Annotated in this window: 102 protein-coding genes and 1 tRNA gene (1 of these 103 running past the window's edge); 51 read left to right on the top strand and 52 right to left on the bottom strand. The window is 56.2% G+C overall.

The features are described from left to right. The 10 genes from GSQ86_RS19310 to GSQ86_RS19265 form a co-directional block, all read right to left on the bottom strand. A protein-coding gene (locus GSQ86_RS19310; protein ID WP_254062572.1) for a M14 family zinc carboxypeptidase crosses the window boundary here: on the bottom strand, positions 1-910 show its start. 2075 nt of this gene lie to the left of the window's left edge; the window shows 910 of its 2985 coding nt (coding positions 1-910); its start codon is at positions 908-910; its stop codon lies off the left edge, out of view. A 118-nt stretch (positions 911-1028) separates the two neighbouring features. Beyond that, complete coding sequence (locus tag GSQ86_RS19305) at positions 1029-2369, bottom strand: MFS transporter (RefSeq protein WP_158751823.1); 1341 nt, start codon at positions 2367-2369, stop codon at positions 1029-1031. 73 nt (positions 2370-2442) lie between these two features. After that, positions 2443-3744 carry a hypothetical protein gene (locus tag GSQ86_RS19300; RefSeq protein ID WP_254062499.1) on the bottom strand — a complete coding sequence of 434 codons (1302 nt, stop codon included), beginning with the start codon at positions 3742-3744 and terminating at the stop codon, positions 2443-2445. 461 nt (positions 3745-4205) lie between these two features. Further along, positions 4206-5813 carry a DHA2 family efflux MFS transporter permease subunit gene (locus GSQ86_RS19295; RefSeq protein ID WP_158751822.1) on the bottom strand — a complete coding sequence of 536 codons (1608 nt, stop codon included), beginning with the start codon at positions 5811-5813 and terminating at the stop codon, positions 4206-4208. Between the two features lie 125 nt (positions 5814-5938). Beyond that, on the bottom strand, positions 5939-7060 hold the full coding sequence (locus GSQ86_RS19290; protein ID WP_158751821.1) for a VWA domain-containing protein: 1122 nt from the start codon (positions 7058-7060) through the stop codon (positions 5939-5941). Continuing rightward, positions 7060-7299: a hypothetical protein gene (locus GSQ86_RS19285; protein ID WP_158751820.1), complete on the bottom strand. Its 240-nt coding sequence runs from the start codon at positions 7297-7299 to the stop codon at positions 7060-7062. The genes GSQ86_RS19290 and GSQ86_RS19285 overlap by 1 nt, the downstream gene beginning before the upstream one ends. A gap of 51 nt (positions 7300-7350) precedes the next feature. Then, a complete protein-coding gene (locus GSQ86_RS19280; RefSeq protein WP_254062498.1) occupies positions 7351-7812 on the bottom strand; it encodes a hypothetical protein in 462 nt (153 codons plus the stop codon). 69 nt (positions 7813-7881) lie between these two features. Beyond that, positions 7882-8559 carry a DUF2306 domain-containing protein gene (locus GSQ86_RS19275; protein WP_158751819.1) on the bottom strand — a complete coding sequence of 226 codons (678 nt, stop codon included), beginning with the start codon at positions 8557-8559 and terminating at the stop codon, positions 7882-7884. A 14-nt stretch (positions 8560-8573) separates the two neighbouring features. Then, positions 8574-9128 (bottom strand): PadR family transcriptional regulator, encoded by a 555-nt coding sequence (locus GSQ86_RS19270; RefSeq protein WP_158751818.1) that lies wholly within the window; start codon positions 9126-9128, stop codon positions 8574-8576. A 1-nt stretch (position 9129) separates the two neighbouring features. Further along, positions 9130-9570, bottom strand: coding sequence for a DoxX family membrane protein (locus tag GSQ86_RS19265; RefSeq protein ID WP_158751817.1), 441 nt, complete (start codon positions 9568-9570; stop codon positions 9130-9132). Between the two features lie 179 nt (positions 9571-9749). On the opposite strand from GSQ86_RS19265, the gene GSQ86_RS19260 reads away from it, so the two are divergent. Next, positions 9750-10214 carry a single-stranded DNA-binding protein gene (locus GSQ86_RS19260; protein ID WP_158751816.1) on the top strand — a complete coding sequence of 155 codons (465 nt, stop codon included), beginning with the start codon at positions 9750-9752 and terminating at the stop codon, positions 10212-10214. A 196-nt stretch (positions 10215-10410) separates the two neighbouring features. Next, positions 10411-12618 (top strand): glycoside hydrolase family 3 C-terminal domain-containing protein, encoded by a 2208-nt coding sequence (locus tag GSQ86_RS19255; protein WP_254062497.1) that lies wholly within the window; start codon positions 10411-10413, stop codon positions 12616-12618. Positions 12619-12818: 200 nt separating this feature from the next. Here the strand turns inward: GSQ86_RS19255 and GSQ86_RS19250 are convergent, their stop codons facing one another. From GSQ86_RS19250 to GSQ86_RS19235, 4 genes are all read right to left on the bottom strand, one after another. Next, positions 12819-14369 carry a Do family serine endopeptidase gene (locus GSQ86_RS19250; RefSeq protein ID WP_158751815.1) on the bottom strand — a complete coding sequence of 517 codons (1551 nt, stop codon included), beginning with the start codon at positions 14367-14369 and terminating at the stop codon, positions 12819-12821. A gap of 51 nt (positions 14370-14420) precedes the next feature. Beyond that, the gene (locus GSQ86_RS19245; RefSeq protein WP_158751814.1) at positions 14421-15875 is read right to left on the bottom strand and encodes a M56 family metallopeptidase; all 1455 of its coding nucleotides are present in this window, start codon (positions 15873-15875) and stop codon (positions 14421-14423) included. Further along, a complete protein-coding gene (locus GSQ86_RS19240) occupies positions 15872-16255 on the bottom strand; it encodes a BlaI/MecI/CopY family transcriptional regulator (RefSeq protein ID WP_158751813.1) in 384 nt (127 codons plus the stop codon). Before GSQ86_RS19240 ends, GSQ86_RS19245 begins: the two co-directional genes overlap by 4 nt. Positions 16256-16384: 129 nt before the next feature. Further along, positions 16385-18559, bottom strand: a complete 2175-nt coding sequence (locus GSQ86_RS19235) for a thiamine pyrophosphate-dependent enzyme (protein ID WP_158751812.1) — start codon at positions 18557-18559, stop codon at positions 16385-16387. Positions 18560-18988: 429 nt separating this feature from the next. On the opposite strand from GSQ86_RS19235, the gene GSQ86_RS19230 reads away from it, so the two are divergent. Further along, positions 18989-21253, top strand: a complete 2265-nt coding sequence (locus GSQ86_RS19230; protein WP_158751811.1) for a sodium-translocating pyrophosphatase — start codon at positions 18989-18991, stop codon at positions 21251-21253. An 88-nt stretch (positions 21254-21341) separates the two neighbouring features. Further along, positions 21342-22535, top strand: coding sequence for a PP2C family protein-serine/threonine phosphatase (locus tag GSQ86_RS19225; protein ID WP_216841215.1), 1194 nt, complete (start codon positions 21342-21344; stop codon positions 22533-22535). A gap of 17 nt (positions 22536-22552) precedes the next feature. Here the strand turns inward: GSQ86_RS19225 and GSQ86_RS19220 are convergent, their stop codons facing one another. Beyond that, positions 22553-23410: a hypothetical protein gene (locus tag GSQ86_RS19220; RefSeq protein ID WP_158751809.1), complete on the bottom strand. Its 858-nt coding sequence runs from the start codon at positions 23408-23410 to the stop codon at positions 22553-22555. 127 nt (positions 23411-23537) lie between these two features. On the opposite strand from GSQ86_RS19220, the gene cyaY reads away from it, so the two are divergent. The 5 genes from cyaY (at position 23538) to GSQ86_RS19195 (ending at position 30088) form a co-directional block, all read left to right on the top strand. Next, a complete protein-coding gene (gene cyaY / locus GSQ86_RS19215) occupies positions 23538-23873 on the top strand; it encodes an iron donor protein CyaY (RefSeq protein WP_158751808.1) in 336 nt (111 codons plus the stop codon). 11 nt (positions 23874-23884) lie between these two features. Further along, a complete protein-coding gene (locus GSQ86_RS19210; protein WP_158751807.1) occupies positions 23885-24658 on the top strand; it encodes a glycosyltransferase family 2 protein in 774 nt (257 codons plus the stop codon). A 63-nt stretch (positions 24659-24721) separates the two neighbouring features. Then, positions 24722-27172 (top strand): zinc-dependent metalloprotease, encoded by a 2451-nt coding sequence (locus tag GSQ86_RS19205; RefSeq protein ID WP_158751806.1) that lies wholly within the window; start codon positions 24722-24724, stop codon positions 27170-27172. Between the two features lie 14 nt (positions 27173-27186). Continuing rightward, complete coding sequence (locus GSQ86_RS19200; protein WP_158751805.1) at positions 27187-28941, top strand: methylmalonyl-CoA mutase; 1755 nt, start codon at positions 27187-27189, stop codon at positions 28939-28941. Between the two features lie 73 nt (positions 28942-29014). Continuing rightward, positions 29015-30088, top strand: coding sequence for a LacI family DNA-binding transcriptional regulator (locus tag GSQ86_RS19195; RefSeq protein WP_158751804.1), 1074 nt, complete (start codon positions 29015-29017; stop codon positions 30086-30088). 6 nt (positions 30089-30094) lie between these two features. Here the strand turns inward: GSQ86_RS19195 and GSQ86_RS19190 are convergent, their stop codons facing one another. Next, positions 30095-30559, bottom strand: a complete 465-nt coding sequence (locus tag GSQ86_RS19190) for a DUF1641 domain-containing protein (RefSeq protein WP_158751803.1) — start codon at positions 30557-30559, stop codon at positions 30095-30097. Then, on the bottom strand, positions 30559-33585 hold the full coding sequence (fdhF, locus tag GSQ86_RS19185) for a formate dehydrogenase subunit alpha (RefSeq protein ID WP_254062496.1): 3027 nt from the start codon (positions 33583-33585) through the stop codon (positions 30559-30561). Before fdhF ends, GSQ86_RS19190 begins: the two co-directional genes overlap by 1 nt. Positions 33586-33703: 118 nt before the next feature. On the opposite strand from fdhF, the gene GSQ86_RS19180 reads away from it, so the two are divergent. Continuing rightward, positions 33704-34756, top strand: a complete 1053-nt coding sequence (locus GSQ86_RS19180; RefSeq protein WP_305782171.1) for an aldo/keto reductase — start codon at positions 33704-33706, stop codon at positions 34754-34756. Positions 34757-34833: 77 nt separating this feature from the next. Here the strand turns inward: GSQ86_RS19180 and GSQ86_RS19175 are convergent, their stop codons facing one another. From GSQ86_RS19175 to GSQ86_RS19140, 8 genes are all read right to left on the bottom strand, one after another. Then, on the bottom strand, positions 34834-36102 hold the full coding sequence (locus tag GSQ86_RS19175) for a homoserine dehydrogenase (protein WP_254062495.1): 1269 nt from the start codon (positions 36100-36102) through the stop codon (positions 34834-34836). 150 nt (positions 36103-36252) lie between these two features. Then, a complete protein-coding gene (locus GSQ86_RS19170; RefSeq protein WP_158751802.1) occupies positions 36253-37719 on the bottom strand; it encodes a PAS domain-containing sensor histidine kinase in 1467 nt (488 codons plus the stop codon). Beyond that, positions 37709-39112: a sigma-54 dependent transcriptional regulator gene (locus GSQ86_RS19165; RefSeq protein WP_158751801.1), complete on the bottom strand. Its 1404-nt coding sequence runs from the start codon at positions 39110-39112 to the stop codon at positions 37709-37711. Before GSQ86_RS19165 ends, GSQ86_RS19170 begins: the two co-directional genes overlap by 11 nt. Before the next feature lie 30 nt (positions 39113-39142). Further along, positions 39143-41134, bottom strand: a complete 1992-nt coding sequence (locus tag GSQ86_RS19160) for a TolC family protein (RefSeq protein ID WP_254062494.1) — start codon at positions 41132-41134, stop codon at positions 39143-39145. Then, positions 41131-41835 (bottom strand): ABC transporter ATP-binding protein, encoded by a 705-nt coding sequence (locus GSQ86_RS19155; protein ID WP_158751800.1) that lies wholly within the window; start codon positions 41833-41835, stop codon positions 41131-41133. Before GSQ86_RS19155 ends, GSQ86_RS19160 begins: the two co-directional genes overlap by 4 nt. Positions 41836-42005: 170 nt before the next feature. Further along, the gene (locus tag GSQ86_RS19150) at positions 42006-42725 is read right to left on the bottom strand and encodes an ABC transporter ATP-binding protein (protein ID WP_158751799.1); all 720 of its coding nucleotides are present in this window, start codon (positions 42723-42725) and stop codon (positions 42006-42008) included. Between the two features lie 27 nt (positions 42726-42752). Continuing rightward, a complete protein-coding gene (locus tag GSQ86_RS19145) occupies positions 42753-44054 on the bottom strand; it encodes an efflux RND transporter periplasmic adaptor subunit (protein ID WP_158751798.1) in 1302 nt (433 codons plus the stop codon). A gap of 158 nt (positions 44055-44212) precedes the next feature. Next, a complete protein-coding gene (locus tag GSQ86_RS19140; RefSeq protein WP_158751797.1) occupies positions 44213-47497 on the bottom strand; it encodes a TonB-dependent receptor in 3285 nt (1094 codons plus the stop codon). Between the two features lie 262 nt (positions 47498-47759). Here GSQ86_RS19140 and GSQ86_RS19135 point away from each other — a divergent pair, with 262 nt between their 5' ends. After that, positions 47760-48434, top strand: a complete 675-nt coding sequence (locus GSQ86_RS19135; RefSeq protein ID WP_254062571.1) for a GNAT family N-acetyltransferase — start codon at positions 47760-47762, stop codon at positions 48432-48434. Positions 48435-48512: 78 nt separating this feature from the next. Here the strand turns inward: GSQ86_RS19135 and GSQ86_RS19130 are convergent, their stop codons facing one another. Both GSQ86_RS19130 and GSQ86_RS19125 read right to left on the bottom strand, forming a co-directional pair. After that, positions 48513-50063: an amino acid permease gene (locus GSQ86_RS19130; RefSeq protein WP_158751796.1), complete on the bottom strand. Its 1551-nt coding sequence runs from the start codon at positions 50061-50063 to the stop codon at positions 48513-48515. 40 nt (positions 50064-50103) lie between these two features. Continuing rightward, on the bottom strand, positions 50104-51657 hold the full coding sequence (locus GSQ86_RS19125; RefSeq protein WP_158751795.1) for an APC family permease: 1554 nt from the start codon (positions 51655-51657) through the stop codon (positions 50104-50106). A gap of 248 nt (positions 51658-51905) precedes the next feature. Between GSQ86_RS19125 and GSQ86_RS19120 the strand changes: the two genes are divergently transcribed. Next, positions 51906-52442 (top strand): hypothetical protein, encoded by a 537-nt coding sequence (locus GSQ86_RS19120; protein ID WP_158751794.1) that lies wholly within the window; start codon positions 51906-51908, stop codon positions 52440-52442. Positions 52443-52515: 73 nt separating this feature from the next. Here GSQ86_RS19120 and thiE read toward each other — a convergent pair whose 3' ends face one another. After that, positions 52516-53154, bottom strand: coding sequence for a thiamine phosphate synthase (thiE, locus tag GSQ86_RS19115; protein WP_158751793.1), 639 nt, complete (start codon positions 53152-53154; stop codon positions 52516-52518). Between the two features lie 207 nt (positions 53155-53361). Here thiE and GSQ86_RS19110 point away from each other — a divergent pair, with 207 nt between their 5' ends. After that, positions 53362-54693, top strand: coding sequence for an ankyrin repeat domain-containing protein (locus GSQ86_RS19110; RefSeq protein WP_158751792.1), 1332 nt, complete (start codon positions 53362-53364; stop codon positions 54691-54693). On the opposite strand, the gene accC is transcribed toward GSQ86_RS19110, so the two are convergent. From accC to GSQ86_RS19095, 3 genes are read right to left on the bottom strand one after another with little or no spacing between them, the layout of a single operon-like run. Continuing rightward, a complete protein-coding gene (gene accC, locus GSQ86_RS19105) occupies positions 54687-56063 on the bottom strand; it encodes an acetyl-CoA carboxylase biotin carboxylase subunit (protein ID WP_158751791.1) in 1377 nt (458 codons plus the stop codon). The genes GSQ86_RS19110 and accC overlap by 7 nt on opposite strands. A gap of 6 nt (positions 56064-56069) precedes the next feature. Further along, positions 56070-56570, bottom strand: a complete 501-nt coding sequence (gene accB / locus GSQ86_RS19100) for an acetyl-CoA carboxylase biotin carboxyl carrier protein (protein WP_158751790.1) — start codon at positions 56568-56570, stop codon at positions 56070-56072. Positions 56571-56598: 28 nt separating this feature from the next. Beyond that, entirely contained in the window at positions 56599-57669 is a 1071-nt protein-coding gene (locus GSQ86_RS19095; protein WP_254062493.1) for a Xaa-Pro peptidase family protein, read from the bottom strand. A 106-nt stretch (positions 57670-57775) separates the two neighbouring features. On the opposite strand from GSQ86_RS19095, the gene yihA reads away from it, so the two are divergent. Continuing rightward, the gene (gene yihA, locus GSQ86_RS19090; protein WP_158751788.1) at positions 57776-58378 is read left to right on the top strand and encodes a ribosome biogenesis GTP-binding protein YihA/YsxC; all 603 of its coding nucleotides are present in this window, start codon (positions 57776-57778) and stop codon (positions 58376-58378) included. Here the strand turns inward: yihA and GSQ86_RS19085 are convergent. The 4 genes from GSQ86_RS19085 to GSQ86_RS19070 all read right to left on the bottom strand — a co-directional run bounded on the left by GSQ86_RS19085 (position 58351) and on the right by GSQ86_RS19070 (position 62504). Next, positions 58351-59097, bottom strand: a complete 747-nt coding sequence (locus GSQ86_RS19085; RefSeq protein WP_158751787.1) for a hypothetical protein — start codon at positions 59095-59097, stop codon at positions 58351-58353. The two genes, yihA and GSQ86_RS19085, sit on opposite strands and share 28 nt — an antisense overlap. 40 nt (positions 59098-59137) lie before the next feature. Further along, positions 59138-59539: a type II secretion system protein gene (locus GSQ86_RS19080; protein ID WP_158751786.1), complete on the bottom strand. Its 402-nt coding sequence runs from the start codon at positions 59537-59539 to the stop codon at positions 59138-59140. 8 nt (positions 59540-59547) lie between these two features. Next, positions 59548-60009 (bottom strand): type II secretion system protein, encoded by a 462-nt coding sequence (locus tag GSQ86_RS19075; RefSeq protein ID WP_254062492.1) that lies wholly within the window; start codon positions 60007-60009, stop codon positions 59548-59550. 167 nt (positions 60010-60176) lie between these two features. Beyond that, positions 60177-62504, bottom strand: coding sequence for a cohesin domain-containing protein (locus GSQ86_RS19070; protein WP_158751784.1), 2328 nt, complete (start codon positions 62502-62504; stop codon positions 60177-60179). Positions 62505-62686: 182 nt separating this feature from the next. On the opposite strand from GSQ86_RS19070, the gene smpB reads away from it, so the two are divergent. The 7 genes from smpB to GSQ86_RS19035 all read left to right on the top strand — a co-directional run bounded on the left by smpB (position 62687) and on the right by GSQ86_RS19035 (position 70946). Next, positions 62687-63229, top strand: a complete 543-nt coding sequence (smpB, locus tag GSQ86_RS19065) for an SsrA-binding protein SmpB (protein ID WP_158751783.1) — start codon at positions 62687-62689, stop codon at positions 63227-63229. A 364-nt stretch (positions 63230-63593) separates the two neighbouring features. After that, complete coding sequence (locus GSQ86_RS19060) at positions 63594-64766, top strand: Gfo/Idh/MocA family protein (protein ID WP_158751782.1); 1173 nt, start codon at positions 63594-63596, stop codon at positions 64764-64766. A gap of 30 nt (positions 64767-64796) precedes the next feature. After that, complete coding sequence (locus GSQ86_RS19055; protein WP_158751781.1) at positions 64797-65756, top strand: sugar phosphate isomerase/epimerase; 960 nt, start codon at positions 64797-64799, stop codon at positions 65754-65756. A 72-nt stretch (positions 65757-65828) separates the two neighbouring features. Beyond that, the gene (locus tag GSQ86_RS19050; RefSeq protein ID WP_158751780.1) at positions 65829-67226 is read left to right on the top strand and encodes a multicopper oxidase family protein; all 1398 of its coding nucleotides are present in this window, start codon (positions 65829-65831) and stop codon (positions 67224-67226) included. 68 nt (positions 67227-67294) lie between these two features. Then, positions 67295-68335, top strand: a complete 1041-nt coding sequence (locus tag GSQ86_RS19045; protein WP_216841212.1) for a cytochrome c — start codon at positions 67295-67297, stop codon at positions 68333-68335. 45 nt (positions 68336-68380) lie between these two features. After that, complete coding sequence (locus GSQ86_RS19040; RefSeq protein ID WP_158751779.1) at positions 68381-69955, top strand: acido-empty-quinoprotein group A; 1575 nt, start codon at positions 68381-68383, stop codon at positions 69953-69955. A 235-nt stretch (positions 69956-70190) separates the two neighbouring features. Next, positions 70191-70946, top strand: coding sequence for an ATP-binding protein (locus GSQ86_RS19035; protein WP_158751778.1), 756 nt, complete (start codon positions 70191-70193; stop codon positions 70944-70946). A gap of 9 nt (positions 70947-70955) precedes the next feature. On the opposite strand, the gene GSQ86_RS19030 is transcribed toward GSQ86_RS19035, so the two are convergent. Continuing rightward, complete coding sequence (locus GSQ86_RS19030) at positions 70956-71093, bottom strand: hypothetical protein (protein WP_158751777.1); 138 nt, start codon at positions 71091-71093, stop codon at positions 70956-70958. Between the two features lie 280 nt (positions 71094-71373). Here GSQ86_RS19030 and GSQ86_RS19025 point away from each other — a divergent pair, with 280 nt between their 5' ends. Together GSQ86_RS19025 and GSQ86_RS19020 are read left to right on the top strand one after the other, a co-directional pair. Beyond that, the gene (locus tag GSQ86_RS19025) at positions 71374-71910 is read left to right on the top strand and encodes a DUF2393 family protein (RefSeq protein ID WP_158751776.1); all 537 of its coding nucleotides are present in this window, start codon (positions 71374-71376) and stop codon (positions 71908-71910) included. Between the two features lie 272 nt (positions 71911-72182). Then, a complete protein-coding gene (locus tag GSQ86_RS19020; protein WP_254062491.1) occupies positions 72183-73166 on the top strand; it encodes an OmpA family protein in 984 nt (327 codons plus the stop codon). Positions 73167-73383: 217 nt separating this feature from the next. Here the strand turns inward: GSQ86_RS19020 and GSQ86_RS19015 are convergent, their stop codons facing one another. Beyond that, on the bottom strand, positions 73384-74001 hold the full coding sequence (locus GSQ86_RS19015) for a hypothetical protein (RefSeq protein WP_158751775.1): 618 nt from the start codon (positions 73999-74001) through the stop codon (positions 73384-73386). 214 nt (positions 74002-74215) lie between these two features. On the opposite strand from GSQ86_RS19015, the gene GSQ86_RS19010 reads away from it, so the two are divergent. Then, positions 74216-74291 (top strand) — tRNA-Ala (locus GSQ86_RS19010). 62 nt (positions 74292-74353) lie between these two features. On the opposite strand, the gene GSQ86_RS19005 is transcribed toward GSQ86_RS19010, so the two are convergent. Both GSQ86_RS19005 and GSQ86_RS24015 read right to left on the bottom strand, forming a co-directional pair. Beyond that, positions 74354-75550, bottom strand: a complete 1197-nt coding sequence (locus GSQ86_RS19005; RefSeq protein ID WP_158751774.1) for a site-specific integrase — start codon at positions 75548-75550, stop codon at positions 74354-74356. A 12-nt stretch (positions 75551-75562) separates the two neighbouring features. Beyond that, positions 75563-75796: a helix-turn-helix domain-containing protein gene (locus tag GSQ86_RS24015; RefSeq protein ID WP_158751773.1), complete on the bottom strand. Its 234-nt coding sequence runs from the start codon at positions 75794-75796 to the stop codon at positions 75563-75565. Positions 75797-76929: 1133 nt separating this feature from the next. Here GSQ86_RS24015 and GSQ86_RS18995 point away from each other — a divergent pair. Further along, positions 76930-78108, top strand: coding sequence for an ATP-binding protein (locus GSQ86_RS18995; RefSeq protein ID WP_158751772.1), 1179 nt, complete (start codon positions 76930-76932; stop codon positions 78106-78108). 40 nt (positions 78109-78148) lie between these two features. Here GSQ86_RS18995 and GSQ86_RS18990 read toward each other — a convergent pair whose 3' ends face one another. The 8 genes from GSQ86_RS18990 to GSQ86_RS18955 form a co-directional block, all read right to left on the bottom strand. After that, complete coding sequence (locus tag GSQ86_RS18990) at positions 78149-81265, bottom strand: DUF3427 domain-containing protein (RefSeq protein ID WP_158751771.1); 3117 nt, start codon at positions 81263-81265, stop codon at positions 78149-78151. A 759-nt stretch (positions 81266-82024) separates the two neighbouring features. Then, entirely contained in the window at positions 82025-82966 is a 942-nt protein-coding gene (locus tag GSQ86_RS18985; protein ID WP_158751770.1) for an HNH endonuclease, read from the bottom strand. A 196-nt stretch (positions 82967-83162) separates the two neighbouring features. Next, positions 83163-84077, bottom strand: a complete 915-nt coding sequence (locus GSQ86_RS18980; protein WP_158751769.1) for a plasmid partitioning protein RepB C-terminal domain-containing protein — start codon at positions 84075-84077, stop codon at positions 83163-83165. Beyond that, positions 84074-84943: a ParB/RepB/Spo0J family partition protein gene (locus GSQ86_RS18975; protein WP_158751768.1), complete on the bottom strand. Its 870-nt coding sequence runs from the start codon at positions 84941-84943 to the stop codon at positions 84074-84076. Before GSQ86_RS18975 ends, GSQ86_RS18980 begins: the two co-directional genes overlap by 4 nt. Next, a complete protein-coding gene (locus tag GSQ86_RS18970; protein WP_216841260.1) occupies positions 84940-86493 on the bottom strand; it encodes a recombinase family protein in 1554 nt (517 codons plus the stop codon). The genes GSQ86_RS18975 and GSQ86_RS18970 overlap by 4 nt, the downstream gene beginning before the upstream one ends. 400 nt (positions 86494-86893) lie before the next feature. Then, positions 86894-88909 (bottom strand): RNA-directed DNA polymerase, encoded by a 2016-nt coding sequence (locus GSQ86_RS18965; RefSeq protein WP_158751766.1) that lies wholly within the window; start codon positions 88907-88909, stop codon positions 86894-86896. Positions 88910-88995: 86 nt separating this feature from the next. Next, positions 88996-89382: a hypothetical protein gene (locus GSQ86_RS18960; RefSeq protein WP_158751765.1), complete on the bottom strand. Its 387-nt coding sequence runs from the start codon at positions 89380-89382 to the stop codon at positions 88996-88998. A 217-nt stretch (positions 89383-89599) separates the two neighbouring features. Then, the gene (locus GSQ86_RS18955; RefSeq protein WP_158751764.1) at positions 89600-90262 is read right to left on the bottom strand and encodes a hypothetical protein; all 663 of its coding nucleotides are present in this window, start codon (positions 90260-90262) and stop codon (positions 89600-89602) included. A 503-nt stretch (positions 90263-90765) separates the two neighbouring features. Here GSQ86_RS18955 and GSQ86_RS18950 point away from each other — a divergent pair. Beyond that, a complete protein-coding gene (locus GSQ86_RS18950) occupies positions 90766-91158 on the top strand; it encodes a hypothetical protein (RefSeq protein WP_216841211.1) in 393 nt (130 codons plus the stop codon). A gap of 235 nt (positions 91159-91393) precedes the next feature. Here GSQ86_RS18950 and GSQ86_RS18945 read toward each other — a convergent pair whose 3' ends face one another. After that, complete coding sequence (locus GSQ86_RS18945) at positions 91394-92575, bottom strand: site-specific integrase (RefSeq protein WP_158751762.1); 1182 nt, start codon at positions 92573-92575, stop codon at positions 91394-91396. After that, a complete protein-coding gene (locus GSQ86_RS18940) occupies positions 92572-92829 on the bottom strand; it encodes a helix-turn-helix domain-containing protein (RefSeq protein WP_158751761.1) in 258 nt (85 codons plus the stop codon). The genes GSQ86_RS18945 and GSQ86_RS18940 overlap by 4 nt, the downstream gene beginning before the upstream one ends. A 599-nt stretch (positions 92830-93428) precedes the next feature. Between GSQ86_RS18940 and GSQ86_RS18935 the strand changes: the two genes are divergently transcribed. The 25 genes from GSQ86_RS18935 to GSQ86_RS18805 all read left to right on the top strand — a co-directional run bounded on the left by GSQ86_RS18935 (position 93429) and on the right by GSQ86_RS18805 (position 112436). Then, complete coding sequence (locus tag GSQ86_RS18935; RefSeq protein ID WP_158751760.1) at positions 93429-94163, top strand: DNA methyltransferase; 735 nt, start codon at positions 93429-93431, stop codon at positions 94161-94163. A gap of 292 nt (positions 94164-94455) precedes the next feature. Next, positions 94456-94785 carry a TrbC/VirB2 family protein gene (locus tag GSQ86_RS18930; protein ID WP_158751759.1) on the top strand — a complete coding sequence of 110 codons (330 nt, stop codon included), beginning with the start codon at positions 94456-94458 and terminating at the stop codon, positions 94783-94785. A gap of 57 nt (positions 94786-94842) precedes the next feature. Then, complete coding sequence (locus GSQ86_RS18925; RefSeq protein WP_158751758.1) at positions 94843-95154, top strand: VirB3 family type IV secretion system protein; 312 nt, start codon at positions 94843-94845, stop codon at positions 95152-95154. After that, positions 95111-95863: a hypothetical protein gene (locus GSQ86_RS18920; RefSeq protein WP_158751757.1), complete on the top strand. Its 753-nt coding sequence runs from the start codon at positions 95111-95113 to the stop codon at positions 95861-95863. The genes GSQ86_RS18925 and GSQ86_RS18920 overlap by 44 nt, the downstream gene beginning before the upstream one ends. A 21-nt stretch (positions 95864-95884) precedes the next feature. Further along, positions 95885-97627 (top strand): VirB4 family type IV secretion system protein, encoded by a 1743-nt coding sequence (locus tag GSQ86_RS18915; protein WP_158751756.1) that lies wholly within the window; start codon positions 95885-95887, stop codon positions 97625-97627. Beyond that, the gene (locus GSQ86_RS18910) at positions 97624-98376 is read left to right on the top strand and encodes a TrbG/VirB9 family P-type conjugative transfer protein (RefSeq protein ID WP_158751755.1); all 753 of its coding nucleotides are present in this window, start codon (positions 97624-97626) and stop codon (positions 98374-98376) included. The genes GSQ86_RS18915 and GSQ86_RS18910 overlap by 4 nt, the downstream gene beginning before the upstream one ends. A gap of 8 nt (positions 98377-98384) precedes the next feature. Then, positions 98385-99617 carry a TrbI/VirB10 family protein gene (locus GSQ86_RS18905; protein WP_158751754.1) on the top strand — a complete coding sequence of 411 codons (1233 nt, stop codon included), beginning with the start codon at positions 98385-98387 and terminating at the stop codon, positions 99615-99617. Positions 99618-99756: 139 nt separating this feature from the next. Continuing rightward, positions 99757-100626, top strand: a complete 870-nt coding sequence (locus GSQ86_RS18900) for a hypothetical protein (protein WP_158751753.1) — start codon at positions 99757-99759, stop codon at positions 100624-100626. Positions 100627-100629: 3 nt separating this feature from the next. Beyond that, entirely contained in the window at positions 100630-101454 is an 825-nt protein-coding gene (locus GSQ86_RS18895) for a type IV secretion system protein (protein WP_158751752.1), read from the top strand. A gap of 4 nt (positions 101455-101458) precedes the next feature. Further along, positions 101459-102136, top strand: coding sequence for a VirB8/TrbF family protein (locus tag GSQ86_RS18890; RefSeq protein ID WP_158751751.1), 678 nt, complete (start codon positions 101459-101461; stop codon positions 102134-102136). Between the two features lie 5 nt (positions 102137-102141). Further along, positions 102142-102528, top strand: coding sequence for a hypothetical protein (locus GSQ86_RS18885; RefSeq protein ID WP_158751750.1), 387 nt, complete (start codon positions 102142-102144; stop codon positions 102526-102528). After that, positions 102525-104327 carry a DNA cytosine methyltransferase gene (dcm, locus tag GSQ86_RS23165; protein WP_216841210.1) on the top strand — a complete coding sequence of 601 codons (1803 nt, stop codon included), beginning with the start codon at positions 102525-102527 and terminating at the stop codon, positions 104325-104327. Before GSQ86_RS18885 ends, dcm begins: the two co-directional genes overlap by 4 nt. Continuing rightward, the gene (locus GSQ86_RS18865; RefSeq protein WP_158751749.1) at positions 104324-104737 is read left to right on the top strand and encodes a hypothetical protein; all 414 of its coding nucleotides are present in this window, start codon (positions 104324-104326) and stop codon (positions 104735-104737) included. Before dcm ends, GSQ86_RS18865 begins: the two co-directional genes overlap by 4 nt. A 175-nt stretch (positions 104738-104912) precedes the next feature. Continuing rightward, complete coding sequence (locus GSQ86_RS18860; RefSeq protein WP_158751748.1) at positions 104913-105320, top strand: single-stranded DNA-binding protein; 408 nt, start codon at positions 104913-104915, stop codon at positions 105318-105320. Positions 105321-105352: 32 nt separating this feature from the next. Beyond that, positions 105353-105505, top strand: a complete 153-nt coding sequence (locus tag GSQ86_RS18855; protein WP_158751747.1) for a hypothetical protein — start codon at positions 105353-105355, stop codon at positions 105503-105505. A 54-nt stretch (positions 105506-105559) separates the two neighbouring features. Then, positions 105560-105763, top strand: coding sequence for a hypothetical protein (locus GSQ86_RS18850; protein ID WP_158751746.1), 204 nt, complete (start codon positions 105560-105562; stop codon positions 105761-105763). Next, complete coding sequence (locus GSQ86_RS18845) at positions 105760-105978, top strand: hypothetical protein (RefSeq protein ID WP_158751745.1); 219 nt, start codon at positions 105760-105762, stop codon at positions 105976-105978. Before GSQ86_RS18850 ends, GSQ86_RS18845 begins: the two co-directional genes overlap by 4 nt. Continuing rightward, complete coding sequence (locus GSQ86_RS18840; RefSeq protein ID WP_158751744.1) at positions 105975-106130, top strand: hypothetical protein; 156 nt, start codon at positions 105975-105977, stop codon at positions 106128-106130. The genes GSQ86_RS18845 and GSQ86_RS18840 overlap by 4 nt, the downstream gene beginning before the upstream one ends. A gap of 106 nt (positions 106131-106236) precedes the next feature. Continuing rightward, on the top strand, positions 106237-106542 hold the full coding sequence (locus GSQ86_RS18835; protein ID WP_158751743.1) for a hypothetical protein: 306 nt from the start codon (positions 106237-106239) through the stop codon (positions 106540-106542). Between the two features lie 2 nt (positions 106543-106544). Beyond that, positions 106545-106781, top strand: a complete 237-nt coding sequence (locus GSQ86_RS18830) for a hypothetical protein (protein WP_158751742.1) — start codon at positions 106545-106547, stop codon at positions 106779-106781. A 193-nt stretch (positions 106782-106974) separates the two neighbouring features. After that, a complete protein-coding gene (locus GSQ86_RS18825) occupies positions 106975-107835 on the top strand; it encodes a hypothetical protein (RefSeq protein ID WP_158751741.1) in 861 nt (286 codons plus the stop codon). Between the two features lie 2 nt (positions 107836-107837). Next, positions 107838-108881, top strand: coding sequence for a hypothetical protein (locus GSQ86_RS18820; protein WP_158751740.1), 1044 nt, complete (start codon positions 107838-107840; stop codon positions 108879-108881). Positions 108882-109163: 282 nt separating this feature from the next. Next, the gene (locus GSQ86_RS18815) at positions 109164-109481 is read left to right on the top strand and encodes a hypothetical protein (RefSeq protein WP_158751739.1); all 318 of its coding nucleotides are present in this window, start codon (positions 109164-109166) and stop codon (positions 109479-109481) included. A 16-nt stretch (positions 109482-109497) separates the two neighbouring features. Beyond that, positions 109498-111534 carry a type IV secretory system conjugative DNA transfer family protein gene (locus tag GSQ86_RS18810; RefSeq protein WP_158751738.1) on the top strand — a complete coding sequence of 679 codons (2037 nt, stop codon included), beginning with the start codon at positions 109498-109500 and terminating at the stop codon, positions 111532-111534. Further along, positions 111531-112436, top strand: a complete 906-nt coding sequence (locus tag GSQ86_RS18805) for a CpaF family protein (protein ID WP_158751737.1) — start codon at positions 111531-111533, stop codon at positions 112434-112436. Before GSQ86_RS18810 ends, GSQ86_RS18805 begins: the two co-directional genes overlap by 4 nt. A 2-nt stretch (positions 112437-112438) precedes the next feature. On the opposite strand, the gene GSQ86_RS18800 is transcribed toward GSQ86_RS18805, so the two are convergent. The 3 genes from GSQ86_RS18800 to GSQ86_RS18790 all read right to left on the bottom strand — a co-directional run. Next, a complete protein-coding gene (locus GSQ86_RS18800) occupies positions 112439-113068 on the bottom strand; it encodes a hypothetical protein (RefSeq protein WP_158751736.1) in 630 nt (209 codons plus the stop codon). Between the two features lie 14 nt (positions 113069-113082). Next, the gene (locus GSQ86_RS18795) at positions 113083-114054 is read right to left on the bottom strand and encodes a LysR family transcriptional regulator (protein WP_158751735.1); all 972 of its coding nucleotides are present in this window, start codon (positions 114052-114054) and stop codon (positions 113083-113085) included. Positions 114055-115151: 1097 nt separating this feature from the next. Further along, on the bottom strand, positions 115152-115343 hold a 192-nt coding region (locus tag GSQ86_RS18790; RefSeq protein ID WP_216841209.1), incomplete at its 5' end, for a hypothetical protein.

Genomic DNA, 115343 nt, shown 5'->3' with positions numbered 1-115343 from the left:
TGTTCCAGCCAATCATCTGCCATTCGTTTGTCAGTATGGGATCGAGCCACGCGTTGTACGGCTCGTCTCCAACGGTGTTGTCATAGAGAAACGGAACCGACTCATGCAGATCGTGCAGCACTTGCGCGTGCCATCCGACATACGTGTTCAGCACGTTGCGTGAAAGGTCGAGCGTCAGCGTCATGGCATCGCGGTTGTTGTCATGCGCAACATAGTGCCCCCAGTACATGAGCCGCGGATAGTTCTCATTCGGATGCGCCTTGTGCCACTTGTAGATATCGACCATACGATCGCGCCCGTCCACTTCGACGACCGGAGTAATCAGCGTAATCATGTGCGTACGGATGTACTGAATGTAAGGCGAGTTATCAACAGTCAGACGATATGCCAGCTCCATCAGAGCGGTCGGCGCTCCGGTTTCCGGCGAATGAATCGTGCCTGTGATGTAGTAAACAGGCACGGACTGCTTGACCAGCTCGGCGGCGGTCGCGTCGTTCATATGGATGGTGCGCGGGTCGGCGAGCTTCGCCAGCCGCGCATCATTTTCTTTGTAGTTCTTCAGCAGCGATTCGTCGGCAACAGCAACCGCGATCATCTCGCGGCCTTCTTCCGTGTGGCCGATCGTAAAGACCTTGACCCGCGGACTCGCTTTTTCCAGCATGCGGAAATAGGCGTAAACATCTTCCGCGTAAGGAAGCATATCGGGAGCACCAGAGACATCGCCTAGAGCCTTTGCCGGCGTCGGCACCGTCGATGATGCCGGCAGGTAGTCCGTAAGGTGCGAATTCAGCTCTGGCAGCGTTGTGTATTTTGCAATGCGCTGCGTGTAATCCTGATCGACTGCCTGCTTCGGATCGCGCGCGTAAGTCTGATCAATCTGTGCTGACGCATATAGGCTGGTAAAGGCCACACTAAGCAAAAACGCTTTTCTACAGAAAGCGCAAAACGGCATCGCTGCCCCCTCGTATCTATTGATAATTCTTGGGAATTTAATCTGGATACAAAGATAGCAGACTGTTTGTAAAGGGCTAGTGACTCACTTCCTCTTCGACAACTGCGGGAACTTTCGGCTGAATAATACCGAGTTGCTCATAGACCGGCCGCATCTCCACGCGAATCGATTTCATGCGCGACCAGAACCATAGCGCTCCCGCGACGCAGGCGACACCGCTGATCATCACGGTTCGCTGTGAGCCTATGCTGTGTCCCAGCGCGCCTGCCATCAGGCTGCCGAATGGGGCCATCCCGACAAACGCAACCGTGTAGTAGCTCATAACACGGCCGCGCTTATCCTCAGGCACCAGCGTCTGGATGATGGTGTTGCTCACGGTCAGACCCTGCATCATGCCGAAGCCTGTCACCAGCATCAGCGCCATCGAGAGCCACTGCATATGAGAGAGGCCAAAACCAACCAGCCCGACGCCAAACACGGCGGCCGCGATCGGAATCATCTTGAGAAGCCCACGCACCGACTTACGCAGAACCAGCGATAGAGCCGAAGCTAATGCGCCCACGCCGAGAGCACCCATCAGAAAGCCAAGCGTATGCGGGCCTCCGTGCAACACCTGCGCAGCGAAGATTGGCATAAGCACAACAAAAGGCATGCCCATGAGACTAAGCAAGGCAAAGAGCAGCAGGATCGTCCGAATCGGCGCGAAGCCCGAGACATAGGTCCAGCCTTCTTTCAACTGCTCCACCATGGAAGCCGCTGCACGCTTCACTGCCACTACCGGAACACGCATCATGAGCAGAGAGATAATGACGGCGATGTAGCTGACGCCATCTATGAGGAAACACCAGCCTTCATTGGTTGCCGCAATCACCAGACCCGCGAGCGATGGCCCAACGAGCCGTGCCAGATTGACCATGGATGAATTGATGGCAATAGCGTTCGACAGATCGCCGCGGTCTTCAACCATCTGCACCAGGAAGGCCTGGCGGCCGGGCATATCGAAAGCGTTGATCACACCCTGAAAAACGCTGAGCGCCAGCACCTCATGGATATTGATCAGCTTCGTCAAGGTCAATGCAGCCATAGCCAGCGACTGCACCATGGCAAGTACCTGCGTCCATATCAGCACGCGGCGGCGGTCCATTCGATCGACCAGCACACCGGCGAAAGGCGCGAGCAGAAATGTCGGAATCTGGCCGGCGAAGCTCACCGTGCCCAGCAGCAACGATGACTTCGTCAGCCGGTACACCAGCCACGCCGTGGCGATGCGCGTCATCCAGGTGCCGATAAGCGAAATACTCTGGCCGCTGAAAAACAGGCGAAAATTGCGGTGGCGGAGAGCCCGCCACGCATGGGAATAGTCCCGTGAGGATGCCGGTTTTTCCGGCTCTATCTTTTCGTCTGAGTCGATGGCCATGCGCAAAGATTATTTTCGCTGATCTTCTATTTTCGATGCGCGAAACCATCTACGTACTGCAAATACTTCCCGCTTATTTCCCAGATGGGCGCAGACGTATAAAAATGGCAACGCCCATCGGGTCGCTTCCGTAAACAGGTTGCAGACGCGAACCAGGCGTGTATATCGTCGTCTGTGCGCCGATCGCTGTTTTCCAGTGCGGCAGCAGATCGAAATCGCGATCGTAGCCAAAGGTATAAGCCTGCACTCGCCCTGCTGGCTCTTCATGAAAGCCGGGCGGCACAGGATTCTCGCCGAGCAACAATTCCGTGGTGCGATCAACATTCTCCATGCGTGTCCAGACATAATTCTTTTCTGCAAAGCGCAGCGTCGATTCAAGAAGGTAGCTGTTCTGGACGACGCTATCTGTGAGCGAGCGCGTCCTTCCCCACGCCAGCGTGCTCGTCCAGTTGCCGTGTTGCATCGGCCGGTTATACATTGCGGAAGCCGTCATGCGCTCCTGATCTTCATCGGGAAACAGCGCCTCCGGGCTGTGAATGCGGCCATAAGAATATTGCCCGCTCCAGTTCTTTCCAGGCTGCAGCGTCAATCTTGTTGACCATGAGTCGATAGCACCCTGCTGCACCTGCCAGCGATGCTCGTTCGGCTCACGGCCATGGAAGCCGCTGCCTTCGATGCGCACAATGCCATGGGTAAAGCCCACTGTAATGACATCATCGGCGATGTGAGTCGAGTCTTCCTGGTGATGCCCAAGCGTGCCCACAGGATTTTCAAAGGCGGAAGCGCGATGCGGGTAAGCTGTTGGCCCAATCGCCGGATCGCCAACCGGAGCCGCATAAAAGGAGAGCAGAGTTTTCTCGCCCAGCTTCCAGTCGTAAATGGCAGTCAGTTCCATCAGGAAATTGTGCGGGTGCTGGCCATCGACAATCGGATTACCATAAGCGGTTTCTCCTTGCTGGAAGAGCAGTGGATATTGCCGATCTGTAATGGTTGCCGGCTCAAGGCTGAACATGACGCGCAGCGCGAGATAGCCGGGGCCAAGCTGGCGCTGCGCCATCGGCATAAACCAGTTCGTAGAGAAAAACTTATCACCGCCACGCGGACTCGTCTGCTGTTCATCGAGTATGAATGCGTTTGCATGAAACATGAGCATCCAGTCGCCGTGCATCTTCATCCACATCGGCGTTGGCGTCGAATCGGGCTCGGCACTCGTACCGGAACTGGCGTGGTGCTCAATCTGCTGCGCAAATGTATCGCTGCCGCGGCTCATCAAATTATCCATCTTCATGCCGTCCGACATAGGCATGGACATCGACTGCTGCGCAGCAGCCACTACGCTGCCCAACAGCAGCGGTAAACAAAAAAGCCTGTTCACGAAAACTCCTCAAGAGGAAAACAGAAAACACTCACAACGGCATAGCTGGCCGTTATTTCCTTGATCAGAGGAGGCGGGGAATCAAATGCGAAGGGGTATTACGAAGGAAGATCGCACGAAGCCTGGTGAAGAATCTTCATAGGCAGCCGTTCCGAAGGCTGCATAAATGACGCCTGCCATCGGAGATGCTGAAGAATCCGCCGCAGCATGGAACTGCACGGCTCGCCCTTCTGCAACGCTCGCGGGGCCTTGCAGTGGATGGTCGCAATCGTGAGCATTCTTGATAGACGGAGTTCCAGCGCAGTGACGCGCCTGTTGCGGGCAGCATACAGCAGATCTCAACGCGGGGCCACACGTCATCTCGCAGGCAGCGGAAGAGACCATGCCAGCAACCAGAAGCAAGGTCATCATTACCGAGAAAACGAGATGCGTTTGCCTGCGCATGCTTGTATCGTACTCCATCAATGGATAGCGATTTCGCCGCCGGAACCGGGTTTGTTCTTGCGCAGCAAGAAGCCCAGCGGAACCATGATCAAGGATGCGGCGCACAGAATAAAATACATGTCGCGATATGCGAGCGTATGGGCCTGCTGCTGCATCATGTTGTAAATCTGTCCCTGCGCCAGTTGATTTGCATTCGCCGCACCTGCGGTCCGCGAAAATACACTGCTGAGTGCGCTAATTTGATTTTGTAGGTTCGCGGTCGAAGGCGTCAGCTGTTTCAGCATCTGGTTCTGATGGAATTGCCCAAGCTCCGTAATGCCCGCGCCGGTGAGCGAGATAAGAATGCTGCCGCCAATATTGCGCACAAAATTGATGAGGCCTGAGACCTGGTTGTTCTTCTGTACTGGCATGCCGAAATAAGCTGCGGTCGTCACCGAAATGAAAACGAACGGAATCGCCGCCACCTGAACAACTCTGAGGAAAGACGCCATCCCAAAGCTGAGGCCCAGGTTGATGCGGATCGCTGTGTAGTAATAGGAAGCCGCAAAACAGCAGAAGCCGAAGACGATGATATTACGCGCGGGCAGGCGGCTCACAGCCTGACCCGCCAACGGCATCATGAAGAGCAGGACCAGTCCGCCAGCCGACAGGGACAAACCCGCAATGGTCGCCGTGTAACCAAGCTGCGCCTGCAGAAACTGCGGCTGTAACACGGTCGTCGCATTCAGCAGGCCGCCGGTAAAGAGCATGAGAAAACAGCAGGTAGCGAAATTGCGATTCTTGAGAAGGCGCAACTCCATGATGGGATTTTTGGCGTACCACTCCCATGCGAGGAGCGCGATGAACGAAACGATGAAAGCAATTCCGAAGAACCGGATAAAGTCGGAATTGAACCAGTCCTTCTCTTCGCCCTTGTCGAGCGTGATCTGCAGCGCCGCCATCGAAATCACCAGCAGCCCGATTCCCATGCCATCCACTTTGAGCAGATTTTTACGGTCGGCCTTGATCCACGGTGGATCGTCCACCATACGCTGCGTCATGATCAGCGCAAGAATGCCGACAGGAATATTGATGTAGAAGATCCAGTGCCAGCTGTAATTATCGGTAATCCAGCCGCCAAGTGTCGGGCCAATCGAAGGCGCGAGAATTGCAACGATGCCATAGAGCGCAAAGGCGAGACCGCGCTTCGAGGGCTCGAAGGAATCGGCCATGATGGCCTGCGCCATAGGCTGCAGACCGCCTCCGCCTGCGCCCTGAAATACGCGAAAGAGCAAAAGCAATCCCAGTGACGGAGCAATACCGCATAGAAATGAGCTGACGGTAAAGATCACGATGCAGAACATGAAGAAGTTCTTGCGGCCAATAATGCTTGCGGCCCATCCGCCCATGGGCAGTACCACAGCATTGGAAACGAGATACGCGGTCAGCACCCACGTACTTTCATCCTGACTCGCTCCGAGGCTACCGGCGATGTGCGGCAGCGCTACGTTGGCGATGGACGTATCCAGAACTTCCATGAACGCGGCCAGAGCCACCGTCGCAGCAATTGCCCACGGATTGGCTCGCGGGCGCCAACGCTCCTGCGCTACTAGTTTTGGTTCAGCAACTGTTGAGCCTGCCGCCATCGTTGAGGATCGTTCCCTTCAAGATCGGGTGATTGGATTTTACGCGTTATTTCATAGATGCCATTCGATGCCTTATCGACGCTAAGATGCGCCGATTCTGTGAATTTAGCAACATTATTGCGGCTCTATTGGGGGCCGGCAGAGTCGTTCACCGCCCAATAACTGGCCCGCGCCACCACGCGCGCATCGTAATCGGTGTTGAGCTTCACCTGAATGGTATGCAGCCCAGGAGTTAAATCCGTGGGATGAAAGCTGAGGATATACCGGTTGCGCGCATGGCTTGCCAACTCATCCACGCGATCCTGGAAACCCTTTTCCTTGGTGAAAGCTGCGTACTCGCCGCCACTCATGACGGCAATTTCGCGAGACGCATTCTTGTGAACCGCAGCTATCGCCATTTTCAACGGAGCGAGCACATCGATCGATGAGCCTCCTTCTGCATTGCCCTTACCCCACTCAATAAGGTTCGCCTTTGTCGGCGAAAACGTAAGACTCAGCACAAGCGTATTGCTGGTGCCGATACGTTCCACCAGGTCCTGCGCGCTGACAGTTTTGCTGCCGTGGTCGCGCGATTCGCTGATAAGCAGCAGCACGCGGCGATGATCCGGAGGCCGATGTTCCAGCAGATCGACGGAATAGCCAACCGCATCGAGAATCGCAGCACCTCCATCACCGGGCTTCAAACGCTGAAGGTCCTGGGTGATATCGCTGGTATCGCGGGAGAAGGGGTCAAGGTAAAGAGGTTTGGAATCGAAGACCACCAGCGCTGCCTCGCCGCGTCCGCCAGCGGTAAAAAGATCGAGCAGCGGACCAAGCTTCGCAAGCTTGCTGAATTCGAGATCACTGGACCGTCCGCGCTCGATGCAGACTACGAGTGAGACAGGTTGCATGTCGAGATCATCATCAACATGCACTTGCTGCGGAACTCCGTTGTCCAGCAATGTGAAATCTTTTTCGGCCAACCCATAGACCACCTCACCGGATGGCTTTTCCACCAGCGTAGGCACCAGCACCACGCTGGTGTTGACGCGAATGGTCGGCGGAACTTGCTGATCGGGCGGTTCACGATCTGCTGGTTGCTGCGGCTGAGGTTGCGGTTGGGCTGGCGGTTCACCTGGAAACGGCTCCTGCGCGCGAAGAGGCTGCGCGACCAGGAGTGCGAGACCAGTGCAAAGAAGCGCGAATCGCAACGAAGAAAATGCCGCAGCTCCTTTTTGAAAAAAGAAACGGGCCGAGGTTCGAAACATCACTCCCCCGAGCCGCGCACAGAGAGACGCTTGATTCCGTCAATCTCGTTGGTCCATTTCAGAAAGCGAAGCAGATTGCGCTTTTCGGACCATACGAAACCAAGAATGTCTCGCGTCTGGAGCTTCTCAGCTTTCATGCCGGAATAAGTTTCAATTCGCCACTTGATATATTCGCTGCGCCACGGACGCAGACGGTGGCCGCGAGTCGCATTCCAGAGAAAGCGGAAGGATGCCAGCATTAAGAAAATGATACAGCCATCCTACTTGGGCGTTGTGAAGCAGCTGTCAGTTCAACGCGTGTAGCTATAGGTGCCGCACATATTAGAGGAATTCGAGATTGCATCCAGCGTGAAGGTAGGAGCTTTCTGTCCGGAAAAGAATGCGAGATGCAACGTGTGGCCGTCAACATAGGTTGCCATCCACTGAGTATCTTCAGAGCCGCACAAAGTGTTCTTGTGCATAAACTTTTTTGAAGCGGGTATGTTCACTTTGTAGAGATGGCCCTTTTCACTGGAGTTGCTGTCTACATCAAAAACTGAACTTGCTTCTGCCGGTTCAAGATCGCGTGCGCGAACAAGGGCAAAGTTGGCAAAGTAGATCGTTAACTTTGTTTCAGATATTCCCACATCCCCTGTAACCGACTGCGCTGTCGAACCCGCCGCGCGCCAATATCCAAATTCCTGTGCGCTGACCGACGCGCAACAGGCCAACACCAATACAGCAATGGCGCAAATTACTTTTTCTCGCTTCATCTCTTAAGGATGACATTCGCAGGCACTCTGAGCAATGGCAGACACTTTGAACCGGAAAGCCGCTCCTGATTACGAGTGGGTGCACGGCGTAAATTTCTTCTGGTAATATGCCCGCGTCATCACGATGGCCGGAACGCCGATGCCGGTCGGCACCACCCATATCCACCAGGCTCCGTGAAGCAAAGGTCCAATCGTGACAACACTGAAAGCCGTCCACGCCGCAATATAGCTGCCCAGCATCCCGGAAATGTGGGCGTACCACCAGAACATTTTTTCTTTTGGTCGATGAGTAAACTTCCAGGCGGTAGTTCCAGCGATCCACATGCCGAGTGCGCCGAAGACTATGGCCGGAATGCCCAGATGCTGTACCAGCGCCGGCTTCACTGCGCCGAAGAAAGCCAAAGCGAAGCTGGCGATAAACGTGACAACCAAAGCTAGCCAGTCCAGAGTTGTTACCGTTTTTTCGCCTTTGTACGCAGCTTTCTGCCCAAGCACGCGATAGCCGACAAACGCCGAATAGAAGCTGAAGATCGCCACTAGTCCGAGGAAAAGCACAGGGCGATAGAAAGCCATCACCAGAGCAGTTACGGCAACGACGGCCATCGCCCAGAAATAGATGACGCCCCATCGGCGATGCGCCTTGCCGCCCTTCGCCGTAAGCAGCGCCAGCGGCGCGAGAAGAAAAGCGGAAGCTCCAGCCGTTATATGAACGGCCAGAATCGACTTCATCCATAACGGATCTTGCATGGCAAACCTCCTGCTTATGACTGCCGGCTTCTGAGCTTTTTGAGAGTCTCCTCAGCCCAGGCCAGCTCAGCCTTTGCCCTATGCTCGCCGTAGCTTAACGTCATCTCCCAGAACGGCAGCCCCGGATCAGCGCTGTTTTCCTTTTGCAGTCGGTGACGAATCTCCGCATATTCCACTAATTGCTGCTTCAACAGCGCCCGATGATCCTCGACCTGCCTGCGGCTGACTTCCACCGGCGTCCACTGGCCGAAAAAAAGCTTGAGCAGAAGCTCATTACGCGGGACCTCGGGATTTGCCGGAAGAACCAGCCACTCCTCCAGGCGCGTCTTCCCCGCTGGAGTGAGCGAATACACATTGCGATCGGGCTTGCCCTTTTGCCGCTGAGTTTTCTTTGTAACCAGTCGCTCTTTTTCGAGCTGCCGCAGCGTGGGATAAATCTGCCCGTAGCCTTCGCGCCAGAAATGCCCCACCGACCAGGCGCTCAGCTGCTTCAGGTCATAGCCGGACATGGGACGGAAACTCAGAAGCCCCAGTAGGGCAAATTGGCTTTGGTTAATACGAGCCGACATATCAGAACCACCCTGTGGCGATGACCGCCGCCAGAAAAACGATCTGCAATCCCGTCCGCACCGCCAAACCGGGAACCGGCCGGCCATGGATCGTAAGCCGATGCCTGGCCGCGTATGCGTTCGCGGGAAACAAGGCGACCAGCAATACGGCAAGACAGATGGATGCAGTCTTTGCAGTCGGGTCCAATAACAGCCCAATGGCCCCCGCGATTTCGGCGATGCCAGTGAGTGTCACCAGCAGTTCCGGACGCGGGAAGGATGGCGGCACCATGCGGACGATGTCTGCCCGCCGCTTGCCCCAGTGCGCAGAGGCAGTCAACAGAAACATAGCTGCCAGGGCTATACGAAGGCAATGTAGCCAATCATCCAGAAAATGAACGCCAGCCAAGCCCAGCAACCGAGCAAGAAGAAAGACGACAACGAGAACGAGGAAAGGAAGCACGGCTCATCTCCTGCTACATCGAAATGCTATATATCTTTTCGATATATAGCAAGAAAATGCCCCTCCTGCCTACCCGCGAACTATGGCCCCTCTTCGTGGTTCCTGCTATCCTTCAGAATTAACTGTTGATGAAACGTCCGCGGAGCACAATCCGCGCAGTGATGGAGTATTTTTCATTTATGGCAAAGAGCGTCAATAAAGTCATTCTTCTCGGCAACGTAGGCAAAGATCCAGAGATGCGCGCGACCCCGGGCGGCACCATGGTAGGAAATTTTTCCATCGCAACCACGGAACGCGCGAAAGATCCGGCCGGCAACTGGACGGATAAGACCGAGTGGCACAACCTTGTGGCCTTCGGAAAAGTTGCCGAGATCATCCGCGACTATGTCAAAAAGGGTTCGAAGCTTTACGTGGAAGGCAGCCTGCGCACAAGCTCCTGGGATGACAAGACCAGCGGCCAGAAGCGTTATAAGACCGAGATTGTGGTCAACGATATCTCCCTGCTCAGCGGACGCGGCGAGGGCGAAGGTGGCGGCAGCTATACCCGCTCCGGCAGTACGGCCTCCTTCGATCAGCGCTCCTCAGCACCCGCCGAAGATTACGGCCAGTCAGCCGAAATCACCGACGACGATATCCCCTTCTAAATTCCCGGCAATCATCGGAGTGGATGCACGCAGCATTCACTCCGTGACTTCCAATCTTGCCGAATCCCCAAAGCGATTCCTCTCATATGTCCTGTCTCTGCAGTCAGGACCGCTTGCAAGAACATACTCCAAAGGCATAAGTTGATTTACTAAATCGATTAATCGGTCTTTATTCGAGCTGCCTGGAGAACTCTGCATGAGGAAAAATTTCGGTGCTGGCCTTCTTGGCCGGTTGACGCTGCTATCGATGGCCGTCGCCTGCATTCCACCCTTACACTCTCAGCAGTACAAATACCCGTTTCAGGATCCGAAGCTGCCGATGGAAAAACGCATCGACAGCATCCTCTCGCTGATGACAACGGAAGAAAAGATCGACTGCCTCGGTGTGCCCACCGCCGTGCTGCGCTTGGGGATACCGAGCTACGGCGGTTCCGAAGGCATTCATGGAGTCGTCCAGCGTGGCGGCGGAAAAGCGAATCGCCCCCCGATCCCAACGACGCAGTTCCCTCAGCCTCCCGGCATGGGAGAAACATGGGACCCGGCGCTTGTGCAACAGGCAGCAGCGGTCGAAGGACACGAGGCCCGGTTCATTTCGCAAACAACAAAATATGACCGCCAGATTCTCATGCTCTGGGGGCCGCAGTCCGATCTCGCGCGCGATCCACGCTGGGGCCGCAGTGAAGAGGTCTACGGCGAGGATCCTTTCTTCAACGGAACCATGGCCGTCTCCTTCGTGCACGGACTGCAAGGCAACGATCCTAAGTATTGGCAGGCCGCCGCCTTGCTCAAGCACTTCCTTGCTAACAGCAACGAGGAAGGCCGCACGCACACCTCGTCCGACTTCGATGAGCGCCTTTTCTGGGAATACTATTCAGTTCCCTTTCGCATGGCGTTTCTCGACGCCGACGCAAAGGCGGTCATGGCCTCCTACAACGCATGGAATGGCACGACCATGGCCATCAACCCCATCCTGAAGAGCATTCTGGTGAAGCAATGGGGCGTCGATATTCTTTCCAGTGATGGCGGCGCAGTGACAGATCTTGTGACCCAGCGCCATCTCTTCCCTTCGCAAAAAGAAGCAGTGGTCGCCTGCCTCAAAGCCGGAATCAACCAGTTCCTCGATACCTACAAAGACGAGACGAAAGCCGCGCTGAAGGACGGCTCCATCACAGAGAAAGAACTGGATGACCTGCTGCGACCGAAGTTCCGCATCACCATCCGTCTCGGGCTGCTCGATCCGCCGGAGATGGTCCCCTACTCCACGGTGAAAGATTCGCCCGAGCCCTGGAACACCGATGCCGACAAATCCGTTTCAAAGAAGATGGCTTTGGAGTCCGTAGTTCTGCTGAAGAACGAACAGAATCTTCTCCCGCTCAGCAAATCCATCAAGTCCATCGCCGTCATTGGTCCGCTTGCCGATTCTGTTCACTGGGATTGGTATGGCGGCAAGCCTCCATACGCCGTAACACCGCTTGCTGGAATCAAGGAAGCAGTCGGCTCCGGCGTCGCCGTCCACTATGCCGCGAGTGAGCTTGGTAATGAGGCAGTAAAAGCTGCGCGCGAATCCGATGCCGCCGTCGTAGTTGTCGGCAACGATCCAACCTGCGGGCCTGATATGGCGCATGACTGGGACAACGTGCACCATGACGGCTCAACGCTTCCCTGCTCTGCTGCCGGCGACGGACGCGAAGGCCGCGATCGTGACAGCATCTCGCTCGGCGAGCAGGAGCAGCTTATCAAACAGGTGTACTCGGTGAATCCGAAGACGATCGTCGTCCTGGTATCGAGCTTTCCCTACGCCATCAACTGGACGCAGGAACATGTGCCGGCCATCCTGCATATGACGCATGCATCGCAGGATGAAGGAACCGCCATCGCACAGGTGCTCTTTGGCGATTACAACCCCGGCGGCCATCTGACCACAACCTGGCCGCAATCACTCGATCAGCTGCCGCCGATGATGGATTACAACATCCGCCATGGCCGCACATACATGTATTTCAAAGGCAAGCCGCTCTACCCGTTCGGCTATGGCTTGAGCTACACAACCTTCAGCTATTCCAACCTGAAGACAAGCTCGCCCAACCTGGCAAAGAACAGCACAGTTACCGTAAGCGTCGACGTGAAGAATACGGGCGATCGCGCCGGAGACGCCGTCGCCGAGCTTTACATCAAACATCCTCACTCGAAAGTGGAGCGGCCGAACGAAGAACTAAAAGGCTTTCAGCGAGTGAGCCTTAACCCCGGAGAAACCAAAACCGTACAGATTCCCTTGAAGGCAGACGATCTGCGGTATTGGGATGAAAAGCAGAAACAGATGGTGCTTGAGAAAGAGCCAGTCGAGGTCATGATCGGCGAATCCTCGGCAGAAATAAAACTGCAGGCGAATATTCATATTCAGTAAAAAGCCCGTCATTCTGACGGCCGAAAGGAGGGTAGTTCTTTTAAGAGCTACCCTATCCGTTCCTTACCGAATGTTCTGTAACTGTTAGCCAGGAAAATAGAGCCGTCATTCTGAGCGCAGCGAAGAATCTCAAACTAGCTTGGTTGGGGATTCTTCGCCTCCGGCTCAGAATGACGACTTTTGTGCTTTGGTTCTTAACGTTACTGCGCTTCGGCTGGATGCAACACGCGATAAGTGCTGCCTCCATTCGACCACACCAGAATCAACGCATTTTCACCCACTGGCACGCTCGACATGGCATCGGCAGCTTCGCTCGCCGAATGCACGGGCTTGCGGTTCACCTGCTGAATAACGTCTCCCGGTTGCAGCCCGGCATTGTCCGCAGGGCTTCCGGATTTCACGTCCTGGATAACAGCTCCAGTTACGTTCGAAGGCAGTTGCAACTGTTGCCGGACCGAAGGATTAATGTCGCCGACACTCACGCCCCATTTTGCCTTGCCCTGTCCCGGAGTAGCGGCTTCCTTCGTCTGCGCTTTGTTCATCGATTCCAGCGTGACGGAAACATCCATGCTCTTGCCGTCACGAATCACACCGAGCTGAATCGTGTCGCCGGGCTGTTTCTGTCCCGTCACCATCTGCAGCTCTCCGGCATCGCTTACCGGTTTGCCGTCGAGCGTCGTAATCACATCGCCCGTCTTGAGCCCAGCTTTCGCTGCTGGCGAGTCTGCCGTTACATCGCTCACCAACGCACCGCTGGCATTCTTCAGGTTGAAGAACTTCGCATTGTCGGGAGTGACGTCCGAAATCGAGATGCCCATGAAGCCGTGCTCCACCTTGCCGTACTTCATCAGCTTTTCCACAGTAGGCTGAACAATCTGCGTCGGGATAGCAAAGCCCATTCCCGAGAAGGTGCCTGAAGGCGAGATGAGAAAGGTATTGATGCCGATCAGCTCTCCGTGAGAGTTAACCAGCGCGCCACCCGAGTTGCCCGGATTGATCGCCGCGTCCGTCTGGATGAACCCGCCCGGCTTCCGACGGTCCGATGCAGAAGGATTCGGGCGATTGAGAGCGCTGACAATCCCGCGCGTTACGGTAAACGTGAGTCCATAGGGATTGCCGAAGGCGAGCACGGTCTGGCCGGGCTGCAGCTTCGACGAGTCGCCCCACGGCACGCTGGGCAGGTTGCTCGCATCGATCTTGATCACTGCGAGATCGGTCAGAGGATCGGCGCCGACAAGTTTCGCGGGATAGATCCTGCGATCGGTCATCGTGACGCGGATGTCGGTTGCTCCCTGAATGACGTGGTTGTTGGTTACGATGTAGCCATTCGGCGCGATGACGACTCCGCTGCCTTCTCCATGCTCAATGCTCGGCCCCTGAGGCTGATTGGGCATATTGAAGAATTGTCCAAAGGGCGAGCCCTGACCGAAGAACTGCTGCATTTGCTGTTGCTTTTGATCCTGCTGATCGTCGTCTGCGTCTTGCGGTCCTACCTTTGCCGTGACGGTGACATTGACGACTGCGGGCCGGACGCGCGCCGTGAGCGTTTCCATCGCCTGATCCAGCGAGGCCAGCGCTCCGATGCTGCTGTCATCAAGCGGCGCGGCGGCAGGAGCCGGCGCGGGCCAGCCGGTGGCCGCGGATGCTGTCCGGGACACCTCGTACGCGCCAAAGGATACAACAGCCGTAGCAGCGATGACCGGCACAACGAGGCGCCGCGTAAGTATGGATTTCAGTCTTGCTCGATTCATTTCTTACTCCCTCTTTCTAACTAAATAATTAGTTGTTAAAGTCAAAATTTTTTAGATTGTTTTCCCCATGATTTGGGCCTGTGCCGGGGCCATCAGCACAACATGCCACACCTGAATTTGCCAGCCTGTTTCTGATCTTCGAGACATCTCCATCTGCGTCTGGCTAGCTTGCGTCATCCTTGGTTGCAGTGATGCACTCTGGAATTCTGCATAGACTCCAGGTTGCATCTCAAACTCCACGGTTTGGACAAAGAGCAGCGTTGGAGCCATCTGTTTATGCTTCTGAATCGCGCTTGCCAGGATGACTGAAGGCTTCAATTCTCGCGGAGAGCTGTTCGCCTTTACCGTGGCTGGATTCACAGCAGCGCGTCGATTATGGTGACTCGGTTTCTTTGCCATTGGAACCTGGCTGACAGGCGAGCTCACGCGAAACGAAGCCGGGACCACTTTGGGTGCCGGCAGGCGATCTGCTGGAATAGTCGATAGATCGGTATTGTTCACCGTTGCCGTAATGCCCACCGGCTGGAAAACAACCAGTTTGGGAGTCCACAGCAGAAGCCCAACGCAGCCCAGAGAGAAAATGGCCGCCATTCCCGGCACAAGCTTCGCAACCCGTGTGGTTCCAATGCGGCGTGAATCCAGAATCCGGGCGATTCTCAACGAAGCTTCATGTGCCCGGTGCACAGCCGCCTGTGCCATCGCCCATCCGCGCTGGGCGCAATTCTTTTCGAGCAGATCTACCAGGCAGCTGGCATAAGCGCGGGGATTGCCGGTCTTTGCCAATACAGCATCGTCGCAGGCCATCTCGCGCTCCAGAGTGAGTCGAGAGTCGATCCACCAGACAGCGGGATGGAAGAAGAAGACCGCACGCACCAATTTCTGCAGCAGGTTCGTCCAGTCATCGCGGCGGCGCACATGTGCCAGCTCGTGGATCAAAATAATTCTCAGCTCATCGGGAGAAAGTTCGCGGAGTGTCCACGAAGGAAAGACGATCATCGGCTTGAAGAAACCGATAGCCGTCGGCACCCGAACCTCGGTCGATTCGCCAATGATGACTGGCCTGTCGGATTCTTGAAGCGCTTTTTGCAGGCTGCTGTCCAGCAGCGCCGGATCGACGACTTTGCTGCTTTTCCGAATAACTCGTACCTGCCACAAGCCGGCAATCAGCCTTGCCATCGCCAGGCCACTTCCGATCATCCAGAAGATCGAAATCGGCAGTATCCAGAAAAGCGGAATGGCGGCGTGCGAATGTGCGCTAATTGGCGCGATAAATGCCCTTTTTTGCGCTAATATCGAGCTGAAAGCGCTCCAAAAAGGCAGACTTATCACGGCAAATAAGGCCGTAATCCAGACAGCAAAACGGGTCCCGGCGTTCTGACGACCGACCACTCGTAACAACAGCCACGCGAGGAACGCGATCAGCAAGCCTTCAGGCAGCGAATTTGCTACTCTTTCGACCGAAATATGCGCCATTTGAAGTGCTTTTTGCAGCAAAACCCAGCTCATTTTTCGCTGCTCCGATCCAGCATCTGGCGAAGACGCGCTAACTCTTCGGATGAAACTCCTCGATCTTCCAGGAGATTCAGCACCAGATCTTCATGAGAATTGCTAAAAAAACGGCTTACAAGATGGCGAATTTCCGACCGGGTCGCTTCCTTTTGCTCGACGAGCACTTCGTATATATGAGCGCGTCCGTCTTTAGAATGTTGCACATAGCCCTTCTTTTCCAACACCCGGATGGTAGTCAAAACGGAGTTATAGGCTAATGCTGGTTTTTCTGTAAACGAATCGAGAATTTGCTGAACGGTGCCCGAGCCTTTCTGCCAGAGCACATTCATGATGCGCAATTCGGCCGCTGTGAGCGTTTCTGATGGCTTTCGGGGCACTTTTATCTCTCCGGCACTCTTTTTGACGCAGCAGCTTTTAAAAAGTAACTAATAATTTAGTTGCATGGAGGAAATTTTGCAATTGGTTCGCACGAGAGCAGCGAAAGCTGCTCTCGAAGTCTTGCTTATTCAGTACTTTGCCAGTTCTGCGATCGCTCTATAAATATGCTCGGGCTGTGGCAGGATGACGTCCTCGAGCTGCGGCTGGTAGGCCACGAAGGTATCCATAGCAGCTACGCGCTTTACTGGTGCGTCGAGATATTCGAACAGCTCATCGGCGATGCGTGCAGCGATTTCGGCTCCATAACCCCAGCTCAGCATATCTTCGTGGGCTACGATGACGCGGCTGGTCTTTTTTACCGACTCGGCAATCGCTTCCCAGTCGTAGGGGCTGAGGGTGCGAAGATCGAGAATCTCCACTTCTATGCCGTTCTCGCGCTGCGCTTTTTGCGCGGCTTGCAGAGCGCGAGGCACGACGGCTCCATAAGTCACGATGGTGAGGTCTTTGCCTTCGCGAACCGTTTTGGCCTTGCCGAAGGGGATCATGTAATCCGGACCCGGGTAGACGGCGCGGCCATAAGTTTCGCGGTAAAGACGTTTGTGCTCCAGGAAAAGAACGGGGTCGTCGCAGCGGATGGCCGTGCGCAGCAGACCGTTGGCGTCGAGCGCATTCGATGGGAAAACAACGCGCACACCCGGCGTATGCGTGAATATGCTTTCGCCGCTCTGAGAGTGGTAGATAGAACCTCCGGTCAGATACCCCCCCACGGGGACACGGATGACCGCGGGCGCTGAATAGGTTCCGTTGGAGCGCCAGCGCATAAGGCTCAGCTCATTGCGGAATTGATGTATCGATGGCCAGATGTAGTCGAAGAACTGAATTTCCACGACCGGCTTCATGCCTCGCACGCCATAGCCGACGGCGCGGCCAACAATGTTTGCTTCCGCCAGCGGTGAATTGAAGACGCGGTCGCTGCCGAACTCGGTCTGCAATCCGGCAGTCAATTTGAAGACTCCGCCTTTGCCCTTGACCAAACCTTCCCGGAGATATTCTTCGCGACTGCTATCGGCAACGTCTTCGCCATAGACGACGATGCGCGGATCGTGGCGCATCTCGTCTTTCAGGCAGGCGTTGATGAGGTCGGCCATCGTGCGTTCCTGCGCATCTGCGGTTTGAGCAGGGCTGGTTTGCAGTTCCGGGCGAGTGGGGTCGTAATCTTCGGAATAGACATGAAGCGGGATGCTCGCCGGTTCAGGAAACGGAGAGCGTAGAGCCCGTTCAGCTGCCTGACGGACCTCTTCATCTACCTGCTTTTCCAGGCTATTGATGGCGTCGGCGTCCAGAATGCCTTCGCGCAGAAGAAACATCTGCATTTTCTGCAGCGGATCGCGCAGCGAATCGGCGTCGAGCTCGCTTTTTGGCCGGTACAGACGATCATCGTCGGAAAGCGAATGGGAATATGGGCGAATGACATGGCCGTGTACAAATGCCGGACCGTTGCCGGTGCGGCAATAGGCGACGGCTTCCTCAAAAACGCGAGAACTTTCGATGGGATCGGTGCCATCGACTTCGGCAAAGTAGAAGTTTGGAAAATTAGCTACCAGCTTCGAGATATTGCCGCCCGGCGTGTTTACTTCTACCGGAGTCGAGATGGCATACCCGTTGTCTTCAACAACAAAAAGAACGGGAAGTTTCTGGTTTGAGGCGGTATTCAAAGCTTCCCAGAATTCTCCCTGGCTGGTCGAGCCTTCGCCTAGCGAGGTGTAGACGACTTCGTCCCCGTGGAAGGTCACATCTTTGAATGCGCGATAGTCGTCATCGTGCTTTTCCGCGGCTTCAAGATGGCGGGAAAAATAGCGCCCGGCCTCGGCGCAGCCGACAGCGTGCAGGACCTGGGTTGCAGTCGCGGAGGATTGGGAGACGATATTCAGCTTTTTGTTGCCCCAGTGCGAAGGCATCTGGCGTCCACCGCTGGAGGGATCGGCGGCGGCTCCCACAGCCTGCAAAAACAACTCCTCCGCGGTACTTCCCAGAGCGAGGCAGAGGGCGCGATCACGATAATAAGGAAAGAACCAGTCGTAGCCCGGTTTCATGGCCAAGCCAGCGGCAACCAGCAGAGCTTCGTGGCCGGCACCGGAGATCTGGAAGAAAATTTTCTGCTGCCGCTTGAGCAGAATTTCGCGGTCGTCGGTGCGACGCGAAAGGTACATCAGGCGGTACATCTCCACAAGGCGCTCCGGGTCGAGCCCGGAATCCGCACTTGTCTTTCTCTCCTCTGCGCCGCGGACGGCTGTTTTGGCCATACAGAAAACCCCTAATCGTTGCCATAATCGTCGTCTAACGCAGGCGACAGGTGATTGTACAGGTTCGTGCCAGCGCTGTGTCAGCAACGAGCAGGCATTTTTACCGGCAGCCGGCCAAGCCTCTGAAGGCAGGAACGGACTGCATATCTATTGTAGAAAAACACGGCCGACCTCGCCATGCCGAAGCTACCAGACAGGTACGAACCAGGAAATGGCATCTTATGGCAGCGAGCGTACGTTGACCATCGTTTCTGCAACGTGCTCTAATGCAGCGTTTTGTGACGATTGTGCGTCGAAATACTCCGGAAGAGGTTTCCAGTGTTTTCTATTTTCCAGATCGTCACAAGGTCTGATACGGTTCTGGTTCCGGAAGATTCAGCCGGAATAACAAGCACGAGCCGTGATGGCAATTTTCTGGAGGGATGTTGAATGTTGTTTCTCTGCACGCTGGCTGCATGTTTCTGGCAGGCAAATGGGTCACCTTATACAAGTAACGAAGGTCTTTATCTTTGGATCGCGCTGGCAACCGGCGTTCTTGGCCTGGTTGCGGCACTGATCTTCGCGCGGTCAGTTCTGGCCTCAGATACCGGGACCGTCGACATGCAACGCATCTCGGATGCTATCCGCGAGGGCGCGGAAGCCTTTATGCGCAGGCAGTACGGAACGATTGCGATGATAGCCGCAGGACTTGCCATTATTCTTTATCTTGGCTATCACCTCTCCCCTTTCACTGCTCCTTATGCGAATAAAGTCGTTATCAGCTTCCTGATCGGCGCAGCCTGCTCGGCCTTTGCCGGGCAGACTGGTATGTGGGTTTCCATCCGATCGAACATCCGGACAGCCTCAGCGGCCCGCAGCAGCCTGGGCAAGGCATTGCAGATCGCACTGCGCGGCGGCGCGGTCACCGGACTCATCGTAGTGGCGCTCTCGCTTCTGGGCGTTGGCACCCTTTTTCTCGCTTTCGGAGGATTGCATCACCCGCAGCAGGTTCCCTTCCAGCTTGTCGGCTTCGGCTTCGGCGCGTCGCTGGTAGCGCTCTTCGCCCAGCTCGGCGGCGGCATCTTCACCAAGGCCGCCGACGTGGGCGCCGACCTTGTGGGTAAAGTAGAAGCCGGAATTCCGGAGGACGATCCCCGCAACCCCGCCGTCATTGCCGACCTTGTTGGCGATAACGTGGGCGATTGTGCAGGCCGCGGCGCGGACATCTTCGAATCCACCGCAGCGGAGAACGTCGGCGCCATGATTCTCGGCGCGGCACTTTATCCGGTCTTCGGCATCAAGGGCATTCTCTTCCCGCTCATCGTGCAGGCGATCAACCTTGTGTCCAGCATTGTCGGCGTCAGCATCGTGCACAGCAAGGAAGACGAAGACCCGATGCACGCCCTCAACCGCGGCTACTATGTGACTTCGCTCCTCGCGCTCGCCGGTTTTGCGGCCGCTGTCCACTTCATGCTGCAGGATCGCTGGTGGCTGCTTGGCTCCGGCATCTGCGGCATCATCACGTCGTTCCTCTTCGTCCGCATTACGGAGTATTACACTGAGACGCGCTTCCGCCCGGTACGCTCGATAGCGCAGGCATCGACCACAGGCCCGGCAACGAACATCATCAGCGGCCTCGCCGTAGGCATGGAAACACCCGCCGTACCCGTTCTCGTCATCGGCGCTGCCCTGCTGCTCAGCTACTATTTTGGTGTGCGCGGTCTCGCCGATGTAGGCACAATTTCCGACTACTCAAAAGGTATCTACGGCACAGCCATTGCAACCATGGGCATGCTCTCCTCGGCGGCCTACATCCTTGCCATGGACACCTTCGGCCCTATCACGGACAACGCAGGCGGCATCATCGAGATGAGCAACCAGCCCGAGAATGTCCGTGAAAAGACAGACAAGCTTGACGCGGCTGGAAACACTACCAAGGCCCTCACCAAGGGCTATGCCATCGGCTCGGCATCGCTCGCGGCCTTCCTGCTCTTCTCCGCCTATCTTCAGACGATCCACGACATCGTAGGCCAGCGTTTAGCAGCCGCTGGCGAAACCCTGTCGCCCTCGTGGAGCTTCTCGAATGTCAACCTTGCCTCGGTGCCCGTCTTTGTCGGCGCGCTGCTGGGCGCGATGCTTACCTACCTCTTCTCGTCCCTGGCCATCAAAGCCGTGGGCCGCGCCGCACAAACCGTCATTCAGGATGTTCACCAGCAGTTCAAGGAAAATCCCGGCATCATGGAAGGCACGTCGATGCCGGACTACGGACGCTGCGTGCGCATCGTGACTGGCGCGGCGCTGAAAGAGATGGTGCTGCCGGGTGCGCTGGCCGTGGCGATGCCTCTGGCCGTCGGCGTTATCTTCCGGCACTTCAGCCCATCCTTCAACCTTAGAGAACTGGCCGATTCTCCGATGATTCACGGCGTTCCGATAAACCTGAGCGGAGCCGAAGCCGTAGCTGGCCTGCTGATGGTCGGCACCATCTCCGGAATTCTGCTGGCGATGCTGATGAACAATGGCGGCGGCGCATGGGACAACGCCAAGAAGTTCATTGAGACCGGCCAATACGGCGGTAAGCGATCAGAAGCTCACAAGGCGGCGGTTGTCGGCGATACGGTCGGCGATCCGTTCAAAGACACTGCCGGACCGTCGCTGCATGTGCTCATCAAATTGCTTGCCACTGTCACACTGGTGCTGGCTCCATTGTTCGTCTAGCCAATCACGGCATCCGAAAGCAGGCCGGCTCTAAAAGCCGGCCTGTTGCGTCCGAGGTTTCATAGAATCTCTGATATCGTGCCTGCTAATGGGTTCTTTTTTCAAAAAATCCGCAGACACCTTCAAGCCCGCAACACGGCAATACTACAAATACGTCCCCTTTAGCAGATTGTGGTCTCTGTACGCCGCCGTATTCTGTCTGTTCGCCGTCACAGGCTTTTTTGGAGACATGCTCAGCCTGGGCCACATGCCCTACGCCATCGCAATTCTCAATGCCGTTTGGAGCGGGCTTGTCGCTCTGATGTACCTTCATATCGGTACACGTCTCAGTCCCCGCTATTTCATCGGTGCGACTCTATTACAAGTTCCCATATGGGTGGGATTTGGCCTCACTGTTTCTCTTCTTACAACGCATTTCCATTTGCAACCGGTGTCCACCGCTTCCGGTATTCACTTCGCCGCAATTGTCATGTTGGTGCTGGTGATCGTTTCTTACATGCTGTTCATACGCTTCCTTCGCGGAGAAGGCCGCGAAGCATTCCGCGTCCGCAATGAACTCGAGCTGGCTCACGGCATTCAGCAAACGCTGGTACCCCCTATTGAACTGCGCACTGCGAACTTTGAACTCTATGGGCGTTCCGATCCAAGCGATAAGGTTGGCGGTGATCTCGTGGATGCTCTGCTGCTCGAAGATGGCAGCACGGTCGCCTATATTGCTGATATTGCCGGCCACGGATTGCAGGCTGGGATCCTTATGGGGATGCTTAAGACTGCGGTACGCACGGTTCTGCTCGATGCGCGCCCTGTGCAACCAGGTATGGTTTTGCCTGTTCTTATGGACCGGCTGAACCGCGTGCTACCGGGAGTGAAGGAGCCGCAGATGTATGCGACATTCGCAGGCTTCAATCTTGAACCGGATGGAAGCGTATTTTATGCGCTGGCCGCCCATCCGCCGATCCTGCATTACCGGGCAAATGCGGCGAAAGAACGGGCGAGAGAGATTTCTGTTGAACAATTTCCGCTCGGCCTTCTGCCTGTCACCGGCTTTTCCTCAGAATCCACCACAATGGCCAGCGGGGACATACTCATTGCGGTGACTGACGGCATTCTTGAAGCCTGCAATGGTGTGGAAGAGGAATTTGGTCTTGATCGTTTGCAGAATGTGATCGCTGCGCACGCCACGGGCAGCCTGCCTGTGCTGGCAGATGCGATACTGAGCGCCGCCCGCGCTTTCGGCAAACAAGCGGATGATCAGACGCTGCTGCTGATTCGCCGACTGTAGCTATTCGATCCGAATTGTCATTTAGAACCAGGTTGAAGCTCCGCCATATTCTGCGAGGCCTCATCGAGGAGATGCTTTGCCTCTGGCAGGCTGATGTCGACGGGCACCGGATGAAAATCTGAGCGGACCTCATGATGATCCTTGCTCACGCTTTTGAAGAGGACGACGTGCCCGGAGACGTGTACATCCACAAGGTCCGTCTTCCAATGCGTTGCATTCACCTGTTCGCGATGAATGTTGAAGTTGCCGCCTTTGTCGACGTAGCCAAGCAGTCCATAGCCGAAATCGATGCGGTCGATGACTTTACCGTGCATGGCGACAAACCGTTTCAATCGTTGATTGATCTCGATAGTACCGGCCATACCGTGAAACACACGCGCCTCATAAGTAGGCGGCCTGAAGTCCGGGTTCGGTTTGAAGTTCAGCGTAATGATGTCGCCGTTCGCTGGCCCGTTCGGCTCGAAAAGGAAGGCTTGCGGCATGAGCGCGATTAAGCGTTGCATACGCTCCTCATCCTGTTGATGGTCTTCGCGGTTTTTCGCGAGTGCGCGGGGGTTTTGCAGCAACCCCTCCAACCGTGCATGCTCTTTCTTTTCTTCAGCATCGCTGAGAGGCCTGCCATCCTGATCCAATATGAGGAAGATTGGCCCCTCTTTTGTCTCTACCTGATATTTCGAATAACTGATGCCGGCGATCTTCTGTTCCATATGGTATTTCCAGAAGCTGTCGCGCTCTCGATCCTGCAACTCGTTGTAGGCTACGTCTTTCACGAGCTGCCGTACCTCATCTGGACTGAGCTGGGCAAAACTCACCCGGCCAAACAACAGGAGTCCGGCGGAGAAAAACAACGCGTAGCGGGCAATCCGGATCATCATCTCTTCTCCACTGTTGGATGCTGCGATTGTGCGGTGCTTTCTGGCTTTGGCCTGTAAAAATCCTGCGACTTTCACGCGATCTCTGCAGACGGCTCCAAAATAGTAATCACGCTGCTACACTGATCCCATGTTAGATGAGCTTACCTTCCGCAAACATGCGGATGCTGCTATCGAGTCTCTGAAAAAAAGCTTAATTGCTGCTGAAGAAGACGGCGATTTTGAAGCCGAGGAACAAAACGGCGTGCTCAATATCGTCTTCGATGAGCCACCGGGAAAGTTTGTGATTACGCCCAATACGCCGGTGCGACAGATATGGATCTCTGCGCTGTCAACCAGCTTTAAGCTTGACTGGTCAGATGCGGCGCAGGTGTTTGTGCTGCTGAAAAACGGCACAGAACTTAAGCCGCTGGTCGCGCGGCTTATCAATGAGCATCTCGGAACAGACACGGTCACGCTAAATTAGCAGGCTGCTCGATGGGAAAGACCCTCTCTGTCGCCATCATCACGAAAAATGAAGAGGCCAATCTGCCTCGAACCCTGGAAAGCGTTCGCTGGGCGAATGAAGTCGTCGTCGTTGATTCGGGGTCTACGGATGGGACTGTAGAAATTGCGTGGAGCTTCGGCGCAAAGATCGTGCTCGAAGAGTGGCGAGGGTTCGGGAAGCAGAAAAATCTGGCAATCGAGTACTGCAGCTCCGAGTGGGTGCTCTCGCTCGATGCCGATGAAGAAGTCAGCGCGACGCTTGCACGCGATGTGATGCAGTTGCTGGATACACAGCCGGCATCCGACGCTTACTTTATACCGCGACGTAATTTCTTTCTCGGTCGCTGGATCAGGTATGGCGGCTTCTATCCGGATCGCAAGCTGCGCCTCTTCAAGAAAGGAGCAGCCCGGTTTCAGGAGCGTGTTGTGCATGAAACTCTGCAATGTTCCGGCAAGACTGGAGAATTGCAGGGTGACCTCGTTCATCACGCTTACCCCACGCTTGAAAGCTACATCGACCATATGAATCGCTACAGCACGCTGGGAGCGGAGCAGGCGATTGCTAACGGAAAAAGCGGCAGAAGCTGGCCTGCTTTCGTGTGGAATGTGCTCCTGAATCCAGTTGCAACTTTTTTCTACAATTACGTGGCTCGCCTGGGCTTTATGGATGGACGCGAGGGCTTGCTTCTGCACGCATATCACTCTGCCTATGTGAGCTGGAAATATGCCAAGGCATGGGAGTCGCAGGCGAGTAGAAATCCATAAATTTCTGGCTTGTTTTTTCTGAACGAGATAGGCTCCGTATATCTTCCTTCAAAAGGCTGATCGATGCTTCCGTTGCGTTGCCTGTTCTCGCTCTTTTTGTCGATTGCAATGTGCCTGCCTGTTCTTGCCGATACACAATCGATCTCACAGAAGACTGCCGGCACGCAAAAACTCGATGGCTTCTTCCCGATTGCATGGGATACCAAAGCCGGCAAGCTCTATCTTGAAATTGACAGCTTCGGTAAGGATTTTCTCTTTCTTGATTCTTTGCCCTACGGGGTCGGCTCGAACGATCTCGGACTCGATCGCGGCCAGCTTGGACAGGGTCGCGTGGTGCGTTTCTACCGCAGCGGTCCGAAGGTTCTGCTGATTGAGCGCAATCTTCAATACCGCTCAAGCTCGCCTCATGCTGAAGAACAACTCGATGTGTCGCAGTCCTTCGCCGAGTCTGTTCTGTGGGGTTTCAAGGTAGAAGCCGAGGACGGCGATAAAGTACTTGTCGATGCTACAGATTTTTTTCTGCATGATGCGCATGGGGTAGCCGAACGCCTGCAGCAGAGCAAACAAGGCAGCTATCGCCTGGATGCCAGCCGCAGCGCCATCTCCATGGAGAGCACCAAAAACTTTCCCCTGAACACAGAAGTGGAATCGGTGCTCACCTTCGCTACGGACGATCCTTCGCATGCGAAGCTAGTCGCCTCAGTTACACCCGATGCGCATGCCGTGACCGTGCATGAGCATTACTCTTTTATCCAGTTGCCTGATGACGGATATAAGCCACGAGCTTTTGACCCTCGCGCCGGATATTTTGATGTGAGCTATCGTGACTATTCAGCGCCGCTCGGCCAGCCGATGGATATCCACTTCGTTGCGCGACATCATCTGCAGAAGAAAGATCCCACTGCTGCGATGAGCGAGCCGGTCAAGCCCATTGTTTATTACGTGGATCGTGGAGCGCCTGAGCCGATTCGCAATGCGCTTGTCGAAGGAGCGAGCTGGTGGAACCAGGCTTTTGAGGCAGCCGGATTCAAGGATGCTTTTCAGGTGAAGGTGCTGCCCGAAGGCGCCGATCCGATGGATGTGAGATACAACACCATCCAGTGGGTACACCGCTCCACGCGGGGATGGTCCTATGGAGAAGCGGTCACTGATCCACGCACCGGAGAAATCATCAAAGGCCAGGTAACATTGGGCTCTTTGCGCAGCCGCCAGGATTATCTGATTGCCGAAGCATTGCTTTCTCCATACCAACAAGGGAAGCCGGTTCCCGATGCGATGAAAGAGATGGTGCTTGCGCGCATTCGTCAGCTTGCAGCGCACGAAGTGGGCCATACGCTTGGGCTGGCGCATAACTTTGCTGCAAGCTCTGTAGCGCCGGGTGACTCTGTCATGGATTATCCGCATCCCTGGATTACTCTGAAGCCGGATGGCACACCTGATCTTTCTCATGCCTACACAACAAATATCGGAGCATGGGACAAAGTAGCCATTGCGTATGGATACTCTGACTTTCCGCAAGGAACTGACGAGCACAAGGCGCTCGACGCCATTCTGCGAAAAGCAACCGACGCGGGCCAGCTCTTTATCACCGATGAAGACTCACGTCCTCTGGGCAGCGCTCATCCGCATGCGCATTTGTGGGATAACGGAGCCGATCCGGCAGACGAACTGAATCGGATTCTTACTGTTCGTGCTGCCGCTCTGAAGCGCTTCGGAGAGAATGCCATCCAGCCGGGCCAGCCTCTGGCGCAATTGGAAGACACACTTGTGCCCCTCTACTTACTGCATCGCTATCAAACAGAAGCTGCCAGCAAGGAGATAGGTGGGCTGGATTATCGCTATGCTTTGCGCGGCGACGGCCAGCTCATTACGCGCGATATTCCTGCGGCTGAACAGAAGAAAGCTCTGGATGCGGTTTTGCATACCCTTGATCCGGTCGCTCTCACGCTGCCACAATCGCTGCTGAATTCGCTGCCACCAAGGCCTCCCGGCTATCCGAGTAATCGGGAATCCTTTCCCGGACGCACCGGACTTACCTTCGATCCGCAGGGAGCAGTCGAATCAGCAGCGGGCCTGACGGCCGGCCTGCTCTTTGAACCAACACGCGCGAGCCGCCTGGTGGAGGAGAAGCTGCGTGATCCTTCTTTGCCGGGTCTTGACGATGTTATTCATCGAACGCTTCAGCAGACGTGGTACGCGCCGCCTCTGTCCGGTTCAACTTTGGCAACGCAACTCACAGTCGAGGATGTCGTGTTGCGTCATCTGCTCGCGCTGGCTGCATCACAGTCTGCGTCTCAGGAAGCAGCTGCAGTCGCAGAGGCAGAGGTCGATCTACTCAAGACCTGGATCGACGGTAAAGTAAGTGTCGCGAGTGACTCGTCTTTGCTGCACGCTCATTGGCTCGGCGCGAGGAACGAGATCGAACTCTTCGACAAGGACCATTCGAAATTCGCGAAAGTGGATGGTCTGGAAACCCCTCCGGGCCAGCCTATCGGCGATGACGAGGATTTCTAAATCTGAGGTGATGTATGCCTGATGAGCCGTTCGCTGATACGCCCACGCCGAAAGATGCGACGGAAAAACAACGCTGGGAAAAACAAGTGCTCGAACCAGCGCTGAAAAAATCCACCGAAAGAGCGATCGGTGCGATGAGCGGCGCCAATATTGGCAGAGACAGCCGTGCTCATTTCACCACTGTGTCCGGCGTGCCGGTAGAGCGCCTCTACACGCAAATGGATGTGGCGGACGACAGCGAAACGAGTCCTAGTCTCCCTGGCGAACCTCCGTACACGCGCGGCATTTATGCGAACGGTTATCAAGGCAAGCTCTGGACCATGCGGCAGTTTTCCGGTTTCGCTTCACCGGAGGAGACAAACCTACGCTACAAATATCTGCTGGCCAATGGAGGCGGGGGGCTCTCGGTTGCCTTCGATCTGCCGACTCTGATGGGCTGCGACTCCGATGATCCTCAAAGCGAAGGCGAGGTTGGCAAGTGTGGCGTCGCTATTGACTCGCTCGAAGACATGGAGACGCTTTTTTCAGGAATCAATCTCGAACAAACGACTGTCTCGATGACGATCAACTCGCCAGCGAGCGTTATCTGGGCCATGTATCTTGCGGTTGCCGAGCGTCAGGGAGCGGACTGGACGAAGATTTCAGGGACGCTGCAAAATGACATTCTCAAAGAGTACATCGCGCAGAAGGAATATATCTTTCCACCTGCTCCTTCCATGCGCCTGGTCGTGGATACCCTGGAATTTGGCTCACGATTTACACCACGCTTCAATCCAATTTCCATATCGGGCTACCACATCCGCGAGGCAGGATCGACTGCTCAGCAGGAGCTGGCGTTCACGCTCTATGATGGAATCGAATACGTAGAGTGGGCGCTCCGTCGCGGTCTCGCCATAGATGACTTTGCCCCGCGTCTCAGCTTTTTCTTTAACTCGCACAATGACTTTTTCGAAGAAATCGCCAAGTTCCGCGCGGCGCGCAAAGTCTGGTATCGCGTGATGACGGAACGCTTTGGGGCGAAGAGTCCGCGTTCTACCTGGATGCGGTTTCATACACAAACTGCCGGAGTTTCACTCACGGCCCAGCAGCCGAAGAACAATATTGCACGCGTCGCATTGCAGGCGCTGGCCGCTGTTCTGGGCGGCACGCAATCGCTGCACACCGATGCCTATGATGAGGCTCTGGCGCTGCCTACTGAAGATGCCGCCCGCATTGCCTTACGAACACAGCAGATCCTTGCCTATGAATCCGGTGTTGCCGAGGTCGCCGATCCCCTCGGCGGTTCTTATTTCGTCGAGCATTTTACTCAGGACATGGAAAAGGCTGCGTTTGCCTATTTCGATAAGCTTGACGCGTTGGGCGGTATGGTACGCGCTATCGAACAAGGCTTTCCGCAGAAGGAAATTGCCGACGCCAGCTATGCCTATCAGCGGGCGGTGGAAGCAGGAGAAAAGATCATTGTCGGCGTGAATGAATATGCAGTCGATGAGCCCGCACCGCAGATTTTGTATATCGACGAGTCAGTGCGCGATGCGCAGACGGCAAAATTGAAGAGGTTGCGGCAAGAGCGTTCAGGTGAAGCCGTCGCGCGAAGCCTGCTTGCTCTTTGTCATGCTGCGGAAAAAGAGCCAGCGGCCGCAGAGGGTATCTCCACCACGAACACCATGCCGTATTTGCTCGATTGCGTGAAGGCCTATGCCACGATCGGCGAAATCTGTAACGCTCTTCGTAAGGTGATGGGCACCTATGATGAGGTGAGCGTCGCGTAGCCAACGAGCCAAGTAATCGTTTCCCGGAGCGAAGGAGTAGAGTTCGTATAATCAAACGTGCTACAAATCGCCTATGAGTCATGACCCGAAAGATAAGCAGGAAGCTCCACATAGTGGTGACCCCATCAATCTGAAGCAGCTTGCCTCTATCCTTCAGCTCTCCCAGACTACCGTTTCGCTTGTGCTGAACAATTCTCCAGCGGCCAAGTCTATACCGGCGCATACGCGCGAACGCGTCTTCCAGGCTGCGCGTAAATTTCACTACCGGCCAAATTATTTTGCACGCTCTCTGCGCCGCAATCGCAGCATGTCGATCGGCGTCATTGCGCCTGATCTGAGCGAAGGCTATTTCACCATGGTCATGAATGGCGTGGAAGAATTTCTGATCCGCGCGCAATACTTTTATTTCACGGCGAGCCACTATTGGAATATGGAGTTGATGCAGGAGTATCCGCGCCTCCTGGTGGAGCGCGCGGTGGATGGCTTTCTGCTGCTGAACACTCCGTCAGAGATCCGCAGCCCTTTACCGACGGTTGCCGTCTCGGCGCACAACAACTCACCGGGCGTCACGAATGTTGTGCTCGATCATCTCAAGGGCGCTGAACTTGCACTGCGGCATTTATATGAGCTTGGTCATCGCAAAATGGCCTTCGTGAAAGGTCCCAACATCATTCCCGATACAGAGTATCGGTGGCGCTCCATTCTGGAAGTAGCGCGGGAACTCGGCATCGAGATGCAAACGGATCATTGTATTCAACTGGATGCTGACAGCTGGTCGCCGGAGGTCGGCTACGGGCCGATGCGCGATCTGCTGGCACGCACGCGTGATTTCACCGCCATCTTCTGCTTCAACGATATTTCGGCGATCGGCGTTATCCGCGCTATTTACGACGCGGGACTTACGGTTCCCGGCGATATCTCTGTGGTTGGATTTGACGACATTATGAGCGCGGCTTATCACCAGCCAAGTTTGACGACGGTGCGTCAACCACTGCGCGAGATGGGCCGCCAAGGTGCTCAAGTTTTGCTTGAGATGATTGCACAACCATCTAATCAGTTCCCGGAAGAGATCGTGATGCAGCCTGAGCTGATTGTGCGCGAGTCGACTGGACCGGTCAGCACTCGGCGGCCCAAGCGAAAATCTTAGAAGCCCCTACTTATCTGTACTCTTCAGCTGCCGCCCTATGACTTCAAGCACGCCTGCTCCAGCCGCTAATGCGCGCCTGCTATCCTCAGAGCGGAAGCTTTTGAGCAGCGCCCATAGGGACGGCGGCTCTTCTTGCCTGGATTGCTCGACTGCAGCCGGAACCGCCTCAGACAGTTGATGCAGAATTTCGGGATCGATGCTTCCAAGCAGCTTTGCCAGGATCAATACATTGCGGATGCTACGCACTGATTCAGGCTGAGTGATGAGGCGTACGGCGTGATTTACTATCTCGTCGCCTGCTCCCACGGTTCCTCGTAAAAGATCGAGTGTGCCGGAATCATGCAATTGCTGCAGCAACTCGTAGAGGGAAAGCATCGCGTCGGCGTGCTCTACGGGAGCGTTGTCCAAACGACGCTGTAACTCCTCACGTGCGTTGCGAGGCTGCGGGCGTATCTCGATTGGCTTTGCCATTACTTTGCTCCCTTGGTCTGAATCTGAACCAATTCATTACCGGGCATCGAGTAATCGGCACGCTTCCATTTGCGTTCTACTTCTACGCCTCTCTGGGGCGTTGGTTTGCCGTAGCGGAAATTGATGCGAGGCAGCGGATTCTCGCCTCGCCAAGGCAATGCCTTCATCTTTACCGGCGTTTCTTTGTAGGCAGGTGTGTGCGTCTGCCTGTCGGTGTAACTCCCTGTCAGCAGGTTGACCGGACTTTCCGGGGAGTTGAGAGGCATGTAAAGCTGGTTGCCCTTGACTCGATCTGTGACCAGAACCCGCGTACGAATTTCGCCATGTTTGGAAGTGATATCGACCCACTGACCGGTAACAACACTGCGAGTCTCCGCCAATTCCGGCGATACTTCTACGAATCGATTAGGCGTTTCTTCCTTTACGCCGGCGACGCGGTAGGTCATGTTGCCTTCGTGGAAGTGTTCCAGCAACCGGCCATTATTCAGGTGCAGGTCAAATTCATCGTTTTCCTGATCGCACGGCGGCAGCCACTCTAATGGATAGAAGTTCGCTTTGCCGTCCGGGAATTTGAAGTTCTTCGTATAGAGAAGCGGCTCATCGGTGCCGTCTACCGCCACCGGCCACTGCAGCGTCTTATATCCGGCAAGGCGATCGTAGGTGACACCTGCAAACATCGGCGCGAGCGAAGCTGCTTCGTGCATCACATCGGCCGGGTGGGTGTACTTCCAATGCGCTCCAAGCCGATTTGCAATCAGCTGCACTATCTCCCAGTCCGGCTTGCTTTCACCCAATGGCGGAAAAGCCTCATAGAGCCGTTGAATGCGCCGTTCCGTGTTCACGAAGGTGCCGTCCTTCTCCAGACTCGGACTTGCAGGCAGCACCACATCGGCGTAGCGGCAAGTCTCGGTGAAGAAAATGTCCTGCACGACGAAGAAGTCGAGCATGGAAAAACCTTCACCCACACGGTTCGCATTCGAGTCGGCGCTGTACATGTCCTCACCAAAGAGATAAATGCCCTTCATCTTGCCGTCGAAGATCGCATCCACCATTTCATGGTTGTCGAGGCCTTTGCTGGTAGGCAGTGTCACACCCCACGCCTGTTCGTAGCGTTTTCTAACCTCTTCATCTTCTACTTTTTCATATCCCGGATAGTAGATCGGCATACATCCGAAATCACTCGCGCCCTGCACGTTGTTATGGCCACGCAGAGGATAGGCTCCGGTTCCGGGGCGCATGTAATTGCCCGTTGCGAGCAACAGGTTTGAGATCGCTGTTGAAGTATCCGAGCCGCCGCAATGCTGCGTCACTCCCATCGCCCATAGTGCGCAGACGGAAGGCGCGGCAGCGATTTCATCCGCCACATGAATCAATGTTTCTCGTGAAATACCGGTGATCTGCTCTGCGAACTCCAGCGTGAAAGGCTCAAGGCTCTTCTTATATTCATCGAGTTTATTAACCCACTGCTCGATGAAATCCATCTTGGCCTTGCCACTGTCGATGATGTATCTGGTGATCGCTGAAAGCCACACCAGGTCGGTGCTCGGCGTCGGACGCAAATGAATGTCCGCACGACGAGCCATTTCATGCTCACGCAGATCGGCCACGATCAGCTTCTGCCCATGCAGCTTGTGGGCCCGCTTCACCCGAGTCGCGAGTACCGGATGGCTCTCCGCTGTGTTGCTGCCGATAATCAACACCAGCGAAGCCTTGCCGATATCGCTGATCGATCCGGAATCGCCGCCATAGCCGACTGTCCGGAAAAGTCCCTGCGTTGCGGGTGACTGGCAGTAGCGTGAACAGTTATCCACGTTATTTGTGCCGACGACTGCACGCGCCAACTTCTGCATCAGGTAATTTTCTTCATTCGTGCACTTGGAAGAGGAGATGAAGCCCAGTGAATCCGGTCCGTGTGCGGCCTTGATCTCCTTGAACCGCTTCTCTATCAGATCCAGCGCCTCATCCCAACTCGCCTCGCGAAAACTTTCTCCTTCTCGAATCAGCGGCTTCTGCAGGCGATCCTTATGGTTGACGAAATCCCATCCGAATTTTCCCTTAACGCAGGTAGAAATGTTGTTCGCTGCGCCTTCGCCCGGCTCGACTTTCAGAATGTTTCTGTCTTTTGTCCATATATCAAAGGAGCATCCGACACCACAATAAGTGCAGACGGTCTTCGTCTTCTTGACGCGCACCTGGCGCATGCCGGCTTCGGTTTCTGAAAGCTGTAGAATCGGCCCGTATCCAATCTCCGGCTCAACTGCTTTCACAAGGTCGATCATTCCGTTCAAGGCATCGGCGGGCAAGTGAGTGAAGTATCCTGCCTCGCCCAGCATGGATTTCTCCATGAGCGCATTGCATGGACACACCGTGATGCAGTGGCCACAGCTCACGCAGCTCGATCCGCCGATCTGCTCTCCGCCATCCCACAGAACACGCGGGTGCTCGTCTTCCCAGCGAATGGAGAGCGTCTCATTCACCTGGACATTCTGGCAGGCTTCGACACACCGTCCACAGAGAATGCACTGATCAGGGTCATAACGATAAAACGGGTTGGAAAAGTCTTTTTCGTATGGCTTTGGCTTGTAGGGATGCTTCTGATGCTCCACCTTCAGCAGCGCCGTGGTGTTGTGCACAGTGCAATTACCGTTGTTGTTGTCACACACGGTGCAATAAAGAAGATGATTGCCGAGAATGCGATCGAATGCTTCGTGCTGGGCCGCCTGGGCTCTCGCCGATTCTGTGGCGATGGTCATTCCGTCTTGCGCAGTCGTACCGCAGGCCCGCACCAGCTTGCCATTCACCTCAACCATGCAGGTGTCGCATGTCTGGATCGGTCCAAGATGATGGTGATAGCAGACCTGCGGTACTTCTTTACCAGTCCGGTTGATTGCATCGATGAGTCGCTCGCCGGCGCAGGCCGTAGCCAAGGCTCCGTCAATCGTGATCTCAACGGCAGGAAGGTCTGTTGGTGAATCAGGCAGCAAGGACGAAACAAGGTGACCGGAGGCTTCCGTAGCGCGCATCATATGAGTCCTTTTGTTCGGTTGGATGCAACCCCGAGCACGTATCGCTGCCAATATTGGACGCTGATATATCGCGAAGAGAATATATCAGAGGCGCGAGTGCTGCCGGATTGGCCAAGAAATGAGACATTCAAGCGGCTCGCTCCATCTAACAGGTAAGTTTTATTCCTATAACGCCGCAGGAGGCAGCATGGAGTTTGTGAATCTTGGGTCGACCGGACTGAAGGTGTCCCGCATTTGCCTTGGAACGATGACCTATGGCTCGAAGAAATGGCGCGAGTGGATCCTTGAGGAAGAAGAGAGCAAACCATTCTTCCGGCGCGCTTTGGAAGCGGGCATCAACTTTTTCGATACTGCCGACGTGTATTCGCTCGGGGTGAGCGAAGAAATTACGGGCCGGGCATTAAAGGAATTCGGCCCCTCACGCGACAAGGTTGTGATCGCCACAAAGGTATTCAACGCTATGGGCGACGATCCTAACCAGCGCGGTCTCTCGCGCAAACACATTATGCATGCCATTGACGACAGTCTGCGCCGCCTGGGAACAGATTACGTCGATCTCTATCAGATTCATCGCTTCGATGATCAAACACCGATTGAGGAAACGATGGAAGCGCTCGATGATGTCGTGCGCTCTGGCAAGGCCCTCTACATTGGCGCATCATCGATGTATGCGTGGCAGTTCCAACAGATGCTCCACATTTCTGACACGCTCGGGCTTAGTCGCTTCGTTACGATGCAAAACCACTACAACCTCGTCTATCGCGAGGAAGAGCGCGAAATGATTCCCCTCTGCAAAGATCAGGGGATCGGCCTGATACCGTGGAGTCCGCTGGCGAGAGGTTTTCTTGCGGGCAACCGAAATCAGAAAAATCGTGGAGAAACAACACGCGCTAAAACCGATGATTTTGCCCACAACCTCTACTACCGCGATTCAGATTTCACTGTAGTTGATCGCGTCACGGAGATTGCTAAAAAACGAGGCGTAAGCAATGCGCAGATTGCGCTCGCCTGGATGCTGGCCAAGCAGGAAATAGCGGCGCCCATCGTGGGAGCCAGTAAGATGCATCATCTTGACGATGCGCTTGCCGCTCTTGATGTCCATCTGGATGCCGACGAAATCAAAGCGCTGGAAGAACCCTACGAACCGCATCCTGTTCTCGGTCACAGCTGAGCGGGATTCACCTCATCTGCCGCGACGAAGAATCTCATCGTTATTACTTATTCTGAGATTCTTCTCGCGGAGTGCCTTCAGACTTCCGGTTCCGGCTCCAGTATCTGAAGGTCGAGCGTAGGCTCCAGCAGGCAATCGAGCCCGGCAATCTTCTCCAAAGCCCGCTTCAACACGGATGAAGCACACGGTTCGACAATGACAACAAACGGCAGGTTTGCCTTAGTGTGCCCTGGCTTCTGTAGGATGGCGTGGATATTGATCTCCTGTTCCGCCAGCGCTCCAGCGATCTGAGCGATAATTCCGGGACGGTCTTTTACGATAAAACGAATGTAATGCCGCAGCAGGAAATCTCCGCTCACATCCATCTTGCGACTCGGCATATCAATCGCACGTGAACCGTGAGCAATCGCCAGCAGGTCGGAGATGACTGCGACTGCGGTTGGATTGCCTCCGGCGCCGTGGCCGGAGAAGACGACATCGCCGCCGTAAGCTCCTCCTACCAGAACCATATTCTCTGTACCCCGCGACCACGCAAGCGGCGACGTTTTCGGCACGAGCATCGGTCCCACCGTGGCGAGAACCCGACCATTTCGCAGCTCGGACCTGGAGATCTGGCGAATGGTGCAGCCCAACTCGCTTGCATAGGCGAAATCAATAGCCGCAATTTCGGTGATCGCTTTCGCCGGAACCTCTGCTGTGGTCAAGTCAGCACGCAGTGCGATGCGCGACAGAATCACGAGCTTTGCGCGTGCATCAAACCCGGCCACGTCCTCGGTCGGATCGGCCTCTGCATAGCCCAGCGCCTGCGCTTCTTTCAATATTGGCGCAAACTCCGCACCATCTTCCATCTTGCTCAAAATGAAGTTGCAGGTGCCATTCAGGATGCCTTCGATACGCGTAATACGATCGCCTGCCAGCCCCTGCTGGAGGCCGGGAATCACGGGCACGCCGCCAGCGACTGCGGCTCCGTAAAATAAATGGCAGCCTTTGCTGCGCGCCAGTTTGTCGAGAGCGATGCCGTGCTCGGCTATCAGCTTTTTATTCGCAGTCACAACAGACTTCCCTGCTTCGAGGGCCTGCCGAACCCAATCGCCTGCAGGGTTAAGACCGCCAGCCAGCTCCAACACCACGTCAACCGGTGACGATAAAACATCGTGGATATTTTCTGTCCAGGTGACGTTCGCCGGAACCCAGTCGACACGCTTGCGCGCAATGTCGCGGTTAAAGATGTGCGTCAGTTCCACGCCTTGCGGTTTTGCGTCACAAAGTATGCGAGCCACCGAGCTTCCAACTGTTCCAAAACCCAGGATGGCTAATTTCAAAGGATTCACTTGCGCGTCAGACACCGATATTTCCTCTGCCTTCTTCCCAACTATTTAGAGTTTCAAATCTGAGCGAAACGTATGCGGCACGCTTGCTGTAACCAGCCCAGTAATTTCCCAAAATCGCACGAATTACACTTCAATCTTATAGAAAACTTTGCGCCGTAAGCGGTCTCAAATACGCCGCAGGGATATGTCGTCCATTTCGACAGAATCAGGCGTTTCTCCCGATGAGTTGTCCGACGATGTAAGCGGAATTCTCACCTCGGCCTGACAACCGATGGCATCTACCCGGTTTCGCAATTCAAGAGAACCGCCATGGGCCTCGGCAATCTGCCGCGCCAGTACGAGGCCGACGCCGCTTCCATTAGTTTTTGTTGTATAGAAGGGCACGAACAGGTTTCCTGGATTCGTCAATCCTGGCCCATTATCCTCCACAAAAATTGAGACCATATCTCCGGCAACGCGGCTGCGGATGGTGACTGAAGGCTCGCTCACCAGTCCTGCTTCTTCGCGGTCATTCACCGCTGCTTCGACTGCATTCTTCACCAGATTGATCAGCAACTGTTCGATCTGATCCGCATCTGCCGTCAAATTCACCGGCTGCACCTCGACTACATTTACCGTAAGACGCGTTTCCAGCCCGGCGACACGATCCAGAAGCGCCGGTAGAGGAACCAGTCGCAATACTGGAGCAGGCAGCTGAGCCAGTTGCCGATACGCCTGCACGAAACGGTTCAGCGCCTCGGCCCTGCTTTCGATAACGTTCAGTCCGCGCTCGAAATTAATTGCGCTCTCCGGCGGCAGCTGCGCGATGCGTGATCGCAGGGTTCCGGCTATCGATTTAATGGGCGCGAGCGAATTGCTGATCTCGTGCCCCAGCACGCGAATCAGCCTGCGCCATGCAATGCGCTCTTCTTCGCGCAGTGCACTGCTGACATCGGAAAGCACCAGCAGAGTATGAGGCACGCCGCGCTGGCGAAAGCTGCTGCGCCGCACCATCCAGCGGGCTTGTTGCCCCTGGGCTTCGATCGCCGTAATGCCTTCATCGGGCTCATCCAGAATCCTGCGCAGTCCCAGCTCGCCGGCATTGCGTCCAAGATCGCGCGCCGCGTTGAGATGCAATACACGCTCCGCGGCCGGATTCACCACTCGCAACGCTCCCTGCTCGTCGAAGGCCAATACTGGCGCGTCCATCTCGAGAATCACACGTCGCAGCAGGGCAACTGCTTCCAGAGCACTCAACCGTTGCGATTGCAGAGCATCAGCAAGCTGGTTGATCTCAATTGCCAGCTCGCCTAGAGAATCATGAGGAGCGGCTCCGCGAGCGCGGAAGGAAAAATCTTCTTCTCTTAAGGCTGCCACCACGTTGGCCAGAGTTTGCAGCGGACGCACCACTTGTTCGAGAAAGATTGAAGCTACCAGCAGAACGACAAGAGCTAAGGTCGTCAGAGAGCCGATGATCAGAGACAGTGAGACATGCTCGATCCAGAGCAGAATGGCAGAGAGCACGAAGATAGGAATGCAGAGCGAAGCGGTCAGAACCTTGATCTTCGCTTCGAAGCTGATTCCTTCTCGTGGAACTTTGCTGGTGGCGGCCGTGCGCCGGTGGTTCTGTTCTCGTCGGCTCCTAGATGCCATATTTCTCCATCCGCCGGTACAAAGCGCCACGGCTTAAGCCGAGCGCTTCAGCAGCCTGACTCACGTTTCCATTGGCGCGAGTCAGTGCCTTGCGGATGAGAATACTCTCTACGGATTCCAGGCTCATGTCTTCGAGCGTCTGGCTGGAGGCGCGTGCCTGGTTCAATCCCAGATCGGAAGTCTCGATGACAGGCCCACGCGCCATCAGCACAGCCCGCTCGATTGTGTGGTCAAGCTCGCGCACATTGCCCGGCCATGGGTGCTGCAGCATCACCTGCAAGGCGGCAGGATTAATCCCGTCCATCTGTTTACGGTAACGCGAAGCATAGCGATTCAGGAAGTGTGCAGCCAGCAGCGGTATATCTTCGCGGCGCTCGCGTAGTGGTGGCAGATGAATCTCAACTGTGTTGAGGCGGAACAGGAGATCGCCGCGAAAACGGCCTTGTTCTACTTCGACGTGAAGATCGGCGTTCGTAGCTGATAGGACGCGCACATTCACGCGCCGCGTTTTTGACGAGCCGACACGCTCCATCTCACCGGTTTCAAGCACGCGCAACAGCTTGGCCTGCTGACGCATGGGCACGTTGGCAATCTCGTCTAAAAACAGGGTGCCCCCATCGGCCAGTTCAAAACGACCTATCCGCTCCGTTCGGGCGTCGGTAAAAGCGCCCTTCACGTGACCGAATAATTCGCTCTCGAAGGTGCCTTCTGGCAGAGCGCCGGTATTGACCGCAACCAGCGAGCGCGTGGCTCGCTGCGAAAGACCGTGCAGCATTTGCGCTACGATTTCTTTGCCTGTTCCGTGCTCGCCCGTAATCAGAACGTTCGCATCTGACGGGCCAATGCGCGTGATCGTGCTCAGTACAGGTTGCATCGCAGCCGCAGTGGCGATCAAGTCAGGAAGATTCTGCCCGCGCAGGATGCGGTTTTCCGCTTCCAATTGATATGCCCGTCTTACAGCGTGATGCAGATCGATCTGGGTGCGCAGAACCGTTAGCAGCCGGGCGTTGTCCCATGGCTTGGGAATGAAATCTCTCGCGCCGCGCCGCATGGCCTCGACTGCAACCTCGACGTTCGCCCACGCTGTCATCACAATCACCGGAACATGACTGTCCAGTGCCTTAATTTGCGTGAGGAGGTCGAGTCCTTCTTTGCCGGAAGTCGTATCCCTTGTGTAATTCAGGTCGACAAGTAGCGCATCGTATGTGCCGGATTGCATGGCCTCGATCACCATGGCGGGCGAAGACGCCCGTTCCAGCACGAAGGCTTCCGGCTCCAGCAGAAGCTCCAGCGCGTCCAGAATATGCGGTTGATCGTCTGCGATCAGTATGCGAGGCACATGCGGAGCGGCGGTGTTGTTTTCCGCCCCGCCGAGTTGAGATGTCGTGGTCATCGAAGACCTGAGTATACCGTTAATGGCAGCTTACGGCTGCGTGTGCGTGATAACACCGGCCTTGGCGTCATCGATAGAAACACTCATGTGGTCTAGGGTAGTGCCGGTGGCACGATCGATATCTACCTTAGCCTTTTCATAGGCCGTCTGCGCTAACACCAGCGCCGATTGCGCTACTGCCAGATCGTGATCGGCAGCAAGCGTGTCATAGCTCGATTTCGATCCGAGTTGCTGTTCTTCCTTGGTGATGTCAAAGGTCTTCTGAGCCAGATCCTGCGCCTTTTGCGCAGAATCGACACGCGCTCTTGCCTGTTCTAACGCATACTGCGAGTTGCGCACGTCGAGACGGATGGTTTTCTTCTGCTGTTCGAAAGTAATCTGGTTCTGGCGGAATTCGAGCACAGCGCGGAACTGGTCAGCTTTCGCAATTCGGTTACGCAAGGTTATGTTCAGGTTGAAACCCACACGGTATTCCGGAGCGGTGTAGTTGAATGTGTTCTGCAGTGTGGTGGCAAAATCAGGAGGCAATGTCGTAGAGCAGTTTTCGGGCCCCAGGCTGCAATATGGATTAGCCGGGCCGCCGGTGCTGGTACCCGCGTAAAGTCCATAGACCGAGAGCGATGGAAGGAGCGAATTCTTAATTGTCTTCAGGTTATCCTGAGCGATTTCCATCGCAATCTGGTCTTGCGAAACGTCGGGGCGATTCTTTTCAGCCTGCGCAATCAACGCCTCTGCCGCTTTTCCCTCGTTGTCGTCCGCCGTTCCTTCATGGTCCAAAGGCACAACCGGCATGTCTTCGAGGGTAGGATCGTCGATTTCTTTCGTCAGCGCGTTCTTGATGAGCAGTTCGTTCAACCGCAACGCCGCCTTGGCTACAGTGAGGTCTCCTTCGCGTGCGGCGACGTCAGCCTGATCTTTCATGACCTGTAAAGCTGGAATGGCTTTCAACTCCAATTGTTTCTGGTCGTCATCAAGCGTCTGGTTCGCGTATGACAGTGAGCGTTCCTTGATCACCTCATCTTGATAAGCATTTACGAGATCCCAATAGATATTTTCTACTTGCGTGATTGTCGCAATCGTCTGCGCTTTGAAGCTGAGATCGGTAAGCGTCTTATTTTTCTTGGCAATCCGGATGTATCTCTCGTTCGTACCAAACCCAAAGCCTGCGAGCAGCGGCTGGCTGATAGTAAATTGGAAATCCGAAAAGAGATTTGGATTGACGGCAAAATATGGGCTATTTACGGTATACCTCTGCCCGATGTAGCCAGCCTGAATGTTCGTGCCCAATGAAAAGGACTGTGTGTATTGGGTCGTAAAATCAATGGTGTTTTCTTTCAAAAGTGGAACACCGATTGAGAATACATTCGGTTCTTGCTGAGTAGTGTGATCTACATAAGATTGCACAGTCAGTTGCGGATCGAAGGAGTTGACCAGGGTACCGGAACCTAAAGTGGACTGCACCAGACCGCCTGCACCGGCTGCCGTTGCGCCGCCGGACGATGCCGATCCTGCCCCTGAGCTCGATGATCCGAATCCTCCCTGTGTCCCCTGCTGGACTGCCGTGTTCACGCCTCGCGTCTGGCCACCAGCTTTGGTGCGGGAAATATCCATATCGGCAATTGGCATGTTGTAGCGGAAGTAGGCGAGATCCAGGTTGTTTTCAATCGCCAGTGCGATTGCGTCTTTCAACGAAATATAGATCTTTCCATCGCGGATGAGCTGTTGCAGGCGCGGCGAGTTCGTCAGGTTCAACGAAGGCGCGGTGCTCGGCGTGTAGGGCGAAATAGGATTATGCGAGTGAGGCAGTTCGACGTGGAACGGCACGACAGAAGGAGCGGAAGCTTGCATAGCCGCATTCTGCTGGGCAATGGTAGGTGGCGGGGATGCCTGCTGCGCTGCTGGAGCGTCCGGAGCGGTCTGCTGCTGGGACGCAGGAGCGGTCTGCGCGAAAGTGCTGGAGGATACGAGGCAGCAAAGCGCTGCTGCAGCCAATCGTTGCTGTAACCGGGACCCGTGATTCACGACGCGCTCACCTCCGCGCCGAGTTCCGGATTCGAAGTATCCTTCACCATCCAGCCGTCGCGAACTTCAATCACGCGGCTGCCGTAAGCGGCGTTGGATTCGGAATGCGTCACCTGGACGATCGTGGTTCCCTGTTCGTTTAACTCGCGGAAAAGCTCCATGATTTCCTTGGCCTGGCTCGAATGCAGATTGCCCGTCGGCTCGTCGGCTAGCAGCAGCACCGGCTTGTGAATCACGGCGCGCGCTATGCCTACCAGTTGCTGTTGTCCGCCAGATAACTGCGAAGGATATAGATCTTTCTTGCCGACAATCTGGAAGCGGTCCAGGGTATCCGCGACAAGTCCCTGCCGCTCGTTACGAGGAATGTCTTTGTAGGACAGCGGAAGATCGATATTTTCCTGCACGGTCAGATCATCGAGCAGGTGATAGCTCTGGAAGACCATGCCGATGTTCTTCTTCGCCAGCTCAGCCCGCTGCTTGCGGTTCATCTTATGCACCGGCTCGTCTTTGAGCCAGTACTCGCCCAGCCACTGGTCATCCAGCAAAGCCAGCACATTCAGCAATGACGATTTGCCCGCGCCCGAAGGCCCCATGATGGTGAGAAACTCACCTTCCTGAATCGTGAGATTGATGCGGCGCAATACCCAGGTCTGCCCCGCTCCCGTTTTGTAGCTGCGTTCGATGTTTCTCAGTTCAATCATGGAGTGTCACTTCCTTCACACGCTCTCGAAACAGAAAGCATCCGCGGTACATTATTGGTGAAACTGTCTTACCGCGGCTGCCTTCCTTGCGTCTTTTGAGGCAATGATCTACCCCCAGCGCACAACATAGACCCCATGCGCGGAGTAAACCACTGCCCAGAATGTTTGATTTACCGTGCTTCCAGCACCTGTTCCAGTGCATCGCCTTCAGCGACAACCTTGCCGTCGAAGAGATGAATGTTGCGCTCTGCATGGCGTGCAAAACGAGGATCGTGAGTCACCATCACGATCGTTGCGCCATCCTTATGCAGATTCTGCAGCAACTCCATCACCGCTTCGCCGTTGCGCGAGTCCAGGTTTCCGGTAGGTTCGTCAGCCAGCAGGATGGACGGTGAACCAGCCAATGCGCGAGCCACAGCGACACGCTGCTGTTGACCGCCAGAGAGCTGCGAAGGATAGTGCTTCATGCGGTGCGCCATGCTCACGCGCTCCAGCGACTCCTGTACGCGCCGCTTGCGCTCCGCAGCCGACATGCCGGTGCGATACGTAAGAGGAAGCTCGACGTTCTCATAAACCGTGAGGTCGCCGATCAGGTTGAAGCTCTGGAAGATGAAGCCGATCTCCTGGTTGCGAATGCGCGAGCGCTGAGCGAAATTCAGGTTCTCTACCGCATGGCCGTTCAGCAGATATTTTCCCGCCGTCGGCGTGTCGAGCAAGCCGATAATCGAAAGCAGTGTCGATTTGCCGCAGCCTGACGGCCCCTGCATCGCCACATATTCGCCCTTGTTGACGGTGAGATGAATGCCCGAGAGCGCGTGCGTCTCGATCTCGTCCGTATAGAAAACCTTCGTCAGCCCTTCAATATTGATCAACGCCTGTGGATTATCCATGTCTACCTCGCTCCTCGTTTTCACCCGCTATTCCAAACGAACCTTATCGGTGTTGTCGTACCGCGACATATCCGACAAAATTACCCGATCGCCTTCATTCAGACCACTCAAAATCTGAATCTGCGTAACTGATGCCTTGCCCACCTTCACCTGCACCCGGGCCGCTGTCTTGCCATCAGGTTCGTACTTGAACAGACTGATGGTGCTGTCAGGATTCCCGAATGCCGGACGACCGACATACATCACGTTTGTCAGCCGCTGCAGATCGACAGTGCCGTCCACGCTCAGCTGCGGAACCGCTCCCGCGGGAAGGGCTCCATCTAGCTTTACGTCAACCGTACGCGTTCCGTTCACTACGGCGGGATCAATTCTTGTGACATGGCCTGGAACGATACCGTTATGCGTATCAACTTCCGCCGGCTGGTCCAACAGAATATCGTGTGCCTGGGTTTCTGCGATCTTCAGCTGCGCTTTGAGCTGGTTCGGTACCACGACCGTGGCAAGCGTCGTTCCCGGAGCAACGTGGGCGCCTACGCCCAATGAAGGCTGATCGCCTGTCGCTGTGCCGGTAGTGTTAGCCTGACCGAGCGAAATCAGCACACCATCGATGCCCGCGCGCACTTCTAACGCAGCTTTCTGGTCCTGCTTCAGCTGCAGCAGCGCCTTATCCTGATCGATCTTCGCCTGCTGCACATCCAACTGCGTCTGGATAGCTTTTTGATTGATGTCGATCTGCTCTGTAGAAATCGTGTTCTGCGTGGTCAGAGCATCCGCCGAGGTCTTCGACTTGTTGTAATCAAGGCCGCTAATGACACCAAGGTCATAGCGCTTTTTGTCGATCTGCGCCTGTAGTTCCGCCTGACTGTAATTGGACGTCACAGTTGCCGCAGCTACCTTCTTATCCATGAGGGCGCTTTGCAGCGTCGCTTGCAGGTTATGGTATGCGACCTCGTCAGACTTCAGCTGTAGTTGCGCAGTCAACAGCTCCTGGTCGAGTTGCGGATCAGCAAGATCCATCAGGACCGTATCCGGAGCTACTTTCGTTCCAGGCAGAACACGGATGCGCACCACCGTCGCCTCAGTTTGAGACGGAATCAGGCGGATGCTTTCTTCGCTGGGTACCAGTGTTCCCAGTCCGCGCACCTGCACGATCATGGGACCACGTTTCACCGTGTCGGGCCAAACCGTGCTGGCATCCACGCCGGGTGCAGCCGGTTTCAGCCGGTAAACAGCCGCCGCCGCAGCCGCGACGACGACCAGCCCAATCGCCCCGATTAAAATCTGGCGACGTAACTTCTTCTTCCTAATATCTGGCCGAGCGATATCCATCGACTATAGACATTGCAACTGGCTCGCCACTTCTTGCCCTGCAGATAACCGCTTTAGATTCAATTCCGTCGTGCCTGCTGCCCTCCAGCTGTTTTATTGCTGAATGGTCATTTCCGGAATGCAATGTCCGTTTATGGACACCCGTCAGGGCCGCGCGGCTAGTAAATCAATTTAAGCGAAAACTGGATTTGACGTGACGTCCCTGCCGTTTTGCTGATTTCGCCGAAACCAGAGCCTTTGATGGTATTCGTCGGCAGCCCCATATTCACGATATTGAATAGGTTGAAGAATTCGGCGCGGAACTGCACATCCATCAGCTCACTACCGCTTTTGCGTGTCCCAAACGGCGTGTCTTTGATGAGGGCGAAGTCATAGTTGTAATATGCGGGCCCACGGAAGGAATTTCGCGACAGGGTTCCGAAGCGTCCGCTGTTCGGCCCGGTTCCGCCAGCCAGATTGATTGGAATATAGAAATACGACGCATTATTTGCGCCTTGTCCGAAGTAATCCTCGCGCACCTTGCGTGCCGACGAGAGATGCGGCTTCCCGATCTGGTCGGGCCGATCGGTACCGTTCGATCCAGCGCCGGTCTGCTGTACGCCGGAATACACAGTGAAAACCGATCCGCTTGTAATCGTTGAAATGCTCAGCAGCTCCCACCCGCCGGTAAGCTTCTTGCTAACCGGCTCCAGGAAACCGGCGCTGTCCAGGTGTAGATCCTGTGCCAGGCTCAAGCCGAAACTGTGTGCGACGTCGAAGCTCGATGGTCCATACTCGGCGTGCGTGTTAAACGGGTCCTGCGGAAGCACTTGCGACACTGCGCCCGTGGAACCGGTGCCTCCGCCCAACACTCCGCTGGTGTCATCCAGTGATTTCGACCATGTGTAGCTTGCCTGGACTCCGGGACCTCCGCGCGGGAAGGTGCCTTGCAGCGATGTCTGGAACGCGTTGTAGTTCGAGCGCGAGGTGTCATCGATAATCGATTCCACGCCGAAGCCGCCAATCACATTTCCGTCGCTGTCGAACTGCGTGTGGGGAGCGAACTCGGGACTCGCTCCCGGATAGCCATTGGGAAAGGTCATGCGGGGCAACTTCACGCCAGCCGTGCCCACGTAGCCCACGTCGGCGGTCAGATGACCGAACTGCCGCTCCAGACCAAGCGTCCACGTGCCCAGATATCCATTGCCGAACTTGCGATCGATCCCGCCGAGGTTCAGCGGCGTAATCTGATTCCCCGGCGTCAACGCTGCCATGTCGTGCTCGTAGCGGTCTACATCGAAGATCGTATTCGCCGGCACTTTTTTCGTGTCGCCGCTGGCGAAGATGTCCTGGCCAGAAGGTGTATAGGCGCGCGGCAGCACATCCGGCGTGATCTGGAAGCCGTAATGAAACTGCGCTCCCCGCGTCGCGCTCAGGTGCGGATAGATCACGAAAGGCGTCGAGCCGGTGAGTGAGTTGTCCTGCCAGATATTTGGCGGAATCGTCGTGATCGCGCCACCAACACGTACATGCAGCTTCTCGGCTGCACGCCAATCCAGCTGTACCCGTGGCCCCCAGCCCGTGTAATTCGTCTGGTAGCCCGGCTGCGGATTCACAAGAAACTGCTGCTGGCCATCGATCGTATCAAATCTGGAAGTTCGCTTCGCCCGTTCCACGATCGGCGTATAAATCTCGTACCGTACGCCATAGTCGAGCACAAAACGATCATTCAGCTTCCACGTATCCTGCACATACATGGCGAAATTGTTACGGTTAATTGCCGCGGGACCAATGTGGTATCCGTTTGAGAAATAGGGCGGAGCGACGGCCACGTTATATGAAAACGGAGTGCCGGTGAGCAGACCTGAAAGAGTGTCCGGTAGCGGGTCGCCAACGTGAACGTCGTGCATACCGCTTTGCGACTTTATTTCGACGGGCGAATATGCGGTACCGCCGCCGAAATCATACTCGCCATTCACGCTGGTGCCGAAATACGTTGTATCGCGATTCAACCGGATTTCGCCGCCCCACTTCCATGCGTGTTTGCCGCTGATGTAGGCAAAATTCTGGCGCGCCTGAAAGAGATTTCCAAACGACGACATCACCGAGCCCGCTGCGGAATTGAAGGCCTCAAACAAGCCGTCGTTGAACTTCACTGCCGGATCGGTATGGTTTGGCGTGGGAAACTGCGGTGTCGTTCGGGTAAAGCTGATGGACGACTCGAACGAATATCGCGGAGAAACCGTGCGGCTGTATGTCAGCACGCCATTGCGCTGATGATCGATATATTCCACCCCGAAGCTGCGGTCGATCGCCGTCTGATCGGGATTCGTCGTCGGCCCGGAAAGATTGTCCCAGTTAAAGCGCGCGAACAACTGCGACTTCTCGTCCATCTTCTGGTCGATGCGGATCGAGAACTGATTTGCAGTCGTATCGACCTTTGAAGAAGTCGCATACGTGTGCGCTCCATATGCACCCTGCGGATAATTCGGCAGCGGATACCGCGTCAGCACCTGCGCAATCTGTCCATCCACGGGGACATACAGCGTGTCACCCGCATAGGCGCTCGTGTCGAGTCCGGCTCGTTCGTCCGCTGTTGGAACCGCGAGCACCTGCGTCGTTCCCAGCACCTGCCGGAACCCCTGATATTGGCCGAAATAAAAGGTCTTCCCGCGTCCGTCATACATGTGCGGAATCACGACCGGGCCGCCATTCGTAAACCCGAACTCATTGCGGCGGAAGGGAGGGATTCTTCCTGTCGGAGGATGATCGAAATAATTTCGCGCATCCAGGGCTGAGTTGCGCAGAAATTCAAACACCGATCCGTGAAATCCACTTTTACCAGAGCGAGTGATGATGTCGGTGAAGCCGGAAGCGCCACGGCCTATCTCTGCCGGCATCCACCCCGAGTTGGATTGAATGCCTTCCACGGCATCGACATCGAAATTGGTAAATGTGCCGCCGCCCATCTCCGGATCGCTCGTATCTGCGCCATCCATCGCAAAGGTTGCTTCCACGCCGCGTTGTCCGTTGATGGCAAACTGCTGCGTGAAATTTGTAGCGCCATTCGCGTCGGTCATTGTGCCGGCAGCCAGCAGCAGCAACTGGCTGAAATCGCGCTTGTTCAACGGCAGTTCACTCACGGCGCGACTGGAAAGTTGCTCACCGCCTGTGGCTGCGGGCTGTTCCTGCGGATAGCTGACAGCAACTGTATTCTGATCGACTAGTGTAACTATGACAGCTACATGAGTGGAATCGAGCAGAAGCGGCTGCGCGAGATGAAGAGTCTTCCCGCTCACTTCCAATGACAATTGATATTGTCCCGCTTTCAGGTTTTGGAATGTGAAACTTCCGTCTGCTTTCGTGACCGCGACGACTTCGTGTCCCTGGCGCGCCAACCGAATTTTCGCGCCGCCGATCGCGGCACCAATAGCGTTATGGAGCACGCCGCCGGATGTCGGCATAACAGCCTCGTTCTCCTGCGCTGCGAGAACGAAGCATTGCGCAACACACAAAAGCGCCAGGAGCGCCACACACCGGAGCCGTCTCCGGAAATTAATTTCAGCAGGAACCAGAGTCAAAACAGCGTTACCTTTTCTCGGAAATGTGCTTTGCGGAAACGTTTTATTAAAACGAGTCTACGTACACAAAGCGCCATTATATGGGCACAATGACTACCTTGCCCACTGCACCCGGGTGAGCCGTGTAAAGAAATGGGTGAGTGAGATGATCGGCACGCCGAAGAAAGCCTGTACTCAACAACATCTTGACGCGCAAATAACAGCGCTTCTTTACACTATGCACATGCAAGTCAGCCCCGTCATCCTGGAAGGCACACTCGTCCGCCTGGAACCGTTAAGCATGGATCACTTACCCGCGCTCGTCGAAGCCGCGCAGGACCAGCGGCTCTGGCAGTGGTGGACGGATCCGATGAAAACAGAGAACGATATGCGCCACTATATTCAGACTGGGCTCGATGGTTCAGCCGCAGGCACAATCATCGCCTGGGCGACGCGATCAAAGGCCGACGGCCGCGTTATCGGCGCAACCCGGTTCGCCGATATTCAATCCCGCAACAGAAATTTGGAAATCGGCTGGACATGGCTGAACCCGGCCTATCAACGCAAGGGTATCAACGTAGAAGCCAAATACCTGCAGCTCACCCATGCCTTCGAAAAGATGCATGCGCGCCGCGTCGCGTTCAAAACTCACCACAATAATTTGAAATCTCAAGCCGCAATTCAGGCACTCGGCGCGAAGCCTGAAGGCGTCTTTCGTAATCACGTCGTCATTCACGACGGCAGCACACGCCATACTCACTGGTTCAGCATCATTGACGAGGAGTGGCCTGAAGTAAAAGCGAGGCTGGAACAGCGTATGCTTCGCTTCGCGAAACAATAACTTCAGAGTCAAAGTGAAAAGGTCCGAGGCTCTCGCTTCGGACCTTTTTCATTAACAACGGCAATATGGCCGAGCGAATCAGTGCTTGCCAGCAGTCGTTTCCACTGGCATCTTCTGCACCTTGCTGTGTTTCGTCGAATATGTGAAATAAATCACCAGTCCAACTACCAGCCAGATACTCACTACGATCCACGTCAGCGTGGGCAGGTTCGCAATCAGGTACAGCGCGCTGATGATACCGCAGATCGGCACCAGCGGCACCAGCGGCGTTTTGAAGGGCCGATGCAGCTCAGGTTGCCGCACGCGCAAAATCCACACGCCCGCCGAAACAATAGCAAACGCGAGCAGCGTGCCCATGTTCACCATCGCGCTCAGCTTGTCGATCGGCAACAGCGCCGGCAGAAAAGCGACGATGGTGCCAACCACAATATTCGAAATCCACGGAGTGCGAAATTTGGGATGGATGGCGCTTGCCCATTTTGGCAGCAATCCATCGCGCGACATCGAATAGAACACTCGCGACTGTCCCAGCAACATCACCAGCATCACAGTGCCAAGGCCGAAGACCGCGCCGATCTTCACCAGAATGCCGCCCCATCGCACGCCTGTCGCGTCGATGCCGATGGCCACAGGTTCGGCCACGTTCAGCGCCTTGTAGCTCACAAGACCCGTGAGCGTAAGCGAAACTGCGATGTAAAGGATCGTGCAGATCACCAGCGACCCGAGAATGCCGATAGGCATATCGCGCTGCGGATTCTTCGCCTCCTGCGCTGCCGTCGATACCGCGTCGAACCCAATGTATGCGAAGAAGACGGATGCCGCGCCGGCAGCAATACCGCTGATGCCGAACTGTCCCGGTCCGATCTTTGGCGGGATAAAAGGATGCCAGTTCATCCGGGCCAGATCAGGATGTTGCAACAGAAAGCCGATTCCCAGAAAAAGGAAGATGCCTACAACGCCAACCTTCACGAACACAATCGCAGAGTTGAGGTTGGCCGATTCCTTAATGCCGCGTACCAGCACCACTGTCACCAGCGCAATTGCGACAAAGGCCACCACATTAAAGACGCCCGTCACATGCGGCATCCCCGACGTATCCGTCACACCCATTGGAAGCGACATGAACGGCATCCAGCGGCCGTGATAGAGATACAGCACATTGCCGTAAGTCGTCGTAAATCGTGCCAGCGAAGCAGAAGGCGTCAGCCCAATCTGCTCCAGCAGGCTCAGAAAATATCCTGACCAGCCCGAAGCTACGGTGGCCGCGCCGAAGGCATATTCCAGGCAAAGGCACCAGCCGATAATCCACGCCACCAGCTCGCCCAGCGTCGCATATCCGTATGTATAGGCCGAACCGGCAATCGGAATCAGCGAGGCAAACTCGGCATAGCAGAGACCCGCAAAAGCGCAGGTAATGCCCGCCAGAATAAAGCTCAGCGCAATCGCAGGTCCTGCGTGCAGCGCGGCGGCCTGTCCGGTCAGCACAAAGATGCCGGCTCCGATCACCGCTCCCACACCGAGCGTAATCAGGTTCACCGGCCCCAGCGACCGCCTGAGTGTGTGCTCTCCCTCTTCACCGGCTTCGGCTGTCAACGAGGAGAGCGGTTTGACTGCAAACAAATTAGCCATGTACGAGCGCGTTCCTTCCAAAGAAAAAATCAATCATGTTTCAAACCGTCGTAACTTCCTGTCTGCGACGCGACCAGATCAGGTAGACAGGAACGCCAAGCAGCACAATGCACAGTCCCGGCCAGGTAAATTGCGGCTTGTAGCGCAATAATACGACACATATCCACGCCGCCATACCTATATAAAGGGCAGGCAGAACTGGATATCCTACAGCACGGTAAGGACGTTCGGCATCCGGACGCTTCCGCCGCAGCACAAACAGGCAGGCGATTGTCAGAATGTAAAAGATCAGCTCGGTGCAGATGATGTAGTCGAGCAGCTGGCTGTACGATCCCGTCAGGCAAAGAAAACACGTCCAGATTGCCTGCACAATCAACGCCGCCACCGGCGTCTTGTAGCGCGGATGCAGCCCGCTTGTCGCCTTGAAAAACAGGCCGTCGCAGCTCATTGCGTAGTAGACGCGCGCCCCGGCCAGAATCATCCCGTTCGCGCAGCCAAAGGTAGAAATCAGGATTGCCGCGGCCATCAGAAAAGCGCCGCCGTTATGGAAGATCTGCTGCAACACAGCCGTCGCCACGCGGTCTTCCGCCGCATACTGAATGCCGCGCGCAACCGCCGTCGCGCCGTGCGGATCGCCAACCAGCGGCAGCGCAAACAGATACACAAAGTTTGCCGCCACATAGAGCGAGATCACGACCACCGTGCCAAGCACCAGGGAAAGCGGCAGATTTCGCTTCGGGTTGCGAATCTCGCCTGCGGTAAACGTCACGTTATTCCACGCATCGGCTGAAAACAGTGAGCCCGTCTGCACTACAGCAAGAATCGCCAGCAGCCCGACCATCGCAATCGGGCCACCCACACCTACCTGCACCGGGTGCAGCACATGCCACGAAGCATTTTGCCAGAAGTTGTGGCCAAAATTCGCCGCCATCGCCGCCGGATTTTTGCCGAACCAGAAACCGAGAATTACCAACCCTAAAAGCGACGCCAGTTTTGCGGTCGTAAAAACGTTCTGCACCAGAGCGCCGAGACGCACGCCAAAAATATTCACCACAGTCAGAAGAAGAACAATCAGAATGCCCGTCAGGTTCGCTGTGTTCAAGCCGACATCCATATTACCGAGCACCATTGGACCAATCTTCAGAGCCGGAACATGACCCAGCTTCAGCAGCCAGTGCGATGAAGAAATCGTCGGGAAAAACACTCCGAGAAACTTGCCGAACGCCACGGCAACCGCGGCAATTGTGCCCGTCTGGATGACGAGAAAAAGCGTCCACCCAAAAAGAAAGCCCCACAGGGGGCCCAGGGCTTCTCTCAGATAAACATATTGTCCGCCTGCTTTGGGCATCATCGCCGCCAGCTCGCCATAACTGAGTGCGCCGATGATCGTCATGACTGCTGTCACCAGCCAGGCGCCAATCAGCAGCGCGGGCGAACCCACACCGCGACCAATCTCCGCCGGAACGATAAAAATGCCCGAGCCAATCATCGAGCCGATGACAATTGCCGTCGAGCTGAACAGCCCCAGCCGTTGCACCAGATGCGGGCTGTCTGCGTTCGTTTGTATTGGAGAAGGTCGGGTGCTCGTGGTCACTTGATGTTTGTTCTACCGGAAATTTCCGAATTGCGCCATGACTTTGGGAAGGGCTTGCTTCATTCCATCAGCGCACCGGTAGTCAGTTTGGTACCAGCACGCGCGAAACTTGATACTGCGGCCGTTCTAAGAATCCGAAATGCGATTGTTAGCTTTTGAAGACGGCTGCGCACTCCCTAACAATCGAAACCATTTTTTATTCTGTGCCGTCCACCTGTATGGATATTGTCTACCTGGGGAAAACCATCATGCTTCATAAAACAAAAGCAGTTTGGTCATCCATTCTCAGTATCATCTTACTCACTGCAACCATGGTACTAGCGCAGCAGGCGTCAACGGAGAAAGCCCCTCCTTTTCCACCCAAAGTTTATACGGCCAAAAAGATTTTTCTATCCAATGCCGGAGCCGACAGCGGACTCTTCCCGCATCCTTTCAGCGGCAGCTCCGATCGCGCATATAACCAGTTCTATGCTGCGCTGCAATCATCGGGGAAATTCACGCTTGTCGCCGACCCGGCAGAGGCCGATCTCGTTGTGCAGCTGCAGCTCGTCGCGCCCAGTGGTCCTAAAGATGCCGACAAGACAAAAGGATCGTCTGACCCGCTGCCTATGCTGCGCCTGACCATCTTCGACCGCGCCACGCACTACATCCTGTGGACGCTCACCGAATCCATTGAAAGTGCAAATCTGCAGAAGACTCACGATCGCAATTTCGACGATGCGCTCAGCGCCCTGGTGAAAGATTGGAAAGGTCTTACTTCAAAGGACGCGCCCGCAACGCCGTAAAAGCAGCATGTCCGGGAGTCGAAATCTGGGGCCCATCTTTCGTACTTTACGAAACGGCAGGAAAGCGCAGCCATCATCGCCCAGCAATCGCAAGAAATTCCCGAGCGATCTTCGCCGGTTCCTCTGCCGATCCAAACAACATTGAGATCACAGCAACCGAATCAGCCCCGGCCGCGAGCACTTCAAACGCATTCTCAAACGTAATGCCGCCAATCGCAACCAATGGCTTGCGCGTCAGCCTGCGCGCCGCACGCACGCCGTCCAGCCCCACCACCGCGTCAGGATTCAGCTTGGAAGTCGTCATAAATACTGGCCCGATCGCAAGATAGTCCACAGGGAGCGCATCGGCGGCCGCTACCTGCTCAAGGTTGTGGGTCGAGATTCCAACCATCCGGTTCGGGCCAACAATCCTTCGAGCTTCGGCAACAGATTCATCGTCCTGCCCCACATGGACGCCATCGAAATTCGCACGTACGGCAAGCTCCGGATGATCATTCATGATAAGCGTGACCGCGCTCGTGGCAGCCTTCCTCATCCTGTCTGCATCGATAAGAATCTCGTCATCGCTGCCCTGCTTATTGCGATATTGCAGCAACGTAACGCCTGCCATCTCCAGTTCAGTCACAGTGTGTACCAGATAGACACCGCGTTCAAAGGAAGGCAGCAGAGAGGCATCCAGAATGGGATAAAGCGAAGGTAACGAGAATGACATAGCCCTCTCAGGATAAACAAATTCGACGTTTCCTGACACTTCATTGCCCTCCCTTGCACCGCTGTGATAAGAGAAGAGCAGCGCTCGGGGCGCATCCAGTCCGCGGAAAGGGCTCTGCCCACCCAACGAGTTTCACAACTGAAGGTCGCGAACCTTCTTTCAGCCTGATTCGTGCGGACTCCAGGCATGCACTGAAAGGAGATTCGTATGCCCAACCCGCAGGATGCCCTGCCTCTTCCTCCTCGTCCCAGCCTGGAACGTTATAGAAAACTCGCCAAAGAACTCGTCAAAGCCGGAAAGTCACATGACGGAAACGCCATCAGCGAGTGGACGAATCGATGGATCGAAACACTGGCACAACGGGCAGGTAGCAAGCCGTCACTCGCAGATGCGAACCGGACCGAATCCTTCGCTCGGGAAAAGCTTGCCGAGAAATGCACACTCACTAACGCGCAGTTTGTGATCGCTCGCTCGCATGGCTTCGAAAGCTGGCCCAAATTCACGCGACACATGGAAGCCCTCACGCGGGAAAACTCGTCCGTCGGCAGATTCGAGGCCGCTGCTGACGCAATCGTCACCGGCAAACTATCTGTGCTGCAACGATTACTGCACGAAGATCCACCACTCGTCCGTATGCGTTCGACACGCGAGCATCAAGCCACGCTGTTGCTCTACGTCGCCGCAAATGGTGTCGAAAATTATCGCCAGAAGACTCCGAAAAACATTGTGCAGATCACGAACCTGCTGCTCGAAGCTGGAGCGGAAATCGATGCAACAGCAAATGTCTACGGCGGAGGAGCCACCACACTCGGCCTGGCTGCAACCAGCATTCATCCTGAACTTGCCGGAGTGCAGGAACCGCTTCTCCAGACCTTGCTCGACCACGGCGCAACCATTGACCAGCCACGCACTGCAGGCAACAACCATCCGGCTGTATTGGGATGTCTGGCAAATGGTCGTACAAAGGCTGCGGCATTTCTCGCCAGCCGTGGCGCTGGCTTAACGCTGGAATCGGCGGCAGGCATTGGCCGTCTTGATCTGGCCAAAAGCTACTTCAACGATGACGGCGCTCTGAAGCCATCCGCAACAAGGAAACAGCTGGAATCAGGATTTCGGTACGCATGTCTATATGGCCATACCGGAATGGTTGAGTTTCTTCTGGAGAGAGGCGTCGATCCTGCAACGCAGGGCGACGACGGCCAGACCGGCTTGCACTGCGCCGTCATCGGCGGCCATCTGAACACAGTCAAAATCCTACTGCAGCACAATCCGCCGCTCGAGATGAAGAACATCTACGGCGGAACAGTCTTCGGCCAGACACTATGGTCGGCAGCGCACGGTGGCGATCCGGAGATCTATATCGGCATCATCGAAACACTGATAGCCGCAGGCGCTGAACTCCCAGCACGCCACGTGCCCGTGAATCCGCGAATCGACGGTTGGTTAGAGCAACATGGAAGCTACGCCGAGCCGAACTGGTATTGGTTCGGTGAAGAGCCTCGATCGAACGCAGAGAAAGACGAGCTAGGGAATTACTGAATTCCTTCTGCTTCTTTCCGCTCTTTTTCGCGCTCGAAATAACGCTCCATGAACTTCGTATCGAAGTTGCCTTCGCGGAATTCCTCATCCTGAAAAATCCCACGATGCAGCGGAATCGTCGTGTGAATCCCCTCGACGACAAACATATCGAGAGCGCGCTGCATGCGAGCCATTGCCTCTTGGCGGTCTTTGCCATGCGCAATCAGTTTGGCAATCAGCGAGTCGTAATACGGCGGTACAACTCCCTCGGCATATTGCGCCGTGTCTACACGAATGCCATTGCCTCCGGGAACGTTGAAGACGTTTATCTTACCTGCTGATGGCGTGAACTTCTCCGGATGCTCTGCATTGATGCGGCACTCAATCGCATGCCCTCGAATCGTCGTCGGCTCCGGCAGAATGCTCGACAGCCTTTCGCCTGAAGCGATGCGCAATTGCGCCTTGACGAGATCGATACCAGTCACCAGCTCGGTCACCGGATGCTCCACCTGGATGCGCGTATTCATCTCGATGAAGTACATCTTGCCGTCTTCATCCATCAGAAATTCAATCGTGCCCGCATTCTGGTAACCGACATGTTCGAGCGAACGCTTCAGCGTCTTGCCGATCTCGTCGCGCATCTTCTGCGTTACCTGTAGCGATGGCGCTTCCTCAATCAGCTTCTGGTGCCGTCTCTGGATCGAACACTCGCGCTCGCCAAGCGAAATCACATTGCCATGCTCATCGGCCAGAATCTGGAACTCGATGTGCCGCGGCCGCTCAATAAACTTCTCCATGTAGAGAGAGCCGTTGCCGAAGGCATTCGAAGCCTCGCTGCTCGCAGCTTGAAAAAGCCCCGGTAGTTCTTCTGCCGAGCGCACCACACGCATGCCGCGTCCACCACCGCCCGCAGTCGCTTTCAGAATGACCGGGAAGCCGACAGACTTCGCCCACTCCAGCGCCTCATCTTCGCTCGCGATGACCCCATCGGAGCCAGGAAGAATCGGCACCTTGGCCTTCTTCATCGCCTGACGCGCTTTTTCCTTCTCGCCCATCAGCCGCGTCACTTCTGGCGGTGGTCCAATGAACTTGATGTTCGAAGCGCGGCAGACTTCGGCGAAGTTCGCGTTCTCGCTCAGCAATCCATAGCCGGGATGAATCGCATCCACATCGGCAATCTCCGCCGCGCTGATGACCGCTGGAACGTTTAGATAGCTCTCCGCCGAGCGCGGAGGTCCAATGCAGATCGCTTCATCCGCAAAGCGCACGTGCAGCGAGTTGCGGTCGGCCTCGGAATACACCGCTACCGTGCGAATCCCCAGTTCCTTGCAGGCACAAATCACACGCAGCGCAATTTCGCCACGGTTGGCGATTAGAACTTTTCGAAACATAGAAACCTAGCGCGGACGAACCGCAAAGAGCTGCTGGCCGTATTCCACCGGCTGACCATTCTGCACAAAGCGCTTGACGATCTCGCCCGATGCGTCGGACTCGATCTCATTCATCAGCTTCATGGCCTCGATAATGCAAAGGACCTGGCCCTGCTCCACCTGGTCGCCGGCCTTCACAAATGCAGGCGTGCCAGGCGAGGGCGACTCGTAAAATGTTCCCACGATCGGCGACTTCACAATATGCAGGGAAGCGTCTTCGTTCTCAGCAGCCGGAGCCGGTGCAGGCGCGCCACTCGGAGCAGCAGCAGCTTGCACCGCAGGCAATGTTGCTGGAGCCGGTGCGGATGCCAGTAAGCGGCTCAAACCCGCGAGATCCGCGGCAGAGCCTTCCTGCGCAAACTTGATGCGAACCTTCAGCTCGCCGCGTTCAAGATCAAACTCGCCAATCTTGTTTTCTTTCAGAAACTCAATCAGTTCCTTGAGCTCTTTCATCTCTTCTGGATTCATCTTTGAATGTCTCTCAAGTTCTCAGGCATCATAGCTGGATCAACGCCTTCGGTGCAGGCGTCAGAATTTTTCCGCCGTTTTCCGTCACGGCAACCATGTCTTCAATACGAATGCCAAACTTCCCTTCAATATAAATACCCGGCTCAATCGTAATCACCATACCGGGCGCAAGCAATTGTTCCTGACCTGCGGCCACGCGCGGCGACTCGTGAATCTCAATGCCCACGCCATGCCCAGTGGAATGCGTAAAGTACTGCGCCAGCCCTGCTTTTTTAAGCACCGCGCGCGCGGCTTCATCCACTTCGCCGCACGTCGCGCCAGGTTGAACCGCGGCAACCGCAGCCTCCTGCGCCTCCAGCACCGCATCATACGCGAACTGCGCTTCCCTGCCCGGCTTTCCAAGGTGCACAGTGCGCGTCATATCGGAGCAATAACCTTTGAGGATAACACCGAAGTCCAATGTTACGAAGCCGTTGCGCGGCAACTTCGCGGTTGTGGCCCGCCCATGCGGTAACGCCGAGCGCTTCCCGGAAGCTACGATCGTCTCAAATGACATGCCCTCTGCACCCATGCTGCGAGCAAAAAATTCGAGATCAGCGGCAATCTCCGATTCAGTCGCTCCGCTCTGTATATGCGGTAGCACAGCCGTAAACAGATTGCAGCCGAGTAGTGCCGCCTGCTCCATGAGCAACAGCTCATCCGCATCCTTCACCATGCGCAGAGCAGAAACCGCTGGCTTTCCCAGCGGGTGAAAGAAGCCGCGTCGCTTCCCCGCAGTCAACGCTCCCCGCATCATGTCCAGCGCGGAAACCGTCGTCTGTTCCGGATCAAAATAAGCCCGCGCCACGCCAGCCGCATCCAGCCATGCGCAAGCCTCACGCAGCGCCGACTTCTTCGCAATCACTGGGCGCGCGCCTTGGGTCTCTTCCTTTGCCTGTGCCGTATAGCGGCCATCTGTAAACATGGCCGAGCGTTTCGCTGTTACCGCCAGCACTGCATTCGATCCGGTAAAACCGCACAGATAGCGCACATTCGGAAGATGCGACACCAGCAGCGCATCCAATCCCTGCTTCTTCATCTGCCCACGCAATGCGCGCATTCGCTGAAGAAAATTCATCCCTCATAGATATATCAGGAATGAAGCAGAAAAGAGGAAGGCCGGCACCGCATGCAGATTCAATCTCTTCTATACTTGGCCTTTCACCATGCAACGCGTATATCCCAAATTCCTACTCTCCGCATTCTCGCCTGAGCACTTCCCCGCGCCCTCCATTCCCGAGGTCGCATTCCTCGGCCGCTCCAACGTCGGCAAATCCAGCCTGCTCAATGCTCTCCTGGGCTCGAAGCAGGCGCACATCTCGTCTACACCCGGACGCACACGCTCCATCAATTTTTTCTCCATTACCGATTCGCCCGACCGCCAGCAGCCCCAGCTTTACTTCGCCGATCTGCCCGGATACGGCTATGCGAAGCTCTCGAAATCCATCTCCTCCGAATGGCCCAAATTCATCGAGCCCTACCTTGCCGAACGCCCAACCCTCGCGCTCTGCCTCTGCCTAGTAGACAGCAATATCCCGCCGCAGAAGAGCGATGCGCAGCTCATTCATTTCCTGCAGGCGCATGACCGCCGCATTCTCGTGATCGGAACCAAGGCTGACCGTCTCTCCGGAAATGCGCGCGTCAAAGCGCAAGCAGAGCTGCGAAAAGGCCTCGCGGTTGAAGACCTGTTGCTTTGCTCCTCGAAAACGGGTGCTGGATTGAAAGAGGTGTGGTCTGCGATCTACACCGCAGCAGAAGATGAGGGCTGAATCACCGGCTGGCCGTCGCTCAAAATCTCAACCGGAACGGCAATCTCACCCGAGTGAATGCGCTGCTGCAGGAGTCCTACAAACCTGACCAATTCATCGGCAGTGAATCGTACATATCTTTCTTTCGACAGTTGTTTCTGCAGATAGCGCGGGCCAAGCCGCAGCCATTTCACACGCGAGTCCTCATCGCTCCCCAATGCTTCCGCAGCCACAGCATCGACAAGCGGCAGCCACTTCGCGGCATCCTGTGAAACGCTCCACGTCACGACCAGCGAACCGACCGTAGCCACTGCAGCGGGAAGCACCTTCGCTCCGCGCTCAACAAATTTTTCTGACTGCAGCCCTTCGCCAGCCACAAGGTCAGGCTGAACTCCGCGCTCCAGCATCGCAGCCGCAGACTGCGCTGGATCGCTTACCAGCACCACCGATACTGGCTGTTTCTTGCGAATTTCATTTTTCAGAATGCGCAACGCCTCATCCAGGCTGTTGACCATGAAATCGCAGATACCCTGCCGCAGCGCCTGCTTCGCGCGTTCAGCATTCCCATCCACTGCCAGCGAGGCGGCGCCTGCAATATTGCTTGCAACTGCGATTGCCATACCGCGACGATCTAATTCACCCGCGAAAACCAGCAGCCCACCCGCTTCCAGGGCAATAGACGCGAGTGCCGTAAATCGATCGAATATTTCGGCTGTGTCGGGATAATTCTGCTCAGTCATCTAGATGCTTGGATGCCGTCAGACTGAACGAGGTCTGGAATTACCAGCTCGAATAAGGCTGGCCGTTCGTTCCCATCTCATCCGAACCACTGTGCACGTCATTAATTCCCGGCTCCGACTGGTCCACGCTCTCAAGCGTGTCGCTCATCGCCGTCACCCAGGTGCTGTTGCTGTGCGTCATGGGATCCACCGGCACATCTTTGATATAGCCATCCTGCACCAGGTCGTCGAGGGACTGCGGTCCTTTCTCTTTGTCCATCGTGTAGGAATCGATCGCCTGCCGCAATACGTGCAGATCTTCCTTCAGCACCGCTTCACGCGCCGATTTTAGAGACGATATATAAGACGGAATCGCAATCGCTGCCAGCACGCCGATGATGAGCATCACCACCATCAGTTCGACCAGCGTAAATCCATCCTGCCCGCGTCTTCTTCTCGTCATCCGCATCATCACCACGTGTTAAACTTCGTCCCATCCAACGCTGTTCCATCCGACTTGGAAGACACATCGAAGACGTTCTGGCCGCCCCACGAGTCGCTGGTCGGGTCATCCTGCATCGACCGCATCCCCCACTCGTCCTTGCCCGTCATAGGATCGACGGGGATGCGCCGCAAAAAGCGCACCTTTTTCCCCTGCACATCCACGCCGTCTACCAGCGTCTGCAAATCCGGCGGATAGTTGAAGCTGTCTACCTTTGTCTGAAAGGCTCCTCGGTCAGCCGCATCCTTGTAATGGTCGATTGCGTCGCGCATCGTCCACAAGTCGTAGTGAAGCTCGCGCTCTTTCTCCCGTTTCACAGTCAACCGAGTCAGAGGAATTGCCGCTGAAGCAAGGATGGCGAGGATCGCAACCGTCACGATCAGCTCTACAAGCGTGAGCCCCGCCTCACCGCCTCTACTCCGTGATTTCAAGCAAACAGTCACACTATTCCAAAGATGTTGTTGCCTTAAGCGTTTTTCGTTTTGTTTCCAGAGCGCCGCGAAGGACCTGCCTTGTCAGTTCGCGCACAAGCGCGATATCGAAAGCCAGTCCTCTCGCAAAATTCGCTGCATGACCGCCACGCGAACCGCGCCCTGCTTCACTGCACGTGTACGACTGCCTGCGAACCCATGGCCGGCACCGGTTGCTGGGAGCTGTTCCTCACCACAGGCCGCGAGATGGCAACCGAAGCATCGCCCGGAGCCTTTGCCTGGAAAGTGAGTACAACCACCGGTCCGTTTCCGCTGATGCCAGCCGCACCCGGAGGTCTCGAGGCTGAGATCGTTACGCCGCCGTTGCCGTCATCGCGATGCACGAGCGCTACCGCCTGTCCGTCTTTGCCGAGGAAGTTTCCGACATCGACATTGATCAGACTGAGCTTGGAGCTGTCATATTGCATCTGCAGTGGCACGGAGAATACGTCCTGGCCGCCCGAAAGATTGACCGGAACCTGGAACGTCGTTCCCACCTTCTGCGGGGCCGGAGGAGCTGCCAGTTGCAGACTCACAGGAGCACCGGCATTGGCCTGCTGTTGCATCTGTCCCAGCGCGTTCTGAGCTGCCGCCTCGGCCGATTGGCCGGGAATTCCCTGACTGCCCGGCTGTGCCACTGCCGGGGTCGCCTGCGGCGGAGTGCCCGGGGCCTGTATTCTGCGCAACTCGATCGAGTTCGTTGTGCCCGTATCAATCTGGCGCGTATTCAGAGGAGAAATCTGGGCTGCACGCACCACATGCGGAATCACCAGAAAGACAATCTCATCGTCCTGCGTCTCGCGCGTTTCAGAACCAAAGATGTATCGCAGGATAGGCAATTCTGCCAGCCCCGGGGTGCCGCTCAACGAGCGGGTGCTCGACTTGGTAAGGATGCCGCCGATAATGCTGGCCTCGCCCTCTTTCAGACGAATGGTTTCCTCAGCGCTGTTATTCAGAATGACCGGCTGGCTGATGCCGCCCAGATTCAGCACAGGACCGATGGTCGAGACCTCGATCTTCATCTTCACCGTCACGTCGCGGTCATAGTGGATCTGGGGCTTCATATTGATGTTCACGCCCACGTCCATGTACTGGAACTGCGTGTTCACCAGTGAGCTGACGATCGCAGTGGCTGCGCCCGTCTGGTAAGAACCGGTGGCGACCGGATACTTTTCACCAATCTTCAGGGTCGCTTCCTGTCCGTCGGAGGCGCGAATGCGCGGGTTCTGCAGAATCTTAGAATCAGAATCGGTCAGCAGGAGATTTGCCTGCGCCTGTCCGATGGTCACAGCGAAGTTCGTGGCGTTCAAATGCGCCAGGTCATTCAGGGTCAGGCCGCCCGTTGTACTCGTGCCCGATGATGTACCTGAGGAAGATGATGAGGAAGAAGAAGAAGAAGACGAAGTCTGGTTTGCATTGGATTGCTGAAAATTGATCGTCGCCGTCTGTGGAAGCTGAATACCGATCTGCCGCGTCTTATCGCGGTTTACTTCCATGACCGCGATGTCGATTACAACCTCGGCGCGCGCCTTGTCCAGATCGTTAATGAGCTTCTGCGCCAGCAACAGCTCATCCGGCGTACCGCGCATGATGATCGCGTTTTGGCTCGGCACGGCGTACAGGTGCCCAGCGGTAAACACGTTGCGCAGTGCAGTCTGCACATCGTTCAAGTCCTGTTGCTGCGATACGTTCGTGAGATAGAAGGTCTGTACCGCCTGCTCATCCAGCTCTGCGCGCTTGCCGCGATTGTTCTGCGCCACAAAAATGGTATTCGCGGTAATGGGGCGCCAGAATGTGCCCGAGATGGTGCCGACAATCCGCAGCGCGTCATACAGATCTACGTTTGTCAGGTCCACTTGGATGCGCTTCGAGGTGTAGTCCGGATCAAAGAGCACATTGATGCCGGCGAGCTTGCCTACCGTCTGGTAGACGATCTTGCTGTCTTCGATTGAGTGAATCGTCAGCGGCTCATTCGACATTGGTTTCAGCTGTGGCGGACCGCTGATATCACTGAAAACAGGATTTGCATTCAGGGGAACCGAGGTCTCCTGGGTCGGAGGCGCGTTCATCTTTTCGCGTGTCGCCTGGATCTCCTGCTGCGCCAGTTCATTACTTGGATCGATCTCGAGCGCGTGCAGAAACTCGGTCAGCGCCCCCGTGTTGTCGCCCTGATCGCGCAGCTTCTCGCCCTGTTTTACATGGGCCGTGGCAGCCGGGAAGCGCATGCGCTCATAAGCTGCCTTGTAGCGCAGATCCTTGGGGTCCTTCTGAAAGGCCTTGTAGTAGTCATCATAGGCCGTTTGAACGTCTTCTCTCGCTTCCGCGTCCTCCGCCTGCTTAAACCATTTCTTTGCAGACTGCGCGTGGGCGCTCGTGGAAAAGCCAAAGAAAACACACAATGCGATGGAAAAGAGTACCAGCTTCGCGGCACCCGGCTTCACGGTTCGACGTTTCATGCAACTCCAGGTAAACATCTCTGGGGAAAAGGCCTCGGGAGCGGCTTGCGGAGCACGCTTGGAGAGAGAAAATTCAGCCAGCAACTTGTTTCTTTTCATTCCCGGGCGATGACCGATTATAGCAGCGGCCTCCCGGGGAACAGCTATCATCCGTCCACATGCTAGCATTAGGATTCGTACCCATGGCACGCCAAACCAGCCATCAGGTGGCTCCCGCAGCCCCGCAAAAAGTCAAAACCCAGGCGAAACCCCGCGACCCCGTCGCAGCCGGTTCGCGTGACGCCGCCGTGAACCGCGCGGCCGGGCATAATTACTTCCTTTCGGACAAGATCGAGACGGGCGTAGCCCTCCGTGGCACGGAGGTCAAATCCATCCGTGAAGGCAAGGCCAATCTCAAAGACGCTTACGGCATCATTAAAGATGGCGAAGCCTTTCTGTTGAACGCGCATATCGGTCCGTATTCCCACGGCAACTACACCAACCACGAGTCGCTCCGCACGAGGAAGCTGCTGCTGCACCAGGAAGAAATTCGCAAACTACTCATCAAGACGCAGCAGAAGGGATTTACGCTCATTCCCACTCGCCTTTATTTCCGCAATGGCCGTGTCAAATGCGAACTGGCCGTCGCCAAGGGCAAACAAGACTGGGATAAGCGTGAAACCGAACGCCGCCGCGAAGCTGATAAGGAAGCCAAAGCCGCCATCGTTCGCTCTCGCCGCCAGTAGTTCACGGAAAAATATTCATTGCCTGCGAAATGAAGGTATTCACATTTCAATCGCTCCCATCAGGCTTTTCGGATGATTTCCATCATCACGGCATTGGACTATTCCGCCCAAATTCAGCTCAAGCCCTTCACAGTTCTATAGCTAAAGCGATATGCTTCTTTGGCAATAAGATATTTTCAGTAATGGAAGGGGAGTTGTTGTGTTCTCTTCGAAAAAACTGCTGCATTTCCTCTGCCTTACCCGTCTTCGCTATCTTCCATCGGAGAGGTTTCGCATTTCAGGCTGAATGTAATTTCTCACGACTGGAACACGATAAGAAGCGCGGCGTTTTAGCATATTCCTTGTAGAGGACACACAGCACCGGATGAAAAAGATCGGAATGGGCCTCATCGGCCCGGGATTCGTTGCAGCGCACCACATTGATGCCGTCAGGCGACTTGGAGACGTAGATATTGTTGCCGTCGCCGGCTCCTCCCAGGCATCAGCCGAAAAGAAGGCGCATGAATATAAGATTGACCGCTCCTATGGCGACTATAAAGCCCTGATCGCCGATCCTGACATCCAGGTCATCCATAACACCACGCCCAACCATCTGCACCTTCCGGTTACGATGGCTGCCCTTGCGGCAGGCAAACACGTCATCTCCGATAAGCCGCTGGCCCTGAATGCGAACGAAGGTCGCCAGCTGCGCGACGCCGCCATCGCCGCAAAAGTAGCCCATGTCGTCACCTTCAATTACCGCGGCAATCCCTTAGTGCAACAGGCACGCGGCATGATCGCACGCGGCGAAACAGGGGACCTCAGCTTCGTCCACGGCTACTATCTTCAAGACTGGATGACCGACCCAAACGTCTATTCGTGGCGCTCCGACCCTGCGAAAGGCGGAACAACCTCTGCCTTGGGAGACATCGGCTCTCACTGGTGCGATCTCGCCGAACATGTCTCCGGCTTGAAGATCGCCTACGTACTCGCCGACCTTACCACCGTCATTCCCGTCCGTTATTCCTCCGGCACATCGGCAGAAGCCTTTTCCACCAAAGGCGGTAGCGATCGCCAGCCCGTAGAAGTGCATGCAGAAGACTTAGCCAGCGTCCTCCTCCGCTTCGAAAACGGCGCGAAGGGCTCTTTTTCCGTAGGACAGGTACTGCCCGGTCACAAGAATGACCTGCAACTCGAAGTAAACGGTAGAACGCTCTCCCTTAAATGGAGACAGGAAGAGCAGAACGAGCTCTGGATCGGGCGGCACAATCAACCCAACAGCATCATGGCGAAGGACCCCTCGCTGGTTTCCAAGGATGTCCTTCCCTACGTCCACCTGCCCGGCGGCCACCAGGAATCATGGGCCGACGCCTTCCGCAACATTATGAGTGACGCGTATCAGTGGGTCCGCGAAGGCGGAAAGCCGGAAGCCAGGCCAGCCGCGCTCGCTACATTTGAAGATGGCTACCGCTCAACATGCCTTGTCGAAGCCATGTTGAAAAGCCACGCAGCAGGCGGCGCATGGCAAAACGTGCAACACTCGCCGTCAAACAGCTAGGCAGCACAGTTCATAAGGAGCAATGCAGGAATGAAATTGGGAGTATTTACACCGCTGCTTTCGCAACTGCCGCTGAAGGATGTTCTGGCCAAGCTCAAGGCCCTGAACATCACAACAGTGGAACTCGGCACCGGCAACTACCCGGGCGATGCCCACTGCAAGCTCTCCATGCTGGACGATGCCGACGCCCTGAAAGAATTCCGCAAGACTCTGGACGACTCCGGTGTATCCGTCAGCGCGCTAAGCTGCCACGGCAACCCCCTTCATCCCGATCCCAAACAGGCCGAAGCGGCGCAGGAGGTCAATCGCAAAACCATCCTGCTCGCAGAAAAACTCGGCATCCCTGTTGTCGTCGATTTCTCCGGCTGCCCCGGCGACTCGCCCGACGCGAAAGCTCCCAACTGGGTCACCTGCCCCTGGCCGCCCGAATATCTCGACGTCCTGGCATGGCAATGGAAAGAAGTCGTCACTCCTTACTGGATCAAGCGCGCCGAATTCGCCGCCCAGCACAATGTCAAAATCGCCATCGAGATGCATCCCGGCTTCGTCGTCTACAGCCCGGAAACCCTGCTCCGCCTTCGCGAGATCGCCGGACCATCCATCGGCTGCAACTACGACCCCAGCCACATGTTCTGGCAAGGAATCGACCCAATCGCCGCCATCCGCGTCCTCGGAGACGCCATCTTCCACGTTCACGCGAAAGATACGCAGATCTACTCTGCCAATCTCCCACGCACCGGCGTGCTCGACACCAAGCCCTACACCGACGAGCGCAATCGCGGATGGATCTTCCGCACCTGCGGCTATGGCCACGGCGCGGAGTGGTGGAAAGAATTCGTATCGACGCTGCGCATGTATGGCTACGACAACGTACTATCCATCGAGCACGAAGACAGCCTCCTCTCAGCAGAAGAAGGCCTGACCAAAGCCGCGCAATTCCTGAATGAAGTCGTCATTAAGGAAACGCCCGGCGCCGCGTGGTGGGTATAGTGAAACTTTATTTCCCTAGTGAAAAACAATGCCAAATGAAAGCGCATCCACTTTGGCAGGAATCAACAGATTATGAATAGAAGAAACTTTATTTCATCGTCGGCCCTGGTATTCGCAGGCAGTTCGCTTCAAGGGCTTGTGCCGCGATCCTTCGCGCTCGCTCCCGACGCCGCAAAAGCCGACCATGCCCTTCGCATCGAACCCTGCACGCTTGATATCGGTCCCGGCGTTTCAATAAAGACACTTGCCTATAACGGACAGGTTCCCGGCCCGCTGCTTCGCCTGCGCGAAGGCGTCCCAGTCTCCATCGACGTGACCAACGCAACCGATAATGCCGACATCGTCCACTGGCACGGCCTCGCCATCGATTCGCTCAATGACGGAGCGATGGAAGAAGGCTCCCCGATGATTCCTGCCGGCCACACGCAGCGTTATTCCTTCACGCCTCGCCCCTCGGGCACGCGCTGGTATCACACCCACGCCACCGCCAACGACAATCTCGCCATCGGCACCTATACCGGCCAATTCGGCTTTCTGCTGATCGAAGGCAGCGAGCAGCCCGCGCACTACGATCAGGAGATCAACCTCGCCATTCATCACTGGGAGCCCTCATTCGTTCCCATGGTCGATACCATGCGAGAGCAGTCCTCCAATATGCCTCAAACCACCGGCTCCGATGTCGGCTACAAGTACGCCACCATCAACTCCCACATGCTGGGTGCAGGCGAGCCGATCCGCGTCAAGCAGGGTCAGCGCATCCTTATGCGCCTGCTTAATGCCAGCGGCACGGAAAATGTCGTGCTCGCGCTTCCCGGCCACACCTTCAAGATCATCGCCATGGACGGCAATCCGGTCCCCAATCCGAAATCAGTCGAAGTTCTCTCGCTCGCCGTTGCCGAGCGCGTCGATGCCGTCGTCGAAATGAACTCGCCGGGTGTCTGGATACTTGGCTCAACGAACGAAAAGTCGCGGCAGATGGGCCTCGGCATCGTCGTCGAATACGCAGGCAAAAAAGGCGCGCCCGTATGGAAAGATCCCGCGCCCGCTGAATGGGACTACACGCAGTTTGCCAATACAACGGCTGCCCCTGAGCCCGACCAGACCTTTACCCTGACATTTCGCGACATCGGCGCACTTCACGGATCGAAGTTCGATACCTGGACCATCAATAACAAGTCATGGCCAGACATCGATCCTCTCATCGTGCAAAAAGGCAAGCGTTATCGGCTCGTCTTCCGCAACGGCAGCGGAGATCAGCACCCTATGCATCTCCACCGCCACACATTCGAAGTGACGCGCATCGGCGATAAACAGATCAGCGGCCTCAAGAAAGATGTCATCAATGTCATGCCGCTCGACAGCGTCGCTGTAGATTTCGTCGCCGACAATCCCGGCGATACCCTCATGCACTGTCATCAGCAGCTGCACATGGACTACGGATTTATGCAGCTCATCAAGTACGCAGGATGACCACCAACTCGGATTCAGACAGCATCTGTACGGAAGCCAAAATTGTGATGGAAGGTAACCATCGGTTCATGAAGAAAATTCACACTGCAACACTTTTCGCCGTTCTTCTCGGAATTTCTCCCGCTGTGATGAGCGCGCAGGCGCCGCCCGCTGGCACAGAACCGGCGCATGTTGCCGCGTCCGTCGGCGCACAGTCCTATGCAAAACACTGCTCCATCTGTCATGGTGAGCAACGCGAGGGCAATATTCCAGGCTTCCCTCCCTTGCTCGATGTGGGCCGCCAGCTCAATCCGCAGCAGATTACCGATCTCATTCATAAAGGCAAGGGCCGCATGCCCGCCTTCCCTACGCTTCAGGACGGTGAGTTATCAGAGCTGCTGCATTTCCTCACCACGGACGATCTTTCCGCGCCCGCGCACTCAGCCACCGTTTCCACGAGTGCTGCCGAAGCTGGCCAACGCCTCTTCCAGCGCAACTGCGCCTTCTGCCATGGACGTGATGCCGCAGGTGGTGAAACAGGACCTGACCTCACGCGGTCCAAACTCGTTCTCGCGGATGTGAACGGCAACAAAATCTCTGAAGTGATTCACAACGGCCGCCCGGAAAAGAAGATGCCTGCCTTTAATTTCTCGAACGACGAGGTCGCTTCTCTCGTGGCCTTCATTCACTCGCAGCAGTCCAAGGCCGCCGCGCATCCCGGCAGCCGCCGCGGTGTCGATGTCTCTGACTTGCAGACAGGCAATGTCGAAGCTGGAAAGCAATACTTCGACCATGCCTGCGCCAGCTGCCACTCGGCCACCGGAGACCTGAAAGGGATTGCCTCCCGCCTTGAGGGCCTGCAACTTGAAGAGCAGATGCTCTACCCGCGCGAAGCCAAACGCTACGCAACGGTCAGCCTTCCGTCAGGAGAAAAAATCCGCGGTCTGGTCATCTATCTCGACGAGTTCACCGTCGGCATACGCGATGACAGTGGCACTTATCACTCATGGTCTGTGAACCGCGTCCACTACACGGTCGAAGATCCGGCGAACGGTCACGTGGAACTCTTCAGCAAATACACTGACGCCGACATCCACAATTTAATGGCATACTTGCAAACCCTGCGATAGGTGCTCGGCTGCACCCGCATCTATTGACGAGGTCACATAACTGTTATGAAGTTTTTGAAACACGCTTTGGTCTTTGCTACGGCCGCACTCCTGCCCTTGATGCCGCACGCGTCGGTCGCGCAAAACCTTGATCCTGACACGATCGCGCATCCCGCGCCGGACACCTGGCCGAACTATCACGGTGACTACACCGGGCGGCGGCATAGCCATCTCACGCAGATCGCGCCGCAAAATGTCGGGAATCTCGGCCTTGCCTGGGCGTTCCAGACCAACCAGGGCGCGTCCATCAAGTCCACGCCGCTGCTGGTCGATGGCGTTCTCTATTTCACCGTTCCCGATCACATCTGGGCTGTCGATGCCCGCTCCGGCCACATGCTTTGGCACTACAACAAGCCCACCGATCAGGGCGACCATATCGGCCAGCGCGGTGTTGCCATGTATAAGGGATGGCTTTACTACCTCACTCCCGACTGCCACCTCATCTCGCTCAACGCCAAAGATGGCACGATCCGTTGGAGTGTCCAGATTGCCGACGTAACCAAGGGCTACTGGACCACGATGGCGCCGCTTGTCGTCCGCAACCACGTGATCGTCGGCGTCTCCGGAGACTTCGACAATCTGTCTGGCTATCTGCGTTCCGTCGATCCTGAAACCGGAGAAGCACAGTGGCAATGGAACAGCACGCCTCCAGCCGGAACGCCGAACAGCACCACCGGCGGCATGACGTGGATGACCGGCACCTACGACCCCGACCTAAATCTCCTCTACTGGGGCACCGGCAATCCCACACCTGTTCTCAACGGCAAAACTCGTCCCGGCGACAACCACTATACCTGCAGCATTGTCGCTCTCAATCCCGACACCGGAAAACTCGCATGGGGCTTCTCCGTCTCACCCCATGACACGCATGATTGGGACGCCGTCGAAACACCTGTCCTTGTCGACCGCGATTTCCACGGTCAGCCGCGCAAGATGCTCATGCAGTCTTCTCGCAATGGCTACTTCTTCGTTCTCGACCGCACCAATGGGAAGAGTTTGCTCACCACCCCATTTGGCCCTGTGAACTGGGCTCTCGGCGTCGATAAAGACGGCCGCCCCATTCCGAACCCGGACAAGGAACCTGCGCCCGATGGTCGTTTTATCGCGCCGGATGAAGGCGGTCTCACCAATTTCCGCGCACCTAGTTTCGATCAAAAAACCGGCCTTTTTATCGTGGATGCCCACCCGAGCTACAGCATTTACTTCGCCAAGCCTGCCGACGGCAATTATGGCTGGGCAGGAGCTGACTATGGCGTTTGGGGTAAAGGTGTCATCGAGGCGATCGACTATCAAACCGGCAAAATTCGTTGGAGCCACGACGTTGGCCGCGGAGGTGCGGGTGCAGGCGTGCTGACCACCGAATCCGGCTTGACCTTCACTGGAGACGCGTACGGAAACGTCCTCGCACTGGATACCAGCAATGGCAAGACACTTTGGCATGCCGGCACAGGTGCAGGGATGCAAAGTTCGCCTTCCACCTATGAACTCGACGGGCGGCAGTATGTCATGACCAGCAGCGGTGGCGTGCTCTTCGCCTGGGCGCTCCCCGAAACCACCCACAGGACAGCGTCCGCCCGATAAGGGATTAGCATGCTGATCGGCAAAAACCTGGGTGCCCCATCCTGAGCGAAGCGAAGGGTGGGACATCACATTCCCCATCCCCTGGCTCCGAATGTGAAGAAGGATGACACAGCGCCCACCACAACAGCTGCGAGCTATGCTTTCTTAGCGTCCTCAGCGGCAGAAGTTCCTCTAGCGAACCGGAGAAACGCCGGTCTGGATATACACATCCTCCCCTGCGATACTAAGCAAAGCCATGAGTGAAGTCTGCCCAAAGTGCGATGGAATGGGAATGCGGGTGGTCCGGCAAAAAAACGGCACCCAGGCAGCCGAAGCCTGCGAATGTCAGTTTGAGCGTCGCCGGAGACAGCTTCTGGTTCGAGCCGGTATTCCGCGCCGCTACGAGCACTGTTCGTTGGAAAACTACAAATTCGACGGCCAGGGCATCGACCGATCGCAGACCATGGCCGCTCAAAGGGCGCGCCAGTTCGTGGACAATTACCCGGTGGGCACCGACGGACAGGGATTGCTCTTTACTGGATCCATCGGAGTAGGTAAAACCCACCTGAGCGTAGGAATTCTCCAGGCGCTGATCGTTGAAAAAGGCGTCCATGGCCTCTTTTGCGACTACCGCGAGCTGCTCAAGGAAATTCAGAACTCCTACAACCCGCAGGTATCCACGACGGAGCTGGAAATTCTCAGGCCGGTCTTCGATGCCGAGGTGCTGGTGATCGACGAGCTGGGCGCGGCCAAGCCAACTGATTGGGTATGGGATACCGTCGCCCACATCCTCAATACCCGCTACAACGACAAACGTACGACGATCATCACCACGAACTACGCCGACCAGTCGCCCGGCGGGACCGGAGCCGCGAACCGCGCCATGCGCGAAGAAACCTTGGGCGACCGTATCGGGGAACGCATGCGCTCTCGTCTGGCTGAGATGTGTGTCGTCGTGGAGATGACCGGCAGCGATTTCCGCCGCGGTGAGCGGCGGGCGCGATTCGCCTGAACAGAAAAATCAGACAGCCGCTGTCAAAAGCAGCAGCAAAGCCGCAACCACCGTTGCTGCCTGATAAACATAATCGGCGGCTTTTCTCGGCATGGCGTCGGCCCTGACTACTGCTCGAAGGGTAGGCGTTTCAGGGAGGTTTTCCATTTCAGCCTCAAATTCGTAACGGTATCTTTAGCCCATTTGCTTCAGCTCGTGACCCGGATGAGCTTTCTGTAGTTCTGTACCATTTAGACACGGTTTTGACTTCAGTAGGTGCGAAATATGTAAATTTTTGCGCGATGGTGTGTCGTCGGCATTACTGACCCTCAAATCCAGCCTTAAAAAGCCTCGAAATCACATCTAAATCGTGACGAAATGCGCGATTTCGTGACATACAAATAGCCCGGATCGAGGATTTTCCTGGCTCAGATGTAAAATCCAACTGATGAACGATCAGCAGAATGCATCCGGATTTCTTTCCAAAACAACCGAAAAGGAGTCCCGTTCCTTTCTTCCCTGGATCATCGCTGGCGCGGTTGTGATCGCAGGTTTGCTGCTTTTGTTCATCTTTGGCGGGAAAAAGGCCGCCCCATACAATCCCGGCGGAGCCGCACTAGCCGCGGCTGATCCCTATGCAGCCAGTTTGCCAATTACCGGCCTCCAGATGAGCGAATCGCACAACTTCGCGGGAGGCAAAGTGACTTATGTAGACGGCCAGCTGACTAATACCGGCGCCCAGACCATTTCCTCGATCACGGTGCAATTAGCCTTTCGCGACTTCGGCAATCAGCTCGCACAAAAAGAAACTCAACAGCTGGCTCTCATCCGCACACGCGAACCGTATGTCGATACAGAGCCTGTCTCTGCCGATCCGATAAAACCTGGGGATCGGCGCGATTTTCGCATAGTTCTCGATCAGATAGTCGGCGATTGGAATGGCCAATATCCTGAAGTACGCATTATCCAGACCAGCAGCAAGTAATTTCTACTCCGCTCCCACTAGGCAAATTTTTCCTATCTAAAGCGTAAACTGCGCTCGATTCCGCTCGAAACTTCGGAACTCATATCAAAAGCTTTCCTGTGGATATTTCCGTCATTCAACCCGCAAGTTATTCAATTCAATAACCCTAACAACTTTGTTCCATCTCTGCGGTGAGTTTGGCAAGCCAACTGCTATTTATCTCTGCGTAAGGGACGCTGCGCAGCATCCGGAGTGTGTTCTTAGCAGGAAGTTACTACGAAGGATACAAAACGATGAAAATGACTAAAAAAAATCCAGATCTCCGCATAGTAGCAACATTGGTTCTCGCAGCGAGCCTCGGAATCCCAGCGTTTGCACAATCGGGTCAGTCCTCCCCACCGCCCTCCCCCACCCCCAATGCACAAGTGCAGACGGGCGCTTCGGCCAGTGGTACAGCAAATGGAATGAACCCGAACGATAACAGCACGTACGCAACAGGTCAGCCCCTCCCCACCAAGTCGAATGAAGGTTTCTGGGGCCACATGAATCCATTTGCCCGCAAGAAGTGGGTAAATCGGCAGTTGAGCCCCGTAAAAGACCGCCTGAATGAGTTGGATCAACTGACGGCCAAAAACGCTAATGACATCAAGGATGTCGATTCGCGAGCTCAGGCCGGCATTCATCAGGCTCAGAGTACGGCTGATCAGGCAAACCAGACCGCCCAGACCGCCAGCAGCACGGCAAATCAGGCTCAGTCGACGGCTCAACAGGCCAGTAATCAGACAGGTAAGCTGAATACCACGGTGGCTGGAATAGACCAATATCAGAAGGTAAACGACACGGAAATACGTTTCCGCTCCGGCCAGACCACCCTGAACGCGAAAGCTAAAGATGCTCTCGATCAGATTGCAACCCAGCTCCAGGGTCAAAAGGGTTACATCGTCGAAGTCGAAGGATATTCGCGCACCCGTGGTCAGGCAGGTATCCAGAGTTCGCAGCACATGGCGGATGCAGTTGTCCGCTACCTCGTGACCGAGCACCAGATTCCGGTCTATCGCATCCATCAGGTTGCGATGGGCAATGCCAAGCTTGAAAGTTCGGATGGCACGGCAGCGACCGGTAGCGTGGTTCGTGTATCGACGATGCAAAACAGTTTAGCGGCCTTGAACTCGCCTTCCTCGAATGCGAGTTCGCCGATTGGTGCGACGCAGCAGTCTTCCGCGCAGCCCTCCCCTCAGGGTGCTGCGTCGCAACCAGCGGGACAACCACAACAATAAAAAAGGTCCGCAACCAAGCTCTCACACAACGAGAGAACCAAGGCAGATTGGCCCCTCCCCCGAGGGGCCCTTTTTTTGCCTGAAATAGCTATCCGGCCGGAAGCGCTGCACTATTCTTCGGACGTTGACAGATTCCGTCACATAAAGCGAAACGCCTCTTCAATCAAGAAGAGGCGTTTGTGGCAGTAGGTGCCCACCATAGGCCAGGCAGTCTTTTTTATTGCGGTTGTTGGTCTGGCGGCGTAGCCGGCGGGGTTACAGGTTTCTTCTTCTTTTTAGTCGTGCTGGCAGGTTTTGCTGGACCGTCATTCACGACCGTGGTTTTCGCCGGTGCTGCAGGCTGCACGGTTGCCGCCTGCTGGACGGCGGCGCGGAGCTTGATTGCCTCTTCCTCGGCCGTCTTTGAAATATTCACGATCATGTTGCCCAGCTCAGTCCGAGCCGATTCCAGAGTATGCAGCGCATCGGCAACGCTGTTGGCTTCATTCTGCGGCGCCGCAAGTTCGGCCGTCTGCGAGACGCGTAAGAGTACATCGTAAAGAGCATCAATGTTGCGATAAACAGGAAATACGGCCGAGACCTGGGTTGGTGCAGCATCAGCAGTCGCGAGCAAACCCGGAAGAGTGTTGCTGAGATCATGCTGGATGGAAGTGGTGTTGTCTTGCGTAGCAGAGCGCACCTCGCCGGGAGCCTTCCATCGCGAAATATTTAATCCGGCCATCGTATGGCTCACATTGTTAAGGGCGGGTTGCATAATATCGGAGGGTTTCGCGGGCACCTGGGCCGTCTGTGCTGCGGCGTTGGCTCCGGCGGCGTTAGTCTGACAAAAAGACATTCCTGCACTCAGGGAAATAGCTAGCGAACCGGCACCAATCAGCCGCCAGGAAACACTTCGACTTATAAATTGCATATAGTTTCCCGATGCGGCCTTCCTTATGATGGTTGCTTCGTGTGAACACAGTCCATGATGACGAAACAGGGATTTCCAGAGACTCAGTTTGACGAAACGTTAGTCATCCTAGAAAATAAGAACAGTCCTTCGTTAATGTGGGCCTGTGGCGCAGCTGGGAGCGCGCTTCCATGGCATGGAAGAGGTCATCGGTTCGATCCCGATCAGGTCCACCAATAAACCCAACAACTTAGCGGATTCGCAGAAAAAACGCGATACGCTTTCGATACGTTGGTTCTCATGCTGCATCCTCCGCAGCACTTTCTACGACATTTCTTGAACGGTCCAGAAGAACATCGACCACCCGGCTCTGCGCTTCTCGCTTGGCTGAAGTCAGGGCCTTCGTGTAAATGTTCATCGTCGTGGAGATGTTGGCGTGGCGCATCAACTCCTGCACCACTTTGACATCTTCCCCGTTTGCTTTGAGCAGCGTTGAGTAGGTGTGCCGGAAGGTATGGAAACCGACCCACTTGGTGATTCCGGCCCGTTTCGCAGCAGGTTGCAGGAAGCGATCCAGAAGCGTATCGGCCCAGGGCGGCATTTTGCCCTGAACTCGTTCGCTGGCGAAGACCCAGTCCTCCGGCTCTGCGTAGCAGGTTTCCCGCTTCCAGGCCAACAACTCGGCTGTGGTTAACTCATCGATGGGGACCGGCCTGCGGGAGGTCTCTGTCTTGCACTTCCCCACAATGCCGTCCACGACCGACCGGGTAACGTCCATCTGCAACGTCTTCCAGTCGATGTCCATCCACTTCAGTCCCAGGACTTCGCTTATCCGCAGCCCTGTAGTCGCAGCCACGATGCCAATGACGCGCATCCTCTGCGGCAACTCCAGAATGAGCGCACGGAACTCTGCCACTTCCAGTGGTTCCGTGACCCGCTTCCGCTTGGTGCTCTGGCGGACGGCAAAGATGGGGTTTTCTCCATCATTGAGCCAGCCATAGCGGATCGCGTGTTGGAAGACTTCACTCATGATGCCCTTGATCTTCGCTTTGGTCCCATTCGCTAAATCGTCGATGGAGCCAAGCCACCGCTCCACCGCTACCGCTTTGATCTCCCGAAGACGGTAATGGCCCCAACGCGGAACGATTCTTGCCTTCAGATAAACAGCGTAGGTCTGCTTTGTCTGTACGACCTTCCGCTCGGATTCTTTTTCCAGATCCAACTCGATCAACCGGTAGTGTTCTACCAATTGCTCAAATGTTTCTGGCAAACCTTCAGGACGGGAGGTGTGATGGTTAACGTCGAGGCGCAGTGTGGAAACGGCTTTCCATGCCGCCGTTTCCGTTGGGTACTGCTTCACTGAACCAATTACAAGAGCACGCATTTTGGGTTTACCTTTGGCGTCAATATCCCGCCATCGATAAACCCAGACTTCTGGCCCCTTCTTGCGCTGATGACGGCTGAAAAAGCCGTGTTGATACCGTGGTCGATTCAAGAGACATTCCTCTCATTCCGACCCCGATGGCTGGTCCAATTTTACCGCTTCACACTCCAACCATCGAGAGAGTTCCGAGAGGCGAAATCGCCACATCTGGCGCACTCCTCGACCTACGGGATGCGCCGGCAGGTCGCCTCTCCGGGCCAGTTTGAGCACAGTCTTCCGTGACAGGGCCAGGAAAGCCGCGGCACGTTCAGGAGCGACAAACGGTTCGTGCGTCGTGGGCGTATTCAGGAGTTCCATCTCTCACCTCATCTGGACATTTGCAACGCGAACAACACTGCTTCCTTGGCTTTCAAGAGTTCGATCATTCCTCATGTCTACCCTCGAACGGCGTAGGCTTAAAAAGCTTCGGTCGACTGAGCTGGGTATCCCTGGCCCGGTTCTCCTCGGCGAGGCGATCCAATCTCGCCATTTCTTCTTCTCTTCGGATTTGCCATTCGGGTTTGTTATTTTGCCCGGTACCCTGATTCGCTACGGACGCTGCGGCGGGCTGTGGATGCTTTTCTGCGGTCGGCGCAGGGAGGTTCTTGGTCTTCGTTCTAGTCCGATTAGGTTTACCCGTTAGCCGATTCGCCATCGCCACAAACTGCCGGTATGTCCCTTGGTATCCCACCTCCCGCAATATCCGCCAAACCGCTTTCCAGGGCAGACCGACTTCAGAGATGGCGTTCAACTCAACAGCAAATCTCCTAAGTCCCCTGGCCTTGAGCGGAAGGAGATCCTTTCTTGCTCGGAGCCGTTCGACGAGTGCGCTCACCTCAGCCACCTCGTTATTTATTGACGAGTACATTTCAATAAGAGTTTGCCATTGGATTTTCATTCATGCAAGGCGGTCGTCCATTTATCTCTTTGACTACCCTCACTTTCCCTCACTTTGCAGCACTAGGCAGCATTTGATAGCACTTTCCCTCATCGTCAAGGGCGGTGAGGGCGAATGAGACTTTGTCTGCCAGAGTGCGGCTTTTATTGCGGTCGAAGACCGCGCTTTCTGAGGCTCAGAGAGCGGTGGAGGAACGCTTCGGTTCGAGCTGTCTTTCAGGGAAAGAGCGGTAGTGGAACATAAAGCGCAGACGCACTTTGAGGGTTTTGCTCTTCTATCCCATTTGTTTTGTGAAGGATATCCTGCCGCACATATGTACCTTTAGAGGGGCAATGTGCGTCACATTCAAATTGCATATTTTTCGGTGCGAAATTGCAGGCTTCAGCTCTGCTTGCGCCGGACCACCGAATCCTTCCGTTCGCGATGATCTGAGCGCATGCGCGCAATGGTGTTGGTGAGGCCTGTTCAAGACTCATCTGGAAATTGATATAGAAAGTGTTGGGCCCGCAGATTTACCTAGCATTTCTTCCGCGATGTGGAATAATTGCAAGGTATGATTCAGCGTGCAGCCAAAACCCGGCTCCTTCAGCTTTTAGGTCAGTTCCCCGCCGTTGCTTTGCTCGGGCCCAGGCAGGTCGGCAAAACAACGCTTGCCCTCAGTCTCACCAGCGAGGCTGACAATTCAGCGTTGTACCTCGACTTGGAACTCCCTTCAGATCGTGCCAAGCTTGCGGATCCAGAACTCTACCTTTCTGATTACGAAGATCGGCTCGTGATCCTGGACGAGATCCACCGTCTTCCAGGAATCTTTCAAACTCTGCGTAGCTTGATCGACCGGAGAAAGCGAAAGGGGAAACGCACCGGCCAGTTCCTTTTACTCGGATCGGCCTCTATTGATCTCTTGCAGCAATCTGCGGAGACGCTTGCGGGCAGAATCGCCTATATGGAGCTGACCCCATTCCTGGAAAGCGAAGTACTTGGTTTCTCCCCCAATGCCGGCCAAACTCTTTGGGTGCGTGGCGGCTTCCCAGACAGCTTCCTCGCGGAAACCGAAGTTCAGAGCTTCGAATGGCGCGCGGCCTTCATCCAGACCTATCTGGAACGGGACGTTCCCTCGTTAGGTCCACGCGTTCCAGCCGAGACGCTTCACCGCTTTTGGCAGATGCTCGGACACAATCAGGGCCAGATGCTGAACGCGGCGCAGCTTGCGGCGGGCTTGGGAATCAGCGGCCAAACGGTGGGCAGATATCTCGACATCATGGTTGACCTCCTGCTTGTGCGTCGTCTGCAGCCATGGGCTTCCAATGTCGGCAAGCGTCTTGTCCGCTCCCCAAAGGTTTATGTGCGGGATAGCGGACTTCTGCATACGCTGCTGGGGATACGCGATCAGGAGACCTTATTGGGGCATCCCGTGGTCGGATCGAGCTGGGAGGGAATGCTCATAGAGAACATCTTGAGTGCGGTACCGGCCAACACCCAGGCGTGGTTTTACCGCACCTCTGTCGGAGCCGAGATTGACCTGGTTTTGGAGACCGCGCCAAGTGAGCGATGGGCAATCGAGATGAAGCGTTCGCTCAGCGATCCGAAGCCCAGTAAAGGCTTTTATATTGGCTGCGCCGACGTCAAAGCCAACCATCAGATCGTCGTTTACCCAGGGCGGGAGAGTTACAAGCACGACGCAAAGACTGAGATCATGCCGCTGGACACATTACTCAAAAGATTGTCACGCTAGGCGAAAGGTAAACCGACCTGCTTTCTAAAGTGCTCCTCGTTTACGCCGCACGCAGTGAGGCGCAAAGCTCGAAGAACCAGGCTGGCATAGGGAAATCTAAGTCCCAGTAAATGCTCATAGGCCGGCTTCCTGAATGCGAAACGTATCGCAGAGGCCCAAGAAATAAGAATGGGTCACCCTTTCTAGGTCGGACGAACAATAAGAATCTAGCGCCATTCTCTCGCTGACGTGAGTACCTCTGGCCGGTAGGAGAGTTCTCGCCGGTGGTGCTCTGGGATTGCCAATGAAATCGGGTAGGACTTAGCGCAAAGTCCTCGTAGCGTGTTGAGGGGGAAAAAGTTTTCTCAGACTTGTCTAGCGTCACGAAGAAGATCTCCGTATTTGATGATTCAATCCAAAGGCGGCCGGTCTGAGTCTGACGCGCTCCAACAAGATTCGGTAAACCTAGTCCAACCAGGACCTCATCGCGCGTGTATTGCCGATGGAGGAAGAGAGGGCATTCATCCATCAACGGTCTTTCGTCAGTATGCAGCTTCACCAGATCCAACATTGCTTCGCAGAGTTCCTGTAACTCACCTCTTGCCAAGTTGTTTTGCTGAAGTCGCACCAATCCGGCGTCCCAATCAGTGTCCGTTTGTCGCGCTTCGCTCTGCAATAGGCGAAAGGTAAGCATTTGGACCATACGCTGTTCCAAAGGCGGCATCGGCTCAAGGCCAACCTGTCTTGCGCTCAATTGATATAGGTAAAATCGCAGCCGGCGGGTCGAATCGATGTGAAGCAAGAGTTGGAAACGCTTCGACAGGAGAACGTCGGCTTCCGTCAGCGGGTCTTCAAGGAATCGTCCTTCGTTGAGGAGCGCATACCAACCGCCGATAGAAGGCTTGTAAACGTCTGAAAGCTCATAGTGCGTTTCGGCAAGATATTCGATCAGTGTGGGCCGCCGCCCGAGGTGGCCGGCCAGGGCGTTTAGCTCCGTGACCATCCGAGCCCGACTCACCTGCAACTGTGCTTTCAAATTCTCCAAGACTACTTTTCTGGACTCTTTGTCGAGCCGGAAGTAACAGTTGCCGGGCAGCCGTGTGATCCCAGTCTCAATCTGCCGAATTACTTGCTGGCGCGTTCCGCCGAACAGAGCAAGGAATCTCTGATCAAATCGAAATTCTCGCCTCTGGTTTCCAATGAAATCAAGGACAAGGCAAGTCGTTTTACCTGTATCCAGACGAAGTCCGCGCCCTAACTGTTGGAGAAAGACGGTTGAGCTCTCAGTCGGTCTCAGAAAGAGGACGCAATCTGCCTCCGGGATGTCCACACCCTCATTAAAGAGATCAACGCTAAATAGAACGTTGACCTCTCGATTGCGTAATCGCATGGCGGCCTGCGCCCTCTCGTCATCAGGGGATTCACTGGTAATAGCCAAGGCAGGTATCCCTGCCTGGCGAAACGACTCAGCCATGAATTGGGCGTGGGCGATACTGACGCAGAACCCCAATCCTCGCGCAAGACGCCAGTCGCCATAGAACTCGCAAAACTCCCTTATGATTAGGTTCGCCCGCCGCGTATTGCCAACGTAGCGTTGTTCGAGTTCGCCGATGGCGTATGAACCGCGGCTCCAGGAAAGTCCGGTTAGGTCGGTGCCGTCGTGAACTCCGTAGTAGTCGAATGGCACCAGGTACTGGCGTTCAACTGCATGCCAGAGACGCATCTCGTCTGCGATTCGATTTCCGAACCACGGCAGGATGCTCTCTCCGTCCATGCGCTCTGGGGTAGCGGTCAATCCCAACAAAATGCGCGGCCGCAAAGAAGCGACGATCTCGCGATAGCTCTCCGCCGGCACGTGGTGTGCTTCGTCGAGCACGACGTATTCCCAATGTGTCTCGCCCTGAGTTTCAAGTAGACCTCGGCTACGAAAGCTCTGAATCGTCGCGAATAGATGCTCGTAACTACTCGGTTCTTCTCCACCGCCTAACAGATCTCCAAAAGACTCGTCGCGCAACACGTGACGGAATCGATCACGGGCCTGGCGCAGCAACTCTTCTCGGTGCGCTAGAAACAGCAACCTCGGTCTAGGTCCCGAGAAGGATTGGCGAGCATAGTCGAAGGCCGCGATCAGCGTCTTGCCCGTCCCTGTTGGGGCGACGACGAGATTGCGGAAATGCCCTTTATCGATCCGTTCTGTCTCAAGTTGATCGAGGGTGGCTTGTTGGTAGGGATGCGGCCGAAGATCAAAGAACACTGGTGGTCCGGAATCGCGGCCTCCTGGCCCGCGCTTCGCATATTCCAAAGACTGCTTCACCCGCCGGCAAAAATCTTCATCGTCTGGTCGGAACTGCTCGAATTCCTCATCACACCAGAGAGAGTCGAACGCTCCGCGGAAGCGTTCGACAATGTGAGGTGCTTCCACTTCGCTCAGCTTGACTGTCCATTCGATGCCGTCTTCAAGAGCGGGTCCAGACAAGTTGGCGGAACCAACATAGATGCTGCTGAAGCCATTGTCCCTCTGAAACAGCCATGATTTGGCATGGAGACGTCGCCGACGCCCATCCAGTGAGATTCGCAACTCGACATTCGGCAGCCGCGAAATTTCCTCGATAGCTCGGAAATCGGTGGCTCCAATATAGGTCGTCGTGAGGAGTCGAATTGGAACCTGGCGGGTCGCGAGTTCGTGAAATGCGCTTTTGAGTCGCTGCCACCCACGCCACTGGATGAAGCTGACCACCATAAATACGCGATCGGCGGTGGCCATTTCGCGTTCAAGTTCGAAGCCGAGACGAGGTTCATCCAACGCATTCATGAGCAGGCTAGTAACGCTAAGGGGCGTGGATGGCGGCTTTGGTGCATCAGCGCCGCGGTAGATAGCGCGAAGAACTTGGCCGGGTACATCGACAGGATCTAATTCGATCGAATCTGCCGGATCGCGCACGAAGTCCAAAAGAGAATTCGCTAGGTCGATCTGCCGACGATTACGGTCTTCCGCAGGTAATCCACGAAGGGCGGCCTTTATCTGTCGAATTAGGTGACGTGCGAGATAATCCGGGTGATCGTTCTCTTCGATCGCTTCAACCAACGATTTCAGACCAAGGGTGGCCTGCCGATCGAGAGACTCACGAACGCGGCGAGTGACGAGCTGGTCGTACAGGCCCTCGTTTAGGTCGCTCATTCTTGAAAGGAAGCTCCAAACATGCGTCCTCATCATAAATGAGTCGGCAAGAGAGCCGGTCATCGGGGCGCCTCTGCCTCTCTATCGTAAGATTGCCTCTTCTGTTGAAAGTTTCATTTCAATAGAATGAGAGACAAAAACGGTGAGATTGAATTGAGGTCGCTGTCCTTCGACTGCGCCGACGACTCGCACTGGGAAGAAGGATCGGTTAGCAACAAAGACAATCGTTAGAAACGTGAGCAGCGGTGGGCGGAACACCGGGCCGCGATGACTCTGCGCCTCCCAATCGACCTCCAGGAGGTGGTCACGGAAGAGGCGCGGGTAGCCGGCGATCTTTCGCGGGTGGTTCTTTTCGCGCTCCGTTTCTATGTGAACTATCAAAACGACCTCATCTCGACCGTCATTGACGGTTCCCAACTCGAGTCTTTACACACTGTGAGGTTAGCGGCCAGCCCCGACAGCCACAAGCAGACAATTGGATCCAGACATCGTGCAAGATCGGGCCCGCATGCACAAGAGGTGAAGAAGAATCACAGTGCAGCTAAATGCGGGTTGGATAGCACCGAACCTCGAACCTGCTAGGTCCGCCTTCAGACTATCGTTCCGACCGTTCGTTGTTAAATGACTAGGTCGGCGTATTGCGAAAAGCTGTCTGTAAGTCGCTTGCATAAATGCGGAGTTGCAATCGCCTCGAAGGGCGGGCAAGAAATGACTAGCTACTTGAAACTGAGGACAGATCGAAAAAAGGGCATGGTCAGGCTATCGAAATCTGTGGTATGCGTGATATTCGATGTTCTCTGTTAACGGTCTGAATGCGAGGTTATTTGGTTCGCGGATCTGTTGTCCCTCAAGTCGATAATATTCCTTACCGTTATCAAACTCCTGACGAATGCGTTTGCTGACAACTACCTTTCGGTCAGCGGGGTCTATGGTCAGGTAGCCACCGTCAAATAGCCGGTGCAGGTCGCTGCGCATCAGGATTCCATTTGAGAGCTCGTGCCGCTGGCAAATGGAGAATGGCATGATGTGCGCCGTATCGAGGACAGGCAGCGTGCGTTCGCCAGTGATTGCACAGCGCCGCTCATACGCCTCCGTCACCAAAACCCGGAAGGTACCCTGGCCTAGTCGTGGGTGGACGATTTGAGGTTTTCCATAACCATTCGATTCGATCGCCGAAAGTGTCGCGGTTGCGGTTTCGATTTTCGGCGGCGGGTGAACGGCAAGACGCTCGGATACCGCAGCCCACAATGCCTTGCCGGCACCGGATTCGGCATCGAAGCCTTGCCCCACTTGATTATTTCGACTGAATTCAGCGGGAGGGGAAATCCAAAGCTCCCTGGGCCAGAAGAATGGCTCAGCAAGCAGAATGCACCCTACATTCGGATCATCACTTGACGCGAAATCTACGTGCCGATATTTCCCTATCCGCATTCTCATTTCTTCAACAGAGACGACGCCGTTCGCCCTACCGAAGCTATCCCAGGCCAGGCTCAGTGCTAGATGAAGAAATCTGGTGAAAAAGCCACCACCGGCAATGAAATTGAGGGGAGAATGCAATTTGAAGAGCATCAATTCTCCCGGCTGGAGCGCCTTGAAATTAGCCGTAGGTGATGGTCGCCAGAAGTTTACCTCGTCAATCTGCACACTTGACGCGTGAAGGTTGAACCAATCTTGATCCGTAATGGCAACGAATATTCGCATACCCAATGCGCCTACTTTTGGCTGTGGACCTAATAGTAGCTGGACTAGTTAAACGGCATATAGCGCATCTCAGCGAGCTCTAAATCAGCACCCGCAGTACTCGGTTTTGGGAAGACTGCTTGTGAAGATTGAAGACCAAAGCTATGAGCCGAACTGAACTTGAGCTCTTATGTTGGATCGCACGCCTCACTCTACATTATTGCGCGGTCGCGCCTTTCTCCAGTGTTGAAGGGGGTCTAAAAGCCGAGATAATCGTCTTCAGCGTTTCCAGAGGGCCTGGATGATGTCGTTCCAAATAGCTCGTAATCTTTTCTTCATTGAACAGCCGGTCAAGATAGGCACAGCTTACCGTAAGCGTCAGAACGTCGGTGCCGTAGGTCTCTTCAATTGCCTTCAGATTCTGAATGAGACCATCTGTATCATCGCCGAGGAGTGCATCTGCAGCGTCAGCATTAGCAGTGTGTTGACGTGCAGTTGAAGTCTTCGCGAGGAGCGCCGGAGGACTGATGGCGAGCCTGGTCTTTGCAAACGCGACAGAATAGTCATTGCGGAGGACCATTAGCTCGACCGTCGCTATCTGTCCAATTGCTTTCATCTTTCGCAGTACCGGGAACAGGTCCAGGCTTAGCTTCCGATCCCGCAACATCTCGACTACCTCGGGGCAAATTCCTTCAAGCATCTGCACCCGCCTCCGAATCGCCGCCACGTCAACGTTTAGGGTGGCGGCGATACGCTCCTCTGCAACTCCGCTCTTTATAGCTTCCATGAGCATGAAGTGTTGGGCAACGGGTGGTATGTGGTTCACTCGTTTGTTGTACGTGTAGCTCTCATCATCCGTGGAGACGATGCAGTTAACCTCCTCACTCCCCAATATCTTGAGAGCCTCAAATCTGAGATGTCCATCCAAAAGCAGAAAGCCCTTTCCCTCCCGCGGATAGACGACCAGCGGCTCGATTAGGCCGATCTCGCGCACAGACGCCAGAATTTGTTTGAAAATGGAGGAACGGAGCGCTTCCGCAGTTGCGCTCCTCTGTGGGACGATCGAGCTCAGCGGCAGCGTCAGGATGTTGTTCTGAAAGGCAGAACGCAAATTCGCGGATGCGCGCTTCATTGTTGGATCCTTCCTGCAAGCTCCGCAGGCACAGACTGAACGCCTTCGGCCTTCAAAAGAGTGCGAAAATTCTCATCTGCAAATAGGATTCGAACGGCGGATGTGAGCAAAATCAGCCGATCTCTTGTGCGGTTCGCCTTCACCACTAAGGCGGTCTGCTCACGAATCTTTTGCTTATACTCCTGGACTAGAGCTTCGCCGGTCAGTTTGCGGCGCGTCGGCGCGGTCTTCCCTTGAAGCCTTTGTCTTTCTAACCTCTGGCTTATGACCCGGCGAGCGGCCGAGATGCGCGCCCCACGCAGATCGCCCTTCTCGTAAGCTTCCGACAATGCCCTGGAGATCTCATGATTGTTGCCAGTGGCGATTTCTACGGCAACGCTCAGCGGGATGCGACCGGCCTCTACGGAAGAGACAAGAAATTCTTCTCCTTTATCAATGAGATTGCAGATTCCATAAAGGTACGCCCGGTCCAGGCCAAGCTTACGAGCGATCTGCTCGCTTGAGTGCCCCCTCTCACGCAGAACCCTAACTTCGAACAAAATCGCATGGGTCGATGCCGGTCTTCTGGCTATATTTTCGACCAGGCTCATCAATTGACGATCTTGTTCTGGTGCTTCGATGATGATTGCTGGAATGAACATTTCACCAAGCTCGACAAAAGCCTCCATGCGCCCTTGTCCGCATACCAAATCGTAGCGTTTGCCGTCGGAATTTGAATGAGGTCTTCGCGCTACGGTGATAGGCCGCTTCAAACCTACGGTTGCGATGCTTTGAACGACCAATTGCCACTTGAGTCGATTCCGTGATCGTGGGTTCGTAATTCGGATTTCTGAGATGAGAATCGATTCAACTTGTTGCTCGTTCACGCTACGTCCTCCACTGGAACTCTTTTTGCGAGGTTCAAAAATAGATTGAGGGTGTCGAATCTATATAGGTCCAACAAGACTCCATTGTCAGCGGCAAGACTGAGCCGCTTCCAGAGGAGATCAATGCTTGGAAGCAGGTAGTAGTCCTTAACGGTCTGATTTCCTGGATTCAGCCGACCGGCAATGGTGATGTCCGGAACTAGCCCAGCATCAAACCGGAGTCGCCATCGTTGAGACTGCGCTTTCGTCTCCTGACACCTTGAAAGGATGAGAGACGCCGTGTATTCGTGATTGATGGTTAGCAAGTCGGAACGGTCGTCTACCTCTACGTGCGCCCCAGTAGCTCGCAAATCCGCAACGATGATTTTGACTAGATCTTGATGCCGCCGACGCAGCTCTCGATTTGCTTCAATAAAGCTGGAGTCTCGCCGGTCGCTCCAATCAATGAGCTCGTAAGCTCTATGGAGACCGCCGAACCGCGACACGTAAATTGAACTTGAAGGCATATCTTCTGCCTCATCGATAAGTAGCCCCGACAGCTTCCCGCATCGCTCTAACAGCACTCGCAACCGCGCGAGCAAGTCATCGTCTGTCAAATGCACATGTCGAGCATCGATGATCCGGCGGGCTTGCAAAAAGACATCCGTGGGAACGATTGCCTTGAATGCTTCGTTGCGAGAGATCCACATTTCAGGTGGGTTTACCAGCCGCTTCATCTTCAACTTGTATGAACGACGGTTGTACACATTGGCGCCGACATACTTAGGATTCGTGAGAATTTGATGAATCGTCGCCCTCGTCCAAGGTTTCTCCATGTCAGACAGTACATCCTTGCTGTTGAGGTAGAAGGCTAAGTTCTTTTCTGATTGCCCGTTTTCCACAAAACGAGAGAACAGGTCCCGCACAACAAGAATTTCTGCTTCAGGACCAGGCACCAGAACAACACGGTCCGTCTGTAGGCTTTTCCGCTCTCCTCGCGCTAGTAATCCCTTTTCTTTGCCGTCACGATCAATGAGCTGGCGTCGGAGACCGTAACCAGCCGGGCCGCCTTGCCTGAATCCAAGCTCAATGAGGCGGCATTGCCCCGCAAAGACTTTGACAGACAGCTCCCGGCTATATTCCCCCGCCATGGTTCGTTTGAGCGTCTTCATCAGCGCAGACGCCATGCTCCCATCGTTTGCGAACTGCTCGCCGCAATAGTGAACGCGGATACCTGCTCGCTTCAAAACATATTCGTGATACGCGCTTTCGTCGGCGTCCTGGAACCGTCCCCAGCGGCTCACGTCGTAAACCAGGAGGTCCGTGAAGCTTGTGCGCCCTTGCTCAACATCCTTCAGAAGCTGACTTAGCCCATCCCGGCCCGCGAGGTTGAGCCCGCTTCGCCCGTGGTCGTCGTATGTGGCGACGATGTCCATATTGTGAGCGATGGCATATTTCGTGATGGTGTCAGACTGGTTTTGCGGAGAATACTGCTGATGTTCCGTTGACATTCGGACATACTGAGCCGCACGGGTGGTGGGCGGAGTCGAATTGACGATAGAGGGCGGCATCAAGTGAGGCGAAAAGTGTTCAACCTCTCCGACCCTACGCTTGGTTCATGAACATCAGCTACCGAATCCTGTCTGCGCGAGACAAACAATGGGAATAAGAGAGATCGGTATCAAAAATTGACAGACCATTCGTTTGTGCGGAGCTCTTACCCTCCGCTCCGGTGTCCGTCAAGGCTCTCCGCTGCGACCGCTAGCGCGGCGCTTCACGGCCTTGACCGCCATCTCCGCTCCGGGTGGTGGCCGGATATGAGAAGCTTGCGCTTCTCTATTCTCAAGAGAATCGACCGTCGATTAATTGACGCGAAGCCGCGGCAAGCAGAGCCAACTCCTCGATCGGTCCCAACAAGGACGATGCCGGTGATCGCGCAGACCCCGCCCAGCCACGAACCGCGCCCCATGGTTATGGTTGCGCATTCACGAAGGTGACGATCTCTCCGTAGGCGCTTGTGAATTTGGCCTTTAATTCATCGCGTTCGCGGACACGCAGGCGCTTGGTCCGCTTTCCGCTTTTGAACTCAAACGGATGGCTGTCCGGTATGCTATTACGTCGATCGTTTCCAGCGCGAAGCGAAGCCGACATCGTAGGGAATGCTCTTGAGAACGCCGTGTCTTTGTCGAGCAGGCGGCCGAATGGGTGCAGCTTGCCCTTCGGATCGAGCATGGTCATCGCACCAGGCAGCCCCTTGCTCTGAAGATAGGCCTGAAGCGCCCTGAACACCGCATCGTTGAAGGAGTTTTGTGAGGACAACCAGCCCGAGCTATCAGGCAGGAACTTGTTCTCGGCCGTAAGCAAGACCTGCAGCGCGTGCTGATAATTGCTGGCAAGGAGTCCCCGCCATCCTTTCCAGTACGGGATGCCGTAGCGAATCCGGAGTACATCGCCGACTTGATCGAAGCGCGGTTGCTTCGGTCCCTCAATCAGGCCGAGGCCATGGAATACGTTTCTCACCTCCGGTTCCAGTTCAGCGACTTGAACGCCGAGTTCTTCGACAGTGATGGAGCGGTCGACCATCTGGCCTGCCAGAACCATTCCCGGAAGCGCAGCCTTCACCAGCTCGGAGGCTATGCCGCCGGCCTTGAAATCTCCGCTGACGAAGTGAGGAACGATGAGTGACTGGATGTATGGGGTTTGAGCCCGCAGACGCTTAATGGTCATGCCGTTCGTATAGACCCCGACGTTGCGGCAACTCACGAAAAACGTCAGCAGCGCACGGCGCATCGAGAACGATAGGGGCCGTCGTCTTGCCTGCAGCTGGGCCCTCTGAAGCAGACCGGCGAGCGTCTGGGCGGAGCCCATGCGGGCTGCGATCATCCACAATTCGGCCTCAACGTAGTCGTAAAGAACTCCGGACCCGAGCATGCTCCAGACCAGCCGCTCGACCGGCCGGGACTTCGAATAGTTTTGCAAGTATGCGGCGAAGGCATCGATATGCTCAGGATGCCGAGGGAGCAGATCGATCGTCCTCCGGAGCACACTGGGGGAAGCACCTGCCCGGTAAAGAACATAGCGCAGCCGGCTCTTGTCCACGACACGCGGCGGCCGACCCTTGATGGCGTCGCGCAGGATGCTCACGGCCGATGCATCGTCGAGTTCGCCTTCGTCCACATCGCGACCTGTCGATTCCGCGATGCTGGGCAGCGTACCGAGAGCTTCGGCAATGGTTCTCGCATGCGAGACTTTGAACTTGGAGCCTTGCGGTATCAGACTCCAACGCCGACATTCTATTTCCAGCACGATTGCTGCTCGTCGCGCCTCTTCCTCGCTTTTCGCAAGGACGCGAATGTCATCCACATACCGGATGTAGGGGATGCCAGTGCGCTTCATGGCCTCGTCGAGCGGCAGGAGAAACACCTCCGCCAGGAAATCCGACGCCATCGGCCCTTGGGGTATGCCGTGGTCCACCGGAATGCCTCCCTGTTCGGACGTCCATACGCACAGCCACTCGCGAATGAGCGACCAAAGCTCGTTCCCTCCACCGGAAGGCGCTACGATCGTCTGGAGAGCGCGGTGTGAGATCGTCTCGTAGAAAGCCGCCAGATCGAAGTGTGCGATCCACTGATTGCCGGCCGCCAGGTGGCGCGCGAGTCGGACTTGGAACTGGTGATAGGTAGATCGCCAATCCTGAAGAAAGAAGATCGAGTTCGGATCCTTGCTCAGGCAGTTGCTGAAAACCGACTGTCCCTGCACATCGCGCCTCCGTTCGAAGGTCTGCTTTGCGACCTGGTTCGCGATAGCCTGCAGGACGATTTGATCCTCGAGCGTCAGGAGCGTGAGGGGACGAAGCAGGCCGGAGGGCTTCGGCATGTAAATGCGGATCGGACGGGTGGCCTTCCATCCACCCCTGAGCTTTTCGTGTAGCAGAAGCAGGTTCGCCCGGCGCCCCGGCTCGTAGGCCTGATAGATGTGTCGGAACATGCGCTTATGCTGGTGATTTTTCGCAGTGAGGATCCGGGACAGAGCAAGGTCGAGGTTGCGCAGCGAGATTAGCGATGTTTTCGTAATCATTCGGGTTCAATCACCGGGAAGCTCGATTGTATCGTCGCTTCCAACAGACCGCCTGAATTCCCGCCGTGTTGGAGCGGGTGCACCATGAACAGCATGAGGTGACACTGGTCGGTCTGGTCTTCGGGGCCGAACCGGTTGAACACCGCCCGGGCGCAGCCCGGCCACTGCTTTCGCACTGCTTCCGGGTCACATGCTATCCGAGGGTCTTTATAGTCGGCCAGACGTCGCAGCTCATCGATCATGGCGAAGCCGATGTTAACTGAACCCGCGAAGCCGGCGGCTACATGCCGCCCGATTGGGTGGACCTTCTGTAGGCAATCGACTTCGCTACCATCGCCAAGCGTAATCCGCCCGTCGGAGATCCCGAAGCTGTAACCGAACATTGTGGGTGCGCCAGGTCATGCAGAAACGATAGAACGCCGGTGCTTCTCCCACCAAACGCCGGCTCACACATAAGAGGCGAAATGATGGTCCGCAGGCATTCAGACTAGCTGGTTCACATAGGTTTTGACCCTATGTAAATGCCGTCTTCGATGCGAGCCTGGAATGTTGAGACAATCGCGATAATTCTGGCAAGACGCAATGACAGATGAACCCAGATCAGGGTTCCGGCTGTCGATCCGGAAACCGAATTACGTCGATTTTCTTGGCATATGCGATAGTCAGGCCGACCATCGTCCTCCCTTCCTGGTGATCGATGTGCGGATACCATTCGGACAGCTTCTCTGTGATCCACGCCAGGAAGTAGATCGAAACGAAGTGGTGCATATCGAGGCACGCGAAACTGTGCTCGGTGAAGACCGGATAGAGACTTGGCCCGATACGATCCCCGTTCTGGATCACATGCATCAGTTCGGAAACGCGCGATTTCGAAAAGTGAGCCACCTCTGAAAGGTGCCCATACATCTCTCCGCCCCCGTGCCTGAAGAACATACGTATGTTTGGGGTCTTGCCCTCAAGTTTGTCTAGTGGCCGCTTGTCCAGTTCATTCAAGCGGGCGACGGATTCGAGTTGCTTCCGGATCAGCGTCACGGCCTCGACCAGGTCGCCGTTCAGGATCAGATCGGTGACGATGAAGTGAGTTCGGACGTAGGAGGTCACCAAGCCGATCTGATAGGAGATCCCCGGATCTACCTTCTCGATCGGTTGGGAGAGCTTATCCTGAAGTGAACCAACCAGCCCGTCGACCATTATCCGCAGGGTATTGTCGTCCTCACGCTCAGCATCGCGGAAGTCCTCGCGGCATTTTTCGCGTGCTGCCATGCCCTGACCCTGGAAGTTGCATGCAGCCGCGAGTAGCCTCTCTATCTGCTCTCTAGTGAAGTTCACAGCATCAGCCTTGACTAGTGGTCCTACGGGATTTTGTATCTCGGCCATTTCTCGAGGATACAAGGGCCCTGCGGTGAGCACGCTCAGCACCCAGCTCCGTCGTCGTGTTGCAAGGCCACCACGCGCCACGAAGATTAACCAGAATCGGGAGGCTACATACGGACGAGTACGGCGTCTCTCTCTAAACCCGCGCAAATTTCAGGTACGGTGGCCACTCTACAAGAGTATTTAGGAAGGTAGGCGCTCATTTGATAGCCTCTTGTGGCGGCAAGGCTACGCTCTTTTACGCTAGAATCATGTCGTCTATTGAAAGTTCCATTTCAATACCACAGAACGACCACTCGCGATGAGGTCTCGATCGGACCTTTATGTTTGCGGAGCAAGTCAACTTGGGCAGGAAGTCAGACGCGTTGGCAATACGGAAGACAAGTCGAAACGTGAACCGCGAGGGACAGCGCTGGACGGAAGACCGCGCTGGCATGACCCTGCGCCTACCCATTGATCTCCGGGAGGCGGTCACCGAGGAGGCGCGCGTGGCAGGCGATCTTTCGAGGGTAGTTCTTTTTGCCCTTCGTAACGTCGAACGGAAGGACGTAACGATCACGCAGACTCGCAAGGCTGGACTCCCGCTATCCAAACCTCAGCTTTTGCATGTTGGAGTCGAAGCTCGAACCGTGATCCGAGCCTGGGCGGAAGAGGAGGGTGTGAGCGTGAATGCGATTATGGTGAGCGTTCTGGAGGAGTTTTTCAAGCGGCTGAGGAAGAGCAAAGCACTCCGCGAGGAGCTGCGTCTAGAACTCAGGGCACGACGCGGTTTCTTGCCGAGCTGAGGATTCATGCACCAAAACGCGATACGTTTTGCGATACGTCGGTTTAGGCGTCATGTCAGCTTACAAGGACTTAGGGAGCCACCGGGGTCTTGTAAGTTATTGAAAAGCCTAATGTTGGGACTATGGCATGGAAGAGGTCATCGGTTCGATCCCGATCAGGTCCACCAAACAACTCAACAACTTAGGCTACCACTTCCGGGAACTGGGCCACTTTCGTGGGAACAGTATGGGAACATCACAGTTCTGCGCCCTCGATGGTAGCAATCCTCGGTTTCCTACCCAGTAGAACATCGACGGCCCTGCGCTGCGCGACACGCTTCTGCTCCATGCCCGCCTGCGCGTAGACCTCCATCGTCGTGCTGATTTTGGAGTGGCGCATCAGTTCCTGAACCACCTTCACATCGTTGCCAGTTGAAGCCAGCAATGAGCTGTATGTGCGCCGGAACGTATGCCAGCCAATCCGTTTCGTGATGCCCACCCGTCGAGCGATGGGCTGCAGGATTTTGGTCCGAGGGCTGTCAGGCCAAAGCGGAGTTTTGCCGAAGTGATGATCGCTGGCGAAGACCCAGTCGCTAGCTTCCGGGTAGCCTGAGACCTGCCGCCATCCCTGCAGTCCTTCCAAGACAATCTCATCGAGCGGTACGGGCTGCTCGGAGATTTCCGTCTTGCAGGGACCGACGGCGCCGTCCGAATAGGAGCGAAGGACATCGGCCATGTGCGTGGTGAAGTTAATGTCTTCCCACTTCAGACCGAGTACCTCGCCGATCCGCAGACCCGTGGTCGCACAGATCGTGCCTAACAGACGTTCGCGTTGCGGCAGAGCTTCCAGTAGAGAACGGAACTCCTCCGCCGTAAGCACGTCCGGGCGCCGCAGACGCTTTGAGCTGACCCGCACCATCGTTACCGGGTTCTTATCGAGCCATCCCCAGCGCATGCCATGACGAAAGATCATGCTCAACACGTTGCGTACTTTCGCCCGGCTTGCGGGTGCAAGCACGAGCGACTTCAGCCACTCCTCAACCTCGATCGTCGTGACGCGGCTCGGAAGATAGTCTCCCCAGCGCGGCACGATGTGGTTGTCGAGATTGCTGATGTAGCCCATCTTCGTCGACCTTCTTTTGCCTTCGTGATGATCCATCGGCAGTTCCTTCAATCGGTAGTGCTCGATGAGCTTACGAAGGGTTGGTGGCGGTCCTGCGTGCTCGACCGCCTGACGGTTAATACTGAGGCGAAACGTCTCCGCCGCCCTGAACGCATCTGCCTGGTTCCGTAGTTCCTTTACCGTTCCCAGGATTTGCTTTCGCAGCTGGCGGCTGCCTTGCTGGTTGGTTTCACGCCAGCGATAGACCCATACATCGGGGCCGTTTCTACGCGACTCCATATATAGGCTTCCGAACTGATAACGAGGCCTTTTCATAGAAACTTCCTTTCTGATGAAAGGCCCTGGTCGCTACCTGATGTTACCTCTGTACGCATCCAGAGATCGAGTTCGGAAATACGAAAACGCCATGCGTGTTTCCTGCGTTTGCCGGGGATTCCGTGCGCCGGCAGCTTACCCAGGCGGGCAAGCCCCAACAGGGTCTTTCGTGGCATATCAAGAAAGAGCGCTGCACGCTCAGCGTTGACGAACGGCTCTGGTTTGAGCGGAGAAGAGAAAATTGAGTTTGACATAGTTGACCTCACGGACGAAGCCTTCAGGCGGTACGTCCCAGTGCGCAAAATTCAGCGGCTCCAGGATGATGAAGGCCCGCGAGACGGAAGATAGGAACATTTTTTGACTGGAGGCTATGCTTTTTAGGGGTGGGGTATACAGATTCCGTATACCCCACTCGCTCTGCTATAAGTTGTTTATTCCCCTTCTCTTATCTGTCAGAGTGAATCATTCTTTATGCATCTGGCTGGAAGTCTTCCTTATTGCGAAACAGGTGAATGACTGGCCCGTTTCGTTCGGAAGCCTGCAAGCGAAGATCGATCTCCTGTGTGCTGCGTGTTCTCTCAGGCACCGCGAGAGAAAAGCAGCCCGCGCCCGTCGGCGCTTGGTGTTCTGCTTCGGCTACCACCCCAGCAAGTCAAGTGCGGACCTGCCGGGGACCCTATCATTGCGCGGCCTTGCGGTTTCGGCTTTCGAACAATCTTTGTGCAACAAACGCAAAAAAGATTTCCGAACCTTCCGAAAAAGCACGCCTGCGGCACTAGGGAGCGGTCCTCTCGCGCGCGCTTGCGGGAGGTGTCCTGAGAGATCACTCCGGGATCACAAAGGAGATCAAGCCATGCAGGCCATCCAGAACAATCAGACCAGTCAACTCATCAACACCATCGCGCAGGGAGATTGCATCGAGATCATGCGCCAGATGCCAGCGAATAGCGTGGACTTCATTCTGACCGACCCTCCATACCTGGTGAACTACCGCGACCGCGATGGACGCACCATTCAGAACGATGCGAACGCCGACTGGCTCAAGCCCGCAATGAAGGAAGCATATCGCGTACTCAAGCAGGATCGAGTCGCTGTGATTTTTTACGGCTGGAGCAAAGTCGATGCCTTCTTCGCAGCATGGAAAGACGCGGGTTTTCAGCCTGTCGGACACATCGTGTTTCGCAAAAGCTACAGCTCGAAGAGCAGGTTCCTTCGCTATCAGCATGAGCAGGCATTCCTGCTGGCAAAGGGCAGACCACCATTGCCGAAGCAGCCGCTCATGGATGTGATCGAGATGCCATACAGCGGCAACAAGCTGCATCCAACCCAGAAGCCTGTTGCAGTGCTGGCGCAGTTGATTCGCAGCTTCACGTTGCCGGGTGAGCTGGTGCTCGATTCCTTCGCTGGCAGCGGGTCAACCTGCGCGGCTGCGTTGCTGATCAACAGAAAGTATCTCGGCATTGAGTTGGATGCTGAGTACCACCTGGCAGCGAGTCAGCGGCTAGGGCGCGTGAAAGAGAGGATCGCAAGGCGGTCCTCTCCTTCCTTCCCGACTGAGTGCATTTTGCCCGCACCGCGCCGCGCGTAAAGGCGAACCCAATCCTGAGTCGTTGTTCCCGCCGCCTTGACTCGCGCCACGGTGCGGTTTTTCTTTGCTGGCCATGTCGGGAAGGAATGGCTTGGCATCTCCTCCACCTCCGTCCGATGTCGCATACACCCGGCCTTTTCAGCCGTTCAAGCGCGACGTTCGAGGGTATGCAGAATCTGCATACCCCACCCCCTAAAAAGCATTAGACGGCCCAGCGGCCCAATCCTATATTCGCTCCACATCCTTGCAGCCGGGAGTATCCACTCGCCGGAAAAGCAGATGGAGGGAGCCTATGCAGAACACACTTCCAACCAAACCACCTGGCCTCCGGCGATGGCACACCCATGCCCGGAGACTAGCCATTCCATCCCTGATGTTCCTCGCGGCTCTGCCGGTCTATGCCCAGTCCGGCAGCGATCCGTGGGACAACGCGGTGAACGTGCTCAAGACCGCGTTCACCGGCACCATCGCCACCGGCCTGTCGCTGGTCGCCATCGTCGTGGGCGGACTCATGTTCGCCTACGGCGAGGGCCAGTCGAAGAAGATGCTCGCCGGCATTGTCTTCGGCATCGGCATGGCGGTCGGGGCGGTGAACTTCATGGCCTGGCTTTTCCCGTCGTAGCCCTTCGCCGGCAGGCCCAACAACAACCCATAACTCGAAGGTGGAAAGGAGAAGCGCATGGCAGAGGGCGGCTCACGACAGAACAAAGTTTATAAAGCGATGAACCGCCCGCTGACCGTGCTTGGCGCGGAGCGAAGGCTGTTCTTCGTCGCGCTGATCACCGGAGGCTCCGTCTTCTCACTCCTTCACTCGCTGGTCGGCGGCATCTTGCTCTTTGTCGTGAGCGTCATTATTGCCCGCATTGCCACGAAGCATGACGTGGAAATTCTGCGCGTGCTCTTCAACTCCGGCAAGTTCAGCCGCCGCTACGACCCCATGAAAACCGATGACACAGAGATACGCATTGCGAGGCTCGATGGTCAGAGTTGACGACATCACGAAGGACTGGAAAGAGGCTGGCTCATTTCCCGCACAGATCAACCTGTTTGGGTTCTGGGACTCGCGCTCGTTCCTCACTAAATCCGGCGACCTCGGCACCGTGCTGAAGATTGGAGGCATCGACTACGAGAGCCTCGACCATGCCGGACGCGACTATGCGGTCAAGCGTCTCGAAGCCGCCCTGCGCTCGCTTGATGACAGGTGCCGCCTTTATCAGATCCTCTTCAAGCACAACCGACCCGCGATACCCCACGCCGAGTATGAGAATCCACTCGTGCGCGCGGCGGTAGAACAGCGCAGCGCCTTCCTGCAATCGAAAGCCGACCGGCTCTACAGCATAGAAATCTTCTGGGTCGTCATGATCGATGGCAGCTACCAGAAGACTGGCCTACTGCACGCGCTCGCGCAACTACCGAAGCAACCCGGCGCGTCGCTGCGCGACTTGCGCGGCCTCTTCTCCGGCAATAAGGAACGCACGCTGATTTACGAACAGATCGAGCGCGACCGCCTGCGGTTGCAGCAGAAAGTACAGAGTTTGAGTGGGCAGCTAAACGACCTCATGACGGTCACGCTGCCAGGGGCGGAGGAGACGTTTCGCATACTGCGCAGTCTCGTCAACTTCCGCCCCTCCAAGAATCAGAATGCGCGTCTATACAGCGCGCAGTGCATCGACCGGCAGTTATGCGACTCGGAGCTGTAGGCGCATCGCGGCTACCTGCGCGTGGAGGACGATTACCTTCGCGTCCTCACACTGAAAGAGCTTCCCTCCGAGACGCGGCCCCTGCTGCTGCAGGGCCTCTTCGATGTTCCCGCGAACTTCCACGTCGTCACCGAGTGGCATCCGGTCGATAACGCCAAGGCCCGGAAAGAGATCGCCTCGCGCCGCCGTCATCACCACAACTCGAAGACCAGTTTCGTCTCGAACCTTCAGGACCGCCAGAACACCGGCCCGAAGGATGAGCTGGTCGATGACTCGAAAGAAGCAGCGGTCGCCGAGCTAGGCTCGGCCCTGACTGCGCTCGGCATGGAGGGCAAGAACTTCGGCGAGTTCACGCTGTCGGTCGTCATCTACGACGAAGACCGCGTGAAGGTGGAGCATACGGTCGCGGAGTTTCAGAAGCTGTTCACGCAGCATGACGGTCTCTTGTATGAGGAACGCTACAACCTGCTCAATGCGTTCTTTGCGACTGTCCCAGGCAATCGGCAGTTCAATCTTCGCAAGCAGTGGGCACTCAACTCGAACTACGCGGACCTGTCGTTCCTGTTCACCATCGACGCAGGCTCGAAGTGGAACCCGCAACTGGACAAGGAATACCTCGCCGTCCTCGAATCGACGCACGGGACGCCATACTACCTGAATCTACACTGGGGCGATGTGCCCAATGCCTTCATCCTCGGCGCTATCGGCAGTGGCAAATCCTTCACCACAAATTTCCTCATCCAGTCGGCACAGAAATATAACCCGCTGACCTTCGTCTTCGACCTCGGCGCGAGCTACCAGATGCTGACGCAGTCCTTCGGTGGGAGCTATCTCAACGTCGGGCTGAAAGACCCCGGCTTCAGCATCAATCCATTTTCACTGGCGCCGACACACGAGAACCAGAACTTCCTTTATCTCTTCCTTCGTGTGCTGATCGAGGCGGGCGGACGCTATGACCTGACGCCGGAGGACGAGAAGGCCCTGTTCGCCGGCATCGAGCGCGTGTACAAGCTTCCGCGTGAGATCAGGACGCTGACCAACTTTGCGTCGATCCTCGGTCCGCTCGGCGAACGCCTGCATCGCTGGCTGCAGTCCGGGCAGTTCGGCTATCTCTTCGACAACGTCGAGGACACGCTGACCTTCTCCCGCTTCCAGACCTTCAACTTCGACGGGTGGGATAAGTATCCCGATGTACTGGAGCCGATGCTGTTTTATCTGCTACAGCGCGCAGCCTCGGAGATCGAAAAGCGCGAGAACATCGCCACCTTCAAGCTCTTCGTCATCGACGAGGCATGGATTTTCTTCAAACGCCAGATCATTCACGACTGGGTGATGAGAGCCGAGAAGACGTGGCGGAAGCTGAACGGCGCCATGATCCTGACCACGCAATCGATGATCGAGCTGGTCTCGAACAACCTGCTGCAACTGGTCAACGAGTCCTGCCCCAGCCGTATCTTCCTCGCCAATCCGGGCATCGACCGCAAGCTGTACGCCGAAGCCTTCCAATTGAACGACACAGACCTCGAGCTGTTGGAATCGCTGGTGCCCAAGCGTGACCTGCTCTTCAAACAGCCGCAGTATGCGAAGAAGCTCCGGCTCTCGGTCGATCCGCTGAGCTACTGGATGGCGACGAACACGCCCCGCGACAACATCCTCAAGCAGCAATACTTCGCCCGCTTCGGGCCGGAGCAGGGACTCCTGCGTCTGGTCCAGGACTACCCCAACCCCACACAACCCACAGAACCGAATGAGGTGAATCGATGAACCGCGCTCCCATCTTCCCGCTGGTGCTCGGCCTGGTTGCGACCGTTGCTCACGGCCAGCAATCGGCCCGCATCGTCCACTACCACCAGAACGACATCGTGAGCGTGCGCGCGAAGATGCGCTACACCACGCTCATTCAACTCCCCGTCACCGAGAAGATCCTTCAGGTCGCTACAGGCGACAAGGACTTCTGGATCATCGACGCTGTCGGCAACTATTGCTTCCTGCACCCGGCAAAGGAAGGCATCCACTCGAACCTCAACCTGATCACCGACAAGGGCACGGTGTACTCGTTCACGCTGGACGATGACGAGTCCACCGAGCCGGATCTGAAGGTGGTCATCGAGCCGAGTGACCCCTCGTCCATTGCCGCGGCGAACGGCGCAGACAAGCTGCTGCCGGCATCCGAAGTCGCCGTTGCGCAGCAGCAGGCGCAGCTTGCGCAGCACCGGGCTACGCAGGCACTCGAAGAGTACCGCGCCAATTACCCCACGCAGGCGCTGAAGTTCGATTACGCCTACAAAAACGCTGCGCCCTTCAGTGTGTCGGCGATCTACCACGATGACAAGTTCACCTACATCAAGTCCTCGGCTGCTGAGAAGTTTTCTGTCTACGAGGTGAAGGACGGAAAACCCGACCTCATTACCTATCAGCTCACCGATGGCACCTACGTCATCCCGCAGGTGGTGGACAAGGGATACCTCGAAATCGGCAAGCACAAGCTCACCTTCGAGCGGAAAGGCCAGTAGGTGCGCCGATGGCAGAGGAAAAAGCAAACATCACGACAGCACAGGAACAGGAGACGGCAGCAGCACCTCCAGCCGTCGTTGACAAGCGCAGGCTGCCGGAAGGCGTCGTTCCAAAGCAGGCGCAGGGTTATGTCGTCGCGGGCCTCGCCGTCCTGATTCTGATGGCGGTGATGTTCTCGAAGAACCACCCGAAGCCCTCGGCCACCGGCACAACGCCATCGTCCGCCGCTCTGTCCACGGATGTGAATCAGCAGAAGATTCACGAACTGGAGCAGGACCTCAGCGCCGCCCAGCGGCAGAGCCAGCAACAGCAGGCCCAGGCGCAGAAAGACAATACTACTGGCCCTGTTACCAGCAACAATCCATCCGCACAGCCAAATGGCATGGCTCCTGCTACGCAGTCGCCACCCTCCACTGAGCCGCCGCGTGATCCCATTGCGGACGCGGAAAAGGCGCTGGCCTTCAAAGCGCGCTTCGCGTCGAACCTTGTTTCCGGCGATGACACGATTCCTGGCGCGGCCTCATCTGCTCCCGCTGCTGTCAGAGGCACTCCATCAACGAATAACTCTCCCGCTTCATCCATCGTGCCTGCTTCGCAGCACTCTGATGCCAATGAAAAGCACCCGCCAGAGGTGAACGTCAACTCCGCTCACGGTCAGCCTTATGTGCTCTTCGAGGGAACCACCATCGACACCTCTCTGGTGACTCGCCTCGATGGGGAGTTTATCGGATCGGTCAAGATCATGGTGACCAACCCCGTCTACAGCCGGGACCGCCAGCATGTGCTGATTCCCGAAGGCACGTTCATTCTTGGCAATGCGCAGAAGGTCTCTGGGTTCGGCCAGAAGCGCCTCGCTGTCGCCTTCCACCGCATGATCATGCCTGACGGTTACAACGTCGATCTCGACCAGTTCCACGGTCTCGATCAGGCCGGTGAGACGGGCCTGAAAGACAAGGTCAACAACCACTACATCCAAATCTTCGGTGCATCGATCGCGCTCGGCATCATCGCCGGCGCAGCCGAAGCAACGACCGACTCCGGCTACGAGGAGAACGGTTCCAGTATGTACCGGCAGGGTATGGCCGAGAGCCTCGCTACCTCCAGCGCCAACGTTCTCGACAAGTTCATCAACATTCCACCCACCATCACCATCCGCGAAGGCCACCGCATCAAGATTTATCTCACGCAGGACATGCTGCTGCCCGCGTATGAGAACCACGACATGCCGGGGGTGATGTGACGCGCGTGGCAATGCTCGCGCTTCTCGGCCTGCTCGTGGTCGGCTGCGCCTCCCCCTCGCCTCCGAAGAAACCCTCTCCCTATCGCTACATTACCAATGCGCCGTTGCTTGCGCTCGGCGCTCACAGAAAGGACTTGTCATGAAGATCAGCAGACTCGCTTATTTCGCTCTTCCACCCGTTCTCGCGCTCGCGCCTGTGGCACACGCGCAATTCGGATCAGGCATCGTCTACGACCCCACACAAAGCGCCCATGCAATCCAGCAGATCGAGCAGGGGTCGCAGAGCCTCCAAACCGCAGAGCAGATTTACACCTCCACCTACAAAACGATGACCCAGGTCATTGCCGCCTACAACCTCGCCTACCAGATGTCGAAGATGCCGCAGAACCTCGCCGTACGTTATAAGTCAGATTTCTCCATGTGGACCAATCTCTCTTCCATGTCAGCGCCCAACACTTATGGCAACACGTCCGCGTGGATCAACGCGCTCGATCTTGGCAATCCCACTCGCGTCACGTCGGCATATAGCGCCGCTGTCATTCCGTTGCAGAGCTATCCCGGCAGCGGCCTCTCCAGCCAGGACGCTACAACCCAGGCTGTCATTAAGAACCAATATGCGTCCTCCGAACTCGGCCAGGCGACACTGACCAATTCGCTGTCCACGTTAGGAACGATTCGTTCTGATTCGCAGACCTTCCAGCAGAAGCTGGCCAATCTCGAATCCGACACCTACTCGAACGATCCCTCGCAGCAGACCTCGAACGCCCTGCTCGGCAAGATCAATTCCGCCACCATGTTGCAGATTCACTCGCAGCAGGACACCAACCAGATCCTCGCCGCACAGGCCGCGCAACAGGCCCTCGATGAGAAAGAACAACTGGACGAACGCAATCGGCTTATGAACCAGTCGATCTACTTCCAGCAGAACTTCCCCACGCTGATGCAGAACATGACCTCCGGCGTGAGCGATTCCATCCACTCCGTCTCCCTCTCAACCACAGGACACTGAGCCATGCAGCCAAACCCTTTTACCGCTCTGAACCAGGCAATCACCCAACTGATCACGTCGAACAGCGCCACGCTGCAGGCTACGGGACTGGATATTTTCCGTGGCTTGGCCGTGATCCTGATTGCCTGGTTCGGCATCAAATCCGCGCTGTCCGCCGCGCAGGGGCATGGCGGCGGATTCCATTTCGCCAAGTTCGCCGACCTGATCCTGATGATCTCCTTCGGCCTCGGCATGCTGACGTATTATTCGTCGCCGATCCCAGGTATCGGCTACAGCTTCAGCGATCTTGTGACAAAGGAAGCCCAGAACATCTCCAACCAGATCGAGTCGGACCAGACCCAGCAGATCGTCAACACCGTCCTCGATGCGGAAAAGCAGCTCGGCACCCCGCCGGGCAAGTACAGCATCCTCGAAGACCTGACCTACCTTCTGATCGCTGTGATTCTCGCCGCGATGGAGGCTGTGGCCTTTGCCGTTATCGCATACGGCCTTGTCGCTTCGGCAGTCTGCGTGCTCATCGGACCGATGTTCATTCCCTGGTTCATTGTGCCGAAGATGGACTGGCTCTTCTGGGGCTGGTTCAAGGCATTCATCGGCTTCAGCTTCTATCAAGTTATCGCCTCGGCCTTCATCTACGTCTTCGCCAAGGTGCTCACGTCGATGTTTCAGGTCATCGGCAGCATCAGCATCTCGAATGCGCTGACCGTGCTGCCCGCCCTCTTTATCACGCTCATGGTCTGCATCTACGGCCTGATCAAGATACCGGAGCTGACCGGCGCGATTCTCAGTGGCCGCGCCGGAACCTGGGTCAACCCGATGGGGAGTTAACGCCATGACAAAGACATCTTTTTCTACCACCGAAGCGGGGCACAGGTTTCTCGAACTCTATGCCGAGCCTGTCGTGACCAACACCTACCTGAAGATCGCGCTGCTCGTGCTCTCCCTCGTCACGCTCGCGTTGCTTGCGTTCCTCTGGAGAGCCGAGACCGCTGCCTCCCGGCTGAAGCCGCTTGTCATCGCGGTCTACGACATCGGGCGCGGGCAGGTGATGAACTATGACGACTTCTCGAAAATCCCTGTCGAGCGCGTCAGCAAATACTATCTCGCCCGCTGGTGCGAGCTTTACTACGGACGCAATCACGCCACGCTGCAACGCGACTTCTCGCAGTCGTTGAGTTTTCTCTCCGATCCGTTGCAGTCGACAACGCTGGCAAAGGTGAACCAGCAGAAGACCCTCGAAAACTTCCTGCTCGATCCCGGCCAGCCCAATGTGGACATCGAGATCAAGGCTGTGGTGCTCGAAGACGCGCGCCAGCTTCCCTATCGCGCGCATGTGGAGTTTGAGAAAGTCTTCCGTTCCCCCGGCGACCAGCAGGAACAGCGGCGGGAACGCTGGACGGCGAACGTCATCTACAGCTTCCGCGACCAAGTGCCCAACCAGATGCTGCTCACCAATCCTCTTGGCCTCGTCATCAGCTACGTTCACGAAGATCAGGCGTTCGGGAGTTAAGCGCCATGCGACCGAAGAAACCCATCTTGCTCTATTGTCCCGACCGTGAATTGCTATCCGCTACGGCCTTCGCGCTCCGTCTTCAACCCTACGATGTCACTGCCGTTGACGACAGCCGGAGTGCCGCTGCCGTCATGATGGCAAGTGAGCTTGTCTGCGGCGTCCTGATCCACGCAAGACAGGGCGACCCCGCCGGCAGGTTGATCCATCGCCTACTCGAATCAGATTTGCACATTCCGCTCCTGCTCGTTGACCGTGCCGGCGATCTCGCACCTATCCGCTACGCGGACATGGTGCTTTATGGCCGCAATACCTCTATGGCCCATATCCTCGGCGCTCTCGATGTGTTGTGCGCGCGGAAGCGTGGCCCGCAACCTCGGGGCGGCGCATGAAGTACCTCTCTGTCTGCTCCGGCATCGAGGCCGTATCGGTTGCATGGCAACCTCTCGGCTGGCAACCCGCCATGTTCGCGGAGATCGACCCGTTCTGTTGCTGGCTGCTGCGCTCGCGCTATCGCGCATCGCGCCTTGTGTACATGCCTAGTCCACATGGAGCAACAACGCGCAAAGAGGCTAAGCAGCGCGCGGCGGCCGTTCGCAACATCATTGCTCTGCCTGCCGATGGCGCGATCATCAATGGGGGCGATTTCACAAAGATAGGTAAAGACGATGTGGGAACAATCGACCTTCTGGCCGGAGGAACACCTTGCCAGTCTTTCTCCGTCGCCGGTAAGCGAGCGGGACTGGATGATCCGCGTGGCAACCTCACCATCGAGTTTGCTCGACTTGCTGATCGCCTCCGGCCCGCTTGGCTGGTGTGGGAGAACGTCCCCGGTGTCCTGTCGATCGACGGAGGACGGACGTTTGGAGCCTTCCTCAGAATGCTGGTCGAGTGCGGGTATGGGATCGCCTACCGAATTCTGGACGCTAGATTTTTCGGAGTACCCCAACGACGCCGTCGCGTCTTCGTTGTCGGACATCTTGGAGACTGGAGAGGTCCCGCAGCCGTATTTCTTGAGTTCGCGGGCCTGTCGGGGTATCCTCCGCCGCGCCGAGAAGCGCGGCAAGGAGCTGCCGGAGGCGTTGAAGTCGGCCCTGCTGGCGGTCGCCTCACAGACACCGCCCCCACCATCGACACAGGATGCAAGGATGGCTTCGTCCGCAATCAACTAGGCGCGGGCGTCCTCTCATTAACAAATGAAATCTCGCATTGCCTGAATGCCGGAGGCATGGGCAGACAGGATTACGAGACAGAGACGCTGATTGCTCATGCGCTCTCAGCCGATGGCTTCGACGCGAGCGAGGACGGCACCGGGCGCGGAACGCCCGCGGTGCCTGTCGCCATCTGCACCGCACATACCCAGTCCAACGGCAGCGGCTTCTCCAAGGACATTGCTCACACTCTGGAGAGCGGTTGCGCTCAGGCTGTCGCCTTTGCGCAAAACAGCCGTGACGAGGTGCGGCTGCACGGCGGAGACGGTAAAACAGTCGGCGCGCTGGCGGCGCAGCCAGGCTTGAAACAGCAATGCTATGTCGCCTTCTCCGCAAAGGACTCCGGCGCTGATGCGAGCGATGTTGCGCCGACGCTGCGCGGCATCGGACATGATCGAAGCCACTCGAATGGCGGCGGACAGGTAGCCATCGCATTTTCGCAGAACCAGTCCGGTGACGTTCTGGCCGGCGATGTGATGCACTCGCTTGGAACAAGCCAGAATGCATCGGGCCGGAATGCGGCTACCGTCGCGTTCACCCTCCACGGAAGCGACGGCACGGCAAGCGCCGCTTCATCGACCGAAGTTGCGGGGAGCCTTCGTACCCGCGCTCCCGGCAGCATGGAGAACAGCTCGACGACGGCTGTGCTTCAGAAGCAGTCCATCTCCTGGTCTGGAGAACTCACGGCATCGACCGACATGGCCGGGACCCTTCAGCGTGGCGGCGAAGGTGGGCGAGTCGATGACGTGATGACGCCCCAAATGGCCGTGCGTAGGCTGACGCCGCGCGAGTGCGAGCGGTTGCAGGGATTCCCCGACGGATACACGCTGGTCGAGTACCGTGGCAAGCTCGCAGCCGATGGCCCCCGCTACAAAGCTCTCGGCAATTCGATGGCTGTCCCCGTCATGCGCTGGATCGGACAACGCATCGCCGCCGTCGATCAAATCCTCCGTGAGCACAGCGCTAGGAGAGAGCCATGAGCCTCCGCTCCTTCACGGTGTTGGCGCTTTCCTTGCGAAAGAGAGAAGACCTTGACCTTCGCCCAACCCGCATTCACTCGTACTTTAGACCGCGCAGTTTCGCCTTCCACGTAGTCGCCCAGGAACCGCCCTCCGCAAAGTGTCGGCAGATAGGAAACGATGCGGAAGGCTGCCGAGCGTGGTTCATCCACTCCCCGCTGGTCAACGCCGCATCGGAGGCGGGACAGGACGACGACTCCGGCGTGCGGGTTGCGAATCTTACGCATCCCCCGTCCAGACACCTTCAGACGGATGTTTCCCTAGAGCGCCATCTCTCCCGGATTTTTCCCATGTCTCACTCGGTCACTCGCTCGGTGCTTATCCCGCGCCCTGCGGCACGGCACGGCTCTGCTTCGGCTGCGCCGCCCTAGAGGGTTTCGGCTTTCAGAAATCTTTTCGGCAAATCTCCGCACAGAACGCGGACGAAAAGATTTTCCGAACCTTCCGAAAAAGCGCCGCTCGGCCTTGGGAGCGGGGCACCTCACGTCGCTTCGCGCAAGAGTGTCCCCGAGTAAAAACAGGGCAAATCCAAACAGGAGAAAAGCAATGGCACTCTACGAAAACAAAATCACTCTGAAGGGCTTCCTGGGCAAGGATGCCGAGAACTTCGCAACCCGCAATCAGAAGACGGTAGTCGTCCTCTCGCTCGCCACCAAGTCCGGCTACAAGGACCAGCAGAAGAACGAGTGGGTGAACCACACCGAATGGCACCGCATCGTCGCCTTCGGCAAGTCCGCTGACTACGCGAAGGGCCTGAAGAAGGGCGACTACGTGGAAGTCGAAGGCGAGCTGCGCTCGACGGAGTACGAGAAGGAAGTCGGGCAGAGCAAGAGCAAGGTCAAGGTCACCTTCCGCGACAAGGAAGTGCGCGCCAACACCGTGAAGAAGCTGGCAGCACCGGCCAAGGGGGAGAACCTCGACGCCGATCCCATCACGGAGGATGACGCCGCGTAAGCGGCGTTGTCCTCCCTCACGGGAGGTGCGACATGCTGACTCTCTTTGCCAATAACGTCCTCTTACGCGGATTCCTCGGCAAAAATGCCGAGGCGCCCCCCTCACACGGAATCACCGAAGACTCCTTCGCAGTTCTGCTGCTGGCGACCGTCTCCGGCAGATGGGATCTCGGCAAGAACGAGTGAATACCGCGCACCGACTGGCATCGCATCATCTGCCCAGGCACGTTCTTCTGCGGCATGAGGCGCGGCGACTACCTGAAAGTCGAAGGTGAGTTGCGCGCTCTGGAGCAGGAGCATGGCGTAGTCGTTGCCGGCGAACGCTTTCCGGTGAAGCACTCGACCTATGCCGTCCCTGCCGTCCGCATTCAGAGGCTGGATCGGCCAGAAGCATTGGTCGATTACGGCGACTCCGATGACTACAACACGGAGGTTCAGCCATGAGCCTCTTCAGGAACACAGTGAAACTTCGCGGGTTCCTCGGCAGAGATGCCGAGGTCCCGCCGATGAAACGCACCGACAAAGACCCTTACCTCATCCTCACGGTCTGCATGGACGACGGCGTCTGGTGGCGGCCAGCCAACGAATGGCTTTCCCACGGCGGCTGGTTTCGTGTGATCTGTCCGGCGCTGGTTTCTGCACCTCGCTACGCGAGATGAAGCAAGGCGACTACGTCGAGATCAAAGGCCGGTTGATCATTCACCACTATGCCGAGGTGAACCTGAAACAGCCAGTCTATGAAGTCCATGCCGCGCATGTCCGCAAGCTGGACATTCCTCCTGTTGGCGTAATTGAAAATTACGACGGCTAGTGCCGTCGTGCTTTCGGCAGAGAGGTTATTGCCTCTCTGCCTCTTTTTATCTTTCCGCGCATGCTTCGCGCGCGTGAAGGAAAGGACATCCCCCGAGGACACAATCATGATCGCCAATGCCGTCTTTGTCGCCACACTCATCTTCCTAGCCCTCGGCTTCTGGCTGACGCGCGAGATGCAGTTCCTCACTCCGTGGCGCAGTCTCATCCTGCACCAATACCTGAAGAGCATCGCGCTTTACTGCGCTCTGCTCTTCGCCAATCTGCTCGGCCTCACCATCTGGATCGAGCGCAAGTTCTTCCTGCGTGATACAGGCCGCAAGCTCAGGCATCTCGATCAGGAGATCCAGACCGGGCAGAGCGAACTATCGGACGAAATGCTCGCGCAGTTCGGAGACGAGGAGGAGCGATAGCCATGGTGAACGAAGAGCAGTATATAGAGCGCACGTCCGACCTCATCGCCAAAGTGCGCCAGATGCGCGAGGCCGCGGAAAAAGAGATGAACCGCTTCACGCGGTTGGCCGACTACGACGTGCGTCGCGTCATCGGCCAGAAAACCCCGGATGCCGCAGAACCAGTGGCTCCGCAGGCTGTTATTGAATTTTCGTCGGATGTTGCGGAGCACGGTGAGGATGGGGAGACACAGCCATGAGACTCGATCTTCCCCAGGAGTTGCCGCGCCGCCGCGATGAGAACGACAGTTCCCCCAATGATGCGCGGACGCCTAAACGGACAGTGCCGGAAAACCCTTTGCAGCACCGGCTGAAGCAGCCCGACGATCGGAGGACCGCCCCTCGCGGGGACCGCCCTCGTACTCCTCGCAGGGAGAAAGCCCGGCCCAGGACGTGCCGCGCGAGCGCCGCCGTCCTGTGTCTTCGGACGACCCGCGCCGTCCATCGCGCGCTGCCACAAACATCGTCGGGCTGGAGCTGCGGCCTGAAGAAAAGCAGCTTCTCCGCGAAGCCGGGCGCTTCCGCGTCGTCCGCACAGCGGACCTCCGCGAGTCGCTCTATCGCGGCAAGTCGGGCACACTCGAAAACGATCTCCGCTATCTCCGCGACAAGGGACTCATCGAGACCACGCACATCAATCTCCGCCGCGACGGACGGCGGCGCAGCATCGAGCGCGTCGAGGTGGTCACGCTCACCAAAGAAGGCCGCCGCCTCCTTATTAAGGATGGTGACCTCCCCAAAGACCAGAAGGTCTATGCCGGTCTGGTCAAGCGACGCGAAGTCGAGCACGACTCGCAGATTTACCGCGCCTACCGGAAAGAGGCTGAACGCATCGAGAGCAAGGGCGGCACAAACCTCCGCGTGCGCCTCGACTACGAAATCAAAGCCGACGTGCAGAAGGCGATCTACCGCGAGCGCAAAGCCGACCCGACGCACGGCATGGCCGAAATCAAGGAGCAGGTCGCCAAGCAGTTCAATCTGCCGTTCGTGGACGGCGGGATTCAGATTCCCGACGTGCGCATCGAGTATGTCCTTCCCCGCGAAGCCGGTCAGGACCCGAGCCTGGATCTGGATCAGGGCTCGCGCACCGACCACGAGGACATCGAAGTCCTCACCGCCGCCTACCACCGCGGCCATCTGCGCTCGAAGGCGCAGGCAGGATTCCGCAATTACGCTTCTGCCGCTGACCGTTCCTCTCTGACCGCAAAGATCGAGGGCGACAGCCACCTCATGGAAAACATTCTGGAGCTGTAGCTATGGAATACGACCCCATTCAATCTCTCGAAGCCATCGGCTATGTCCAGCGCGAGGCTTCATTCCTGTATCTGGTTGCCGTGCATTCCGGCTACTTCCTCCGTCGCCAGTACCACTCTTTCACGCAGCGAACAGGCGGAAAGATAGCGATCCGCTTTCTTACGAAAGCATCTCGCCATCGCCATATCCAAGTCATCGAATGCGGGCAGAAGCGGCATGTCTACCACCTGACAGCAAAGCCCGTCTATGCTGCTCTCGGCCTTGCCGGATCGCAGCATCGCCGCATCAAGAGCGACGCCTACATCAAGTCCCGGCTCATGGTGCTCGACTTCATGCTCGATCACCTCAGCGCGGACGTGCTCTTCACGGAAGCGGCCAAGGTGGATTTCTTCACAACGCAGTGCGGCGTGAAGTTGGAATTACTACCGCAAAGCTATGTGGGCAGGCCGCTCTACTTCTCCGAGAGGTTTCCCATCCTGGTCTCCCACATCGGTGTCCCGTGCCTTACCTTTTTCGACGAAGGCCAGGTCAGCAGCTCCCGGTTCGAGAATTTCCTTGAGCAGTATCAGCCGCTGTTCGGCGCACTTGCCGCCTCTGAGTTGATCTACCTCGCCGATACCGACGCCAATGTGCGACGGGCAAAGGCCGCCTTCGAGCGCTGCTTTCCCGCCGACCGGATGCGCGGCGTGACTCCGCTCACGCCGATGGGCGTCGATCACTTCCTGAAATTCCTGCGGGCCAGGCAGTTCTTCGACTCCGAAGGCGGTGGTGTCCTGTCCTCCGAGTTGCAGCTTCTGCGCGAAGGAGAAGCGCTCTACACCACGCTCGAACACCAGGCCCTCTATGCTGCATGGAAGGCCGGGAGCACAAGCGCCGACAAAATCCGCGAGCGATTCCAGCAGACTCCGCTGCGCGTGACCTTCACGACGAAGCTCCTGCCATACAGCTATCCGATCTACACGCTGCGGCAGGAGGGCCAATCCGAAGAAGGTAGCCAGCCCCCTCAGCAGCCCCCACACCAGCCCCCCACGATGGAGGCTTATTGATGCGGGTAGAACAAGTTACCGAGATAGCCGGGTCACGGAAGGGTGTATGCCGGGGGCGGGAGCGACCCCAGTGCTCCGCACTTCCCGCGTCGGCTCCGCCGCGCTGGTCGCTCCCGCCCCCGGCTGTTCAGGTATCGAGAACGTATCTGTTGCTGATACCAGATTCATCTGCGACAGATACAAAGCGGCTTGGTTCGGTATCGGGTACTGATTCAGAACTGATCCATAACTTATCCGTGACGGATGCACGACAGATCGCAACTTCATCCACAAGAGATAATCATGAGCCGACTGAAACTGATTCACGGAGTGAGCCGGGTGCGCCGCGCGAAGCTCCAATCCTCCATCGACCAGACCGTCGCCGATGACATTGAGTTATTGGCGCAGTGGTCGAACAACGAAACCAACTATGTCATCAACGAACTGCTGCGCTTTGCACTGGCCCAGGAAGAAGACTTCCAGAAATACAAAGCAACTGCGCCGCCGAACTCCGCACAGCCAGCCAGCAGTCCAAAGGCCGCGTCCGCACCGATCCGCTCTGTAGCCGATGCAGCGACTAAGCCTGATCCATCGATGACACCCACTGCTGCGAGAGCATGAAGGAGGTAATTTTCTTATGAAGATTCGTGCGCATCTACAAGGCGTCGCCCATTCACTGATTGAGTATCGTATCCTGCTCTCGTTCGGCTTGAGCGCGGCCTGCGGTATCACCCTGAGCAGTCTCTACCCCATCAACATCATGAATCCTATGCTGCGTTTGATTGCCCTGAAGCAGCCTCCGATCTTTCGCGCTCTCGTCTGGAGCTACGATCTTTTTCTCTACAGCACCCCGTTCCTGATTCTCTCCACCTTTTTCTCGCTCACTTATATCCACATATATAAGAGAGAGACGGAGCAGATGGCCGGGCCGCTCCCTCCGTATCCTGATCCACGTACCAGGCAGGACTTGTCACTGGTCCTCGGAGAGGTCCACAGCCAGCTTGTCCCCAGGACCAGCCCAACTCCGCAGTGGCTTTCCATCCCCGAACGCGGTCTCTATACCGGGACCTGCATCGTGGGCGCAACCGGATCGGGAAAGACCGCGGCCCTAGTCCTTCCAGCCATGCGGCAGTTGTTCGCCTATCGCGCCCACGATCCAGAACGGAAGCTCTCTGGCGTCGTGCTCGAAGTAAAAGGCGATCTCTGCCGCCAGCTTCGCCGCATCCTGAACTGGTGCGGACGAGAGCAGGATTATGTCGAGGTCTCGCTCGACGGCGACATCCGCTATAACCCGCTGAACAACTCGCTCGATCCCTACGCACAGGCATTCAATATCGCCTCCATCATCACGTCGATCTGGGGCAAGGGCAAGGAACCGTTCTGGCAGCAGTCCTACACCGATCTGGTCCGGTATGTAATTCTGCTTCATCGCGTCCGCGACGGATACCTGACGCTGGTCGATCTCTTCCGCACCGTGATCAGCGCCGGACGTTTGGAAGAGATGCTGATCGAAGTCGGATCGCGCTTTAGCGGTACGCAGTACATCGGCATCGGAAGACGTGATTACCGAAAACATGAGCCGTTCCTGTCTCCGCTTGGATTCGAGTGGAATAAGGAGGCAAAGCAGTACCTAGCCGTGTGGACCGAGGAGTTGGAACGGCTGCTGGTTCAGGAGACGAACACGGAGTTGTTCATCTTTACCCGGAAGCCATACTCGCCGGAACAATATGATCGCTTCGAAAGCGTCCGATACTGGTATTGGGAGCACTGGAAATTCTTCCGCTCCGAGGTCAAGACCTCGATCATCCAGGGCATCGTGGTCTTCCTCTCGCTGTTCGAGACCGATCCACAGGTGCGGCGCGTCTTCTGCCCGCCGAAGGAACTCTATAACGGCAAGCCATGTGCCGGCGATCCCAAAGGCCGCGTCCTGCCTCCGTTCGAGGATCTGATCGAGACTGGGAGCGTCGTTGGCCTGAACTTTCCCGTAGCCCTGAATCCAGCACTGGCCAAAACCATCGGCACCTTAATGAAGATTGACTATCAAAGAGCCATACTGCTGCGCATCCCGAAGATGGATGCAGAGCCGGTGAAGCATTATCGTCCAACTGTCTTCCTCTGTGACGAGTATCAGAACTTCGCCACGGTCGGCGGCGACAATCCTACGGGCGACGAGCGATTTCTCTCGATCTCGCGCCAGCCGAAGTGCATCCCTATCGTCGCCACGCAAAGCATCGCCAGCCTGAAAGACACGCTCCCCAATGAAGGCGTGAAGATCCTGCTGCAGGCGTTCCGCAGTAAGGTCTTCCTTACCACTTCTGATCCTGAGACCGCGCGCTACGCATCGGAACTCTGTGGCAAGGCGGACCGCACGCGGATCAGCTACACCGTCTCCGAATCCTCGACGAATGCCAACGTCGGATGGCTCTCTGGCCGCACCTCGTCCAACAAAGGCTCCGTCTCCGCCTCCAAGCAGTATCAGAAACACACGGAACCGCTCTTCGAGGAAAAGGTTTTCTTCGATCTCCAAAACGCGCAGGCAATTGTGGTCGCCTTCGATGGCATCACCCCATTGCAGCCGACATACTGCTATCTCAAGCCGGACTTCCTGCCCATCAGCATGACCTGGTTTGAGCAGGAGCAAATCGGCTTCGATCCCCGGAGGATACCGGCGTGAGCTTTGACATCATCATTCCGTTCCTCAAGCCCATCGAGTCTTTGCTACTGAACGAGACCATCTCAGAAATCATGGTCAACCCTGACGGCTCAATCTGGATTGAAGAAGCAGGTCGTGTTCAGCCTCTGCCGGATGTCCGGTTTGAGAAAGACGCGCTCGCCACTGGCCTCGAAGTGATCGCTAACAAGTTCGGAAAAAAACTCGACGCTGATTCTCCCATCCTGAACCTACGCCTACCTGATGGCAGCCGCATGGCCGCGATGATCCCGCCCGTGGTCAACCCGAATCCGATGATGACCATCCGCAAATTCACTGCGCGGAACTTCACCATCCACGATCTGATCGAGCGGAAGACCCTGACCGAAGCTCAGGCGAAGACGCTGGCCGATGCCGTGCGGCGTGGCGACAACCTGCTGATCTCCGGCGCAACCAGTTCGGGCAAGACCACACTCGCTAATGTGCTGGCCGGTTTTATCCCTGAAAGGGACCGCATCCTGATCCTTGAAGATGTCGCGGAGCTCTCTATCAGGAAGCCGCATGTCATCTCCGCCGAGGCCCAACTCGACACCCACAAGAGCCAGATTGGGTTCGCAGACCTGCTCAAAGCAGCGCTCCGCCATAGGCCGGACAGGATTATCGTGGGGGAGATTCGCGGGCTGGAGGCGCGTGTCTTTCTCGACGCGCTCAACACCGGACATCGCGGATCGTTGACTACCATCCATGCCAACAGCGCCGAAGACGCCTTGCGTCGGCTGGCTCAACTTGCCATGCGTGGATCAGGCGGTGTTCATTTGCGAGATGTTGAAGATGAATGCAGAAGATCCATCGACATGGTCACGCACGTCGCCAAGCAGTACGAATGGCGGCGCATCACAGAGATCAAAGCAGTAGCTTTCGATTGAAACTACTGCTCAAGAGCTTCCCAGCCCTTGTTGGTCAACACCAATCCTGTCACCTCGTCGGCTTTCGAGATACCGCTGACAGTAATTCGTATATCGCCGAATGCCTGCTGCACTTGAGCCTGTCTCGCCCACGGCGCGAGGTCTGCAATCTTGTAGGTATAGGTGGCCTCGCTTTGCATGTACGGTCCCATCGCTGCCGGTTCCGTCCACTTGGCGACGGAATCCACCGTTTTCTGGCCATAGCAGAACGCGTTGCTCTGACCTAAAACGTCGGATTTCACCTGAACGTATTTTTTTCCTTCATTCGTCAGATCGTAACGCCTCACGGGCCGCGGAGCCGATGGTCCCAGCGCGCCCATCATTCCTTGGATCACTGCGGTCGTGTTGCGTCCATGCACCAAGCCAGCATGTTCCAGCGCGGCCATTTGCGGCGCGATGCCATACTGGTCCTTCGACTCAGATGCGGGAATATCAATCGGAAACGTCTGCGCGAAGTAGGTGCATACCTGGCCGTGCTTCGCAAGATACTGATTGATCGCTTTCGTGAAATTGGCCGAGTTCGGTTTCTTCTCGTTGCTGCAGCCGCCGAGTATAAGAAAAGCAGTCAGTGAAACTAAGATAAGTCTGCGCATTATCCTCCGATCTGTCAGTTTCCATTTGCCCGCCTGTGTTCAGGCGGACCCGTGACGCAGATCGAGCGTATCTTTTGCCGCTCGTTCCTGAGCTTTTCCGTTCTTGTCCATAACAGATTCTGAAAATCGTTGACGGCCTCGGTGCGGTTGTCCCGCCTCACAAAGACTCCGCTCTTCATGGTCAGCAGTTTGTCCGCCAGAGGCCGGAAGGCAATGCCATCCTTCGTCAGGTGCGACCAACCGCTGCTCACCATCGCAAGGCCTCTGCCTGCCGCCACCATGTGGATCGCCTCATAGAATGTGAAGGGCTGCGCGATCACGTTCAGGTCGATGCCGAGGACTTCGAAATAGGTGGTGATCTCCCTATGAACTTCAGGCAGCGCATGTTCTGATACACCGATCAGCGGCTCCCTATCGAGGTCTTGCGGAGAGATGAGGTTAAGGCGAAAGAGACGGTGCCGCGCCGGAATGCACAGCATCAGGTCCTCATCCAGCAGTTCTCTGGTTTCGAGCTCGGAGTAGGCGATCGGAAGATAGCCGATCCCCGCCTGGTCCTGCCCGTCCAATACACCTCGGATAATTCCGACCGTGTGCAGGCTTGTCATCCTCAGAACCGGATCATCCGGTCGCTCGAAATGAAGGTCCGAGACAATCGTTAACAACTCTGGGCAAAGGCATGATGAATAGGCCACTTCGAGAACGCCAGCCTCACGTCCTGCCGCATTCCGCGCTCGCCGTGCTGCCCGGTCGTAATGATCTAAAACGTGAAAAATCTCTTCGACACAAGCTTTGCCGGCTTCGGTCAAACGCGCTCCTCCGTGCCAGATAAAAAAGAGCCTCACCTTTACCACCGCTTCGACATGGTGGATCCTGCGGCTCAGCGCAGGCTGAGACATGTGCAGACGTGTCGCTGCACGTGATACGCTGCCCTCCTGCGCCACTGTAATGACGGATTTCAAGTCATAGATCGTAACGTCGTCCTGCATCTTGAGCCTTGGCGTTATTGAGCTACAACTTCAGATATCTCGACTTTCGTACTTCTCTTATCCTTACGGATTTCGACTCTTCTCGCACAACAATATGCAAAAGTGGCCAAATTTACTTGGCTCAAACGACACACTGACCCCTCAGAGATATTTTTGGGAAAGAAAATGTCCGAAACGGCCTACCCAACGCGGGGAGGCGGAAGCATCGAAAAACCTTCATCTAGACGCCTGCGCGATCAGGGAACATGACCTATTTGATTCATTCAGCAGGTTTCATCCAATATGGCCAGGTACTCCGCAGGGTAAGGGCAATCACGCCGCTCTCGATTCGGTGGGATAGTGCTTGAAATTACCCGTAATGAGCCATGCACCGGTTGTTTTGGCTAGGGAGAGGAACATGCGTCATCTGGATCGGGAACGGATGTGGGCAGGATGCTCCATCCGGGAACCGCAGCGCGCCTTCTATCAGGAACCTCAGCCACGCCGGAGGAAGGTCATTGTGCGAATTGTAATATTAGGCCCGCCCCGTATTCCCCAACGATCAAAAGGGCTCACGGCGATTTGGATGTTCGCCTCTTGAATGGCACCCTGAATAATTCGCGCAGGAAAACCGTCCGCTTGATCCCAGCGGAGACAATGACATTGGTATCGAGTACGGTCAGCCCCATCGGGAGGTTTTGCGTTTCAGTTTCCGTTGTCTCACCTCGGGCCCTGGTACTCCCGAAACAAAGCATCTGGAACAATATGCGATCGCATCTTGGACGCGCTCCCTATCCTTGGGACAAATTCTTAGATCGGGATGAATACGACGATGTACATGGAGTTCGGGTTCGCCCATCTTGAGTTGTGTAGATTCGCCTGGCACGACCCGAGTTTTCGCTCAGTTTCCAGTGGCTGGACCAAAATTTCTCCGCAAGGCGGCCCGCTTCGCGGGCGGGTGAATGGCATTCGCACGGCAAAACAGGCCGCTAAGTCCATGAACGGCTGCTGCCGAAGTCCCGTGGTCCAGCTTGCCTCACTGGTTTTGTGCTTTTCCATAACCGCGTTTATCCTATCCGGGCTCGCCAAATCTATGCTCTTCTAATCGAGACGCAGCACTAATGGAGCGTTGCCAACAGCGGCTGTATCCAGGAAAACAGAAAATTGCCTACATTCGGAAAGAGTGCGGAGAGCGCGGTGATGGCGGGAAGACCGCCAACGCTGAGCATGTGCCACAGAAAGGGCCAGCGTTCTCCTGTCTTGCTGGTCTCACCCACCTCTATCTCGAAGCCAACCAGAGTCCCGTAGCC

This window comes from Acidobacterium sp. S8 (assembly GCF_009765985.1).
GTDB lineage: Bacteria > Acidobacteriota > Terriglobia > Terriglobales > Acidobacteriaceae > Alloacidobacterium.
Note: the sequence above shows the minus strand (reverse complement) of the source record. Positions and strands in the feature narration are given on the sequence as shown.

Coding starts and splice junctions, on each gene's coding strand:
- GSQ86_RS18845 (WP_158751745.1), top strand. CDS start 105,760: ATGAGCCTCTTCAGGAACACAGTGAAACTTCGCGGGTTCCTCGGCAGA.
- GSQ86_RS19210 (WP_158751807.1), top strand. CDS start 23,885: ATGGGAAAGACCCTCTCTGTCGCCATCATCACGAAAAATGAAGAGGCC.
- GSQ86_RS24015 (WP_158751773.1), bottom strand. CDS start 75,796: ATGGAACTCCTGAATACGCCCACGACGCACGAACCGTTTGTCGCTCCT.
- GSQ86_RS19030 (WP_158751777.1), bottom strand. CDS start 71,093: ATGGAAAACCTCCCTGAAACGCCTACCCTTCGAGCAGTAGTCAGGGCC.
- GSQ86_RS18970 (WP_216841260.1), bottom strand. CDS start 86,493: ATGCCGCCCTCTATCGTCAATTCGACTCCGCCCACCACCCGTGCGGCT.
- fdhF (WP_254062496.1), bottom strand. CDS start 33,585: ATGATGCGCGCTACGGAAGCCTCCGGTCACCTTGTTTCGTCCTTGCTG.
- GSQ86_RS18995 (WP_158751772.1), top strand. CDS start 76,930: ATGATTCAGCGTGCAGCCAAAACCCGGCTCCTTCAGCTTTTAGGTCAG.
- accB (WP_158751790.1), bottom strand. CDS start 56,570: ATGAATCCAGAAGAGATGAAAGAGCTCAAGGAACTGATTGAGTTTCTG.
- GSQ86_RS18820 (WP_158751740.1), top strand. CDS start 107,838: ATGGAATACGACCCCATTCAATCTCTCGAAGCCATCGGCTATGTCCAG.
- cyaY (WP_158751808.1), top strand. CDS start 23,538: ATGTTAGATGAGCTTACCTTCCGCAAACATGCGGATGCTGCTATCGAG.
- yihA (WP_158751788.1), top strand. CDS start 57,776: ATGCAACGCGTATATCCCAAATTCCTACTCTCCGCATTCTCGCCTGAG.
- GSQ86_RS19290 (WP_158751821.1), bottom strand. CDS start 7,060: ATGTTTCGAACCTCGGCCCGTTTCTTTTTTCAAAAAGGAGCTGCGGCA.
- GSQ86_RS18935 (WP_158751760.1), top strand. CDS start 93,429: ATGCAGGCCATCCAGAACAATCAGACCAGTCAACTCATCAACACCATC.
- GSQ86_RS19015 (WP_158751775.1), bottom strand. CDS start 74,001: ATGTCTTTTTGTCAGACTAACGCCGCCGGAGCCAACGCCGCAGCACAG.
- GSQ86_RS19245 (WP_158751814.1), bottom strand. CDS start 15,875: ATGAGCTGGGTTTTGCTGCAAAAAGCACTTCAAATGGCGCATATTTCG.
- GSQ86_RS19045 (WP_216841212.1), top strand. CDS start 67,295: ATGAAGAAAATTCACACTGCAACACTTTTCGCCGTTCTTCTCGGAATT.
- GSQ86_RS19295 (WP_158751822.1), bottom strand. CDS start 5,813: ATGGCGGCAGGCTCAACAGTTGCTGAACCAAAACTAGTAGCGCAGGAG.
- GSQ86_RS18885 (WP_158751750.1), top strand. CDS start 102,142: ATGCGACCGAAGAAACCCATCTTGCTCTATTGTCCCGACCGTGAATTG.
- GSQ86_RS19170 (WP_158751802.1), bottom strand. CDS start 37,719: ATGGCATCTAGGAGCCGACGAGAACAGAACCACCGGCGCACGGCCGCC.
- GSQ86_RS19070 (WP_158751784.1), bottom strand. CDS start 62,504: ATGAAACGTCGAACCGTGAAGCCGGGTGCCGCGAAGCTGGTACTCTTT.
- GSQ86_RS18895 (WP_158751752.1), top strand. CDS start 100,630: ATGCAGCCAAACCCTTTTACCGCTCTGAACCAGGCAATCACCCAACTG.
- GSQ86_RS18980 (WP_158751769.1), bottom strand. CDS start 84,077: ATGAAGCGCGCATCCGCGAATTTGCGTTCTGCCTTTCAGAACAACATC.
- GSQ86_RS19130 (WP_158751796.1), bottom strand. CDS start 50,063: ATGGCTAATTTGTTTGCAGTCAAACCGCTCTCCTCGTTGACAGCCGAA.
- GSQ86_RS18960 (WP_158751765.1), bottom strand. CDS start 89,382: ATGTTCGGTTACAGCTTCGGGATCTCCGACGGGCGGATTACGCTTGGC.
- GSQ86_RS19225 (WP_216841215.1), top strand. CDS start 21,342: ATGGGTTCTTTTTTCAAAAAATCCGCAGACACCTTCAAGCCCGCAACA.
- GSQ86_RS19135 (WP_254062571.1), top strand. CDS start 47,760: ATGATCGGCACGCCGAAGAAAGCCTGTACTCAACAACATCTTGACGCG.
- GSQ86_RS19305 (WP_158751823.1), bottom strand. CDS start 2,369: ATGGCCATCGACTCAGACGAAAAGATAGAGCCGGAAAAACCGGCATCC.
- GSQ86_RS19095 (WP_254062493.1), bottom strand. CDS start 57,669: ATGCGCGCATTGCGTGGGCAGATGAAGAAGCAGGGATTGGATGCGCTG.
- GSQ86_RS19195 (WP_158751804.1), top strand. CDS start 29,015: ATGAGTCATGACCCGAAAGATAAGCAGGAAGCTCCACATAGTGGTGAC.
- GSQ86_RS19145 (WP_158751798.1), bottom strand. CDS start 44,054: ATGGATATCGCTCGGCCAGATATTAGGAAGAAGAAGTTACGTCGCCAG.
- GSQ86_RS18840 (WP_158751744.1), top strand. CDS start 105,975: ATGAAGCAAGGCGACTACGTCGAGATCAAAGGCCGGTTGATCATTCAC.
- GSQ86_RS19280 (WP_254062498.1), bottom strand. CDS start 7,812: ATGAAGCGAGAAAAAGTAATTTGCGCCATTGCTGTATTGGTGTTGGCC.
- GSQ86_RS19250 (WP_158751815.1), bottom strand. CDS start 14,369: ATGAATCGAGCAAGACTGAAATCCATACTTACGCGGCGCCTCGTTGTG.
- GSQ86_RS18860 (WP_158751748.1), top strand. CDS start 104,913: ATGGCACTCTACGAAAACAAAATCACTCTGAAGGGCTTCCTGGGCAAG.
- GSQ86_RS18920 (WP_158751757.1), top strand. CDS start 95,111: ATGACACAGAGATACGCATTGCGAGGCTCGATGGTCAGAGTTGACGAC.
- GSQ86_RS18835 (WP_158751743.1), top strand. CDS start 106,237: ATGATCGCCAATGCCGTCTTTGTCGCCACACTCATCTTCCTAGCCCTC.
- GSQ86_RS19035 (WP_158751778.1), top strand. CDS start 70,191: ATGAGTGAAGTCTGCCCAAAGTGCGATGGAATGGGAATGCGGGTGGTC.
- GSQ86_RS19110 (WP_158751792.1), top strand. CDS start 53,362: ATGCCCAACCCGCAGGATGCCCTGCCTCTTCCTCCTCGTCCCAGCCTG.
- GSQ86_RS19275 (WP_158751819.1), bottom strand. CDS start 8,559: ATGCAAGATCCGTTATGGATGAAGTCGATTCTGGCCGTTCATATAACG.
- GSQ86_RS19230 (WP_158751811.1), top strand. CDS start 18,989: ATGTTGTTTCTCTGCACGCTGGCTGCATGTTTCTGGCAGGCAAATGGG.
- GSQ86_RS19190 (WP_158751803.1), bottom strand. CDS start 30,559: ATGGCAAAGCCAATCGAGATACGCCCGCAGCCTCGCAACGCACGTGAG.
- GSQ86_RS18800 (WP_158751736.1), bottom strand. CDS start 113,068: ATGCGCAGACTTATCTTAGTTTCACTGACTGCTTTTCTTATACTCGGC.
- GSQ86_RS19165 (WP_158751801.1), bottom strand. CDS start 39,112: ATGACCACGACATCTCAACTCGGCGGGGCGGAAAACAACACCGCCGCT.
- GSQ86_RS18815 (WP_158751739.1), top strand. CDS start 109,164: ATGAGCCGACTGAAACTGATTCACGGAGTGAGCCGGGTGCGCCGCGCG.
- GSQ86_RS18830 (WP_158751742.1), top strand. CDS start 106,545: ATGGTGAACGAAGAGCAGTATATAGAGCGCACGTCCGACCTCATCGCC.
- GSQ86_RS18900 (WP_158751753.1), top strand. CDS start 99,757: ATGAAGATCAGCAGACTCGCTTATTTCGCTCTTCCACCCGTTCTCGCG.
- GSQ86_RS19235 (WP_158751812.1), bottom strand. CDS start 18,559: ATGGCCAAAACAGCCGTCCGCGGCGCAGAGGAGAGAAAGACAAGTGCG.
- GSQ86_RS18890 (WP_158751751.1), top strand. CDS start 101,459: ATGACAAAGACATCTTTTTCTACCACCGAAGCGGGGCACAGGTTTCTC.
- GSQ86_RS19150 (WP_158751799.1), bottom strand. CDS start 42,725: ATGGATAATCCACAGGCGTTGATCAATATTGAAGGGCTGACGAAGGTT.
- smpB (WP_158751783.1), top strand. CDS start 62,687: ATGGCACGCCAAACCAGCCATCAGGTGGCTCCCGCAGCCCCGCAAAAA.
- GSQ86_RS18795 (WP_158751735.1), bottom strand. CDS start 114,054: ATGCAGGACGACGTTACGATCTATGACTTGAAATCCGTCATTACAGTG.
- GSQ86_RS19155 (WP_158751800.1), bottom strand. CDS start 41,835: ATGATTGAACTGAGAAACATCGAACGCAGCTACAAAACGGGAGCGGGG.
- GSQ86_RS19025 (WP_158751776.1), top strand. CDS start 71,374: ATGAACGATCAGCAGAATGCATCCGGATTTCTTTCCAAAACAACCGAA.
- GSQ86_RS18850 (WP_158751746.1), top strand. CDS start 105,560: ATGAGGCGCGGCGACTACCTGAAAGTCGAAGGTGAGTTGCGCGCTCTG.
- GSQ86_RS19255 (WP_254062497.1), top strand. CDS start 10,411: ATGAGGAAAAATTTCGGTGCTGGCCTTCTTGGCCGGTTGACGCTGCTA.
- GSQ86_RS19220 (WP_158751809.1), bottom strand. CDS start 23,410: ATGATGATCCGGATTGCCCGCTACGCGTTGTTTTTCTCCGCCGGACTC.
- GSQ86_RS18905 (WP_158751754.1), top strand. CDS start 98,385: ATGGCAGAGGAAAAAGCAAACATCACGACAGCACAGGAACAGGAGACG.
- GSQ86_RS19060 (WP_158751782.1), top strand. CDS start 63,594: ATGAAAAAGATCGGAATGGGCCTCATCGGCCCGGGATTCGTTGCAGCG.
- GSQ86_RS19260 (WP_158751816.1), top strand. CDS start 9,750: ATGGCAAAGAGCGTCAATAAAGTCATTCTTCTCGGCAACGTAGGCAAA.
- GSQ86_RS18855 (WP_158751747.1), top strand. CDS start 105,353: ATGCTGACTCTCTTTGCCAATAACGTCCTCTTACGCGGATTCCTCGGC.
- GSQ86_RS19020 (WP_254062491.1), top strand. CDS start 72,183: ATGAAAATGACTAAAAAAAATCCAGATCTCCGCATAGTAGCAACATTG.
- GSQ86_RS19085 (WP_158751787.1), bottom strand. CDS start 59,097: ATGACTGAGCAGAATTATCCCGACACAGCCGAAATATTCGATCGATTT.
- GSQ86_RS18945 (WP_158751762.1), bottom strand. CDS start 92,575: ATGAAAAGGCCTCGTTATCAGTTCGGAAGCCTATATATGGAGTCGCGT.
- dcm (WP_216841210.1), top strand. CDS start 102,525: ATGAAGTACCTCTCTGTCTGCTCCGGCATCGAGGCCGTATCGGTTGCA.
- accC (WP_158751791.1), bottom strand. CDS start 56,063: ATGTTTCGAAAAGTTCTAATCGCCAACCGTGGCGAAATTGCGCTGCGT.
- GSQ86_RS18940 (WP_158751761.1), bottom strand. CDS start 92,829: ATGTCAAACTCAATTTTCTCTTCTCCGCTCAAACCAGAGCCGTTCGTC.
- GSQ86_RS18990 (WP_158751771.1), bottom strand. CDS start 81,265: ATGAGCGACCTAAACGAGGGCCTGTACGACCAGCTCGTCACTCGCCGC.
- GSQ86_RS19050 (WP_158751780.1), top strand. CDS start 65,829: ATGAATAGAAGAAACTTTATTTCATCGTCGGCCCTGGTATTCGCAGGC.
- GSQ86_RS19080 (WP_158751786.1), bottom strand. CDS start 59,539: ATGACGAGAAGAAGACGCGGGCAGGATGGATTTACGCTGGTCGAACTG.
- thiE (WP_158751793.1), bottom strand. CDS start 53,154: ATGTCATTCTCGTTACCTTCGCTTTATCCCATTCTGGATGCCTCTCTG.
- GSQ86_RS18910 (WP_158751755.1), top strand. CDS start 97,624: ATGAACCGCGCTCCCATCTTCCCGCTGGTGCTCGGCCTGGTTGCGACC.
- GSQ86_RS19285 (WP_158751820.1), bottom strand. CDS start 7,299: ATGCTGGCATCCTTCCGCTTTCTCTGGAATGCGACTCGCGGCCACCGT.
- GSQ86_RS18865 (WP_158751749.1), top strand. CDS start 104,324: ATGAGCCTCCGCTCCTTCACGGTGTTGGCGCTTTCCTTGCGAAAGAGA.
- GSQ86_RS19270 (WP_158751818.1), bottom strand. CDS start 9,128: ATGTCGGCTCGTATTAACCAAAGCCAATTTGCCCTACTGGGGCTTCTG.
- GSQ86_RS18985 (WP_158751770.1), bottom strand. CDS start 82,966: ATGCGAATATTCGTTGCCATTACGGATCAAGATTGGTTCAACCTTCAC.
- GSQ86_RS19040 (WP_158751779.1), top strand. CDS start 68,381: ATGAAGTTTTTGAAACACGCTTTGGTCTTTGCTACGGCCGCACTCCTG.
- GSQ86_RS18955 (WP_158751764.1), bottom strand. CDS start 90,262: ATGGCAGCACGCGAAAAATGCCGCGAGGACTTCCGCGATGCTGAGCGT.
- GSQ86_RS19055 (WP_158751781.1), top strand. CDS start 64,797: ATGAAATTGGGAGTATTTACACCGCTGCTTTCGCAACTGCCGCTGAAG.
- GSQ86_RS19200 (WP_158751805.1), top strand. CDS start 27,187: ATGCCTGATGAGCCGTTCGCTGATACGCCCACGCCGAAAGATGCGACG.
- GSQ86_RS18810 (WP_158751738.1), top strand. CDS start 109,498: ATGAAGATTCGTGCGCATCTACAAGGCGTCGCCCATTCACTGATTGAG.
- GSQ86_RS19120 (WP_158751794.1), top strand. CDS start 51,906: ATGCTTCATAAAACAAAAGCAGTTTGGTCATCCATTCTCAGTATCATC.
- GSQ86_RS18925 (WP_158751758.1), top strand. CDS start 94,843: ATGGCAGAGGGCGGCTCACGACAGAACAAAGTTTATAAAGCGATGAAC.
- GSQ86_RS19140 (WP_158751797.1), bottom strand. CDS start 47,497: ATGCCGACATCCGGCGGCGTGCTCCATAACGCTATTGGTGCCGCGATC.
- GSQ86_RS19180 (WP_305782171.1), top strand. CDS start 33,704: ATGAGACATTCAAGCGGCTCGCTCCATCTAACAGGTAAGTTTTATTCC.
- GSQ86_RS18930 (WP_158751759.1), top strand. CDS start 94,456: ATGCAGAACACACTTCCAACCAAACCACCTGGCCTCCGGCGATGGCAC.
- GSQ86_RS19205 (WP_158751806.1), top strand. CDS start 24,722: ATGCTTCCGTTGCGTTGCCTGTTCTCGCTCTTTTTGTCGATTGCAATG.
- GSQ86_RS18965 (WP_158751766.1), bottom strand. CDS start 88,909: ATGTTCCGACACATCTATCAGGCCTACGAGCCGGGGCGCCGGGCGAAC.